Consider the following 107,903-nt stretch of genomic DNA (forward strand, 5'->3'; position numbering starts at 1 on the left):
GCCCCGACGCGGTGCTCTCGACCATGGCCGAGGACTGCCTGTCCGATGACACCGACGCAGTCCTGGTCCCCGCCCAGCGCCGGGACCGCAGCGAACCCCATACCCTCCTGACCGCCTTGGGCCGGCTCCACACCCACGGCCTCGACATCGACTGGACCGGCACCCTCACGGGCCGCCGCACCCGGCACATCGACCTGCCCACCTACCCCTTCCAACGGCAGCGCTACTGGCTGACGCCCATCCGCACCGCCGGCGATGTCGGCTCGGCCGGGCTGGAGCCCGTCGAGCACCCGCTGCTCGGCGCCGCCGTCACTACGGCAGACGCCGACCGCGTCATCCTGACCGGACGGCTCTCCCCGAGCCGCCAGGAATGGCTCGCCGACCACGACATCCTCGGCAGCCTGCTGCTGCCCGGCACCGGCTTCGTGGAACTGGCCGTCCGGGCGGGCGACCACGTCGGCTGCGGTCGCCTGGACGAGCTGACGCACCAGCAGCCCCTGGTCCTTCCGGCCACCGGCGCTGTCACCGTGCAGGTCGCGGTCGGTGCCCCGGACGAGGCGGGAGTCCGGCCGCTGACCATCCACTCGCGGCCCGACGACGACGCGCCGTGGACCCTGCACGCCACCGGCGCGCTGTCCCCGACGGTGGGCGAACCCTCTTTCGACCTCACCGAGTGGCCGCCCGCCGGCGCCGCCGAGCTGCCGGTCGAGGGCTTCTACGAGGGACTGCGCGAGCGCGGCTACGGCTACGGCCCCGTCTTCCGGGCGCTTCGCCGGGCATGGCGGAGCGGCGACCACGTGTACGCCGAGGTCGAGTTGCCCGAGGGCGGCGACGGTGCGGCTTATGGGCTGCACCCGGCGCTGCTGGACGCCGCCATGCACGCCGACCAGCTCGGTGAGCACGGTGCGGTGGACGGCGACACACTTCTGCCGTTCTCCTGGTCCGGTGTGACTCTGCACGCCACGGGGGCCACCGCCCTGCGGGTGCATCTGGAGCGGCTGCGCGGCGACGAGGTGTGCGCCATGCGCCTGGCCGACCCGGCGGGCAAGCCGGTGGCCACCGTGGAGCAGATGTCGGTGCGCCCGGTGTCGGCCGTCCAGCTCGGCCGGGGCGGCCGGCCCGACGACCTGCTCCGGCTCCGGTGGACTCCGGTCCCGGTGCCCGCGGGCGAGGTCCCGGCCGCCGTACTGATCGGTGATCTGCCCGGTACCGGACTCGCGGCACACCCCGACCCGGCGGCAGTGGACGTCGTACCGCCCGTGGTGTTCCGGTCCGTTTCGCCGGCCGGAGGCGACCCGCTCACGGGCGGTCGCGCGATCCTCCGGGAGGTGCTGGCCGCGGTGCAGTCGTGGCTGGCAGACGAGCGGTACGCGGACAGCAGACTGGTGTTCGTGACCCGTGGCGCCGTGGCCACGGCCGCGGGGGAGCCGGTGGAACCGGCACAAGCGTCGGTGTGGGGACTGGTGCGGGCCGCCCAGGCCGAGCACGCGGGCCGGTTCGGACTGGTCGACATCGACGACACGGCGGAATCCGCGGCCGTGCTCAGGGGGCTGGCTCAGTCGGCCGAACCGGAACTCGCCGTACGCGCGGGACGGGTGACCGTGCCGCGCCTGACGACGGAGCCCGCACCCGGGCAGCGCGACGCGTCCCCGCGTGAGGCACCGTGGGACCTGAGCACGGACGGCACCGTGCTGATCACCGGCGGGACCGGTGGGCTCGGCGCGCTGGTCGCCCGGCACCTGGTCGCCCGGCACGGGGTGTCCCGCCTGCTGCTCGTCAGCCGTCGCGGCCCCGACGCACCTGGTGCGGCCGCCCTGCGCGACGAGTTGGTGGGACTCGGCGCCACCGTGACTGTCGCGGCCTGCGACGTCGCCGACCGGGAGCAGCTCGCCGCCGTGCTGGCGGGCGTTCCCGCCGAGCACCCGCTGAGCGCGGTGGTGCACGCGGCCGGTGTCCCCGACAGCGGCCTGGTCACGGACCTGACGCCCGAGCGGCTGGACGCCGTGCTCGCGCCGAAGGCGGACGCGGCCTGGCACCTGCACGAACTCACCCGCGACGACGACCTCGACGCCTTCGTGATGTTCTCCTCTGCGGGCGGTCTCGTCCTGGCGGCCGGGCAGGGCAACTACGCCGCGGCCAACGTCTTCCTCGACGGCCTCGCCGACCACCGCGCGGCACTCGGCCTGCCCGCCACGTCGGTCGCCTTCGGCCTCTGGGACACCCGGGACCCCGAGGTGCCCGACCCCGCCCTCGACGCCGACGTGGCGCACGTAGGGCGGGCGGGTCTGCCCGCGCTGGACCCCGGCGACGCGCTGGCCCTGCTCGACGCGGCCGTCGCGTCCGGCGAACCGTTCGCGGCGGCGCTGAGGATCGACCGCCCGGCGATCCGGGCCAGGGGCGACGTACCGGCGCTGCTGAGCGGACCGGCACGCGGCGCCACCCGGCGCAGCGTCGCCCATGCCGCCACGGCGGACGCGGGTGCCTCGGCGCTGGCCCGGCAGCTGGCCGGGGTCACGGAGGCGGAGCGGCTGCGGATCGTGGTCGACCTGGTCCGCGCGCGTGCGGCCACCGTGCTCGGCCATGCGAGCGGTGACGACATCCGCGCCGACCGTCCGTTCTCGGACCTCGGATTCGACTCGCTGGCGGCGGTGGAACTGCGCAACGCCCTGAACTCCGCCACGGGCCTGCGGCTGCCCGCCACACTGGTCTTCGACCACCCCAACGCCACCTCGGCCGCCGAGTTCATCGTCTCCCGGCTGACCGGCGGCGCGCCCACCACCGCTCTGCCCGCTGCCCCGCCCGCGGCCCCGGCCGACGAGCCGATCGCGATCGTCGGCATCCACTGCCGGTTCCCGGGCGGCGTGAACTCGGCCGAGGACCTCTGGCGACTGCTCGACGAGGGCCGGGACGCGATCACCGACTTCCCCGTAGACCGCGGCTGGGACGTCGACGGCGTCTTCGATCCGACGCCGGGCGCTCCTGGCAAGACCTACGTACGCACCGGTGGTTTTCTGCACGACGCCGGCGAGTTCGATCCGGAGTTCTTCGGGATCATGCCCCGCGAGGCCCTGGCCATGGACCCGCAGCAGCGACTGCTGCTCCAGGGCGCCTGGGAGACGTTCGAGCGGGCCGGCATCGACCCCGCCTCGGTGCGCGGCAGCCGGACCGGCGTGTACGTCGGCGTGATGTACACCGAGTACGGCACACGGGTCCAGCAGCATGTGTCGGAGGAGATCGCCGCGTACCTGTCGGGCGGCAGCGGCGCCAGCATCGCGTCCGGCCGCGTCGCCTACACCCTCGGACTGGAGGGCCCCGCGGTCACGGTCGACACGGCGTGCTCCTCCTCGTTGGTGGCTCTGCACATCGCCTGCCAGGCGCTGCGGCAGGGCGAGGTGGGCATGGCCCTGGCGGGCGGTGTGACCGTACTTCCCTCGCCGGATGTGTTCGTGGACTTCAGCCGCCAGCGCGGCCTGGCCGCGGACGGCCGGTGCAAGGCGTTCGCCAAGGCGGCGGACGGCACCGGCTGGTCCGAGGGCATCGGCTTGCTGCTGGTGGAACGGCTCTCCGACGCACGCCGCAACGGGCACCCGGTGCTCGCCGTCATCCGCGGTTCGGCGATCAACCAGGACGGGGCCTCCAACGGCCTCACCGCCCCCAACGGCCCGTCCCAGCAACGGGTCATCGAGGCCGCGCTGGCCGCCGCGGGGCTGTCACCCGGTGACGTCGACATGGTCGAGGGCCACGGCACGGGCACCGCGCTCGGCGACCCGATCGAGGCGCAGGCGCTGCTGGCCACCTACGGTCAGGGGCGCCCGGCCGACCGGCCGTTGTGGCTCGGGTCGGTCAAGTCCAACATCGGGCACACGCAGGCCGCCGCCGGGGTAGCCGGGGTGATCAAGCTGGTGCAGGCGATGCGGCACGGTGTGATGCCCAGGACGTTGCACGTGGACGAGCCGTCGGACCAGGTCGACTGGTCGGCCGGGGCGGTGGAGCTGCTGACGCGGCCGCGGGAATGGTCGCGCGACGGCCGCCCGCGCCGGGCGGCGGTGTCGTCCTTCGGACTCAGCGGCACCAACGCCCACCTGTTCGTCGAGGAACCGCCCGCGGACGTGGCGGCCCGGCTCACGGACGTGGCCGAACCGCCCGCGGACGTGGCGGCACCGCACGGCGCCGGGCGTCCCGAGGACGCCGAGGCAGGCGCCGGCGACGTGGTGCCGTGGGTGCTGTCGGCGAGGACCGACGCCGCGCTGCGGGCCGCGGCCGAGCGGCTGTCGGCGCACGTCGCGGACAACGACCTGGCGGACTCGGACGTCGGCTGGTCGCTGGCGTCCGGGAGGGCCGCGCTGGAGCACCGGGCCGTGGTGCTCGGCGGCGACAGGGCGGCGCGGATTTCCGGTCTGGACGCCGTGGCCGCCGGGAAGCCGGCGGAAGGGGTGGTGACCGGCACGGCCGACACGCGCGGCCGCCTCGCGGTGCTGTTCACGGGGCAGGGCGCGCAGCGGCTCGGCATGGGCCGGGAACTGCACGCCGCCTACCCGGCGTTCGCCGAGGCGTTCGATGCCGCCGTGGACCACCTCGACGGACATCTGGACCGTCCGCTGCGGGACGTGCTGTGGGGCGAGGACGAGGACCTGGTCCACCGGACGGTGTACGCGCAGTCCGGGCTGTTCGCCGTCGAGGTGGCGCTGTTCCGGCTCGTCGAGTCGTGGGGTGTGCGGCCGGAGTTCGTGGCCGGGCATTCGATCGGCGAGCTGGCGGCCGCGCACGTGGCCGGGGTGCTGAGCCTGCCCGATGCCGCGAAGCTGGTCGCCGCGCGCGGGCGGCTGATGCAGGCGCTGCCCGCCGGCGGCGCGATGGCCGCGGTGCGGGCCGAGCCGGCAGAGGTCCGCGGCGCGCTGTCGGACGGGGTGAGCATCGCAGCTGTCAACGGACCGCGGTCGGTGGTGATCTCGGGCCCCGAGGACGCCGTGACCCGCATGGCCGGTCACTTCGCCGCGCAGGGCCGCAGGGCGACGCGGCTGCGGGTCAGTCACGCGTTCCACTCCTCGCTGATGGATGCCATGCTGGACGACTTCAGGGCCGTGGCGTCGGAACTGACCTACACCGCACCGCGGATGCCGGTCGTCTCCAACGTGACCGGTCGCCCGGCCGATGCCGAACTGCTGTGCTCGCCCGACTACTGGGTGGACCACGTGCGGCGGACGGTGGCCTTCGCCGACGGGATCGGCGCTCTCCTCGAACGCGGCGTGACGGCGTTCCTCGAACTGGGCCCCGACGCCGCGCTGACCCCCATGGCCGACGAGTTGATCGACGCGGCGGGCGGCGACGGCCGGCTCGTCGTACCCGCGCTGCGCCGCGACCACTCGGAGCGCGGCCAGTTGCTGACCGCCCTGGCCCGGCTCCACGTCAGGGGCATCCCGGTGAGCTGGCCCGAGTGCTTCGCCGGCATCGGCGCCCGTCGCGTCGACCTGCCCACGTACCCCTTCGAGAAGCGGCACTTCTGGCTGTCGCCGCCGCTCGGGGCGGCGACGCACGGGCTCGGTGACGCGACCGGACACGGTCAGCGCAACGCCGCGCACCCGCTGCTGTCCGCGGTGATGCCCTCGCCCGAGGGCGGTGGCGTCGTGCTCACCGGACGCATCTCGATGCAGACCGGCACGCAGGCGTGGCTGGCCGACCACCGGGTGATGGGCATGGGCCTGCTGCCCGGCACCGGATTCGTCGAACTGGCCCTGCGGGCCGCCGAGGAGGCCGGCTGCGACACCGTCGAGGAGCTGGTCATCGAGCAGCTGATGCCGCTGCCCGACGAGGGCGGCGCCGCCGTCCAGGTCGTCGTCGGCGAGGCGGACGGATCCGGGCGGCGCCCGTTCGCGATCTACTCCCGATTCGACGACGCGGCCGACACCGTGCCCTGGACCCGGCACGTCACCGGCCGGCTGGCCACGGCCGACGAGCCCGCCGTGCCGTGGGAGGACGCCGGCCAGTGGCCACCCGCCGACGCGCGGCCGGTGGACATCGACGGCGTCTACGACTACCTGACCGGCAAGGGCTACCACTTCGGCCCGATGTTCCGGGGCCTGCGCGCGGTGTGGCTGCGCGACAGGGACCTGTACGCCGAGGTCGCGCTGCCCGACCACGCCGAGGAGGACGCGCGGGCGTACCGGCTGCACCCCTCCCTGCTGGACGCGGCCATGTCGGCCACCGACTTCCTCGGCGGCCGCAGTCCGCAGGAGACCGGCGCCGGTCAACTGCCGTTCCTATGGACCGGAGTGCGGCTGCACTCCGCGGGCGGCCGGAGCAGACTGCTGGTGCGCATCAACTGGATCGGCTCCGACGAGAAAGCCGGCTCCGAAGCGGTCCGCATGGACATCGCCGACCCCGACGGCACCCCGGTCGCCTCGGTGGAGTCGCTGGTGGTGCGACCGGTCACCGCGGACAGGCTGGTCGCCGGCGCCGCCGCGCAGACCGGCGTGCGGCACGTGGACTCCGTCTTCCGGGTCGGCTGGAGCCCGTTGCCCCTGGGCGACGCGGTCGACGCGCAACCGGGCCGCTGGGCCGCGCTCGGCGGGGGCGGCTTCGACCTCGGCCGCCCCGACGTCCCCGTGTACGCCGATCTCGACGCGCTCGCCGCGGCGATCGACACCGGCGGGACCGTCCCGGACATGATCTTCCTGCCGGTCGAGCCGGGCGACGACGAGGTGCCGGACGCGGTCCGAGCCGCGCTGCGGACAGTGCTCGGCACGGTGCGCTCCTTCCTGGCCAACGACCGGTTCGCCGCCTGCCGACTGGCCGTGCTGACCTGGTTCGCCGCCGACGGCGACGGCACACACGTGGACCTCACCGTCGCGCCGGTCTGGGGCCTGGTCCGCGCCGCACAGACGGAGAACCCGGGCCGGATCGTGCTCGTCGACCTCGACGGCCAGGAGTCCTCGGTCCGCACGCTGGCCGCGGTCGCCGCCCTGACCGAACCGGAGGTGTCGGTGCTCGGCAGCCAGGTGCGGGTGCCGAGGCTGGCACCCGTCCCCGTTCCGGCGGAACCGGCCGAGCGGCCCTGGCGACCGGACGGCACGGTGCTGATCACGGGCGGCACCGGCGGGCTGGGCGCGCTAGTTGCCCGGCACCTGGTCGTGGAGCACGGCGTCCGCCACCTGCTGCTGGCGGGCAGGCGCGGCCCGGCCGCCCCGGGAGCCGCCGAACTCACATCCGAACTCACCGCTTTGGGCGCCCGGGTCACCGTGGCGGCCTGTGACGTCGCCGACCGGGACGCGCTGGCCCGGCTGTTGGCGGCCGTCCCCGCCGACCACCCGCTCACCGGCGTGATCCACGCGGCGGGCGTCCTGGACGACGCACTGGTCACCTCGCTGACGCCCGGACAGCTCGACCGCGTGCTCGGGCCGAAGGCCGACGCGGCGTGGGCACTGCACGAACTGACCGAGGACCTCCCGCTCGACGCGTTCGTCCTGTTCTCCTCGGTCGCCGGGCTGCTCGACCCGCTGGGCCAGGGCAATTACGCCGCCGCCAACGCCTTCCTCGACGCCCTGGCCAGGCACCGGCGTTCCCAGGGCCTGCCCGCCACCTCGCTGGTGTGGAACCTGTGGGCCGGTGGGAGCGGCATGGCCGAGGCCACCGACCCGGCGGTGACGCGCCGCCTGGCCGCCCGCGGCATGCCCGCGCTGACCACGGCCGAAGGACTCGCCCTCTTCGACCGGTCGTTGGGTCTGGACGAGCCGGTCCTGGTGCCGCTGCGGCCGGACCCCACGGGTACGGAGATCCCGGCCGTGCTGCGCGACGTCGTGGGCGTTCCCGCCCGCCGGACCGCCGCCGCGCCCGGCGCTGCCCCCACCGCCGCGCCGCCCACTCGGGCCGCGGACCCGGAGGGCGGGGCCGGGCTGCTGCGACGGCTGGCCGCCCTGCCCGCCGACGGCCGTGAACGGCTGCTGGCCGACCTGGTCCGCACCCATGTCGCCGGGGTGCGGCACGAGGACGCCGCCACGGTCGACATGGGCAAGGGCTTCACCGAGCTGGGGCTGGACTCGCTGGCCGCCATCGAATTGCGCAACCGGCTCGGCGCGGAGACAGGGCTGCGGCTGCCCGCCACGATGATGTTCGACTACCCCACGCCGTCGGACGTGGTCGGGCTGTTGCTCGACGAACTGGCCGCCGAACTTCCCGACGACACCCCTGAGTCCGCCCCCGCACAGCACGACGACGCCGAGGTCCGGCGCAGGCTGGCCGCGATCCCGGTCGCGGCCCTGCGCTCGGCCGGCCTGCTGGACGCGCTGATGCGACTGGAGGCGCCGGACCCCGAGGAGCCTGCCGGTGCCGACGGCGACCGCACCGAGGAGATCAGGAACATGGACGTCGACGACCTGGTCGCCGCCGCCCTCGCCCGTACCGAACCGAACGAGGAGGAGCACTGATGGCCGCGGCGGACACCGCCAGGATCGTCGACGCGCTGCGCGCCTCGGTGCTGGAGAACGACCGGCTCCGGCAGGAGAACTCCCGGCTGCTGCGCGAGGCCACGGAGCCGGTCGCCGTCATCGGCATGGCCTGCCGCTACCCCGGAGGCGCCGAATCGCCCGACGCCTTCTGGCAGTTGCTCGTCGAAGGACGTGACGCCGTCACCTCCTTCCCCACCGACCGGGGCTGGGACCTCGAAGGGCTGTACGACCCGGAACCCGGCAAGCCGGGCAGGACCGTCACGCTCGAGGGCGCGTTCCTGCACGAGGCGGCCGACTTCGACGCGGACCTGTTCGGCATGTCCCCGCGGGAGGCCCGGGACATCGACCCCCAGCAGCGGGTGGTGCTGGAAACGGCGTGGGAGGCGCTGGAGAACGCCCGCATCGATCCGCTGGCCCTCAAGGGCAGCCCGACCGGCGTGTACTGCGGCGTCATGTACCACGACTACGACGGCGCCGACGGCGGAGGCAGCCTGACCAGCGGCCGCATCTCCTACACGCTGGGCCTGCAGGGCCCGGCCGTGTCGATGGACACCGCGTGCTCGTCGTCGTTGGTCGCGCTGCACGCGGCCATGCACGCCCTGCGCTCCGGCGAGTGCACGCTCGCCCTGGCCGGCGGTGTGACCGTGATGTCCACGCCGGAGACGTTCACGTACTTCAGCTCCCAGCGCGGTCTGGCACCGGACGGGCGGTGCAAGTCCTTCGCCGCCGCCGCGGACGGCACCGGCTGGGGCGAGGGCTCGGGCATCCTGGTGCTGGAGCGGCTGTCGGACGCGCTGCGCAACGGCCGGCGGATCCTTGCCGTCGTGCGTGGCGCGGCCACCAACTCCGACGGCGCGTCCAGCGGCATCACCGTGCCGAACGGCCCGGCGCAGCGTCGCGTGATCCAGCAGGCACTGCGGCAGGCGGGGCTCGCGGCCGACGACGTCGACGCGGTGGACGCGCACGGCACCGGCACCCGGCTCGGCGACCCGATCGAGGCGCAGGCGCTCCTCGCGACGTACGGCCGCGGCAGGCCGGCAGACCGGCCCCTGTGGCTGGGGTCGGTGAAATCCAACATCGGTCACACCCAGGCCGCCGCGGGTGTCGCGTCGATCATCAAAATGGTGCTGGCCATGCGGCACGGGGTGTTGCCGAGGACCCTGCACGTGGACGCGCCCACCGGGCAGGTGGACTGGTCGGCCGGGGCCGTGGAGCTGCTGACCGAGAACAGGGCCTGGCCGGACACGGGACGGCCCCGGCGGGCGGCGGTCTCGTCCTTCGGCATCAGCGGCACCAACGCGCACGTGATCCTCGAAGAGGCACCCGCCGCATCCGGCGGCAGCCGTGCGGCGACCGACCGGCGGGCGGATCGGTGACGCAGACGCGCGCGGAGCAGACGATCGGTGACGAGCGGCTGGACCCCGCCCGTCTGCGGCGGGCCCTCGGCCATTTCTGCACCGGGGTCACCGTCATCACCGCGACGGAGCCCGGGCAGCCGCCGGTCGGGTTCGCCTGCCAGTCGTTCGTCTCGCTGTCGCTCCAGCCACCGCTGGTGTCGTTCTCCGTGTCCCGGCTCTCCCGCTCCTGGCCGGGCATCCAGCGCGCGGGCCGGTTCTGCGTCAACATCCTCGCGGCGGACCAGGAGGACCTGTGCCGCCGGTTCGCGGTCCCCGGCGCCGACAGGTTCGCCGATGTGACGTGGTGGCCCAGCCCGGTGACCGGATCACCCCGGCTGGCGGGCGCGCTCGCCTGGGTCGACTGCACGATCGAGACGGTGTACCCCGGCGGTGACCACAAGATCGCCGTCGGCCGCGTGCAGGACCTGGACATCGCGGACGAAGAGGCCGAGCCCCTGCTCTTCTTCCTGGCCGAGTTCCGCCGCCCGGCCCCCCGCACCCCTAAGGCGTCAGGGGCCACCCCCTGAAACCGTCCGGCCGCCCCCTGATAGCCCGGGCGGCCCCATCCGATTCCCGATACCGCGTCCTAGTGTCGGGTGCTGCAGCCGCCCCGGCGGTTCTCGTCCTGCGGAGGAATTCATGCGATTCGGCCTGATCTACCATCACCAGTTGCCGCGTCCTTGGGCTGAGGACAGTGAAGAGAGACTTTTCAACGAGGCGCTGGAACAAATCGAGCTGGCCGACCGGCTGGGTCTCGACTACGCGTGGGCGACCGAACACCATTTCTTCGAGGAGTACTCGCACTCGTCGGCGCCGGACGTCTTCCTTGCCGCCGCGGCGGCGCGTACGAAGAACATCCGGCTGGCACACGGAATTGTCCACCTGCCGCCCGCGGTCAACCACCCGGTGAGGGTCGCGGAGCGGCTCGGCGTGCTCGACCTCATCTCCGGCGGCCGGCTCGACTTCGGCTCCGGCCAAGGCAGTTCGCAGCTGGAGGTCGGCGCCTTCGGCATCGAGCTCCAGGACAAGTACGACCAGTGGCACGAGGCCCTGGAGGTCATCGTCCGGATGATGACCGAGACCCCGTTCACCGGTCACAAGGGCACCTGGGTGGACGTACCGCCGCGCAACATCGTGCCGAAGCCCAAGCAGAAGCCGCACCCGCCGCTGTGGCGGGCGTGCACGCGCCGCGAGAGCATCCAGGACGCCGCCCGTGAGGGCCTGGGAGCGCTGGCCTTCTCGTTCGTCAATCCCGAAGAGGCCCGTGAATGGGTGGACGCCTACTACACCACCCTGGCCTCGCAGGAGTGCAGGCCGGTGGGCCGCGCGGTGAACGCGAACGTGGCCATGGTGCTGCCGTTCATGTGCCACGAGGACGAGGAAGTCGCCCTGGACCGCGGTCTCGAGGCCGCGCACTTCTTCTCGTACTCTCTGATGCACTACTACGTCACCGGCGAGCACCGGCCCGGCGTCACGGACATCTGGGCGGGCTTCCAGGAGGCCAAGGAGTCCCTGGGCTTCACGCGTGAGGCGGCCGCCCCGCCCCAGGACGGCACCGCCTCGCAGGTCGAGCAGGCGATGATGGACCAGGTCGGCATGTTGCGCCGGGGCATCGGCACACCGGAGCAGATCCGCGACATCGTCCGGCGCTACGAGGAGGTCGGCGTCGACCAGATCATCTTCTCGGTGCAGATCGGCAAGAACAAGCACGAGCACATCTGTGAATCGCTGGAACTGTTCGCCCGCGAGGTCATGCCCGAATTCGTCGAAGGCCGTGAGAAGAAGGAGGCGGAGAAGGCGGAAAGGCTGCGCGCGCCCATCGAGGAATCCCTTGCGCGTGTCGAGCACGAGGCCGCCGACATCGCGGACTTCTTCATCGCGCCCGAGCTCTCCGCGGCGGGCTACGCCGACGAGGACGACGACTGACCGCTCGGGCTCCGGCCCTTCCACCGCGACGGCCGGAAACCGGCTGACGCGATGGCGCACATGAAATCTTCGGCGAAAGGACAGGCAGTGGCCGTCGACAACGGCGCGTGGATCCGGCGCTTCCACCCGGCGCCGGAAGCACCCGTCCAGCTGGTGTGTCTGGCCCACGCCGGTGGCTCGGCGTCGTACTTCTTCCCCGTGTCCAGGGCGCTCTCGCCGGCGGTCGACGTCCTCGCCGTGCAGTACCCGGGCCGGCAGGAACGGCGCTCCGAGCCCGCGTTCGAGGACGTGGGCCTGCTGGCCGACGCCATCGCCGAGCAGCTCGCGCCGTGGACGGACCGCCCGCTGGCCCTGTTCGGCCACAGCCTCGGTGCCACCGTCGCCTTCGAGGTCGCGCTGCGGCTCGAATCCGGCGGCGTGGCACCGCTGGTGCTGTTCGCCTCGGGCCGGCGGGCGCCGTCGAGGCAGCGGGCGGAACGGGTGCACCTGGGCGACGACGACCAGTTGCTCGCCGAGATCGTCAGGCTCGAGGGCACCGACCCGGCGATGCTGGAGGACCCCGAACTGGTCCGGATGATCCTGCCCGCCTTCCGCAGCGACTACAAGGCCGCCGAGACCTACCGTCCCGAGCCCGGTGCCACCCTGCGCTGTCCCGTGCACACGCTGACCGGGGACCGCGACCCGCAGGTCACCGTGGCCGAGGCCGAGGCATGGCAGGAGCACACCACCGGCCCCTTCGCACTGCGGGTCTTTCCCGGCGGGCACTTCTACCTCAACCAGTGCGCCGGGGACGTCGTCGCCCTGATCCGGCAGCGGATGACCGCATCGGCGCACGGCATGGCGCGCCACTAGGCAGGATGGGTCGGAAGGACCGTCCCACGGCAAGAGGATCAGTGACCACCATGCACGACGGCAGTCTGCTCGCCATCAGCGACCTGCATGTCGCCCACCCGGACAACCGGGAGATCGTCGAGAAGCTGTACCCCCGGTCGGACGCCGACTGGCTGATCGTGGCAGGCGACGTCGGTGAGCTGACCGAGGACATCATCTGGGCACTGGGGACCCTGCGGGACAGGTTCTCGACGGTCATCTGGGCGCCGGGCAACCACGAACTGTGGACCCCCCGCCACGACCCGGTCCAGCTCCGCGGGGAGGAGCGGTACCTGCACCTGGTGGACCGCTGCCGGGACCTCGGCGTCCTCACCCCCGAGGACCCCTACGCCCTGTGGGACGGGGAGGGCGGCCCGGTGCGCATCGCGCCGCTGTTCCTGCTGTACGACTACAGCTTCCGCACCCCCACGGCCGCCACCAAGGAGGAGTCGCTCCAGCAGGCGTACGACCAAGGTGTGGTCTGCACCGACGAGTTCTTCCTGCACCCGGATCCCTATCCCAGCCGGGAGGCGTGGTGTCACGCGCGGGTCGCGGCGACCGAACGGCGCCTCGCCGCCTGCGGCACCGACGTCCCGCTGGTGCTCGTCAACCACTTCCCCCTGATCCGGGAACCGACGAGGGTGCTGCACCATCAGGAATTCGCCCAGTGGTGCGGCACCGAGCGCACGGCCGACTGGCACCGGCGGTTCCCCACCCGCGCGGTCGTCTACGGTCACCTGCACATTCCCCGGACCACCTGGCACGACGGTGTGCCCTTCGAGGAGGTGTCGGTCGGCTACCCGAGGGAGTGGCGCCGGCCCGGCCACCCCAGAAACGTACCGCGGCCCGTCCTGACCGCGACGAGGCCCCTGTGATCGAGCGGATCCTGCCGCCCGGGGTCGCCGTCTCCGAGGCGTTCGACGACCCACCGGACACCGCGCTCTTTCCCGAGGAGGCCCTGCTCGTCCGCAACGCCGTGGACCAGCGCAGGCGCGAGTTCGCCACCGTCCGGATGTGTGCACGCCGGGCGCTCGCCGCGCTCGGCGTGCCCCCCGTTCCCGTGCTCCCCGGCCGCCACGGTGCCCCGCGATGGCCGGACGCGGTCGTCGGCAGCCTCACGCACTGCGCCGGCTACCGCGCCGCGGCGCTGGCCGAGGCTGCGCACATCGCGATGCTGGGCATCGACGCGGAGCCACACGGGCCGCTTCCCGACGGGGTGCTCGACGCCATCGCCCTGCCGCGGGAGCGGAGCCATCTGCGAGACCTCCGCGCGGCCGAGCCACGGGTGTGCTGGGACCGTCTCCTTTTCAGCATGAAGGAGTCCGTCTACAAGGCGTGGAATCCCTTCACCGGCCGGCGGCTGGGGTTCGAGGACGCCGAGATGAGGCTGGACCCGGCCGCCGGGACCTTCACGGCTCGCCTCCTCGTACGGCATCCGCTGCCGGACGGCGGGCACCTGGACCGGCTCGACGGGCGCTGGCTGGTTCGTGACGGGCTCGCGCTCACCGCGATCGCCGTCCACGCCTCGCGGTTGGCCACCACCCCGGAGCGTTTCCCCGTCCCTGCCGAGTAGGGGGATACGGGTCGGCGTTAGGGGTCAATGCCAGTGTTCGTCGCCATAGCGTCTCGTTTGACTTGAGATCACCTGCTTCCGTGAACGGCGTCGACCGGCGGCCGGAGCAGCGGCAACTCCACGAACAGGACGACGAGCCACTAGGAGACCCGATCTCATGACGCTCACCCTCGAAGCCAATCAGTGGGTCCGCCTGGAGCAGTTGGACGCGGCTGCCACCGGCTCGGTGCCGGTCGCCCTCGACGCCGAGGCCTGGCAGAGGGTCCGCATGTCGCGGGAGACGCTGGAGAAGTTCGTCGCGAACGGCCGGGTCATCTACGGCGTGAACACCAGTATGGGCGGATTCGTCGACTGGCTCGTGCCGATCTCCATGGCCCAGGAGCTGCAGGAGAACCTGATCAACGCGGTGGCCACGAATGTCGGGGAGTTCCTCGACGACCGGACGGTACGCGCCGTCATGCTGTCCCGAATCGTGTCGCTGGCCCGCGGCAACTCGGCCATCTCACCGGCGAATCTGGAGAAGCTGATCGAGGTCCACAACGCCGGGATCACGCCCTGCGTGCCGGAGAAGGGATCGCTCGGCACCAGTGGCGACCTCGGCCCGCTCGCCGCGATCGCCCTGGTCTGTGTCGGCCAGTGGAAGGCCCGGGTGAACGGGGAGATCCTCCCGGGGGCGGAGGCGCTCGCCAGGGCCGGCATCACCCCGATGACGCTGAGCTTCAAGGAGGGCCTGGCGCTGATCAACGGCACCTCCGGGATGGTGGGCCTCGGTAGTCTGGTGTTCGCCCGGGCCCGCAGGCTGCTCGACACCTACCTGCTGGTCTCGGCGCTGTCCGTTGAGGGACTGCGCGGCATGACCAAGCCGTTCGACCCCAGGGTGCACGAACTCAAGCCGCACCGCGGGCAGCGCGAGGTCGCCGAGCGGCTCTGGAAGACGCTGCAGGACTCGACTCTGGCGGTCAACGAACTCGACACCGAGACCACGCTCGCCGGCGAGATGGACGACTCGGCCAAGCACGCGTCGCAACCCATCGAGGACGCGTACTCGATCCGCTGCACTCCGCAGATCCTCGGCCCGGTGCTGGACAGCATGGACCGCATCGGCGAAACCCTGGAAGCCGAGCTGAACTCCTCGAACGACAACCCGCTGGTCGTTCCCGAGGAGAACGACGTCTTCCACAACGGCCACTTCCACGGCCAGTACGTGTCCATGGCCATGGACCACCTGGTCATCGCGCTGGCCACCATGACCAACCTGTCCAACCGCCGGATCGACCGCTTTCTGGACAAGAGCAACAGCAACGGTCTGCCCGCCTTCCTGTGCCGGGAGAACCCCGGTCTGCGACTGGGCCTGATGGGCGGCCAGTTCATGACCGCGTCGCTGACCGCGGAGACCAGGGCGATGGCGATGCCGATGTCGATTCAGTCGCTGACCAGCACCGGCGACTTCCAGGACATCGTGTCCTTCGGGTTCGTGGCGGCCCGCAAGGCCCGCGAGGCGCTGGTCAACGCGACATACGTCGTCGCCTTCGAGCTGCTGTGCGCCTGCCAGGCGGTCGACATCCGGGGCACGGAGGGCCTGTCGAGCAGCACCCGGCGGCTCTACGAGCGCACCCGCGAGCTCGTGCCGTACTTCGACCGCGACATCACCATCACCGACTACGTCGAGACGATCGCGCACGAGATCCTGACCGAACTGCCCGCCGGAGAAGGCGCGGTGCTGCGATGAGCGCGCCCTCCGGTGACTGGGGCACCGCCCTCGTCTTTCCCGGAATCAAACCGAGCCCGTTCGACGATCTCGGCAAGTTCCTGCTGGTGAATCCGATCGCGCGCAAACTGACCGCGATAGCCGACGACACGCTCGGATATTCACTGATCGACCACTACCGGCAGGCCGACAGCGAGTACTCGGAATACGAGCGGGTGTCCTTCCTGGTCGTCTGCCTCGCCCTCGCCTACTGGGCCGAGGAAACAATGGATCTCGAAGCGGACGCGTGTGCCGGCGCGAGTTTCGGCGGCACTCCCGCGGCCGTATACGCGGGCTCCCTCGACTTCGCCGAGGCGATCTGGCTCACCGCCCGGTGGAACGATTGCGTACGGGCCTATTTCGCCCGTGAAAACGGCGACGTGGTCACCCAGTCGTTCGCCCGCACTCCGGAATCCCGGCTGGCGGAGATCCTGCAGGAGCTGGACGACGCGGGCGAGTGGTACGAAATAGCCTGCCATGTCGACGACGACTTCTGGATGCTCTCGGTGCGCGAGAGGCGGCTCGGCTGGCTGCAGAGCAGCCTGCGTGCCCTGGGGGGCATGCCGATGTACACCATGCGCACCCCGATGCATTCACGGGCCTTCGCCCCGCTGCGAGACATGATCGAGGAAGAACTCGTCGACAAACTCCAGTTCAGCGACCCCGTGCTGCCGATCGTCTGCGACCACGACGGCACCGTGCTCGGCACGGCCGACGAGGTGCGGCGGCTGCTGCTCGACGGCGTCGTCCGCACGGTGCGCTGGCCGGCGGCGATGACCACGCTCGCGGGCCACAACGTGGACCGCGTGGTCGTCTCCGGCCCCGACGGGCTGTGGGGCCGCGTGGACTGTGTCCGTCGCACCTTCGACGTCGTGACGCTGACCCCGGCCATGGCTTTGCGGCCGCGGCCCCGTAAGGCCGCGGTGGCCTAGGTTCTGTCCTGATCCGCCGGACAGCCCGGTCTCCGTCGCCGCAAGGGCCGGCGGAATTTCCGTGGGCGCGTACGCGCGGTCCGCACATGCTCGACGGCTTCCTTACCGGAAGCGTCGGGCAGGCGCCTTGGCGGCTTCACGCATTCGAGCTCAGCGGTTATTCCGGCGAGCCCGCCACGGGTGTTTCCGGAGTGCGATCCTCACGCAGACGCGCTACAGCGGATGCTATACGCTAAAGCGGCCGCCGCAGCCGACCAATGAAGCGGGTCGGATCGACTTGAGCAGGAGGTGACGACGATGGAGGGGCGTACAGATCCCGGTCTGCCTGCCTACATTGCGGACGCGTGGGGGCTGCGCGCCCGGCCGATCAAGGGCCCGAAGCGCGGGCTGAGCCTGTCGCGCATCGTGGACGCCGCGGTCTCCGTGGCCGCCTCGGAGAACCTGGCCGCCGTCTCGATGAGCCGGGTGGCCTCCGAACTCGGCGCGTCCCCCATGTCGCTCTACCGCTACGTGTCCTCCAAGGAAGACCTGCTGCTGCTCATGGTGGACGCGATCTACCAGGCGCCCCCGTCCGTGCCGATGCCGGGCGAGGCATGGCGCGAGGGCCTGCGCCGCTGGGCGTGGGAGCAGCGCGCGATTCTGCGCCGGCACACCTGGGCCCTGTACGTCCCGATCAGCGGCCCACCGGTGACCCCCAATCAGATCACCTGGCTCGAACACGGTCTGGAGTGCCTGCGCACGACCGAGCTGGCCGAGGGCGAGAAGCTCTCCGTGATCATGCTGCTGAGCGGCTACACGCGCAACGAGGCGATGGTGACCGCCGAGGTGCAGCAGGCGTTCCTCGCCGCGGCGCCGGACGAGCGGGCGGCCATGGCGTCCTACGGCCAGTTGATGCGCAAGCTCACCGACCCGGAGCGGTTCCCGGCGCTCAACCAGGTGATCGAGGCCGGGGTGCTCGACGAACCCACCGGCGGTGACGACGAGTTCGTGTTCGGCCTCGACCGGATCCTGGACGGGGTCGGCGTCCTGATGCACACGCGGTGAGCGCCGGGCCCGGGGCCTCTCGAAGCTGAGGCTCAGTGGGGCGGGTTCAGTTCGCCGAGGAGTTGCTGGGTGTCTTCGCCGAGTCCGGGTGCGGGGCGGCGGAAGCTGGTGAGGCCGGCGCCGAAGGTGACGGGGAAGCGGGCCTGGGGCGTTGAGGTGGTCGCGTCGGGCTCCGCGAACAGGTTGGTACCGTGGCGTACGGGTCGGTGAGCAGTTGACGGTCATGGAACGGTGCCTCACGGACGTCAGTGGTGGAAGGCCAGCATCTTGGCGATGCCGTTGCGCTGGATCTCGGACGTGCCGGTGAGGATGCGGAACATGCGGATCTTGCGGAAGAGGTACTCGATCTCGGTCCCCTGGGTGAGCCCCTCCTTGCCGTGGATCTGGACGGCCTCGTCGAGGATGCGGAAAGCGGACTCGGCGACGAACAGCTTGCACATGAACGCCTCGGCCTGGACCTCGCGGCCCTCGTCGAGGGCGGCGAGCGCGGCGTACGTCATGGAGCGCGCGGCATAGAAGTCGGTGGCCATGTCGGCGACCTTGTGCTGGATGGCCTGCAGCATGAGCAGCGGCTGTCCTCCGGCGACCTTGCGGGTCCGTGTCCGGTTCAGCGTCAGATCGAGGGCGCGGCGGGTGGCGCCCAGGACCGTGGGGCAGTGCAGCAGGCGGTTCGTGGTCACCCGGCCCAGTGCGATGCGCATGCCCCTGCCCTCCTCGCCGAGGAGGTTGGCGGCGGGAACGTAGCAGTCGTCCAGGACGATGTCGCTCTCGATGTGCTCGCCGGACATCGGGGTCGCTCCGTCCTCGACGCGGCAGCCGGGGCTGTCGAGGTCCACGAGGAACGCGGAGAACAGCGGCTTGTCGCCTTCCTGTTCACCGGTGCCGGCCATGCGGGCGACGACGATCGCGAAGTCGGCGAACGGGCCGGCGGAGGAGAAGACCTTGTGCCCGGTCAGCCGGTAGCCGTCACCGTCGGGCACGGCGACGGTGCCCATGGAGCGGACATCGGAGCCGGCGTCGGTCTCGGTGAGGGAGAAGCAGCAGGCGCGCTCGCCGCGGATCAGCGGCAGCAGGAACGTGTGCAGTTGGTGCTCGGTGGCGTGCTGGAGGATGTCGCCCGCGCGCAGGGGGCCGCCCATGTCGCCCAGGACGCAGTGGGACAGGACGCGTCCGCTGGCGCCGACCTCCTCCTTGAGGGCGGCGAGTTGGGTGTAGGTGAGGTTCTGCCCGCCGTACTCCTCGGGCAGATGGATGCCGTAGAAGCCGAGCTCGCGGCTGCGGCGCCAGACCGGTTCGAGGTCGGCGCGGGTGAGTCGGCCGGCCGGGGTGATGCCGCGCTCGCGTTCGTAGTCGGCGAGTTCGCCGTCGAGGTAGTCGCGCAGCCGGTCGACGAGTTCGGCCGTGCGCGGATCGTCGTAGGTGGGACGCAGAGAGAAGGCGGTCATCGAAGGCTCCTGTAGCGGCAGAGTTGCGTAACGGTGGTGGCACGCGGGGTCAGTTGACGCGGCGCGAGGCGTCGGCCCAGTACGGTTCGCGCACGGCCCTGCGGTCGAGCTTGCCGTTGCGGTTGTGGGGAAGCTCGGTCACGAAGTCGACGGAGCGGGGCTTCTTGAGCCGGTCGAGGCGGGAGGCGCAGAAGGCGATCAGCTCGTCGGCGGTGACGGCGGCGCCGGTGTGCGGGACGACGACGGCCTTGACGGCCTCGCCCCACTGTTCGTCGGGAACGCCGACGACGCAGGCTTCCCGGACGGCCGGGTGCTCGTACAGGGCGGCCTCGACCTCGGTGCAGTAGATGTTGAAGCCGCCCGAGATGATCATGTCCTTCTTGCGGTCGACGAGGAAGAGGTAGCCGTCCTCCCTCATCCAGGCGAGGTCGCCGGTGTGCACCCAGCCGTCGCGGAAGGTCTCCGCGGACAGCTCGGGCTCCTGCCAGTACTCGCTGACGCAGTCGGGGCCGCGCACGATGATCTCGCCGACCTCGCGCGGACCCAGCTCCCGGCCCGCCTCGTCGACGACGCGCATCTCGGTGTCGTAGGTGGCCCGCCCGCACGACTGGAGCAGTTCGGGGTCCTCCTTCACCGCATGGGCGATCTCGTCGCTGCTCAGGCCCGCGACCACGCTGGTGGTCTCGCCGAGTCCGTATCCCTGGGCGACGACGGGGCCGAAGAACTCCACGGCGTCGCGCAGTCGCTGCGGTGAGATGGGTGCGCCGCCGATCCGCACACTCGTCAGGGAGGACAGGTCGTAGTCCGCGGCGCCGGGGTGGGCGAGCACCATGTTCACCATGGCCGGGACGAGGAAGGTGGCGGTGATGCGCTCCTTCTCGACCCTCTCCAGGAAGGTCTGCGCGCTCCAGGTGGGCAGGACGTAGGTCGTCGAGCCGCCGAACACACCGGCCAGCAGGCCCATGCCGGTGGCGTGGGTGATGGGGCCGCAGGCGAGGTAGCGGGTGCCCGGGCGGGGCCGGGACTCGTCGGCCATCAGCAGCTTGCGCATGTTCGCGAGGCGGTTGCCGACCGTCTGCACCGCGGCTTTCAGCGCTCCGGTGGAACCGGAGGTGAAGTTCAGAACGCATGGTTGTTTTTCGTCCACCTCGACGAGGAACGGCGCGTCGTCGCCCTCGGCCAGCAGCGTGTCGTAGGCGACCTCGGACGAGCCGGGGTCCTGCCGGCCGTCCAGCGGCACGGGCACGCAGGCGGTGCCGGCCGTGGCGATCGCGGCCAGGGCGTCCTCCGTGTGGGCCGCGTCGAAGACCAGGACCCGCACGGGGACGTAGCGCAGGATGTGCTCGATCTCCCCCCGTCCGAGGCGCGCGTTGATCGGCGCACGCGTCAACCCCGCCTTGTAGAGGGCGAATTCGACCTCGACGAGCTCGCCGCGGTTCCACGCGAGCGAGGCCACCGCGTCACCGGGACGCAGGCCCAGGGCGGACAGGGCGGAAGCCAGACGGTTGGTCGCGCGGTCGAGCCCGGCGAAGGTCCAGGAGCGGTCCCCGCACACGAGAGCCGGAGCCTGGGGCCAGTAGCGAGCGCTGCGCGACAGATAAGTGCCGAGATTCATGAAGACCTACTCCAGGAAACAAGGGCGAGGCAGATGGACAGGGCGGATGGTCGACCGCGCGGATAGCAGTCGACAAGAAGATCTACAAACAGATCAATTGCAGACAGCTTGTTCAGTAAGCGTTGAGGTGTCAAGGCTCTTCTAGACTGGGCGCGCACACAGCGCCACGATCGAGGAGGGGCTCATGGCAGAGGACAGACGCACGAGACGGTCACGCCGCGCCCTGGGAGCGGCCTTGGTGGAGCTGGTCCTGGAGCGCGGTTTCACCGCGCTGACCGTGGAGGACATCACGGAGCGGGCGGACGTGGCCCGCGCGACCTTCTACGCCCATTTCCGGGACAAGGAGGACCTGTTCGCCCGCGTGACGGCCGACCTTCTGGCCGGACTGGCCGAGCGGTTGGAGCCCGCGGTCGCCGACAGTGCGATCGGCTTCACGGGCAAGCCGGTGCTCGAGATGTTGCGCCACGCGCGCGAGGAACGCGACCTCTACCGGATCGTTCTTCGTGGCGAGGGTGACGGCAAGCCGCTGCAGATGTTCGTGGACGCCTGCGCGCGGGCGACGGCGGAGGAGTTCCGCGCCCGCGCGGAACGCAACGCCGTGAAGCCGCGCGTCGACCCCGAACTGCTCGCGCGGGTGTGGGTGGGGGAGCAGATCGCCGTGCTGCGCTGGTGGGCGGAACAGGACATCCCGTCACTGCCCGCGGAGGAGGTCGTGCGCATGCTGCTCGACCTGGCGCTGCACGGCAGGTACTGGGCCAGCGGCTTCGAGCCGCCGGCCTGAGCGGACGGCCGAGCGCCCGGCCCGGCCACTGGGCGGGGCTTCGAACAGCCTTGCCTGAGCGGCCGGCCGCGCGCCCCGGCCCGGCCACTGGGCGGGCGGCTACGAGCCGCCGGCCCGCGGACGGCCGAGCGCCAGGCTCCGGGGGCAGAAGGCCCGCGCTCAGCCCTGAAGGGAGTCGGCCTGCTTGTCCGGCCGAGCCGTCGCTCAGGTGCCGCGCGCCGTTCGTGGGCTCACGCCGAGGCGGCCGGCCGCGGTGCGGGGTCGGTCGCGCCGGTCAGGCCCAGCCGCCGCGCGTCCCGCTCCGGCCGGATGGCGACCAGGGCCACCAGCCCGCAGACCAGCATGACGGCGGCGGACAGCAGGTAGGCGTGGGTGTAGCCGGCGTTCTGCGAGGCGGCGGAGTCCAGCAGATGCCCGGTCAGATACGGGGAGACGAGGCCCGGCAGGGTGCCGGTCGCGGCCACGATGCCGAACACCGCCCCCCGCTGGAGCGGTGGGACCACGGCGGAGGCGGTCATGTAGTGCAGGGGAAAGACGATGGCATGCCCCCCGAAAGCCACGGCGAGCAGGGCGAGATGGGCCCCCCTGCCGTCGACGAACGGAAGCGCGGCCATGGCCAGGGCCGCGACCGCCACGGCGACACCCTGAGGGGCGCCGCTCGACCAGCGGCTCGAAACGCCGCGGCGGCGGAGCGTGTCGACGAGCGGGGGCACCGAGAGCAGCAGGACGAGGCTGAAGGCCGAGATCGCGCTGATGAGCGTGGCCGCCCCGCCCGGCGTCATGTCGAGCTGCGTACGCAGGTAGACGGGCAGCCAGGCATGGCTCAGCGCCAGCGCCCAGGAGGCGCCGAACGCCCCCGCGATGCTCCCGAGCACCGTGCCGTTCAGCAGTAGGCGCCGGTACGGCAGTCGCTCGCCTCGCGCGGACGCGCGCGCGGTGCCGGCCGGTGGGTGCGCGTCCGCGCCCGGCGGGCGCTCCTGGCCGTACGGGCCGTCGTGCCCCACCCGCCACCACACGAGGCTCCACACCATGCTCGTCACCGCGAGAACGACGAACGCGGATCGCCAGCCGAAGCCGGTGATGAGCCACGTCACGACCGGTGCCGCGACCAGCATGCCCAGCGCGGCGCCGCTGATCTGCAGCGACGAGGGCAGACCCCGCCGGTCCGCCGGGAACCACTTGTACAGCGCGTGCATCGACATCGACGCCGCGGGCCCCTCGGCCGCCCCGAGCAGCACCCGGCCCGCCACCAGCGCCGGCACCGACGCCACGACCAGTACCGGCAGCTGGGCCACCGCCCACAGTGCGGCCATCGTGAACAGCAGGACCCGGCTGGAGATCCGCGCGGAGGCGAAGCCGACGACCAGTCCCGAGAGGCTGAACAGCAGCGAGAAGGAACTGGAGATCACCCCGTACGTGCTGCCTGATGCCGAGCTCATCCATGATCGGCACGGCCGCGAGCCCCAGGACGGACTTGTCCGCGTAGTTGATGAGCATGAACGTCACGATCATCGCGGCGATCAGCCACGCGTGCCGCCGATCGAACTCCGGATGCGGCGGAGTTCCGACGGCATCAAGAGGCGGGGCGGACGAGGACGGTTCGACCATGGGGCACTCCTGCGGCTCGGGAGGGGAAGGGTGCGGAGGCGGCGCGGACGGGCTCGCGCTCGCAGCGCGCGTCGGCCCGGAAGGGGCTGCCAGGCCATACGATCTCGTACAGGCGGTCTGGTAACGATCGAATGATGTGGAAACGTAACGCCCGTCGTGTGGGCGGTCAACGGTCGCGCCGCATCCCGTTCGAAAAAGCGCACACCTCTGTTGCTCGAACTGAACAGTATGTATGTTATCGAGTGACCAGTTCGAAAGCATGCCTGAGAGCGGAGCAATGTATGACCGTGACGGCCCGTTGAGTGATCTCTTGTGGGCCCGCGGGTACACGGGCCTGGCTACGCGGGCCGGCCTTCGACAAACCCATCGAGGCCCAGCGGTACTACGCCGTCATCGCCCCCAGCTGCGCCCCTTCGGCTACAACGGCCCCACCGGCATCCGCGAACACCTCCTGACCGCCCGCGCCACCGGAGCGCCCGGCAGCGGGTTCCGCTACCAGAACGGCAACGATTGCTGCGCTGCGGCGGGGCGGTCGGGGGCCTGCAGGTCGTACCCGAGGAGGTGGCCACGACCGTCACCAGCGGCGTCCCCGCCGCCTACGCTTCCCCGCCGCACCCCCCGAATCGCCGGGCACCGGCCGCCCCGCTCGCCCAGGCGTTCCTGAGGATCGGCTCCCACCTGCGGAGCGCCTCCGATCGTGCGGTGCGCTGTCCCGGCAAGCTGATCGACGCGCCGGACCGCCGCTGAGCAGGACCAGGCAGTGCCGGTCAGGGGGGTGGCTGCCACGCCGACGGAGGAGACCCGATGGGAAAGATCGTGATCAGCGAGAACGTCTCGCTCGACGGAGTCGTCCAGGACCCGACGGGTGAGGAGGGCTTCGCGCGCGGCGGCTGGTTCGGCCGGCTGGGGGACAAGGACCGTGAAGCGTGGGCCGAGGTCGAGTCCGACGAGGCGCTGGGCGCCGAGGCCCTGCTGTTGGGCCGGCGGAGCTACGAGTGGTTCGCGGCGCGGTGGCCGTCACGCAGTGGCGCGTGGGCGGACAGGTTGAACAGCCTGCCCAAGTACGTCGTGTCCTCGACCCTCGAAGACCCCGACTGGAACAACTCGACGGTTCTCGCGGGCGAGGTGGTGAACGAGGTCTCGAAGCTGAAGCAGGAGCTGGACGGCGACATCGTCGTCTACGCCAGCGGTCGGCTCGTCCGCACGCTGTGGGAGCACGACCTGGCCGACGAGCTGCGGCTGATGGTCCACCCGGTCGTGCTCGGGGCCGGCGAGCGCCTCTTCGGCGAGACCGGCGGCACGAAGTCCATGCGCCTCCTGAGCATCCGGACCCTCGGCGACGGCCTCGCCTACCTCACCTACGAGCTCGTCCGGGACGCCTGACCCCGAGCGGCACGGCCCGCCCCGCCCGAAACTGCCGCACGGGCCTGGTGCCGCTTCGAGCCGGGGCGGGGCGGGGAGCCGGCCTGCCGGGGTTCAGCTCTGCGCCGGGGTGAGGACCACGAAGTCCGCGTTCCACGGGTCGAGGCAGACGGCCAGCCGACCTACACCCTCGGCGTCCTCCGGTCCCATCTGCACACTGCCGCCGTTCTCGGTGACCTTGGCGACCGCGGCGTCGCAGTCGGAGACGGCGAAGACCGGGTGCCAGTACGGCCGTCCGTTCGTCAGGCCGAGGTTGTCCTTGGGGAGCTCCATCAGGCCGCCGTGCATGCGCTCCTCGGGAAGCCCGGCGGGGGTGATGAGGGTGTACGTGCCCCCGCCGCCGGGCAACGCCATGTCGCTGAACTGCCAGTCGAAGACGCCGCCGTAGAACTCCTTCGCGGCCGCGACGTCGCTCGTGTACAGCTCGGTCCAGGACAGGGAGCCCGGCTGGTCCACCAGCTCGGCGCCCTTGTTCGTCCCCGGCTGCCAGACGGCGAACTGGCCCCCCAGCGGGTCGCTGTACTGCGCCATCCGGCCCCAGTCGTCGAGGTCCCGCGGAGCCACCCGCACCGTGCCGCCCCCGCGCTCCACCGCCTGGGTCGCGGTGTCCGCGTCGGTGACCTTGTAGTAGATCATCCAGGCCGGACGCGCGCCCTCCTCGGTGAGCTTGCCGAGCCCGGCGACGACCTTGCCGTCCTTCCGGAACATGCCGCCTTCCATGTCTTCCCCCTCGCCCATGGACTCGTAGTCCCACCCGAGAACGGCGCTGTAGAAGGCCGCCGCGCCGCGGACGTCGGGGACTCCGAGGTCGAGCCAACAGGGAGAACCATGGGCGAAGTCGGTGGTGATCATGGCGATGATTCCCTTCCGTGGATCCTTGGTGAACCCAGCGTGACACCGGGCACTGACAATCGCCCGTCAGCCGCTCACTCCCCGGATTCGTTTCCATGCCGGCCAAGGCCCCGCAGGGCGGAAGCGCCGGTTCCGGTCACGCCGTTGATCCTGAAGCACAGATAGCGGATAGCCTGGGAAAATGCTTACAGAGGTCATCGCGACCCGCTACGTCACGCCCTTGCGTGAGGGCGGCTCCCTCCCGGGCATCGTCGAGGCCGACGATCTCGGTACGTACGTCATGAAGTTCACGGGCGCGGGGCAGGGCCGCAAGACCCTGGTCGCCGAGGTCATCTGCGGGCAGCTCGGGCGGCGCCTGGGACTGCGGGTCCCCGACCTCGTCAGCATCCAGCTCGACCCCGTCATCGGGCTCTCCGAGCCCGACCAGGAGGTGCAGGAGCTGCTCAAGGCCAGTGGCGGACTGAACCTCGGCATGGACTTCCTGCCCGGCTCGCTCGGCTTCGACCCGCTCGCCTACGCGGTGGACGCGCGGGAGGCGGGCAGGGTCGTCTGGTTCGACGCGCTGATCAACAACGTGGACCGCTCCTGGCGCAACCCCAACATGCTCGTCTGGCACGGGGACCTGTGGCTCATCGACCACGGCGCCACCATGATCTGGCACCACAACTGGCCGGGCGCCGCGGCCTCCGCCGCCAAGCCGTACGACGCGTCCGACCACGCGCTCGCCCGCTTCGCACCCGACATCGCCGCGGCCGCAGCCGAGCTCGCGCCCCGCGTCACCGAGGAGCTGCTGACCGAGGTCGCGGCCGACGTGCCCGACGAATGGCTGGTCGACGAGGCCGGCTTCGACTCCACCGACGCCGTGCGCCGCGCCTATGTCGAGGCGCTGCTGCTCCGCGCGGCGACCATCCACGAGCGCATCACGCTGGACACGCCCACGAGGACCGGGGAGCCGCAGCCGCCCGGCTGGCTGACCGAGCACCTGAAGCCGTGGCCGCACCCGACCAGGAAGAGCAAGGAAGCCGACCGGTGAGCGACAGGGACGTATTCGAGTACGCGCTGCTCCGCGTCGTGCCGCGGGTGGAGCGCGGGGAGTGCTTCAACGCCGGCGTCGTCGTGTACTGCCGGGCGAAGAGCTTCGTGGCCGCCCGCACCCATCTGGACGTGGCCAAGCTGAAGGCGCTGGACCCGGACGCGGACGTCACCGGCGTACAGGCCGCTCTGCACGCCGTCGAGGGCGTCTGCCGGGGCGGGGAGGACGCCGGGCAGGCGGCGCGCGACGACGCGGGCCGCCGCTTCCGCTGGCTGATCGCCCCGCGGTCCACGGTCGTCCAGCCGGGCCCGGTGCACACAGGTCTGACGCTCGATCCCGAGGCGGAGGTGGAGCGCCTGCTCGACCTGCTGGTGCGCTGAGGACCCAGCCGAGCCGGTGTGATGTGCGACGCCGGGCCCGGACGCCGTTGACACCGGGTGCCAGGGCTTCTAGCGTCCTTTCTGCCGAGGTACTAAGCGGTCGCTCAGCGCGCAGGAGCCGGGAGCGACCGCCCCAGGGACCCGGCCCAGGCATTGACGGGCTTCAAGGGCGAGGAGAACCAGAATGTCCACCACCGAGCAGCGTGTGGCTGTCGTGACCGGAGCCGCGCGCGGCATTGGCGCCGCCACCGCCGTCAGGCTCGCGGCCGAGGGCCGCGCCGTGGCCGTACTCGACCTCGACGAGGCTGCGTGCAAGGACACGGTCGAGAAGATCACCGCGGCCGGCGGCAAGGCCGTCGCCATCGGCTGCGACGTCTCCGACGCCGCACAGGTGGAGGCCGCCGTCGCACGCGTCGCCGAGGAGCTCGGTGCGCCGACGATCCTGGTCAACAACGCCGGCGTGCTCCGCGACAACCTGCTCTTCAAGATGAGCGAGTCCGATTGGGACACCGTGATGAACGTGCACCTCAAGGGCGCGTTCCTGATGGCCAAGGCGTGCCAGAAGCACATGGTGGACGCCGGTTTCGGCCGTATCGTCTCGCTCTCGTCGTCCTCCGCCCTGGGCAACCGCGGCCAGGCCAACTACTCCGCGGTCAAGGCCGGCCTCCAGGGCTTCACCAAGACCCTCGCCAAGGAGCTCGGCAAGTTCGGCATCACCGCCAACGCCGTCGCGCCGGGCTTCATCGTCACCGAGATGACCGCCCAGACCGCGGCGCGGATCGGGATGGGCTTCGAGGAGTTCCAGGCCGCGGCGGCGAGCCAGATCCCCGTCCAGCGCGTCGGGCGCCCTGAGGACATCGCGAATGCGATCGCCTTCTTCACGGGCGACGACGCCGGATTCGTCTCCGGCCAGGTCATGTACGTGGCCGGCGGCCCGCTCAACTGACGAGGGGATGACGGACATGGCAGAGGGACAGCGAGCAGGGGAGCGGCAGGTGCCGGACAGCGGCAAGGTCGCACTGGTCACCGGTGCAAGCCGGGGCATCGGCTACGGCATCGCCGAGGCGCTCGTCGCCCGCGGCGACCGGGTGTGCATCACCGGGCGCGGCGAGGAGGCGCTCAAGGAGGCCGTGGAGCGGCTCGGCGCCGACCGGGTCATCGCGGTGGCGGGCAAGGCCCACGACGAGGCGCACCAGGCGGTCGCGGTCGAGCGCACCATGGAGGCGTTCGGCCGGGTGGACTTCCTGGTGAACAACGCGGGCACCAATCCGGTCTTCGGCCCCATCGCCGATCTCGACCTGAACGTGGCGCGAAAGGTCTTCGAGACCAATGTGATCTCCGCGCTCGGCTTCGCCCAGCAGACCTGGCGGGCCTGGCAGAAGGAGAACGGCGGTGCGATCGTGAACATCGCCTCCATCGCCGGCGTCTCGGCGTCCCCGTTCATCGGGGCCTACGGCATGAGCAAGGCGGCCATGGTCAACCTGACCCTCCAGCTGGCGCACGAGTTCGCGCCGGTCGTACGGGTCAACGCGATCGCCCCCGCGGTGATCAAGACCAGGTTCGCCGAGGCCCTGTACGAGGGCAGGGAGGCCGAGGCGGCCGCCGCGTACCCCATGGGCAGGCTCGGCGTGCCGGAGGACATCGGGGGCGCGGCGGCGTTCCTCACCTCCGATCAGGCGGGGTGGATCACGGGGCAGACACTCGTCGTGGACGGCGGTATGTTCCTCAACGCAGGTGTGCACTGACGCCCACCGGACCAGCCTGAGCGGATTTGCGCCTCAATGATCCAAGTGCCCCGCCGGACCTCCAGGTTCATCCGGCGGGGCGCTGCGGTATGGTCTGCCGACCCATGGCTGAACGAGGAGCGTGCACGTGTTCTACCGGACCTGTCTGCAGGCCACTGCAGCCCTAGCGTCCATATCTCTGCTGGCAGGGTGCGGCCTGTTCTCCGACGAGGACACCGGCAGTGAGCAGAAGATAGCGGTCGGTACGACGAGTGAGCCGAGCACACTCGACCCGGCCGCCGCCTGGGACGGCTCGTGGGAGCTGTACCGGAACGTCTTCCAGACGCTGGTCAGCTTCCCGACGGGGTCCACCACCCCGCAGCCGGACGCGGCCGAGGGATGCCGCTTCTCCGACGCCGCCAACAAGGTCTTCGAGTGCAAGCTCCGCGCCGGTCTGACCTTCACCAACGGCGACAAGCTGGACGCGGCGGCGGTCAAGCACTCCATCGACCGGATCAGGAAGATCGACGCGCAGGGCGGCCCCACCGGCCTCCTCGGCTCCCTCGACAGGATCGAGACGTCCGACGAGCGCACGGTGACGTTCCGGCTCAAGACCCCGGACGCCACGTTCCCGTTCATCCTCGCCACCCCGGCGATGTCGATCGTCCCGCCCTCGGAGTACCCCGCGGACAAGCTCCGTGAGGACGGCAAGCTGACCGGTTCCGGCCCGTACGCGCTGGACTCGTACGTCAAGGGCGAGCACGCCGAGCTGACCCGGTTCAGCAAGTACAAGGGCTTCGCCAAGATCCAGAACGAGGCCGTCACGATCCGGTACTACCAGGACTCGGACGTGATGACGCGGGCCCTGAAGGACCGGAAGATCGACGCGATCAACCGTGGTCTGACCGCGGAGGAGGTCGTCGAGCTCCAGGAGAAGAAGCCGGAGAACGATCACCTCCAGCTGGTCGAGACCGTCGGCGCCGACATCCGCTACCTGGTCTTCAACCCCCGGGACCCGTACGCGGGCAAGCTCGCCGTGCGGCGCGCGATCGCCCAGATCATCGACCGCGGCGCGCTGGTCGAGAAGGTCTACCACGGCACGGCCGAGCCGCTGTACTCGATGGTCCCCAAGGGCATCGCCGGACACACCACCGAGTTCTACGACCGCTTCGGCGAGCCCAATGTGACCAAGGCCAAGGAGATCCTCGAGAAGGCGGGGATCACCGAGCCCGTGCCGCTGACCTTCTGGTACACGACGGACCGCTACGGCTCCTCCACGGCGCCCGAGTTCGCCGAGCTGAAGCGGCAGCTCGACGAGACGGGCCTGTTCGAGATCACGGTCCAGGGCAAGCCCTGGAAGGAGTTCCAGGCCGGCTACCAGGCCGGCCAGTACCCGGTCTTCGGCCGTGGCTGGTTCCCCGACTTCCCGGACCCCGACAACTTCATCGCACCCTTCGTCGGCCCGAAGAACGTGCTCGGCACGCCGTACAACAGCCCGGAGATCACCGAGCAGCTGTTGCCCGCGTCCCGGCGCGAGAGCGACCGCGGGGCGGTCACCAGCCAGTTCGAGCGGGCCCAGGAGATCCTTGTCGAGGACGTGCGGCTGCTGCCGCTGTGGCAGGGCAAGCTGTATGTGGCGGCGAGCGAGGAGATCGGCGGCGGCGAGCGGGCCCTCGACCCGCAGACCGTCATGCAGATGTGGGAGCTGTACCGCAAGACGAGCTGGTAAGCGGGTTGTCAGTGGCGCCGGGTAGGTTCTGGGATCTCGGCTCCGAGATCTCGGAACCACCTGTTGCTTACCGGAGGTTGTTGACGTGACCGACACCGACATGCTGCCCGAGTCCTGGCGCGGCGTCCTCGGCGAAGAGCTCCAGAAGCCCTACTTCAAGGAGCTCACCGAGTTCGTCGAGAAGGAGCGGGCGAACGGTCCGGTGTACCCGCCCCGCGCCGAGGTGTTCGCCGCGCTCGAGGCCACGCCGTACGACCGGGTCAAGGTGCTCGTCCTCGGCCAGGACCCGTACCACGGGGAGGGCCAGGGGCACGGGCTGTGCTTCTCGGTCCGCCCGGGCGTGAAGACCCCGCCCTCCCTGCGGAACATCTACAAGGAGATGCACGCCGAGCTCGGCCACCCCATCCCGGACAACGGCTACCTGATGCCGTGGGCCGAGCAGGGCGTCCTGCTGCTCAACGCGGTGCTGACGGTCCGCGCCGGGGAGCCGAACTCCCACAAGGGCAAGGGCTGGGAGAAGGTGACCGACGCCGTGATCCGCGCGGTGGCCGAGCGGCCCGATCCGGCGGTCTTCGTCCTGTGGGGCGCCTACGCACAGAAGAAGCTGCCGCTGATCGACGAGACGCGCCACGCGGTCGTCAAGGGCGCGCACCCCTCGCCGCTGTCGGCGAAGAAGTTCTTCGGCTCCCGCCCCTTCACGCAGATCAACGAGGCGATCGCGGCCCAGGGCCACGACCCGATCGACTGGCGCATCCCGGACCTCGGCTGAGCGTTCACACTCCGGACTGACGGGCTCGGGCGCCTCGCCCGAGCCTGTGCGTGATTGTCCCGGGCGGCGGATAGCGTCGGTACGTCGTACAGCGGGCCAGCGAGCCGTTCGGACGTGGGAGATCAGCGTGATGGAGCAGCAGGACACGCCGGAGGACGCCGTCATGACCCGGATCGGGCAGGCCGTCATGCTGCTCCACGGTGGCGACCGCGAGGAGGCGCGGCACCGGTTCGCATCCCTCTGGGCCGAGATCTCGGAGGCCGGCGACGCCCTGCACCGGTGCACCCTCGCCCACTACATGGCCGACGCCCAGGACGACCCGGACGACGAACTGGCCTGGGACCTGCGTGCCCTGGGCGCCGCCGAGGGGCTCAGCGAGGAGCCGACGGACCGGCCCGAGCAGTCGCTCGCCGTGCGGGCCTTCTACCCCTCGCTGCACCTCGATCTCGCCGCCGACTACATCAAACTGCGCCGCCCGGAGGCCGCACGGGTCCACCTGGACCGGGCGCGCGCGGCGACGGATGCCCTGGCGGACGACGGGTACGGATACGGGGTGCGGGAAGCGATCGACCGCCTGGAGCGCACACTCGGCGCGGGCTGAGGCTCAATTCCCGTACACCTGACGGCACATGCGGGCCTCGGCGCTGTCGGAACGCCAGCCGCCGTAGCCCTGGCCCAGCTCGCAGACGTCCCCCCGGTCGACCGGGACATCGGGCAGCGGGGGCAGCTTCGGCTGCGGCACGGCAGGAGTCCGCGGCACGCGGCTGTGCGGACGGGCCGCAGGGGCTTGGCGGGGCGGTGCCGGGACGGCGGCCTCCTCGCGGAGTGGTGCCGGCGGTGTCGTCGCCGGTGCCGTCCGCTCCGGCAGGGCGGCCTCCAGCGCCTCGCGGGCAGGGCCCTGCACGATCTGCGGCTCCACCACCTGGTCCGGTCGTCCGGCGGAGGAGGCGGCGGGCACGGGAGCGGGCTGCGCCTCCACGGAGACGCAGCCGGTCACGGCCCACGCCGCCATCCCGACCAGGGCCTTTGCTGTGATTGTTGTTCGCTGCACCCGCGCAACTCTGCTGTGCGCAAGGGTGGTTGCCGGGGAGTACAGGCCGTAAATGGCCCGCACGGGTGAAGCGGCTTTCAGCCGGGGGCCGGGGAGTGGCTCATTCTCCGGTCATGCCGTCGATCCGCTCGCGCAGCAGATCGGCGTGGCCGTTGTGCCGGGCGTACTCCTCGATCATGTGCGTGATGATCCAGCGCAGGTTGTAGGTGGTGTTGCGGGAGGTCCTGCCCACGCTCAGGTCGTCGAGACCCCGCGCGGCGGCAGCCTCACGGGCGGCGGCCACCTCGGCGCGCCAGTCGGCGAGCGTCCGGTCCCAGGTGACCTCGTCGGTGGTCCGGAAGTCCCCGTCCGGGTCCTCTTCGGTGTAGTACAGGGCGCCGATCTCCTCGCCGGCCATGACCTGGCGGAACCACCAGCGTTCGACGTCGGCGAGATGACGGACGAGGCCCATCAGGGTGAGGCTCGACGGCTCCACGGACGCCGTCCGCAGCTGCTCGTCGCTCAGGCCGGCGCACTTGGAGATCAGGGTTTCGCGGTGGTAGTCCAACCAGCCCTCCAGCATGTCCCGTTCGGCTGCGGTGGTGGCGGGTTCGGTGCGCTCAACTGTGGTCATGGCGGTCATCCTCATGCAGGAGAACGCTTCCTGGCCACGGGTTATCCCTGGCGGGAGGCGCCCGGGCCGAGCATGCCGCGCAGCAGCTCGTCGAAACCGGTGCGCAGCTCCGCCTCGCCGGGCACCGCCCGGTGATAGGAGCCGGCCGCGCAGGAGAACATCAGGCCCTCGCACCAGGCGACCAAGGACAGCGCGTGCCGCTCCGGCTCGGCGGAGCCCGCGGCGGCCATCATCGCGTTCAGCGGCTCCCGGAAGCGGGCGCCGGCGTTGTCGTAGAACGCGCGCAGCTCCGGCCGGCGGACCGCCTCCAGGGCCAGCTCGTAGCGGGCGACCAGTAGCTCCCGATGCCGGGTCAGGTAGCGGTGGAGGGCGCGGGCGAGCCCGTCGAGCAGCGCGTCACGGCCGTCGCCCGGCGCGGGCAGCTCCTCCGGCGCGAGGACGGTCGCCTCGCGCTCGGCCAGCCGGCGCACCGCCGTCTCCAGCAGGGCCTGCCGGGTACGTGCGACGTTGGACGTGGAGCCCTGGGGCAGTCCCGCCGCCTCGTCGACCGCGCGATGGGTCAGACCGCGCATGCCGCGTTCGAAGAGCAGGGCCAGCGCGGTGTCGCCGATGAGCGCGGAGCGCGAGCCGGCGGCGGACGTGGCCGCTCCGGAGGCGCCGGTACGGGCGCCGGTGCCGGAGGGCGGGGACGGGGGCGGGGTGGTACGTGCGGCCATGGCGCCAACCTATCGCGTCGACTACAGCTGTAGTACGGTGTGGCTGTTACTACAGGTGTAGTCAACGTGTCGAGGAGCAGTCATGCCCGAAGCCCGTGCAACCGCCCGAGCCGTCGTCGTCGGCAGCGGCATCGGCGGACTCACCGCAGCCGTCGCGCTCAGCCGGCAGGGCTGGCAGGTCACCGTCCTGGAACGGGCCGCCTCCCTGGAACCGGTCGGCGCCGGCATCGGACTCGCCCCCAACTCCCAGCGTGCCCTCGACGTCATCGGCCTCGGCGACGAGATCCGTGACCTCGCCGCCTGGCAGGGCGCCGGCGGCATGCGCACCCCCGCGGGCCGCTGGCTCGCCCGTACCGACGCGGCCGCCGCGGCCGAGCGGTTCGGCGGCCCCCTCGTCCTCGTCCACCGCGCCACGCTCGTCGACCGTCTCGCCCGCCGCCTGCCCGAAGGCGCCGTACGCACCGGATGCCCCGGCGAACTGGCCGACCGCGGAGTCGCCGGCGGCCGCCGCGCGCGCGTCACCACACCCGACGGCGAGATCGAGGCCGACCTCGTGGTGGCGGCCGACGGCATCCATTCGGCGCTGCGCCGGAGCCTCTTCCCGCACCACCCCGGCCCCGCGTACTCCGGGTTCACCACCTGGCGCCTGGTCGTCCCCGCACCCCAGGCCCCCTTCGCACCCCACGAGACCTGGGGACCGGGATCCCTGTGGGGCACCCAGCCCCTCAAGGACGGCCGGATCTACGCGTACGCCGCCGCCACCGCACCCGCCGGGACAGCCGCGGGCGACCAGAAGGCCGAACTGCTGCGCCGCTTCGGCCACTGGCACGACCCGATCCCGGCCGTCATCGCCGCCGTCGACCCCGGCCAGGTGCTGCGCAACGACGTCCACCACATCGTCGAACCGCTGCCCGCCTTCCACCGCGGGCGCACCGTCCTCATCGGCGACGCCGCCCACGCCATGGCACCCACCCTCGGCCAGGGCGGGAACCAGGCCATCGAGGACGCGATCGTCCTCGCCCACCACGCCCCGCCCACGGGCGACCTCGGCACCGGCCTCGCCGCCTACAGCGCCGAACGGCTGCCCCGCACCATGGCCGTCGTCCGCAAGTCCGCCCGCGTCGCCCGGCTCATGGCGCTGTCCGGCACACCCGCCGTCGCCGTCCGAGACACCCTGATGTCCGCGGTCTCCCGGCTCGGCCCGGGCCTGGTGCTGCGCACCTTCGACGGCATCGCCGACTGGCGCCCGCCGCAGCGCACGTATGCTGCCGGGGCACAGGACGTGCACGAAGGACAGCCGGCGCGCCGCTGACGCCGGTACGGCATCGAGGGAGATTCCTGTGAAGGTCGGCTGCATCGGGCTCGGTGACATCGCGCAGAAGGCGTATCTGCCGGTCCTCACCACCCTGCCCGGCGTCGAACTGCACCTGCAGACCCGCACGCCCGCCACGCTGACCCGCGTCGCCGACACCCACCACATCCCCGCCGGGCGCCGCCACACCGACCTCGACGCGCTCCTCGCCCAGGGCCTCGACGCCGCCTTCGTCCACGCGCCGACGCCGGCACACGCCGAGATCGTCACTCGGCTGCTCGAAGCGGGCGTGGCCACCTACGTCGACAAGCCGCTCGCCTACGAACTCGCCGAGTCCGAGCGGCTCGTCGCCCTCGCCGAGGAGCGCGGCACCAGCCTCGCCGTCGGCTTCAACCGCCGCTTCGCGCCCGCGTACGCCCAGTGCCTGGAGCACCCGCGCGAGCTGATCCTGATGCAGAAGAACCGGATCGGGCTCCCCGAGGACCCGCGCACCCTCGTGCTCGACGACTTCATCCACGTCGTCGACACCCTGCGGTTCCTGGCGCCCGGGCCCGTCCGGCACACCGATGTGCGGGCCCGGATCGTCGACGGACTCATGCACCACGTCGTCCTCCAGCTGTCCGGTGACGGCTTCACCGCCATCGGCATCATGAACCGGATGAGCGGCTCGACCGAGGAGATCCTCGAGGTCTCCGGCCAGGACTCCAAGCGCGAGGTCCGCAACCTCGCCGAGATCGTGGACCACAAGGGGCAGCCGAGCGTCCGCCGCCGGGGCGACTGGGTGCCGGTCGCCCGCCAGCGCGGCATCGAACAGGCCGTGCACACCTTCCTCGACGCCGTACGCGCCGGGAAGCACCTCAGCGCACAGGACGCGCTGCGGACCCACGAGCTGTGCGAGCGGGTCGTGCTGCGGGCCCTGGAGCAGGCCGCCGGATAGCCCGCGAGCCCTCGGCCGCGGCCAGCGCGGCCAGCACCGCGAGCGCCCCGTACACCGCCCAGTCGCCGAACCGCACGTACAGCGTCGTGCCCGTCGCCCGAGGCATCTCGAACACCGCCGCGCCGCTGGTCTCCGTGGAGAGCGGGTCGCCGACCGGCTGCCCCGACGCCCCGAACACGGCGCTGACGCCCGTGAGCGTCGCGTGCACCATCGGTCGGCCGGTCTCGGCCGCCCGCAGCGCCGCCAGTGACGCGTGCTGCTCGGGCGCCCAGCTCTGCTGGAACGTCGACGTGGCGGACTGCGCCACCAGCAGCTGGGCCCCGTCCCGCACCAGACGCCGGCTCATGTCGGGGAACGCCGACTCGAAGCAGACCAGCGGGCCGACGCGCAGGCCCTCGCCCTGACCTGCGGGCAGCGTCATGACAACCGGCACCGTCCCGCGGATCCTGTCCTCGCCCGCTGCCTTTCCGACCGAGGTCACCCAGCCGAGTACGGAGCGGGCCGGGATGTACTCGCCGAACGGCACCAGCCGCATCTTGTCGTAGCGGTCGCCGGTCGGACCCGTGGGCCCCACGAGCACCGAGCTCTTGTAGATACCGGCGGGGCCCGACGCCGCCACGCTGCGCGCGTCCACGTTCACGAGCACGGGCGCGCCGACGTCACGGGACAGCGCGGCGAGACGGTCCGCGAGGTCGGTCCTCGCGCGCAGGTCGGCGCCCACGCTGCTCTCGCCCCACACCACCAGGTCCAGCGCCTTCTCCCGGCGCGCCAGGTCACGCGTCAGCTCCTCGCCCCGGTCGAACCGGCGCTCCACGCTGTCCGCGCCCGTCACGACACCCGGCTGGACGACCGCGATCCGCATCCGCGCCGACTCGCGGGGCTGTGGTGCCCACGCCCAGGCGGACCCGGCCGCCGTCGCACACACGACGACGCCCGCGACGGCGGGCGCACGGGCCCGCTCGACGGCGATGAGCAGGGCGACGGCGGTGTTCACCGCGAGCACCAGGAGGCTCACCAGCCATACCCCGCCGACCGAGGCGAGCCGCAGCGCGGCAGGCACCTGCCACTGGCTGGCCCCGAGCAGACCCCAGGGCCCGCCGAGCCCCTCCCAGGACCTGACCAGCTCGATCACGAGCCAGCCCGATGGGATCACGGCGAGTGAGGCGGCGGCGCGCGCCACGGAGGGGCGGCCGCCGGTCATGAACCGCACGAGCAGGCCCCAGGGCGCCCACAGCAGCCCCAGCAGCGCGGCGAGGACCAGCAGGAAGACATGCAGGCTGGGCAGCAGCCAGTGATGGACCGCGATCATGAACCCGATGCCGCCGAGCCACCCCTCCACGAGCGCGCGCCGGCCGGTCGGCGCGCTGCGCAGGAGCAGCAGCCACGGGACCAGGGCGACATAGGCGAACCACCACAGGCCGGGCTCGGGCAGGGCGAGCGCGGGCAGCGCCCCCGCGACGACGGCCCCGGCCCCGCGCGCCCCACGACCCTCACGCCGGCCGGCCCACCGCCCGGCCCGCCGACCACCCGGAATCCGCATACCGCGCCTCCTCACGACCAAGTGTGGGCCACAGGGGCACGGCGGGACAGACCACGCCGCCTACCGTGGCCGGGTACCGCGCTGCGTGCGGTGGCCTGGGAGTAGGAGCTCCGGGGCATGGGGGCCCTCCCACGGCCGCCGGGCCATGGGAGGCCGGATGGGGAAAGGTCACGCGTCAGGCCGCGGCCGGCCGGCCGCCCCGCGGCGCCACTTCTCCTCCGTCGTCACCCTCCGCAGCCGCCATCCCGCATCCCCGCGCGTCAGCGTGAAGCGGTAGCGGCCGCCCGAGACGAACTCCTGGCCCGACGCCGGCAGCATCGGGTTGATGTAGTCCGCCCGGACGTCCGCGCTGTCACCCGGGTAACCGCCCAGGTCCTGGAGGTGGACGCGGCGGTTGACGATCAGGTGCTGGCGGACCGGGAACAGTCGCATCGTCTCCGCCAGCCAGCCGGCGACCTCGTCCGCCGTCCCCTCGATGCCGCCGGATCCCCGGTAGTCGGCCCGCCCGTCGACGGTGAACAGGGCCCGGTAGGCGTTCCAGTCGCCGTCGTCCACCGCCACGGCGTAGCCGGTGATCAGTTCGTCGATGGCAAGGCGGTCCATCACGGTCGCGAGATCCACGCGCTGCGTCATCGGCTCAGTGTCGGGCAGCGCCGGGCACGGCGCCAGAGCCGTGCAGGGCACGTCACCGGGTGACAACGCGGGACGCGATACTGCACGCATGCGCATCGATCTCGACCCCGCCCAGTGCGATCGGGCCACCTTCTACCGGCTGCTGACGGCCACCGTGGTGCCCCGGCCCATCGCCTGGGTGTCCACGACGTCCGCCGGGGGGACCGACAACCTGGCGCCGCACTCGTTCTTCACCATTTCGTGTGTCGAGCCACCGATCGTGCAGTTCACGTCCGTGGGGCGCAAGGACTCGCTGCGCAACATCGAGGACACCGGCGCCTTCGTCGTCAACCTCTCCCCGGAGAGCCTGTTCGAGAAGATCAACGCCACGGCGACCGATTTCCCGCGCGGCGTCAGCGAGTTCGACGCCGTCGGCATCGCCAGGGAGCCGAGCCTGCGGGTCGGGCCACCCCGCGTGGCCGCCTCCCCGGTGGCGCTCGAGTGCCGATTGCACAGCACGCTGCGGCTCGGTGACTCGACCGTCGTCTTCGGCCGGGTCGTGCACGCCGCCGTCAGTGAGGACGTGATGAGCGACGGCCACCCCGAGGTGACGAAGCTGGCACCGCTGTCCCGGCTCGGCAGGGACGAGTGGGGCACGATCGGCGACGTACGCGCCGTCTCCCGTGTCCCGTACGAGCACTGGGTGCGGGGCAACCGCTGACGCGACGTCGCCGCTAGCGGCGCCTGACCGCGCGCAGGACGACGAACTTGGGGTCGCTCGCGACGACTTCGCAGGTGCCGAACAGCCGCCGCAGCCGTACGTGGTAGCCCAGGTGACGGTTGCCGACGACCCACAGCTCGCCGCCGGGCCGCAGCACGCGGCGGGCGTCCGCGAACATCCGGCGAGCGGTGGTGTCCGTCGTCGCCCGGTGCGAATGGAACGGCGGGTTGTTCAGCACGAGGTCCGCCGCGCCGTCGTCCAGCGCCGAGAGCCCGTCGCCCACGACGAACTCGGCTTTGCCTTCGGGCACGTTGTCGCGGAACGTCGCCTCCGCCGAGGCGACCGCCGAGAACGACTCGTCCGTGAACGTCACGCGCGCGTCCGGGGCCGCGAGCGCCGCCGCCATGCCGACCACGCCGTTGCCGCAGCCGAGGTCCACGATGTGCGCGGCGCCGTGCCCGGTCGGCAGGTGGCGCAGGAAGAACCTGGTGCCGATGTCGAGGCGTTCGGCGCAGAAGATGCCCGCGTGGTTGGTGACGGTGCGGCCCGCGAGGGCGCCCGTGTCGGACGGCAGGGCGTACCGCAGCGGCCACGGGCTCGGCACGCGCGGCAGGGCCGTGTCGGGGGTGCAGAAGATCAGCCGGGCCTTCTTGGCGGCGAGGGAGGTCCGCGTCGGGCCGATGATGCGCTCGAAGAGCTTCAGCGTGGAGGTGTGGATCTCGCTGACCATGCCGGTGCCGACGACGACGGTGTCCGCGTGGACCGCGGGCGCGAGGCGGTGCAGCTGGTCCTCCAGGAGCGCGAGGCTCTTGGGCACGCGGACCAGCAGGACGTCGACGCGCTCCGGCGGGGTGTCCCTGGCCGACAGGAGACGCACGGCGCCCGCGTCGACACCGGCCCGCGCGAGATTGGCCCGGGTGGCCTGCTGCCCGAGGTACGAGTCGGTGATCTGCACCACCGGGTGGTGGCCGGCGAGCGAGGTGACCAGAGCGCCCCAGCGGTCGCCGACGACGGCCACGGTGCCGGTCAGCGGTACGGGGGAGGCGTCGTCGATGCCGTGCAGATGGCGCAGCAGGTACTCGTCGGCGGCGTCCCACGCGCGGAGCGTGTCGCGGGGGTCCTCGGGGAAGCGGGCGAGCTCGAAGGCCCCCCATGACGTGGTCAAACGGTTCATCGTGCCCTCAGGCTAGCCGAGCACGGGACACCGGCGGTTCTCAGGCCGCGTAGCCGGCGTGGGCGGCGGCACCGCGCCACTCCACCAGATGGGGATCGTCGAGGATCATGTCCGCGTCGTCGAGCCCCGCCCTCCGCAGGAACTCCACGAGGTCCTTGTCACTGCGCGCGAGCCCCACGATCTCGCCGCGCACGGTGACACGCCGCCCGCCGCCGGGGGACGGCGGGTGCACGACGATGGGTGCCTGCCAGGCCATGACTCCAGGGTGCGCCGGGCGGGCCGCGTGTGCAGCCCGGGCGTCAGGCCGCCGGGCGCACGTCCTCGCGTGCCGCGGCGGCCCACTCCACGACGAGCGCCTCGTACTCCGGCCGCCGGTCGTCGGGAAGCTCCCCGTCGGCCCACAGCTCACGGATGCGGGCGTTCAGCTCGGTGGCGGACAGGGCGGCTTCGGACTCGGTGCGAATGGGGGACATGCCCTCAGATTACGGCGTCCGGGCCGTGACCGTCCCCCGTCGCAGAGTGACCGTCAGCCCGCCGACTCGCCCGCCTCCGGGCTGAGTACATCCGTTCCGACCAGGATGAACAGCAGGATTCCGAGCAGGATTCGGTAGATCACGAACGGCATGAAGCTCTTCGTAGTGATGAATTTCATGAACCAGGCGATCACCGCGTAGCCCACGCCGAACGCGATGATCGTCGCCAGGATCGTCGGCCCCCATGAGACATGTCCCTCACCGGCCTCCTTCAGCTCGAACAGGCCGGACGCCAGCACCGCGGGGATCGCCAGCAGGAACGAGTACCGGGCCGCGGCCTCGCGGGTGTAGCCCATCAGCAGACCGCCGCTGATGGTCGCTCCGGAGCGCGAGACGCCCGGGATCAGCGCCATCGCCTGGCACACGCCGTAGATCAGACCGTCCCGGACGCTCAGGTCCTGCAGCGTCTTGCGCTCCCTGATCGCCCGGTGGCGGCCGCCGATCTCGTCGCGGGCGGCCAGCCGGTCGGCGATGCCGAGCACGATGCCCATGACGATCAGCGTCGTAGCGATCAGCCGCAGATCACGGAAGGGGCCCTCGATCTGGTCCTTGAGGGTGACACCGAGCACACCGATCGGGATCGAGCCGACGATGACGAGCCAGCCCATCTGGGCGTCGTGGTCGCGGCGCATCGTCTTGTCGGTGAGCGAACGGAACCAGGCCGAGACGATCCGCGCGATGTCCTTGCGGAAGTAGATCAGCACCGCCGTCTCCGTGCCGATCTGGGTGATCGCGGTGAACGCGGCACCCGGGTCGTGCCAGCCGGCGAACGCGGCCGTGAGCCGCAGATGCGCGCTGGAGGAGATCGGCAGGAACTCCGTCAGCCCCTGGACGAGTCCGAGGATGATTGATTCGAACCAAGACATTGAAAGCTACGCCACCCAAGAGATGATCACGGTCCGACCGGCACACGCACGGGCCGGCGCTGAGGTATCGGTTGCCGGTCGGAACACCGGCCGGCTCATGGGCAGGCGTGTTCCATCGTCGTCATGCGGACCCTTTGCTGACTTGACTGACGGACTGTCAGGCGCCCATGGGACTGACGGCCCGTGAGACACGCGGGTGCGTGTGCGTCATCGGACCGGCGCCGATCGTGAGGCAGCGTAGCGCCCCGAAACGACGGCACTTCGCCCAGGCCCCGTACCCGTCCCGGTGACACCGGTCACCGGGCCCGCAGCCGGTGCCGCTTGGTCCAGGCGACGACCGCGGCCGCCACCCCCGTCACCACGATGAACCCCGTCGCGATCAGGAACACGGGCGAGGTCGGCGACCCCGCCCGGCTGCCCGCCACCACGTACGCCGCCGTGTTGGGGATCGACCCCAGGCCCGTGGCCAGCAGGAACGGCAGACAGCCCATCCGCGAGACCGCCGCACAGTAGTTGGCCGCGGCGAACGGCACACCGGGGAACAGCCGGATCGCCAGCATCGAACGGAAACCGTGCCGGCTGAGCTGCCCGTCCGCCGCCTTCAGCCAGCGCCCCCGCAGCAGCGGCCGCAGCGCGTCCTGGCCCAGCAGCCGGCCGAGCGTGAACGCGATACCCGCGCCCAACACCGTGCCGCCGATCGCCGCGAAGAGCCCGGCCTGCGAGCCGAACAGGGCTCCCGCCGCCAGGTTGAGGATCGGCCGTGGCACGAACGCCGCCGTGCACACGCCGTACCCGACGCCGAACAGCACCACCGCCGAGACACCGCTCAGCTGCGGCGGCCAGCCCGCCGAGAGCAGCCGCTGCGGCTCGTAGAGCAGCACCACCGCGGCGGCGGAGGCGAGCAGGACCACGAGCAGCGACAGCCGCGACCAGGGCGAGAAAAGGGCCCTGGTGCAGCGGAGGGCGAGACCGGATGCCGGCCGGGGGTCGGGGGCGAGCATCCGGGGAGACTAACCGACGAACGTGTCCGAACGCCGTATCGCTGCCCACATCGCTCCCACGGCCGCCGCCGATGACCGCGTGACCCGGCGAACCACGGCCCGAGGAAAAGCATTCGACGCGGCTGCCGCCCTGCACGATCATCGACGGCATGGTCCGGTACGCCTTCCCCGCAGCGCCGTCCGCAGTCGCGGACGCGCCGAAGGCTGCCGCATTCCCGGCCGCTGCCACTGACATCCCTGCCGCGGCAGCCGTCGCCGTCGCAGTCGCCGCGGCTCCCGGCGGCGCCCGAAGCTGACCCTTCCCGGATCGTCCGGCGGACCCCGCAGGGGGAGGGTCGGCGAGGTGCAGGGGTCCTGAATCACGCTTCGAGTTCCAGGAAGGAACGAACCCAGTCATGCCCAAGACGGCATACGTGCGCACCAAGCCGCACCTCAACATCGGGACCATGGGCCACGTCGACCACGGCAAGACCACCCTGACCGCAGCCATCACCAAGGTGCTCAGCGAGCGCTCCGGCGGCGGCACCTCGTACGTCTCCTTCGACCGCATCGACCGGGCGCCGGAGGAGGCGGCGCGCGGCATCACGATCAACATCGCGCACGTCGAGTACGAGACGGACACCCGCCACTACGCCCACGTCGACATGCCGGGCCACGCCGACTACGTCAAGAACATGGTCACCGGGGCGGCGCAGCTCGACGGCGCGATCCTCGTCGTCTCGGCCCTCGACGGCGTCATGCCGCAGACCGCCGAGCACGTCCTGCTCGCCCGCCAGGTCGGCGTCGACCACATCGTCGTGGCGCTCAACAAGGCGGACGCGGGCGACGACGAGCTCACCGACCTCGTGGAGCTGGAGGTCCGTGACCTGCTCACCGCCCACGGATACGGCGGCGACGCGGCACCCGTCGTCCGGGTGTCCGGACTCGGGGCGCTGCAGGGCGACCCGCGCTGGACCGCTGCCGTCGAGGCGCTCCTCGACGCCGTCGACACCTATGTGCCGATGCCGGTCAGGTACACGGACGCGCCGTTCCTGCTGCCGGTGGAGAACGTGCTCACCATCACCGGACGCGGCACGGTCGTCACCGGAGCCGTCGAGCGCGGCACCGTGCGCGTGGGGGACCGGGTGCAGATCCTCGGCCCGACTGCGTCATGGACAGCGGGCGAGACGGTCGTCACTGGCCTGGAGACCTTCGGCAAGCCGATGGAGTCCGCCGAGGCGGGCGACAACGTGGCGCTGCTGCTGCGCGGGGTGCCGCGCGACGCGGTCCGCCGCGGCCATGTGGTCGCGGCGCCGGGGAGCGTCGTGCCCAGCCGCCGCTTCACCGCGCAGGTCTACGTCCTGTCGGCACGCGAGGGCGGCCGCAGTACGCCGGTGACCACCGGCTACCGGCCGCAGTTCTACATCCGCACCGCGGACGTCGTCGGCGACATCGACCTCGGCGGGACCGGAGTGGCGCGTCCCGGGGACACGGTCACCATGACCGTCGAACTCGGCCGTGACGTGCCGCTGGAGCCCGGCCTCGGCTTCGCGGTCCGCGAGGGCGGTCGCACGGTCGGCGCCGGGACGGTGACCGCGGTCGGGTAGGGGCTGTCCGGCGGATCAGGGCCGGACAGGACGCGGCGGTCTGGTGCATGGGGTCTCTCCCCAGGCCCTGCGGGGCCGAGGGGACGCATCGCAAGGCGCCGGAGTGCCCTGGTAGCGGAGCTGTTCGGGCATTTCGGCAACGCGGCGAGGTGCCGTCGCCTGGGGGTACCCCCAGGCGAAGCGCCGGGGGAGCGTCGTGGCCCCGGCCAAGATCCGCCGGACAGCCCCTAGGGGCGGCTCTCCGCGGGGAGGGCCGCCCCGCTCCCGGGGCCCGGCACAATGGAGCGGTGAACGAGCAGATCCCCGTCCTGCGCGACGTCGACGGCGGCACCGCCAAGCTCATGCCCGACGTCGACCGGGACCGGGCCTGGCTGCTGACCGTCGACGACGCGCCCCAGTCGTACGTCGACCTCGACGACCCGGCGCACCTGGAGTTCGAGTACGCGCGCCGCCTCGCTCATGTCGTCGACCGTGCGACGGCCGATGCCGAGGCGCCGGCCGTCGTGCACCTCGGCGGCGGCGCGCTCACCCTGCCGCGCCGGATCGCGGCGGTCCGGCCGGACGCCCGCCAGGACGTGGTGGAGGCCGACCGGGGACTCGTCGCGCTCGTCACGGAACATCTGCCCCTCCCGGCCGACAGCGGCATCACGGTCCACGCCGCCGATGCGCGGACCTGGCTGGAGGAGGCACCGGCGCGGAGCGCGGACATGGTGATCGGCGACGTGTTCGGCGGCTCGCGCGTGCCCGCGCATCTGACGTCCCTGGAGTACGCCCGGGCGGTGGAGCGGGTGCTGCGCGCGAACGGCACGTACGCGGCGAACCTGGCGGACGGTGCGCCCTTCGCCTTCCTGCGCTCCCAACTCGCCACGTTCGCGGCCGTTTTCGAGGAGCTGGCGCTGATCGCCGAGCCGGCGGTGCTGCGCGGCCGCCGCTTCGCCAACGCGGTGCTCGTGGCCTCCCAGCAGCCGATCGACGTCGCCCGCCTCACCCGCCTGGTCGCGGCGGACGCCTTCCCGGCACGTGTCGAGCACGGCCCCGCCCTCGTCCGCTTCACCGGCGACGCGCGCCCGGTCCACGACACGGACGCGGTCGCCTCACCGCCACCGCCGAACGGCGCGTTCAGCGTCGGCTGACCCGGCCCGGAGGCGCGGCCGGTCGGCGGGAGAGATGTCCCCGGCCGTGACGGACGCCGCCGTCACGCCCGGGGAGGGGTTCAGGAGCCCGACTCCGTGGCCTCGACCAGACGCACGGTGCTGAGGATCTTCTGGATCGTCGCGTCGTCGACCTCGTCCTTGACACCGGTGTTGGCGTAGAGCACCCAGCTCTTGAAGTCACCCGCCGGGTCCTTGAAGGAGAAGGCGATCGACTTGCCGTCGGTCTCGCACTTGTTCTCCTTCTTCACACCGAGAGCCGTGGCCGTCGACACGCTGCCCTTCAGGCCGGACGCGGTCGTGTAGTCCTTCGCCTTGGTGATCTTGACCGTGCCCTTGGGCTCGGTCTGCGCGTAGCCGGCCCACACCCAGTTGCCGGCCTCGTTGTACGCCGCCTCGGCGGCGCTCTTGGCGCCCTTGCCGCCCTTGGTGCCGACGGTGCTGAGGCCCCAGTCCTCCGGCTTGCCGTCCTTGTCCGTGTCGAACTCGCACCACTTGCTCTTGTAGTACGCCGGTGCGGACATCATGACGACGGCGGATCCGTCGCCCTTCTTCTCGTCCTCGAAGCCGTGCGCCATGCCCGACCCGGCGACCTCCCACTCGGGCGGGACGTCGAACTGGGTGCCGTGCTTGGGGTTGGTGACGACCTTCCAGCCCGCGATCGTCGGCTTCGCGTCGCTGCCGTCGCGCGGGTTGTCCACCGACGGCGACGGCGCGGGCTCCGACGACTTGTCACCGCCGGGCGTCTTGGACGCGGTCGTGCCGCCGCCCTTGTCCGACGTGCCCTCGTCGTCGTCCTTCAGTACGACGAAGCCGGTGACCGCGGCGGCCACGACCACGGCGGTCGCCGCGACGATGGCCACGATCGTCGTCTTCTTCTTGTCGTCCTGCGGCGGCATGGGCGCGCCCGGCATCTGGCCGGGCACGGCGTACTGCGGCGCGGTCGGCTGCTGGTACGGGTTCGGCTGCTGGTACCCCGGCTGCTGATAGGGATTCGGCTGCTGGTACCCCGGCTGCTGGTACGGGTTCTGGTCCTGCGGGTTCTGCTCGCCCCCGGGCGGCTGCTGTCCTGGCCACATGGCGAGTAACCATAGAGGTGCCGCGACGGCACTTCCACGTCCGCCCCCGCCCGGCCCGCACGCGGGGATGGTCAAACGCTCCTACTCGTGGGTAACATCCGGGCCATGAGCGCAGACCAGATGTCCATCGGCGAGATGCTCGCCGCCACCGTTCCCATGGTCCGGACCCTCAACCTCGAGTTCGTCGAGACCACCGCGGAGCGGGCGGTCCTCCGCATGCCGGACCAGGCCGACTTCCACAACCACGTCGGCGGCCCGCACGCCGGTGCCATGTTCACGCTCGCCGAGTCCGCGAGCGGCGCGATCGTCCTCACCGCGTTCGGCGACCAGCTGAGCCGCGCGGTGCCGCTCGCGGTCAGGGCGGAGATCGGATACAAGAAGCTCGCCATGGGCGTCGTGACGGCCACCGCCACGCTCGCCCGCCCGGTCGAGGACGTCGTCAAGGAGCTCGACGCCGGGCAGCGCCCCGAGTTCCCGGTGGACATCAGCATCCAGCGCGAGGACGGCGCCGTCACCGGCGAGATGACCATCGTCTGGACCCTGCGGCCCAACAGCTGAGGCCGGCCGCACCGGGTAGGCTGCCCGGCGTGCGCCGACGGGGGCGCACGGCGGGCATGCGGCCCGGTGGGTACGGAAGGAACCGGCGTTGCACGTCCAGGAGTGGCTCGAGACCATCCCGGCGGTCAGCATCTACCTCCTGGTGGGTGTCGTGATCGGACTCGAGAGCCTCGGCATCCCCCTGCCGGGCGAGATCGTCCTCGTCAGCTCGGCCCTGCTCGCCTCCCAGCACGGCGAGATCGACCCGTACGTCCTCGGCGCCTGCGCGACCGCGGGCGCCATCATCGGGGACTCCATCGGCTACGCCATCGGCCGCAAGGGCGGCCGGCCGCTGCTGGCCCGGCTCGGCGGAAAGTTCCCCAAGCACTTCGGCGACGCGCAGATCGCGATGGCGGAGCGCTCGTTCGAGAAGTGGGGCATGTGGGCCGTCTTCTTCGGCCGTTTCGTCGCCCTGCTGCGCATCTTCGCCGGACCGCTGGCCGGTGTGCTGCGGATGCCGTACTGGAAGTTCCTGATCGCCAACGTCTTCGGCGGCATCCTCTGGGCGGGCGGCACGACGGCCGTCATCTACTCGGTCGGCGTCGTCGCCGAGGCGTGGCTCAAGCGGTTCTCCTGGCTGGGCCTGGTCCTCGCCGTGCTGATCGGGGCCACGTCGATGCTCCTGCTGAAGAACCGTGCCAAGAAGGCCGCGGCGGACGCCCCCGTGGCCCGCGAGCCGGAGCCCGTAGCCGTCGCCGACTGACGGCGACGAGACGGACGACGCGACGAGACCGGTCCGCGAGCTGAGGCCCCGCCCCTGCCCCGCCCCTCAGGGGAGCGGGGCCGCGTCGTGCCGGGCCGCGGGGCTCACACCCCGTGCGCCGCGCGGTGCTCCTTGGCCAGGTCCACGTACACCGCCGCGTTCAGCCTGATGCCCTCGCGCTCCTCGTCCGTCAGCTCCCGGCGGACCTTCGCCGGGACGCCGGCGACCAGGGAACCGGGCGGCACCCGCATGCCCTGCGGGACCAGAGCCTGGGCCGCGATCAGCGAACCCGCCCCGATGTGCGCGCCGTTCAGCACTGTCGCGCCCATGCCGACCAGGACGTCGTCCTCCACCGTGCAGCCGTGCAGCACCGCGTTGTGGCCGACCGACACCCGCTCTCCCACGGTCACCGGGAAACCGGGGTCGACGTGGACCGTGCAGTTGTCCTGGATGTTGCTCTGCGCGCCGATCACGATCGGACCGCCGTCGCCGCGCAGCACACTCTGGTACCAGACGCTCGCACCGGCGGCCAGCGTCACCTCGCCCATCACGACCGACGTGGGCGCGGTGAAGGCGTCCGGGTCGACGCTCGGCTCCTTGCCCCCCACACCCGCGATCAGTGCCCGCTCCGCCATGCGTCTCTCCTCGGTGATCGGTCCCGTGTCCGCTGCCGCGCCTGCCTGCACCGTAAGCGACTCCCGGCGGGCCGAAATCACCAGGGGCGCAACGACGCGGTTGGGGCGAACGTCACAGCGCCGCACGCGGATCGGGCCACAAGCGGCCGACTACCGTGTGCGGGTGCCGAAAAAGAGAAACACGTTCTCATCGCCGGCCGCCTGGCGGCGGCGTGTTCTCGCGCGTGCCGTCCACCGCGGCTGGCGCTGGCTGCAGGAGGCGGGGTCCGTCACCGCCGAACATCCGGGCCGGCTGCGCTTCGCGCGGCTGGGCGAGGGCACCCGGCTGGCCTTTCCGCAGGGAACTGTCTTCGGTGAGCGCTGGATCGAACTGGGCGACCACTGCATCATCGCCGAACAGGTCACGCTCACGGCCGGCATGATGCCCGACCTGGACCTCGGGCCCGACCCCGTCCTGACCCTGGGCGACGGCGTCGTGCTCGGGCGCGGCAGCCATGTCATCGCCGACACGCGCGTGACGATCGGCTCGGACACGTACTGCGGGCCGTACGTCTACATCACGTCGACCAACCACAGTTACGACGACCCCGGCCGGCCGGTCGGCAAGCAGTGGCCGCGTACGGAGCCCGTCGAGATAGGGCCGGGCTGCTGGCTCGGCACCGGCGCCGTGATCCTGCCCGGCGCCCGGCTCGGCCGCAACGTGGTGGTCGCCGCGGGAGCGGTCGTCCGGGGGGAGGTGCCCGACCACGCCGTGGTGGCCGGGGCGCCCGCACGCGTCGTACGCAGCTGGGACCCGGTGGACGGCTGGCAACCGCCCCTGCGGACACCCGCCCCCGTGCCGATCCCCGAAGGCGTCACCCCCGAGCAACTCCTCGCGCTCGCCGAGCTGGAGAACGGCTGAGAGGCCCGCGGTGGGCGCGGGCGACATCAGCCCGTGGCGAGAAGCACGGTGCCGACGAGCGCGAGCCCCGCGCCCGCCGCCTGCACGGCGCGCAGCCGTTCCTTGAGCACGGCGAGTGCGGCGAGCACCGTCACCACCGGGTAGAGGTTGGCGAGCACGGCCGCGACCGTGACCGGCCCCATCTGCGCCGCGACGGAGTACGTGCCGTTGGCCGCCACATCGGCCAGTCCCACGAACGCGAGGGCCGGGAGCGACGCCCGGACGACCCGCATGCCCCCGCCCTCCGGCAGTGCCCGCCCGCCGCGCCCGACCGAGACGTACAGTGCGGCCCCGCCCACCGCCACATTGGTCACGCGCTGCACGAAGAGCGCGAGGAAGAGCCCGGTGACCGTGGTGGACGCCTCGGCGATCAACGCCATCACGGCGCCGAAGCCGAACGCCGCCGTCAGGGTCAGCAGGATCGCCTGCCGCCGCACCGGTGCGCCGCGCAGCTCCGGTCCGCCCGCGAGGACGATGCCGGCGACGGCCACCGCGATGCCCGCGAACTGCAGGAGCCCCGGCCGCTCGCCCAGCACGAGGCCGACCCCGACGGGCACCGCCACGCCCACCGAGCCGAGCGGTGACACCACGCCCATCGGTCCGAGGGCCAGTGCCTTGTAGAACGAGAGCATCGCGACCGGCCCGACGACGCCCGCCGCGGCCGCGTACCAGAGCTTCGGTCCCGCCTCGGCGAAGCCTCCGGTGGCGACCACGATCGCGCCGAGGACCACGACCGCGATCGACTGCGAGGCGACCACCACGGTCAGCGCCGGCATACGCCGGGTCAGCAGTCCGCCGCCGAAGTCGGCCAGCCCCCACAGGAGGCTGGTGGCCAGGGCGAACAGTGCGGTCATGACGGGCCTCGCAGTACAGTGTGGTGAACGATGGGGTGCACCACACGGTAGTTCATTCCATTGAACTCTGTCATTCAGAATATTGGATGGAACGTGTCGGATCTCGACCAGCTCACCCAGTCACTCGCCCGCAACCTCAAGCACTGGCGAGGCGAGCGCGGATACACGCTGGACGCACTCGCCGCCCGCTCCGGCGTGAGCCGCGGCATGATCATCCAGATCGAGCAGGCGCGCACCAACCCGAGCATCGGCACCACGGTGAAGCTCGCCGACGCCCTCGGCGTCAGCATCACCACGCTGCTCGACTACGGGCAGGGCCCTCAGGTGCGGCTCGTCCCGCCGGAGCAGGCCGTGCGCATGTGGTCCACCCCGGCGGGCAGTTCCACCACGCTCCTCGTCGGAAACGAACGCGGCGGCCCGCTCGAACTGTGGGCCTGGCGGCTCGTGCCCGGTGACGAGAGCGCCTCCGACCCCCACCCCGAGGGGACCACCGAACTCCTGCACGTCACCGCCGGCGAACTCACCCTCGTCGTCGACGGACAGCCCCACACGGTCCCCGCGGGCACCTCCGCCACCTTCGAGGCGAACGTGCCGCACGCCTACCGCAACGACGGCGACGAGATCGTCGAACTGACCATGGCCGTCTCCGTGCCGCCCGTCCGCTGAGACACCCGGACACCGCCTCGCGCCGCGCTGTTAGCGTGCGTTGTATGCGCGCACCCATCGGAAACTTCGACAACGCCAGGCCCGCCCCCGACTGCCTCGACGAGCTCACCGCGCCGGTCGCCCAGGCCGTGCGCGCCTGGCACGGGGACGTCCCCGCCGACCAGTTGATCTATGTCGACACCGACCCCGAGATCGCCGACACCGCCGTGTTCGTCGAGCACTACGGCCAGGAATTGCTGGACGAGTCGGCCAACTGCGTCATCGTCGCGGGCAAGCGGTCGGGCGAGTCCACGCTCGCCGGCTGCGTCGTCCTCTCCGCCACCCGCGTCGACGTCAACGGGGCCGTCCGCAGGCAACTGGGCGCCCGCAAGGCCTCGTTCGCGTCCATGGACACGGCGACCGGCGAGAGCGGCATGGAGTACGGCGGGATCACGCCGATCGGACTGCCCGCCGACTGGCCGCTGCTCGTGGACTCCCGGGTCGTCGACACCGAGTGGGTGCTCATCGGCAGCGGCCGCAGGCGCGGCAAGCTCATCGTGCCGGGCAAGGCGCTCGCGGCACTGCCCGGCGCCGTGGTCATCGAGGGACTCGGGATCTAGGGCCTCTCGTTTGGATCAGGCCGGGCTCGCGGGCCCTGGCACGCACGCTCGCCGCGTTGTCGTCGGTCGCCATGGCTCCGCCATTGTCTCCCTCCTCCGCCTTGCGATCGCACGCACCAGACCCCGCTCACTGATCCGGCCTGATCCAAACGAAAGACCCTAGGGCTGTCCGGTGGGTCGTGGCCCCGGCCAAGATCCGCCGGACAGCCCCTAGAACGCGGGAAGCGCCGGCCGGGCCCTCGCGGCCGGCGCTCCCGGGCGTCAGTCCAGCAGCGGGATCTCGATCGCCGGGCAGCGGTCCATCACCATGTCGAGACCGGCCTCGCGGGTACGGGAGTACGCCTCCTCGTCGATCACGCCCAGCTGGAACCAGACCGCCTTCGCGCCGATCGCCACCGCGTCGTCCGCCACCTTGCCGGCGAGCCCGGAGTTCACGAACACGTCCACGACGTCGACCGGGAACGGGATCTCCGCCAGCGAGGCGTACCCCTGCTCACCGTGGACCGTCTCCGCCTTCGGATGCACCGGCACGATGCGTTTGCCGAAACGCTGCAGCACACGCGCCACCCCCCATGCCGCGCGCGACTCGTTGGTCGACAGGCCCACCACCGCCCAGGTGTCGCCCGTCGAGGTCAGGATTCTGCGGATCGTCTCAGCGTCTGCGTACATGCCGGGGACAACGGGCCGGCCCGGCCGGTCATTCCCCGGTGGAGTGACCGCCCCCGGGCGCCGCATAGGGTGGCGGGATGCAGGACCAGTACCGGACGGTCGCCCGCGAGGGCGTCCACGAGAGCGAGATCAACCGCTCCCGCTTCCTCTGCTCGCTCGCGCCCGCCGCGACCGAGGAGGAGGCGCAGGCGTTCGTCGCGCGTATCCGCAAGGAGCATCCGACCGCCACGCACAACTGCTACGCCTACGTCATCGGTGCCGACGCCGCCGTGCAGAAGGCGAGCGACGACGGCGAGCCGGGCGGCACCGCGGGGGTGCCCATGCTGCAGATGCTCCTGCGGCGCGAGATGCGGTACGTCGTCGCGGTCGTCACCCGGTACTACGGCGGCGTGAAGCTCGGCGCCGGCGGCCTCATCAGGGCGTACGGGGGAGTGGTGGGCGAGGCCCTCGACGCGCTCGGCACCCTCACCAGGCAGCGCTTCCGGCTGGCCACCGTCACGGTCGACCACCAGCGCGCGGGCAAGCTGGAGAACGACCTGCGCGCCACCGGCCGCGCGGTGCGCGAGGTGACGTACGCCGACGCCGTCACCATCGGGATCGGCCTGCCCGACGCCGACGTCGACGCCTTCCGGTCCTGGCTCGCCGACGCCACGGCGGGCACCGCCACGCTGGAACTGGGCGGGGAAGCGTACGGAGATGCCTGAACCCACCCGCATTGTCCGACCCCGCCGATACGCTCACGGATCATGAGACTCCTGCATACGTCGGACTGGCACCTGGGCCGGTCGCTGCACCGCGTGAGCATGCTCGACGCCCAGGCCGCCTTCCTCGACCACCTCGTGGCGACGGCCCGCGAGCGCGAGGCCGACGCGGTGCTCGTCGCCGGAGACGTGTACGACCGGGCCGTGCCGCCGCTCGCCGCCGTGGAGCTCTTCGACGACGCGCTGCACCGCCTAGCGGCGGCCGGGGTGCCGACGGTGATGATCTCCGGCAACCACGACTCGGCGCGCCGTCTGGGCGTCGGCGCAGGTCTCATCGAGCGGGCCGGTGTCCACCTGCGCACCGACCCCGCGGGCTGCGGCACCCCCGTCCTGCTCGCCGACGCCCACGGCCCGGTGGCCTGCTACGGACTGCCCTATCTCGAACCGGCCCTGGTCAAGGAGCAGTTCGGGGCCGCGAAGGCCGCGCACGAGCCGGTGCTGGCCGCGGCGATGCAGCGGGTGCGCGAGGACCTCGCCGCCCGCGAGCCCGGCACCCGCTCCGTCGTCCTCGCCCACGCCTTCGTCGCCGGCGGCGAGGAGAGCGACAGCGAGCGGGACATCACCGTCGGTGGCGTCGCGGCCGTCCCCTCGGCCGTCTTCCACGGCGTCGACTACGTCGCCCTCGGCCACCTGCACGGCTGCCAGACCGTCACCGAGCGCGTGCGCTACTCGGGCTCCCCGCTGGCGTACTCGTTCTCCGAGGCGGACCACCGCAAGAGCATGTGGCTCGTCGACCTCGACGCGCGGGGCGACGTGACCGCCGAGCGTATCCCGTGCCCCGTGCCCAGGCCCCTCGCCCGGCTGCGCGGCACGCTCGGCGGGCTGCTCGACGATCCCGCGCTCGCGCGCCACGAGGACTCCTTCGTCGAGGCGACCCTCACCGACGCGGTGCGGCCCGCCGATCCGATGGCCCGGCTCACCGAGCGGTTCCCGCACACCCTCAGCCTCGCCTTCGAACCGGACCGCGCCGAGCAGCACGGCACCGCCTCCTACGCCCAGCGGCTCAGAGGCCGCACCGACCAGCAGATCGCGGAGGACTTCGTGGCCCACGTGCGCGGCGGCAGCGCCCCCGACGAGGAGGAACGCGCCGTGCTGCACGGGGCGTTCGACGACGTCCGCGTGGACGCCGGTGTGCGCGAGGTGGCCGGGTGAGGCTGCACCGGCTGACCGTCACGGCCTTCGGGCCGTTCGGCTCCACCCAGGAAGTCGACTTCGACACGCTCTCCGGCGCGGGACTCTTCCTGCTCCACGGCCCCACCGGCGCGGGCAAGACGTCCGTCCTCGACGCCGTCTGCTTCGCGCTCTACGGAGCCGTGCCCGGTGCCCGGCAGAGCCCCGGCAGCTCGCTCCGCAGCGACCACGCCGAGGCGGGCACCCCCACAGAGGTCCGGCTCGAACTGACCGTCGCGGGACGGCGGCTGGAGGTCACCCGGCGCCCCGCACAACCCCGGCCCAAGGCACGCGGCACCGGCTTCGTCACCGAACGGGCGCAGAGCCTGCTGCGCGAGTACGACGCCGGGGCCGGGGAGTGGCGCCCGCTGAGCAAGTCGCACCAGGAGATCGGCGAGGAGATCACCCAGCTCCTCGGCATGAGCCGCGACCAGTTCTGCCAGGTCGTCCTGCTGCCGCAGGGCGACTTCGCCCGCTTCCTGCGCGCCGACGCCGAGGCGCGCGGCAAGCTCCTCGGCCGCCTCTTCGACACCCGCCGCTTCGCCGCCGTCGAGGAACGCCTCGCCGAGCTGCGCCGCGCCGCCGAGGCACAGGTGCGCGCCGGGGACGAGCGGCTGCTCGCCCTCGCCCACCGCATGGCCCAGGCCGCGGGCGACACGGTGGAGGACTGGCCGCCGCCCCAGCAGCAGCCCGGCGACCCGGGACTTACCGCGGCCGTCCTCCAGTGGGCGGCCGTGGCCCGGTCCTGTGCCCGCGAGCGGCTGGACATCGCCGCACACGCTGCCGCCGCGGCGGAGGACCGGCAGACCGCGGCCCGGTATCTGCTCGACTCCGAGCGGGACCTGGCCCGCCTCCAGCAGCGGTACGCCGACGCCCGGCGCCGGGCCGCGTCCCTGGAGGCCGCGCGCCCCGCACACGAGGCGCTCGTCGCGGACCTGGAGCGGGCCCGCAAGGCGGACCTGGTCGGGCCCGCGCTGCGGCTGCGCGACGAGGCCGAGCGCGAGCACCGCGCAGCGGGCGCGGAGCGCGAGCGGACGCGGGGCGGCCTGCCCGCCGACCTGGCCGAGGCGGGCGCCGAACAACTCCTCGGGCGCGAGCGCACGCTCCGCCAGGAGCTCGGCGGCCTGGAGTCGGCCCGCCGGGCGGAGCAGCGCAGCGCGGACATCGCCCGCGAACGCGCCGACCTCGACCGCCAGGCGCGCGCGGACGACGAGATCCTCCAGGAGGCGACCGCCTGGCTGGCCGAATGGGAAGTGCTGCGCCGGTCCCACCAGGACCGGATTGCGGCGGCCCAGGAAGCGGCGACGCGCGCGGAGCAGTTGGCGGGCCGGCTCGAACCGGCCCGTGAGCGGCTGGCCGCGGCGCGCGAACGAGACGAGCTGACGGCCCGCGCCGAGCGCGCGGAGAGCCGCCTGCGCACCCTCCACGAGGGTGCCAACCGCGCGAAGACGGTCTGGCTGGACCTCAAGGAGCGGCGACTGCTCGGGATCGCCGCGGAGCTGGCGTCCCGGCTGACGCCGGGCCGGCCGTGCGCGGTCTGCGGTTCGGCGTCCCATCCGGCCCCGGCCCGCGCGGCCGCGGGCCATGTGGACCGCGCTGTGGAGGACGAGGCGTACGAGGCGAGCGCGCGGGCGGAGACGGCGAGGTCCGAGGCCGAACGCGACCTCGCGGTGCTCCGCGAGGCCCGCGCAACCGCGGCGTCCCGCGCGCGGGGCACCACGCGCCCGACACCGCCCGCCGAGCCGGACCGGTCCGGTGTCCTCGGCGAGACCGTGCCGTCGGGTGTGCCGGCCCCCGCGGCGTTCGGCGCCGCCCCGGAGGCCGCTAGCGGCGGCGCGGGCGATTCTGCGCCGTCCGGCGCGCCGACGACGACCGGCGCCGCGCGGACGTCAGCGCGCGGCGGCACCGGGGCCGTCGATGCGGGAGCGGGCGACGCCGCCGACGCTGTCGCAGGGGCGTTCGATCCCGAGCGGTCCGGAGCTCTCCGTGGCGTCGGCGCGGCGGCACAGGCCGGCGGGCGGGGGCCGATCACGGAGGGCCGCGGGGGGAGCGGTGCCGACGACGTCCGCGATGACGCGGCAGCGCGGAGCAGGCGCGTGCCCGCTCCGCGGGACGAGATGGGCGAGCCGTCCGTCGGGGAACTGCGCGCCGCCCTGGAGGAGTTGGAGCGCGAGCACGCCGAGGCGCATCGCCTCGCCTCCGGCATCCACGCGGCCCAGGAGGCCCTGGAGCGGGCCGAGCGCGAGCACGGGGAGCGTGTCGACGCGCGGCAGCAGGCGGAGCGGCGCATCTCCGCGCGGACGTCGCGGCGTGAGGCGCTCGACCAGGAACAGGCCGCGCTGGAGGCCGAGTTGGCCCGGGCACGCGGCGACGCGGCGAGCGTGGCCGAGCGCGCCGCGCTCCTCGAGCGCCGCGTCGGGCTGCTCGCCGAGGCCGCCGAGGCCGTACGGGCCATCGACGGCGCCGAGCAGCGGCTGAAGGAGGCCGACGACCGGCTGGCCGACGCCGCGTTCCGCGCCGGCTTCGACACACCGGCCGACGCCGCCGCGGCCGTCGTCGCCGACGCCGCCCAGCGCGACATGCAGCGGCGGATCGACGCCTGGCGCACCGAGGAGGCCGCGGTCGCCGAGCGGCTCGCCGAGGAGGACGCGAGGAGCGCGGACGAGCGCCCCGCCGCCGACCCCTCGGCGGCCGAGGCCGACGCCCTGGCCGCCGACAGGGCTCTGCGCGACGCCGCGTCCGCGCTCGCCGCCGCCCGGGACCGCTGCGCCCAGCTGGACCGGCTCTCCCGCGAGTGCGGGCAGGAGGTCCTGCGGCTCGGCCCGCTGCGCGAACGGTACGACCGCGTGGCCCGCCTCGCCGGGCTGACCGCGGGCACGTCCGCCGACAACGAGCGCAAGATGCGCCTGGAGTCGTACGTCCTCGCCGCGCGGCTGGAGCAGGTCGCGGCGGCGGCCACCGTACGGCTCCGGCGCATGTCGTCCGGGCGGTACACGCTCGTGCACTCCGACGCCCGCACCGGCGGGAAGCGGGCCGGGCTCGGGCTGCACGTGGTGGACGCGTGGACCGGCAGGGAGCGGGACACCGCGACGCTCTCGGGCGGCGAGACGTTCTTCGCCTCGCTCGCCCTCGCCCTCGGCCTCGCCGATGTCGTCACCGACGAGGCCGGCGGCATGCGGCTCGACACGCTCTTCATCGACGAGGGCTTCGGCAGTCTCGACGACCAGACCCTCGACGAGGTGCTGGACGTCCTGGACTCGCTGCGCGAGCGGGACCGCAGCGTCGGCATCGTCAGCCACGTCGGCGACCTGCGCCGGCGTATCCCCGCGCAGCTGGAGGTCGTCAAGGAGCGCCACGGCTCGGCGGTGCGGCTGCGGACCGGCGGGTCCGGCGACTGAGCGGGACGCCGGGCCGGATGCTCAGCGGCTGATCGGCCGGCTCGGCAGCGGTGACGAGTACACGATGCTCGTCGTCACCGACCCCAGCGCGCCGACCTTCCCGGAGACCTCCTCGAGGTGGCGCATGGAGCGGGCGGCGACCTTCAGGACGAAGCAGTCGTCGCCCGTGACGTGGTGGGCCTCGAGGATCTCCGGGGTGGTGTCCAGCAGGTCGTGGAAGGGCTTGTAGTTCCCGTTGGGATACCGCAGGCGGACGAACGCGAGGATCGGCAGCCCGAGCCGGTCCTGGTCCACCACCGCCGCGTACCCCTTGATCACGCCGGCCTCCTCCAGCCTGCGCACCCGCTCGGTCACGGCGCTCGCCGACATGGACACGGACCTGGCCAGTTCGGCGAAACTGGCGCGGCCCTGGGTCTGGAGGGCCTGCAGAATGCGCCAGTCGGTTGCGTCCGGTGAATATCCGCTCATCCCCGAGAGATAACAGGGGAATTCCCGGCGGTTCAAGAGGGGTGCCGTGGATTTCCCCTTCAGGCAACGGATCGATGAGCCTAGATTCTTGATCATGACGACGACGCAGACCCACGCCCCGCAGACCTCCGCCGCCAACCCCGTCCTCCGGGTGCCGCCCGCGCCCCCGGCCGCCGCGGCCGCGTACTTCCGCGCGAGCCTCGCCTTCCACGCCGACGTCTCCGACGTGGCCACCGCCCTCGCGGCGGGCGGCGACCCCGGGTTCGTGGTGCTCGATTCCCGCTCGACCGAGGCCTGGGACCAGGGCCACGTCCCCGGCGCGATCCACCTGCCGACCGCGCTGATCCCCGAGCAGGCGGAGACCCTGCTGGACAAGTCCGTCCCCGTCGTCACGTACTGCTGGGGCCCGGGCTGCAACGGCGCCACCCGCGCGGCGCTCGCCCTCGCCGAACTCGGCTTCCAGGTCAAGGAGATGCTCGGCGGCTTCGAGTACTGGGCGAGGGAGGGCTTCGCGTACGAGACCTGGCAGGGCAGCACCACCCGCGACGCCGACCCGCTCACGGCGCCCGTCGGCGCGGAAGACTGCGGCTGCTGAGCACGGACCGGGCGGCGCCGGGTCAGGCCGCGTTGGCCTCGCCGACGGCCGGGGCGTGGTCGACCAAGCCGACGTCTCCGGCCCCGGCAGCCCGCTCCCGTCCCGGTAGACACGGGTGGCGGCGCCTCCAGCAGCCCGAGCCCGGTCCGCCCGCCACGGCGTCCGCGAACATCGGGCCCGCACAGGGGCATGCGCCCATGGACTCCTCGGGCACGGGCCAGTCGTGCAGCGGCCGGAAGCGGAATTCACGGAGGGCGACGGGCCGGATCGTCGGCTCCGCGGGCCGCTTCGGCCGGGGCCGATGTATTCGTTCTTGACCTGAAGATTGGTTGAGGTTCTACCGTCGTTCCCATGAGCATGGAAACCACCGCCTGGATGCAGCTGCACAGCGTGATGAACGCGCAGCAGGACCGCCGCCCGTTCGCCCGCGCCACACTCCGCCGCATCGCCGGGTTCGCCCGCCCGCACCGCCGCCGCATCGTGCAGTTCGTGCTGCTCAGCGTGGTCACAGCGCTGCTCGCCGTCGCCACGCCGGTGCTCGCGGGGCGGGTCGTCGACGCCATTGTCGAGGGGGCCGACCCCCGTACCGTCCTTGAGGTCGCCGCGCTCATCGCGGTCATCGCGCTAGCCGAGGCCGGACTCGGGCTGCTGAACCGCTGGCTGTCCGCAAGCCTGGGAGAGGACCTGATCCTGAGCCTGCGCACCGCCGTCTTCGACCACGTGCAGCGCATGCCGGTCGCCTTCTTCACCCGCACCCGCACCGGCGCGCTGGTCAGCCGTCTCAACAACGACGTCATCGGGGCCCAACGGGCCTTCTCCAACACCCTGTCCGGCGTCGTCTCGAACCTGGTCACGCTGCTGCTCACCCTGGCCGTGATGCTCAGCCTCTCCTGGCAGATCACCCTGCTCGCCCTGGCCCTGCTGCCGGTGTTCGTCGTCCCCGCCCGTCGTATGGGCACGCGGATGGCCCGGCTGCAGAGGGAGGCCGCCGGTCACAACGCCGCCATGAGCACCCGCATGACGGAACGCTTCTCCGCCCCGGGTGCCACCCTGGTCAAGCTCTTCGGCCGGCCCGACGACGAGTCCGCCGAATTCGCGGCACGGGCCCGCAGAGTGCGGGACATCGGCGTGCGCACCGCCATGGCGCAGTCCGCGTTCATCACCGCCCTCACTCTCGTCTCGGCCCTGGCCCTCGCCCTCGTGTACGGCCTCGGCGGCTACTACGCGCTGCGGGGCTCCCTGGAGCCGGGCGCCGTCGTGGCCCTCGCCCTGCTGCTCACCCGTCTCTACGCGCCACTGACCGCGCTCGCGGGCGCCCGCGTCGAGATCATGAGCGCCCTCGTCAGCTTCGAGCGCGTCTTCGAAGTCCTCGACCTGAAGCCGCTCATCGAGGAGAGGCCGGACGCGCGCGAGGTCCCGCACGGGCCGGTGGCTGTCGAGTTCGACAAGGTCCGCTTCGCCTACCCCTCCGCCGACAAGGTCTCCCTCGCCTCGCTCGAGGAGGTCGCCGCACTCGACACCCGCGGCGGCGCCGAGGTCCTGCACGAGGTGTCCTTCCGCGCCGAGCCGGGCCAGACCGTCGCGCTCGTGGGTTCCTCGGGGGCGGGCAAGTCGACCATCGCCCAGCTGGTGCCGCGCCTGTACGACGCCGACTCCGGGGTCGTACGCCTCGGGGGCGTCGACGTCCGCGATCTGAGGGCCGCATCGGTACGCGAGGCCCTCGGCATGGTGACCCAGGACGGGCACCTGTTCCACGACTCGGTCCGTGCCAATCTGCTGCTCGCCCGGCCCGGCGCGAGCGAGGACGAACTGTGGGACGCCCTGCGCCGCTCCCGGCTCGAGGATCTCGTGGCCTCCCTGCCCGACGGCCTGGACACCGTGGTGGGCGAGCGCGGCTACCGGCTCTCCGGCGGTGAACGGCAGCGGCTGACCATCGCCCGGCTGCTGCTCGCCAGGCAGCGCGTGGTCATCCTCGACGAGGCCACCGCCCATCTCGACAACACCTCGGAGGCCGCCGTGCAGGAGGCCCTCGCAGAGGCGCTGGAAGGCCGCACTGCGGTCGTCATCGCCCACCGGCTCTCCACCGTCCGCGCCGCCGACCTGATCCTCGTCGTCGAGGACGGCCGCATCGTGGAACGCGGCAGGCACGACGATCTGCTCGCGGCCGACGGCCGCTATGCGGAGCTGTACCGGACCCAGTTCGCGCAGGGACGGGAGAAGCCCGTGGACGTGGCCGAGGCGGTCTAGCAGGTGTCCGGCGGATACGCCACCGGACGGTCCGCAGGTCCGCCCCGGCAGTTGTCCGGTGGGGCCTGCGGACATGTGCCGGGCGCTGCCGCCGACGACGCCACGGGTACGGACCGGTCCCGGACCCGTACCCGTCGGCTCACCGGTGCGTCACAGCTTCGACAGCTCCTCCACCAGGTCGTCCAGCCCCAGCGGGCCCTGGGACAGGGCCGCCATGTGCCACGCCTTGGCGTCGAACGCGGCCCCGTGCGCGCGGCGCGCGTTCTCGCGGCCCAGCAGCCAGGCCCGCTCGCCCAGCTTGTAGCCGATCGCCTGGCCGGGCATGGACAGGTAGCGGGTCAGCTCGCTCTCCACGAAGTCCGCCGGGCGGCCGCTGTGGTTCCCGAAGAACTCCTGCGCCAGGTCCGGCGTCCACCGCTCTCCCGGGTGGAACGGGGAGTCGGCCGGGATCGGGAGTTCCAGATGCATGCCGATGTCCACGATCACCCGGCACGCCCGCATCATCTGCGCGTCCAGATACCCGAGCCGGCGCTCGGGATCGGGCAGGAAGCCCAGTTCGTCCATCAGCCGCTCCGCGTACAGCGCCCAGCCCTCGGCATTGGCGCTGACCATGCCGATCGTCGCCTGGTAGCGGGAGAGGCGGTCGGCGACGTGCACCCACTGCGCGAGCTGGAGATGGTGGCCGGGAACGCCCTCGTGGTACCACGTCGACACCAGGTCGTAGACGGGGAACCGGGTCTCGCCCCTCGTCGGCAGCCAGGTGCGGCCGGGGCGCGAGAAGTCCTCCGACGGCACGGTGTAGTACGGCGCCGCGGCTCCGCCGGGCGGAGCGATGCAGGACTCCACCTTCCGTACCCGCTCGGCGAGTTCGAAGTGGGTGCCGTCCAGTGCCTCGATCGCGTCGTCCATCAGCTTCTGCAGCCAGACACGGACCTCCTCCTCGCCCTCGATGTGCTCTCCGTGCACATCGAGGTGGGCCAGCGCCTCCCACGGGCCCGCGCCGGGCAGGATCTTGTCCGCCTCCGTCTTCATCTCGCCCAGCAGACGATGGTATTCGGACCAGCCGTAGGCGTACGCCTCGTCGAGGTCCAGGTCCGTCCCGTTGAAGTACCGCGACCAGCGGGCGTAGCGCTCGCGGCCGACGGTGTCGGGCGCGTCGGCGACGGCAGGGGCGTACACATCGCGCACCCAGTCGCGCAGCGCCACCAGGGACTCGGTCGCGGTACGGGCCGCCACGTCCAGTTCGACGCGCTGCGACGCGGGGCCGTCCGCGACGAAGTCCTCGAACCAGCTGCGACCGCCGCCGATCCAGTCCGTCATCTGTCCGACGAAGGTGCGCGTCGCCCGGGGCCCGCCGAACAGCTTCCGGTCGAGGCCGAGGGCGAGCGAGGCCCGGTAGCCCTCCAGGGCCCGCGGGACGGCGCGGAGCCGTTCGGCGACCGCCGCCCAGTCCTCCTCGGACTGCGTCGGTGTCACGGTGAAGACCTCGCGCAGCGCGTGCGCCGGTGAGCGCAGGTTGCTCACCGTCCGCAGGCCCTCGTCCGCCTCGTGCACGGCGAGCTCGGCGGTGAGCCGCTCGCGCAGCAACCGGGCGCAGCGCCGCTCGGCGGCACTGTCGGCGCCCGGCAGTTTCTCTGCGGTGTCGAGCTCGGCGAGGGTCGCGCGGGCGAGTCCGGCGATCTCCTCCTGACCGGCCGGCGAGAAGTCGGGCAGGAGCCCGGAACTCTCCTTGACGCCCAGGTACGTTCCGGCGATCGGATCGAGCTCGACGAGTGCGTCGACGTAGGCGTCGGCGACCTGGCGCGGCAGCGCGCTGCTGGAAGTGGGTGGCATGGGACCCATCCTCGTACGCGGAAGCCCTCCGCGTCACCATCATCAGGCGTCTGACCCCTGACGGCCCGGCGCCGGCGGCAGCAGCGGCCCGCACTCCCACTGCTGGAATATCAACCGCGTCTCCACACGGGCGACTTCGCGCTGTGAGGTGAACTCGTCCAGGACCAGTCGCTGCAGGTCGGCCATGTCGGTGACGGCGACATGCACCAGGTAGTCGTCGGGGCCGGTCAGATGGAACAGCGCCAGCGACTCGGGCAGCGCCCGGATCCGTTCGACGAACGGTCCGATCAGTTCCCGCCGGTGCGGACGCACCTGGACCATCAGCAGGGCCTGCAGTCCCCGCCCGAGCCGGGCGGGGTCGAGGGCGAGACGGTGCCCGAGGATCACCCCGGAGCGGCGCAGCCTGGTGACCCGGTCCAGGCACGTCGAGGGCGCCACACCGACCTCCGCCGCGAGCTCGCGGTAGGTGGTCCGGGCGTCGTTCTGCAGCAGCCGCAGGATGTGCAGGTCCACCGGGTCCAGTGCGACAGATTCGGCCATCTGTCGAACGTAACACGGAGAAGTATCGCTACGTCCCGGTAGCTGTTCACAGTGCCGCCATGGAGAACGCAGCCGCGGCCGCGCCCGCACCCCGGGCCCTGGCCACCGAAGCCGTGCACGCTGGACGCGAGGACCTCGCGGAGCTGGGCGTGCACGCCCCGCCGCTCGATCTTTCGACCACCTACCCCTCGTACGACGCCGCCGCCGAGGCCGCCCGGATCGACGCGTTCGCCGAGACCGGCGCCCGCCTCGACGGCCCGCCGGTCTACGCGCGGCTGGACAATCCCACCACCGCGCGCTTCGAGACGGCCCTCGCCAAGCTGGAGGGCACCGAGTCCGCGGTCGCGTTCGCCAGCGGCATGGCGGCACTCACCGCCGTGCTGCTGGTACGGGCGAGCATGGGCCTGCGGCACGTCGTCGCCGTCCGGCCGTTGTACGGCTGCAGCGACCATCTGCTGAACGCCGGACTGCTCGGCACCGAGGTCACCTGGACCGACCCGGCCGGGATCTCCGAGGCCCTGCGGCCCGACACCGGCCTCGTGATGGTGGAGACCCCGGCGAACCCCACGCTGGCCGAGGTCGACCTGCGTGCCGTGCGGCACGCCTGCGGTTCCGTCCCGCTGCTCGTCGACAACACCTTCGCCACCCCCGTGCTCCAGCGGCCCGCCGAGGAGGGCGCCCGGCTGGTGCTGCACAGCGCGACCAAGTACCTGGGCGGACACGGCGACGTGATGGGCGGCGTCGTGGCCTGCGACGAGGAGTTCGCGCGCAAGCTGCGCCAGGTGCGGTTCGCGACGGGCGGCGTCCTGCACCCGCTGGCCGGTTATCTGCTGCTGCGCGGTCTTTCCACCCTGCCCGTACGGGTCAGGGCCGCGTCGACCACCGCCGCCGACCTCGCCCGCCGCCTCGCCGCCGACCCGCGGGTCGCGCGCGTGCACTACCCGAGCATCGGCGGCGCGATGGTCTCCTTCGAGGTGTACGGCGACCCGCACCGGGTGATCGCCGGCGTCCGGCTGATCACCCCGGCGGTGAGCCTCGGCAGCGTCGACACCCTGATCCAGCACCCGGCCTCCATCAGCCACCGGATCGTGGCCGAGGGCGACCGGCGCGCCCACGGTGTCAGCGACCGGCTGCTGCGCATGTCGGTCGGCCTGGAGGACGTCGAGGACCTGTGGCGGGACCTGACCGAGGCGCTCAGCGCCGGGCCGGACGACGCCCTGGCGGCGCGCCGCCCCGGCCCTGCGAGCGAGGTCGTCAGCGCTCGGCCTGCTCGTAACGGATCGCGGGGCGCACCGGCACCGCGTCAAGCCGTGCGGTGACCACGAGCGTCCCCTCCTCGATCTGGTAGTCCAGCGGCAGGCCGAGGCCGCGCATCGCCGCGACCATCCCGGTGTTCGACGCCTGGGTGACGGCGTAGACACTGTCGCAGCCGGCCTCGGCGGCCAGGCCCACCAGGCGGACCAGCAGCTCCGAGCCGATGCCGCGGCGCTGCCACTCGTCCTCGACGATCAGGGCGACCTCGGTCTCGTCGCCGTCCCACAGCAGATGGCCGAGGGCGACCAGCCGGCCCGAGGCCGTCTGCACCGCGAGCGTACGGCCGAAACGCGGGCTGAGCAGGTGGTTGAGGTAGCGGTCGGCGTCCCCGACGGGACCGTGGTACCGCAGGCTCAGCGTCCGGTCCGAGCAGCGCTCGTGCATGGCGAGCGCCGCCTCCACGTCGCCCTGGTCGGCGCGGCGGACGGTGATCTCGTTGCCCTCGGGAAGGGTGAGCACGTCCTGGCTGCGCGGGATGCGCGGGCCGAGGCGGGCGTCGAGCTCGACGAGAGCGCGGGCGCGGGCGAACTCGGTGGGCGTGAAGGGCAGATAGGGCCGCTCGACGGTGATCGCCCCGCCGTTCGGATCGCGCAGATGCATCACCGTCTCCTCCAGCACGCCCTCCACCGGCGGCATGTCACCGGTGGGCCGGCCGTTCAACGAGAGGGCGGGGCGCGACCGGATCGTGCAGCGGCCGAGCAACTGACGTAGGGCGAGTGGCAGTTCCGCGGCGTCGAGCGCGGTGCGCGTCGCGAGACCGAGCACGCGCGTCGGGGTGTCGACCAGGTCGTGCGCGTCGGCACGCTCGGTCCAGGTGCTCGTGCCGCCGGCCGCGCCGATCTCACGGCTGAGCTGCTGGGCCTGGAGCCCGGCAGGAGCGCGCAGCAGGAACTCGTCCACCGTGCCGTCGCCCAGCGGGTGCGTCTGCAGGGTCAGGATGTCGACGTCGAGGTGGGCCAGGGCGGTGCAGAGCGCGGCCAGGCTGCCGGGGGCGTCCTTGACCGTGGTGCGCATCCGCCACAGCGTGGTCTCGCGCGGCTCGCCGCCGGACGGGTCCGCGCCCGGCCCCTCGGCGGCGGCCGGCGTCTCCGCCGCGCTGTCCGGCGCTGTCGTGGTGGGAGGGGCATGGCTGTGGCGCCGTGCCCACCATGTGTGGAACGCCGCCGTGGCGGTCAGCGCGACGGCGGAGGCGATGAGGAGGAAGGGGCCGTCAGGGGTGTGCCCGATCAGGTTGGCGATCGCGTCGGCGACGGCGACCGCGGTGAACAGGGCGGCCAGTTCGACGAGGTCCCGCCGCCAGTGGTGGGGACGACGGGCACTCTTCGCAGAAGTCACATCGGTCATGGATTCACTGTGACCGAACGGTGTTGCGTGATCACGAACGCTTTGTGACTGATGGGTTAAGTGACGATCTAGACCGCTATCGGCCGGTTTTGGCCGTTTCTGGCGTGGAGTGTTCGCTTCCCTGGCGCAGTGCGGCCAGCAGCCGTGACGCCTGGACCACGAGCACGGACGAACCGCGCCGCCCCGCATGCTCCGTGAGCGCCGGCACCAGGTCGGAGCCCGCGCCCTCGGGCGCCCCGTCCGGACCGCAGTGCTCGACGCAGTCGGCGGCCACGCCCAGTATCTCGCCCAGACCGCGCGGAACGGGCGCGGCGGCCAACAGCGGAGGCAGTACGGCCGAAAGCAGCGCCCACACCGTCCCGTACGCCCCGGTCGCCGCGGCCGTACGGACCGAGTCCGCCAGCCGGTTGAGCTTCACCGTGCCGTGCCCGACCAGCTCCGCGACCTCCCGGCCCACGAGCTCCGCGTCCAGCTGACCGCGCGCGGCGAGCACCAGCAGCGCATCCACCGCGGCCAGCCGGTCCTCGCCGTACCGCGCGCCGAGCCCGGCGGCCAGAGCCCGGTGCAGATGCGGTCCCGGGCGGCCCTCCGCCTCGGCGAGCGCGGGCAGACACGAGGCAGCGTCCCTGGCGTCGTCACGAGCCGTCGCCACCACACCCGGCAGCAGCCACATCGCCAGCGCCTCACGGTCCTGGGGCAGCACCGCCGGCCAGTACCGCTCCCCGCCCTCCCAGTGGTAGCAGGGCTGCGACGACACGTCCTGCGTGTGACCGAGCCACTGGAACGCGCCCGGGAACTCCCGCTTGAACGCCAGCCTTTCCCGCGTCTCGGCGATGCGCCGGCCCAGCCCGGACCCCTGCGGCACCTGGCGGCCGCCGTCGTCGTCCGCGGCGGCCGCGCGGAGCGCCGGGACGGCGGACTCCGGCTCCGCCAGCCACGCGGCCAGCCGGTCGCCCTCCCGCGTGCCCAGCCCGGCGGCGGCCTTCGCCGCGGCCTCGCCCCCGCTCCGCCGCACGCGCAGCAGCGCCTGAGTGAAGTCCACCGGTGCCGGCGTCGCCCCCAGCCGCCCGTACGCGCGGAGCCGGTCGACGAGGACCTCCGCGTCCAGCGCGCCGGTGTGCCAAGTGGGCGTCGCGAGCAGGAACGGCAGCGGCCGCGCGCTCAGGAAGTAGCAGACCTCCCACAGCCGGGAGTCGACCGCGTGCGACAGTCCGCCGTGGGCACAGCGCCCGGACCGGACCGTACGCGACCGGGCCCGGTCGAGCATCGGGGCCGAGACACGGCCCATCAGCGTCGCGGCGACGATCTCCACGCCGTACGTGTGCTGCGAGAAGCGCTGGTCGACCCGCTCCTGCGGGCAGTCGAGCCACCACCAGCCGGCCATCGCCGCGTGCAATGCCTCGGCCAGCGCCTCCCGTTCGCGGTGGGCCACCCGGACCACACCGTCCAGGACACGCTCGAAGGCGACCACGTCCTCCTCACCGCGCACCAGCACCAGCAGCTGCTCGACGACCTCCGCGACCGACTCGGGGGCCGGATCCAGCCGCCGCGGCACCGGCACGGGCGGCAGGACCTCCTCGTACGGGGCCCCGCCGGTGCCGTCCGCGAGCGCACCGAACACTGCCTCCGCCTCGGCACGGTGCACCGGACCGAGCAGCGCCGCCGCGGCGGCCAGCTCCTCCCGGAGCCCGGCGTCCACCGCCGGGAGCCATCGCGCCACGAGCTTCAGCGCACGGGCCCGGACATCGGTGTCCTCGTGGCCGAACGCCTCGGCGATCACCGGCAACAGCTCCGGCGCAGAGGCGGCGTCACGGCGCAACTCCTTGCCCAGCAGCGACAACTGGGCGCGTACCAGCTTCTTCTCCGTCCGGAACAGCACACCCGCCGACACCTCGGCCAGGGCCCGGGTGGGCAGTTCGCCGCGCTCGGCGACCCGCCCCAGCACCTGCTGGGCGTACGCGGCCACCGTCGACAGACCGTCGGCGGCCATGCCCGACCAGTCGGCGACCCGGGCGCTCTCCTCGGCCGGGCCGAGCCCGAGTCCGCGCAGGACGTGCAGGAGCGAGCGCATCTCGCCGGGACGCCCCCCGCGCAGCAGCCGCAGAACGCAGGCGTCGACCAGCACCGCCCGGTCCAGCACGCCCTCCTCGGCCAGCCGGGGCAGGGCCGACGGCCAGTGCAGGGGGTTGTCCGGGTCGTCGTACATCGTCAGGGCCGCCGGCAGCGGCGTCGCCTCGAACATGCGGGGCACGAGGACCGGCGCGTGGCGGTCCTCGCGCAGGGCTCCCGGGCCGACCCTGGCCGGGGTGACCGTCAGGGCCCAGCCGTCGACGTACTCGTCGGTCGTGGGCGTCTCGCAGCCCGACAACGCGACCAGCTCCTTGATGAGCGGAGCGTCCTCCCGGGCGGTGGAGGGCCGGGCGGCGAGCCGGTGGGCGACATCCGCCAGCCAGGCGGGGTCCCGGTCCTTGAGGACGCCCGTGAGGACCCGGTGCGAAACGGACCCGAGGCTGCGCAGGTCACGTGCGCCGATCCAGGCCGCCGCCGCGGCGGCCCCCGAGACGCAGCCCGCTCCGGCGACGAGCAGCGCGTCCTGGACGGCGCCGCGCTCGCGCCAGCGGTCCCAGTCCCAGCGCCGGACCCCGGCACGGATCTCCTTCAGCACGGGCAGCGCCGCCTTGCGCTCACCGCTCGTCATCGTCGCGAGCAGTCCGGGCACGTCCTCCGCCCTGCCCTCGCCCACCGCTTTCGCAAGGCCGGTCATCGGTTCCCTCCCGTCGTCGAAGAGGCCGCGCCCGCCGGGACCGTCGCACCGCGCCGGGCCATCCGCACCGCCAGCGCGTGCTTGCACGGCCCGCGCCTGCCCTGATGGCCGGTCCACCACTGGCAGGTGCAGCTCAGCGCCCCGCCCGTGTCCCGCACCTGATAGCGCCGCTCGTCCGACCGCACGGTCGCCGGCTCCCCGGACAGGTCGACCGCACCGGCACAGACGAGTCCACGGGCGGCGGTCAGGCGTGGGTTGTGCCGCTCGGCGCGGTCGGCGTCGTACGGCAGCTCGCGGTGGAAGTACGCCGCGTCGGCCAGGTCGTATCCCACCCGGCCCGCCGTGCCGAGCCGGGTCAGCGCCGCGCGCACCCGCTCGGGCGTCAGGCCGCTCTGCGCGGCGAGATCCGCGGGGTCGATCCGGGGCTCCCAGGCCAGCAGCACCGAGACGAGCTCCGCGTCCTGAGCGGCCTCCTCGGTGGCCAGGGCCTCCAGCACCCCGCCTTCTCCGGAGAAGCCGCGCGAGGCGTCGGGGGACAGGGTGAGGGTCAGGCGCATGCCGGGCAGCACGACCTCCCACGCGCTCGCCGTCGGCAGCCCGTCGCACACCGGGCCGTACACCCGCAGGGACCGCGCCTGACGCAGCACCCGCTGCAGCGCGGCGAGCCGCTCGGGAGCCGGCAGGCACACCGCGCCGGGGCCCGGCCGGGTGGTGGGCCGCAGCGTCTGCCCGGCGGGCACCACCCACTGCAGCCCGCGTGTGCTGCCGCCCGAGCCGCGCGGCAGCGACCGCAGGAAGCGCACCGCCTCGGCCGCGGGCAGCTCGGCCCGCAGGTCGAAGCCGACCGTCGCGACCTGGGCCTCGGCGAAGCCGCGCAGCCAGCGGTCCGGCAGCGGCACCTTCTTCTCCACCACCGCGCCCTCGAGGGTGGTGACCGCCAACTGGTCCGGGCCGACCCTCAGATGGAGCGGATCGTCGCCGGTCAGCCGGGACAGCGCCTCCCGCAAGGGGTTGTTGACGTCCACGTTCGTCGTGCCGTGGCCCGTGTCGGCGCCGTCCAGGCCCTCCGGCAGCACGTCCAGGCGGGCGTAGACCCCGTTGCAGCCGGAGAAGGACTCGAAGCGCAGCCGGTCGCCGTTGCCCGTGACGACCGGGTCCAGTATCGGCCGGACGGTGGGGTCGTGGTACCGCGCGGCCGCCACGTCGGCGACGGCCAGCAGGCCGCGGGCCGCCGCCTGCGGGGAGGCGAGGAAACCGGAGAAGAAGTGCGGATGGGCCTCGGCACCCCGTGGCGTGAGCCCGCTCGACGTCTCCAGGCCGAGAAGCCGGCTGTCCTGCGCGGAGACGAGAGCGGACGCACGGGAGTAGGCGAACGCCTGCAGTGATCGCGTCATGAAAGGACCGTAGAGCCCACCACTGACAACGGGCCCTTGGTCCCCCCGACGCCCGCCACCGGGCCCGCGGTTACTGCCCGACGCGCCCCGGCTGGAGCGTCCTGGTGAACAGCACCGTGTCGCCCTCGGCCCGCAGCCGCACCGTCAACTCACCGCTGTCGCCGTCGATATCGACCTCACCGAAGTACTGCGGCGACTCCATCGGCGACACGTTCGCCCGCTGCGGGGCGCGTACGAAGACCCGGTCGGGGCCGAACGTGGCGTCGAGCGCGTTCGCCGGGAAGCCTCCCGCGGCGAGCGGCCCCGAGACGAACTCCCAGAACGGCGCGAAGTCCTTGAACACGGCGCGCTCCGGCGCGTAGTGCTGGGCCGAGGTGTAGTGCACGTCGGCGGTCAGCCACACCGTGCCGGTGATGCGGCGGTGCTTGATGTACCGCAGCAGCTCGGCGATCTGCAGCTCGCGCCCGAGCGGCGCACCCGGGTCGCCCTGCGCCACGGCCTCGAAGTTCGCCGAGCCGTCCGGCACGATCAGGCCGAGCGGCATGTCGGAGGCGATCACCTTCCACACGGCCCGCGACCGGGACAGCTCGCGCTTGAGCCAGGTGAGCTGCTCCGCGCCGAGGATGCCCTGGGTGTCGTCGGCCTGCCGCCCCGGCGAGTTGGCGTTGCGGAAGCTGCGCATGTCGAGGACGAACACATCGAGCAGCGGCCCGTGGTGCACAACGCGGTGGATGCGGCCCTCACTCCCGCGCGGGGACAGCGTGCCGACGGGGAAGTACTCGGCGAACGCCTGCATCGAGCGCCGCGCGAGGACGTCGACGTTCTTCTCCGTGTACCGCGCGTCCTCGAGGATCTGTCCGGGGTACCAGTTGTTGCGCACCTCGTGGTCGTCCCACTGCACGATCACCGGGACCTGCCCGTTGAACCGCCGCACGTTCTCGTCGAGCAGGTTGTAGCGGAAGTTGCCCCGGTACTCGTCGAGCGTCTCGGCCACCTTGGACTTCTCCTCGGTCATGAGGTTGCGCCACACGCGCCCGTCGGGCAGCGTCACGCTCGGCACGAGCGGCCCGTCCGCGTACACGGTGTCGCCGCTGCACAGGAAGAAGTCGGGGTCGAGACGGCGCATCTCCTCGTAGGCGCGGTAGCCGCCGATGTCCGGGTTGATGCCCCAGCCCTGGCCGGCGATGTCGCCCGACCACAGGAACCGCACACCCTGACGCCGCCGCGCGGGCGCGGTGCGGAAGGTTCCCTGGACCGTCTCGCCGGTGCGCCGGGGATCGTCCGGGTCGGCGAGCGTCACGCGGTAGTGGACCTGCTCGCCGGGCGGCAGCCCGTTCAGCGCGGTCGTCCCGGTGAAGTCGGTGTCCGGGCCCAGCAGCGGTCCGTGCCGGCGGCGCGCGCCACGGAAGGACTCCGTCGCCGCCGTCTCGACGATCATGCGGGCGGGCCGGTCGGAACGCACCCAGACCAGCCCCGACGTCGTCGTCACGTCACCGGTCTGCACACCCCACGCCGCGCGCGGCCTGCCCGACAGAGCGAGGGCGGGCGCCGATCCCACGGCGGGCAGGGCCAGCGCCGCCGACGCGGCCGCCGTGCCGCGCAGAACGGAACGGCGGGCGGGTGTGAATCTCCGTGGGGTCAGGGACATCGCAGCGCCTCCATAAGGGGTCCTGACGGGTGTGCCGCCATGCCTAACGCCCGGCCGCGGCCGGGACAAGAACCCCAAGTGAACAGCGCGCCGCACCTTGCGCGCCCGGCCTGCCATGACCTCGGAAGAGGCCCGCGGAAGGCGTCAGCGGCTGCCGTCCAGCAGGACGCGGGCGACGAGCGCCGGGTCGTCGCTCATCGGGACATGGCCGCAGCCCGGCAGCCGTACGAGCCGGGCGCCGGGGATCACCCGCTTGGCCCGCAGCCCCTGGCGGCGCAGCAGGAGCCGGTCCCTGGTGCCCCAGCCGATGGTGACCGGGATGTCGCGGATGTCGTCGGCGAACAGCACGTCACGGCCCGCCGCGAGGGTCTGGTGGAAGCCGGTGGCCCGGCGCAGCGCGTACGTCTCGGCGACGGCGGCCTCGGGCGAACGGCGCGCGGGCCGGGCGTAGATGGTGCTCACGAGGGCCGTCCGGCCGGCGGCCGAACGGGACAGCCGCTCGATCACCGGCTCCGGCATCGTGGTGGCGCCCGCCCGCATCGCGCGCAGCATCCCGAATGCGTAGATCCGCTCGCGCTCCGACCAGAAGCCGCCGGGGGACAGGGCCGTCACCGACCGGACGAGCTTCTCGCGGCCGAGTTCCAGGGCGAGCAGCCCGCCCAGGGAGTTCCCCGCCGCGTGGGGCCGCTCGATGCCGAGCGCGCGGCAGAAGGCTCCGAGCGCCGCACCGACGGTGCCGAGGCTGTACGGCATCCCGTCGGGGAGCGGGGGCGAGGTGCCGAAGCCGGGCAGGTCGACGGCGACGACGTCCCGTTCGGAGGCGAGGATGTCCAGCACGGGCTCCCAGGCCTGCCAGTGATGGCCGATGCCGTGGAGCAGCAGGAGGGGCTCGCCCGCGCCCCTGCGCTCGTAGTGCAGGGAGAGCGTGCGGCTGCCGTCGGCGCTCTCGACATCGAACGAGATCTGTTCGGCCATGTGTGCCGGCTCCCTGAGTGCCCGAAGGTTGTAGACGACGTGTCAGCAACAATGACCGGTCGGCAGCCCGCAGTTCAAGAGATCCGACACGCGCGGGTCGATGTGCTGCGCGCCGCACCGATACCTCCTGGACACCGTTGATCCCTTCGGTTGGGATGGAATCGTGGCTACCGACACCGTGACCGACGTCTTCGAAGAACACCGGCCCGTCCTCACCGGCGTGGCCTACCGCATGCTGGGGCGCGTCGCCGACGCCGAGGACGTGGTGCAGGAGGCGTGGCTGCGCTGGTCCGCCGACGCGCGCGACGACGTACGCGAACCGCGCGGCTTCCTCGTGCGCATCACGACCCGCCTCGCCATCGACCGGCTGCGGCACGTCCAGTCGCGCCGCGAGTCCTATGTCGGGCCCTGGCTGCCCGAGCCGATCGTCACCGACTTCGGCCCCTCGGTCCCCGACACCGCCGAGCAGGCCGTCCTCGCCGACTCCGTCTCGCTCGCCGTGCTCGTCGTCCTCGAATCCCTCTCCCCGCTGGAACGCGCGGTGTTCGTGCTGCGCGAGGCCTTCGGCTTCCCGTATGCGGAGATCGCCGCCACGCTGGAGAAGTCCGAGGCGGCCGTGCGCCAGCTCGCCGGCCGTGCGCGCAAGCACGTCGACGAGCGCAAGCACCGCTACGACGTCGACCCCGGCGAATGCCGCGCCCTCACCGAACGGTTCCTCGCCGCTGCGGCCGGCGGCGACCTGTCCGGGCTGCTGTCCCTGCTCGCGCCCGACGTGACCCTGGTCGGCGACAGCGGTGGCAAGTCCAAGGCGCCGCTGCGGGTCATGCACACCGCCGACAAGGTGGGCCGCTTCCTCTTCGCGGTGACCCGGGAGCCGCTCGAGGAGATGGAGGTCCGGTTCGTCGAACTCAACGGCGCGCCCGCGCTGCTGGTCCTGTCGGACGGACGGCCGGACAGCGTCTTCCAGCTGGAGGTGCTCGACGGGCGCATCAGCTGTGTCTACATCGTCCGAAACCCCGACAAACTCGCCTCGCTCGCCGCTGCCGGCACGGCCTGAAACAGCCGACACCGCACGTCAGACCCCGTGTCCGCTTTTGGATACGGGGTCTTGTGCTGCGTCGCCGCGCCTCGGTACGAACACCCTGTGAACGCTCTGCGAAGCGATCACGCTCCGCTGCGTGACGGCCGCAGCATTGGTCTTGACCAAGTGTGAGGCCCGCCCTATGGTCGCAGGGATAGTGCAGGAACCTTTAATAAACAAGGGCGCGGAAAGCCGCCGGGACACGGCGATTGCGGAGGATCAGGGTGGGGACCACGCAGCTGGACACGGTGCCGGAACCTAAGTACTGGCACCTCAAGACCGTGCTCGGCGAAGCACTCGACTCGGACTTCACCGTCGGCGAGATCCTGCCCAACGAGCGTGAACTCGCCGCCCGTTTCGGCGTCGCCCGCGCCACGCTCCGGCAGGCGCTCGAACAGCTGGAGCTCGAAGGCCGCCTCCAGCGTCGCCGGGGCGTCGGCACCACCGTCGCGCCGCCGCGCATGGGCGTCGACGTCTCGCCCTCACCGCACGACTGGCCGGGCGCCGGCGCGACCGACGCCTGGCAGGCCACCGAGTGCGGCCTCGCGCTCCCGCCCGCGACCGTCGCACGCCTGCTCGACGTCGACGCGGACGAGGAGACGCACGTGGTGCGCCGGGTGCGCGCCGGTCACGGCCAGCCCCTCGCCACCGAGCTCCTCTACGTGCCGGCCGCCTCCGTGCCGGACCTGCCCGCCATCGACGCCCCCTCGGGCCCCGCACTCGCCCGCGGTGTGCTGCGCGAGCTGGCACGTCTCGATCTGGAGGGCCAGGACCGAGCGGTGGAGCTGGGCTCCGCAGGCGCCGTCGACGCCAAGGAGCTGGACCGCCTGCCCGGCGCCCCCGTCCTGGTCGTCACCACGCGGTACTTCTCCGAGGGCCGCACGGCCGCCGTGTCCGTCGCGACGTACCGGGCCGACACCTGCCGGCTCACCTTCGGCGCCTACGGCGACCTGGAGATCAGCCACGGGGCCGAGGAGCGCCGCGCGTCCTGACGCACGGGCCGACCGGCAGCCGTGCACCCTGGCAACCGGCCCGACCGACACGCGGGCCCCTGCCGCCGGACCCTTCTGGCACCGGAACGGTCACCGCCTTCGTCCGCGGCCCGTCGCACGAGCATCCCGCTCGGCGGCGGGTCGCACGCGTCGTACCCCCTCCGCCGGCCGGGACACGGCCCCGCCGGACACCGGACGCCCCATCGGGCGTCAACGGCGGGCCGTCACCGTGCCCTCCACGGCGAACAGCTGCTCCTCCACGTGGTCGAGCGCCAATCGCAGCGCACCCGTCGCCACCGCGGCCTCGCCCAGCAGCGACAGCGTCACCCGCGGCGGCCGAAGGCAGTAACGGGACAACTCGTCGCGCAGCGGGTCCAGTACGCCGTCGAGCCCGGCCGCCCAGCCGCCGATCACCACCAGCTCGGGATCGAGCGCGAGCACCAGCGCCGCGACGTCGTGCACCAGACGCTGGTTGAACCGGTCGACGGCGGCCCGCGCCCGCTCGTCGCCGCTCTTCGCGAGCGAGAAGACGTCCGCGACCGCCTGCTCGTCCAGCGGATGCAACGGCTCGTCCGTCGTCGACAGCAGCTTCTCCGGGGTCACCTCGCGGCCCAGCAGGTGCAGCGCCCCGATCTCGCCCGCCGCGCCGCCGTAACCCCGGTGCAGCCTGCCGCCGATCAGCGAACCGGCACCCGGGCTCAGCCCGGCCAGGACAAACACGATGTCGTCCGAATCCGTGGCCGCGCCCTTCCAGTGCTCGGCGACAGCGGCCGCGTTGGCGTCGTTCTCCACCAGCACCGGGCAGCGGAACGACCGGCGCAGCCGGTCCCCGAGCGGCAGCCCCGTCCAGCCGGGCAGCGCCGTCGACAGCCGCACCGTGCCGTCGGTCTCCACGATCCCCGGTGAGCCGACCCCCACCGCCCGCAGGCTGCTGCGCGCCACACCGGCCCTGCGGAGCACGTCCGCGACGACCGTGCGTACCCGCTCCAGCCTGTCGTCCGCGGACGCCGTCTCGGACACGTCCCGGGAACCGGCGCCGATGATGCGCCCGTCGAGACCCGACAGCAGTACCGCGACCCGGTGGGCCCCGATCTCGATGCCCAGCAGATGACCGGCCTCGGCGCGGAACCGGAAACGGCGGGCCGGCCGGCCCTGCCGGCGCGCCTCGCCCTCCTCGGGAACGCTCTCGACGACCAGACCGGCCGCGATCAGCCCCTCGACCACGCCCTCGACGGTCGGCCGGGACAGTCCGGTGATCCGGGTCAGGTCCGTGAGCGTGGCGGAATCGGCGCCCCGCAGGGAATGGAGCACCACTGCGGAGTTGATCCGCCGCAGCAGCGACGGGTCACCGCCGGTCAGCCGCCCCACTGTGTGTCCCTCCAGTTCGAGCGCGTGTCTGCCGGATCGTACTCGCTGCCGCCGCGTGCCGCGCACCTCCCCCGGAGGGCAGCGGACGCCCACCGCGCGGCCCGGCCGCGCACGTCCGCGGGCGTGGAGGCGGCTGCCGACTCCGGACGCCGCCTGACGGTGTGCCAATTGTCAGTAGGGGCAGCTTTACTGGCGTCATGACCACTGCACAGCACCTTGCCGCGATCGACCGGCTGCGGGGCCGGGCGTTCCCGGCTGTGCGCGGCCGGTCGGAGCTGGGCGACAGTGGCCCCGGTTACCACTTCGCCCGGCTCCCGCCGGCCGGGGAGGACGCGCAGGAGTGCGGCATACGGCAGGAGGAGGCGGCCGAGCAGTGCCGCGCGGAGTGCGAGGCGCTGGCGGACGCGCTCAGTACCCGCTGGGGACAGCCGCACCGGATCAGTCTGTGGTCGGTGTCGGTGCGGAGCATCGCGGGGGAGGAGGTGGCGGACCCGTGGGAGGAGCTCGGCCGTCTCACCGACGACCTCCACCTGTGGCGGGTGGACGGCCGTTGGATAGGCGTCGGCGTCGCGCGTGCGGACGAGCGCCGGTGGGAGCTGCTCGCGGTCGTCACCGAGACCGACCCTCCCTAGGGGGTGACCGGAGCGAGCCTCCTTACGAAGGATCCCGGGAGCCCTCGGCGGCTCCGCGCAGCTCCGCGTACGCCGCCGCCATGGTGTGCGCGGTCCAATGGGCGTTCAGCCCGCTCGGATTGGGCAGCACCCAGATCCGGGTGTCGCCGATCGTCCGCTCCTGCGGCCCGATCGCGGCCCGGCGCTCACCGAATGCCGTGCGGTACGCGGTCACGCCCACCACCGCGAGCCAGCGCGGCCGCAAGCGTTCCACCTTGGCCGTCAGGATCCGGCCACCCTCGCGGTACTCCTGCGTGCTCAGTTCGTCGGCGCGTGCCGTGGCCCGCGCCACCACGTTCGTGATGCCCAGCCCGAGCGCCGGCAGCTCGTGCTGCTCCGACGGCTTCAGCAGGCGCGGCGTGAAGCCCGACAGGTGCAGCACCGGCCAGAACCGGTTGCCGGGGCGGGCGAAGTGGTGCCCCGTGGCGGCCGTCATCAGCCCGGGATTGATCCCGCAGAACAGGACGCGGAGGCCGTCCGCGACGACATCCGGCACGAGCCGGTCGCGGGCGGCCTCCAGGTCCGCCGGTCCGAGCCGTGTCAGAGGATCGCTCCCGGGGCGTAACCCGCGGCCTCGGGGTGCTGCTTGGCGATCTCCTCGATGCGGGAGACAACGGTCGCCACCTGGGTCCCGGCGGCGCCGGTGAACGACAGCTTGTCCGCCATCAGGTCGTCCAGCTGCGCCCGGTCCAGCGGGATACGCTCGTCCGCGGCCAGCTTGTCGAGGAGCTCGTTGCGCTCCGCGCCCTGCTCGCGCATCGCGAGCGCGGATGCCACCGCGTTCTCCTTGATGGCCTCGTGCGCGACCTCACGGCCCACACCGGCGCGCACCGCGCCCATCAGCACCTTGGTCGTGGCGAGGAAGGGCAGGTAGCGGTCCAGCTCGCGGGCGACGACGGCGGGGAACGCGCCGAACTCGTCGAGCACCGTCAGGAACGTCTCCACCAGGCCGTCGAAGGCGAAGAACGCGTCGGGCAGCGCCACACGGCGGACCACGGAGCAGGACACGTCGCCCTCGTTCCACTGGTCGCCCGCGAGCTCGCCGGTCATCGAGGCGTAGCCGCGCAGGATGACCATGAGCCCGTTGACGCGCTCGCAGGAGCGGGTGTTCATCTTGTGCGGCATCGCGGACGAGCCGACCTGGCCCGGCTTGAAGCCCTCCGTCACCAGCTCGTGACTGGCCATCAGGCGGATCGTCTTGGCGACGGAGGACGGGGCCGCCGCGAGCTGCACGAGCGCCGAGACGACGTCGTAGTCCAGCGAGCGGGGGTAGACCTGGCCCACGGAGGTGAAGGCGTGCGCGAAGCCGAGGTGGGCCGCGATGCGCTGCTCCAGTTCGGCCAGCTTCGCGGCGTCGCCGCCCAGCAGGTCGAGCATGTCCTGCGCGGTGCCGACCGGGCCCTTGATCCCGCGCAGCGGGTAGCGGCCGAGGAGGTCCTCCAGGCGGTCGTGGGCGACCAGCAGTTCGTCGGCGGCCGTCGCGAACCGCTTGCCGAGCGTCGTGGCCTGCGCGGCCACGTTGTGCGAGCGGCCCGCCATGACCAGCTCCGCGTACTCGCCGGACAGCTTGCCCAGCCGGGCGAGCACCGCCACGGTGCGGTCGCGCATGAGCTGCAGGGACAGCCGGATCTGCAGCTGCTCCACGTTCTCGGTCAGGTCGCGCGAGGTCATGCCCTTGTGGACGTGCTCGTGGCCGGCGAGGGCGTTGAACTCCTCGATGCGGGCCTTCACATCGTGGCGCGTGACCTTCTCGCGCTCGGCGATGGACGCCAGGTCGACCTGGTCGAGCACGCGCTCGTAGTCGGCGATCGCCGCGTCCGGCACGTCGATCCCCAGGTCCTTCTGGGCACGCAGTACCGCGAGCCAGAGCTGACGCTCCAGCTTGACCTTCTGCTCGGGGGACCAGAGGACGGCCAGCTCCGTGGAGGCGTAGCGGCCGGCCAGGACATTGGGGATGCGAGGCTTCGCAGACACAGCAGTCACGTGTCCAGATTCTACTGGCGGTTTCTGCAGGCCAGCGCCACGGTCCCGGTTGTACCTTGCTACGAAGCGGCCGCGCGCCGCCGTATCACGAGGCGGGCGGCTCGTACGGCAGCAGTTCGGGCCGCTTCGCCGGCCGGCCGTCGCCCGAGGAGCGCCCCGTCAGCCGCCGCCCTATCCACGGCCCCAGGTGCTCGCGCGCGAACCGCAGATCGGCCGCTCTGCGCGAGGCCCAGCCCGGCCGTGCCGCCGGGGGCAGGAGCGCCTGCCAGTCGGTCTCGGGCTCCAGCCCCAGCCTCTGCCACACGGCCTCGGCGACGCGGGCGTGCCCCTCGGCCGTCAGATGCAGCCGGTCCACGTCCCACATCCGCTGGTCGCCCAGCACCGGGGAGCCGTACAGGTCGACGACCAGCGCGCCGTGCCGGGCCGCCAGCGCGTCGATATGGGCGAACAGCTCCTCCATGCGCGGGCGGAACCGTTCCATCACGGGGCCGCTGCGGCCCGGGCTGCGCATCAGGACCAGCGTCCGGCACGCGGGCGCGAGACGCTCCACCGCCTGTTCCAGCAGGTCGCGCACCCTGACCATGTCGCACTTGGGGCGCAGGGTGTCGTTGAGCCCGCCGACGAGGGTGACCACGTCGGCGCCCATCGCCGCCGCCACGTCGACCTGCTCGGAGACGATCTGCCCGATCAGCTTTCCGCGCACGGCGAGGTTCGCGTAGCTGAAGCCCGGTGTGCGGGCCGCGAGGCGGGCCGCCAGCAGGTCGGCCCACCCCCGGTAGGAGCCGTCGGGAAGCAGATCCGACATGCCCTCGGTGAACGAGTCACCCACCGCGACAAAACTCGTGTAATTGGCATTCATCTCCATGGCGCAGCGATCGTACCGCGCGGTAAGGTCCCTCGGTTCCGTACCGGGAGGGGAGCATTTCGTGAGCGACGCACTGCTCAACGCGCTGGCCGAAGCGCTGGCCGATGTGGTCATCTCGATCGACACCTGTGAGGACGACGTACTCGACCCGGACACCGCGGTGAAGTGGCTGGAGACCACGGGATTCCTGCTCGACCGGCTGCCGCCCGCCGACCGGCGCGAGCTCGCCCGGCTCTTCCGCCGCGCCGCCGGCCGCCGGCCCGAAGGGGCCTGGCACGACCAGCTGCTGCGCATACCCGACAGCTTCGGCCTCGACGACGACCAGCACGAGCTGTACTGCGACGCGATCGAGCACATCGAGCGGCGCTTCGTGGCGACCGTACGGGACACGGACCCGGCCACGCCGGTGACCACCTGCCCCGGCTGGACCTTCGCCGACCTCGTCCGCCACCACGGGACCACGCACCGCTGGATGGAACACCTGGTGCGGACCCGGGCCACCGAGCGTGTGTGGTCGCGTGACGTCCCCCTCGGCCTGCCAGACGACCCGGCCGCCCACCCGGACTGGCTCGCCCGCGGCGCGGAGAGCGTGCTCGTCGCGTTGCGCAAGGTCGACCCGGACACACCGATGTGGTCCAACGGGGCCGACCAGCGGGTGGCCTACTTCCCACGCCGGCTGCTGTTCGAAGCGGTCGTCCACCTCGCCGACGCGGAGCTCTCGCTGGGCGGCGAGCCGAGCATCGGGCCGGGCACGGCGGCCGACGGGATCGAGGAGTTCCTGGAGAACCTGCCGTACTTCTCGTGGCTCGCCGGACCGGTGTCGCGCCTCGCGGACGGCTCCCTCGTCCTGACGTCGACGGACACCGGGGCGTCGTGGACGGTCGGGTTCGGGGAGGCGGGCTTCGCCTGGACGAAGTCGGCGACGCCCGATCCCTCGGCACGCGTCGCGGGACCGGCCGGTGACCTGCTGCTCCTCCTGTACGGCCGCCGCACCGCGGCCGACCCGCACCTCACGGTCACGGGAGACGTGTCCGTGCTGACGGCCTGGCTCACCGCGACGGCGTTCTGACCCCGGCGGGTGCGCACCGGGCGGCGGTCCGCGCCGTGTCCTCACCCGGCCCCTGGCCGGCAGGGCTCACAGCACTGCCGGCCACGGGGGCGGACGCCGGGACCGGTGTCAGCGCGGGCGCCCCACCAGCTCGCGCAGGATGTCCTCCATGGTCACCAGGCCCTCCGGCCTGCCCTCGTCGTCGAGGACGGCCGCCAGGTGGGTGCGGCTGCGCCGCATCGCGGTGAGCACGTCGTCCAGCGGCGTCGTCGCCCGCACCCGGGCGATCGGACGCATCGCGCTCACCGGGAACGCCACGTCACGCGGAGCCGCGTCCAGAGCGTCCTTCACATGGAGGTAGCCGAGGATGCGACGGCCCGCGTCCACGACCGGGAAGCGGGAGTACCCGGAGTCCACCGACAGCTGCTCCAGCTGCTCCGGCGTCGTCCCGTCCTTCGCGTACACGACCTGCTCCACCGGCATCACCACATCGCGCACCGGCCGGCGGCCGAGCTCCAGCGCGTCGCGCAGCCGTTCCGCCGAGCGGTCGTCGAGCAGCCCCGCCTCGCCGGCGTCCCGCACGAGGCTCACCAGCTCGTCGTCCGAGAAAGTGGCGGACACCTCGTTCCTCGTCTCGACCCTGAGCAGCTTGAGCAGCCCGTTCGCGAGCGCGTTGACCGTGAAGATCACCGGGCGCAGCGCCCGCGCAAGCGCCACCAGCGGCGGACCGAACAGCAGCGCGCTGCGCACCGGTTCCGACAGGGCGACGTTCTTCGGCACCATCTCGCCGAGCAGCATGTGCAGATACGTCGCGAGCGCCAGTGCGATCACGAACGAGATCGGGTGGACGGCGCCGTGCGGCACGCCCACCGCGTCGAACACCGGCTCCAGCAGATGCGCGATGGCCGGCTCGGCGACGATGCCGAGCACCAGGGTGCACAGCGTGATGCCCAGCTGGGCCGCCGCCATGAGGGCCGACACGTGCTCCAGACCCCACAGCACGCTGCGCGCCCGCCGGTTCCCGGCCTGCGCCTCGGGCTCGATCTGGCTGCGCCGGACCGAGATCAGCGCAAACTCGGCACCGACGAAGAAGGCGTTGAGCACCAGGGTCAGCAGACCGACGAAGAGCTGGATCGCGATCATCGTCCGGCCTCCTCGGCCACGTCGCCGTCGGCGGCGTCGAGCGGTGCGTGCATCAGCACGCGCGCGGCCCGGCGCCCGGAGGCGTCGACCACGTCCATCTGCCAGCCCGCGAGGTCGATCCGGTCGCCCTCGACGGGGATGCGGCCCAGCTCGGTGGCGACGAGACCGGCGAGGGTCTCGTAGGGGCCGTCCGGCACCAGCAGCCCTATGCTCTCCAGCTGGTCGGTGCGGGCGGCGCCGTCCGCGGACCACAGCTTGCGGCCGTCCGCGTCCTCACCGGCCCGCGCCAGGTCGGGCGTCTCGTGCGGATCGTGCTCGTCGCGCACCTCGCCGACGACCTCCTCGACGATGTCCTCCATCGTCACCACGCCGGCCGTGCCGCCGTACTCGTCGATGACCACGGCCATCGTGGACTTGCCCGTCAGCCGGTCCAGCAGCCGGTCCACGGTCAGCGTCTCGGGCACCAGTACCGGCTCACGCAGCAGGTCCGCGACGGGGTGGCGGGCCCGGCGCCCGGCCGGGACCGTCAGGATGTCCTTGATGTGCGCGATACCGACGACGGTGTCCAGGCTGCCCCGGTAGACGGGGAAGCGGGACAGGCCCGTCGCGCGCGTGGCGTTCGCGACGTCCTCCGCGGTGGCGGACGCGTCGAGCGCCATGACCTGGACCCGCGGCGTCATCACGTTCTCCGCGATCAGCTCCGACAGGTTCAGCGAGCGGACGAACAGCTCGGCGGTGTCCGCCTCCAGCGCGCCCGCCTTGGCGGAGTGGCGGGCCAGCGCCACGAGCTCCTTGGGGCTGCGCGCCGACGCGAGCTCCTCCGTGGGCTCCATGCCGAGGCGCGTCACGATGCGGTTGGCCGTGTTGTTGAGGTGGGCGATCAGCGGACGGAACGCGGCGGTGAAGACCCGCTGCGGCGTGGCCACCACCTTGGCGACGGCCAGCGGGGAGGAGATCGCCCAGTTCTTGGGGACCAGCTCGCCGACGACCATCAGCACGACCGTGGACAGTGCGGTGCCGATGACCAGCGCCACGGACGACGCGACGGACGGCGACAGGCCGACCGCCTCCACCGGACCGCGGATGAGCGTGGCGACGGAGGGCTCGGCGAGCATGCCGACGACCAGGTTGGTGACGGTGATGCCGAGCTGTGCGCCGGAGAGCTGGAACGTCAGGCTGCGCACGGCCTTGAGGGCGCCGGCGGCGCCCCGTTCGCCGCGCTCGACGGCCCGTTCGAGCTCACTGCGCTCGACCGTCGTGAGGGAGAACTCGGCCGCGACGAAGGCACCGCAGGCGAGCGAGAGCAGTACTGCCACGGCGAGCAGAAGCACTTCGGTCATCGGGTCACCTCCGTCCCATGATCGGACAGGGGGAGGTGGAATGCGCGATGTCGGCTACTGGGAGGCTCGCCCATGGGCGGACGCTCACACCTTTCGTACGGGAGGGGATAGTCCATCCATGGTAAAGGAGCGGCAAAGCCGCGGGAGCGCCGGACGCCGGGTGGTGGTCGGCGTCCGGCAAGCGTCGCGGCGGGCACGGGCGAACGGCTCGACCCGGCGTCGCGGCGGGCACGGGCGAACGGCTCGACCCGGCGTCGCGGTGGGCTCAGGCGAACGGCTTGACCCAGCGGCGCCAGTGGTCCTCCCGGTGGTAGCCCGCCGCGGCCCAGGCGCGGTGGGCCCGCTCGTTCGCCTCCAGCACCATCGCGTCCCCGCGCCGCCCGCCCGCCGCGACGAACCGCTTCTCGGCCGCGTCCAGCAGGGCCGCCGAGATGCCGCGGCGCCGGTGCGAGGGGAGGACGGCCAGGCGGTAGAGCGAGCAGCGCCATCCGTCGTACCCGGCGATCACCGAGCCGACCAGCAGCCCGTCGGCCTCGGCCAGGATCAGTGCCTCGGGATCGCGGATGATGAGCCGGGTGACGCCGTCCACGTCGTCCGTGATGCTCGTGCCCTCCGCCGCCTCCTTCCAGAAAGCCAGCACGGACTCGGCGTCGTCGACAGAGGCGGTACGTATGCGCAGGTCGGTCATGCGCGGGAGCCAAGCACGCCCACCGCGCGCCACGCCACCGACTTCCGGCATGCAGGACGGGCCGCGCCCGCACCCCCGGGACGGCCTTGCCGTGCTAGCACCCGCGCGCTAGCTTGATGGTGTGGCGAAGACTCAGTTGAACGTACGCGTGGACGAGGCCACCGCGGAGGCCGCCCGCCAGCGGGCGCTCCAGCGCGGGATGAGCGTGAACCGCTACATCGAGGAGCTCGTCAAACAGGACGCCGGAGAGGTGGGCCGCGCCTTCGTGGACGCGGCGGCCGACTTCATGAAGCAGTACGAATCGGTGTTCGCCGAGGAGTTCGGCGAGAAGCGTTGAACCTGACGATCGATCTCGCCTGGCTGCTCATGGTCGCCGAGCACAAGACCCCCGGCGACCCCCAGGTCACCGACTGGGGCGCGCTCGTCGCCGCCGTCAGCCGTCATGACGCGGAGATCTTCGGCACGCCCGTCTACGCCGATCCGCACGCCCGCGCCGCCGCCCTGCTCCAACTGCTGCTGCACGTGCCCGCGCTGGAGCACTCCAACGCGATGTTCGCCTCGGCCGTCGCCTACGGCTACCTCGTCGCCAGCGGCCGGAAGGTGGTCACCTCGCCCGAGCAGGTACGCGACCTGGCCCGCCTGGTCAAGCAGGGCAAGGCGGACGTGCGTGCCGTCGCCGACGAACTGCGCCAGTGGAGCGAGTGACCCGCTGCCTGATCCCCCCGAGGGCCCTGGGTCCGATCCGGCCCGATCGGCGAGACACCCCCTAGGACGTGAACGGGCGGCGCGCCACCCCGAGAACGCACGGCGACGTCGGCAGCCGCAGTCTGCTGTCCGGCACGTTGAACCTGCGATGCGTCCCGAGCTCGAAGCCCGCCGCCTCGATCGCGGCGAGCGTGTCCCTCGCCGTGTGGCAGCCGCCGAACAGCCGTGGCCACACCGTGCGGTCGAGTACGCGCTGCGTCCGCGCGAGGCCCGGGCCGTCGGCCAGGCCGTGTTCGAAGAACCGCAGCTCCCCGCCGGGCCGCAGCACACGCCGGATCTCCGAGAGCGCCCGCGGCAGGTCCCGTACGGTGCACAGCACCAGGGAGGCCACCGCCCCGTCGAACGCCTCGCTCTTGACCGGCAGCGCCTCCGCGGCACCCGGGACGACGTCCACCGGCACGCCGGCACGCAGCGCCGCCTCGACGGCCAACTTCCGCAGGGTGCGCTCCGGTTCGAGAGCGACGACCTCGGAGACGGCCGCCGGGTAATGGGCGAAGTTCAGCCCGTTGCCCGCGCCGATCTCGATGACCCGGCCCGACAGGCCCGACAGCAGCTCGGCACGGTAGGCGGCGATTCCGCCCTTCACGTCCGCCGAGACGCTCATGCGCGCGTAGAAGCGGGCGAAGACCGGATGGTGGACGGCGTCCCGGGGCGCCTTCGTGCTGCGCGACGGCATGGCGGACCTCCTCGGACGGGGCGGACCGATCAGGGCCATTCTCCCCCGGTAAGACGCCGCTCAGCCGTCGTTGCCCGCCACGAAGCAGAATTCGTTGCCCTCCGGGTCCCGCAGGACCTGGAAGCGGCCGTGGTCGTCGGTGACGACGGCGCCGACGCGCTCCGCGCCCAGGCCCACCGCCTCGTCCGCCGCGGCGTCCACATCACCCGCGTCCACGTCCAGATGCAGCCGGTTCTTGGCCGGCTTGCCCTCGGGCACCTTCTGGAACGCCACGCGGACGCCCTCCGGCGGATCGACGTACGACCAGTCCTCGCTGCGGTCCACCGGCTCGCCGCCGAGGAGCGCCGCCCAGAACCGGACCAGGCGGGCGGGGTCGTGGCAGTCGAAGACGATCTCATCGATCCGTGCGCGCATGGGCGTCAGCCTACGGCCGCGCCGAACGCCTCCGCGTCCCATCGGCCGCCGAGTCCCGGAGCCAGCCACTGCCCGGCCCGGGCGCGGAACTCGGCGGGCGCGAGCGCCCCGGCGCCTTCCGGCACCGCGCCCAGCAGCGGCGCGCCCGCCGAGTCGGGCAGGTCCGCGAGGTTGCAGCGCGCGGCCAGATCCGGCCGGTCGGGCCAACTGCCGACCACCACGCCCAACTGGCCGAGCCCGCGGGCGCGCAGGGCCTCGGCGGTCAGCGTGGTCATGTTCAGGGTCCCGAGACCGGCGGGCGCGACGACCAGCACCGGGGCGTCGAGCAGACCCGCCACGTCGGCCAGCGTCGCGCCGGCGTCGTCGAACCGTACGAGGAGCCCGCCCGCCCCCTCGATGAGCACGAGGTCGTGCTCCGCGGCGAGCTTCCCGGCCGCTTCGGCCACCGCGTCGGGCGTGACGGGGGCGAGCCCGGCACGCCGGGCAGCGGTCGCGGGCGCCAAAGGCTCCGGAAACCGGCCCAGTTCGACGCCCGTGACCGGCCCGGCGAGCCGCCGTACCTCGTCGACGTCCCCCGCCTCCCCGGGGCCGACCCCGGTCTGCGCGGGCTTGACCACGGCGACGGACCGGCCCTCGGCGACCGCGAGCGCGGCGACGGCCGCGGTCACGACGGTCTTCCCGATCTCGGTCCCGGTCCCGGTCACGACGATCACTGGCATGGTGCGCTTCCTTGTCCTGTCTCGTTCTCTCGCTCCGCCGGTCCGCCGCCCTGCACGAACCGGCCAACGCCTCACACCCCGGACTGCTGAGGCGCCCGTCGGGACGCCCGCGCGGCGCACGGGCACCGGGCGGGCATCCCCGCGGCGGCGAGCGTGTCCCGTCGGCGGGCGGGCCCGAAGCCACGTGTCGCACGCGCGCCCGGCGCACACCTGCGTGCCCACGCACGCCCCGCCAGGTCTGCCGGAACCGGCATGTTCCGGGGACGACGGGCGTCAGCCCGCAGCCGCCGCCGCACGGACCGCGCCGCACACCCGTGCCAGGTCCGCGTCGCCCGTCACGTACGGCGGCATCGTGTACACCAGGTCGCGGAACGGGCGCAGCCACACGCCCTCCCGCACCGCGGCGGCCGTCGCCGCGGCCATGTCCACCTCGTGGTCCAGCTGCACGACGCCGATACCGCCGAGCACCCGGACGTCCTTCACCCCCGGCAGTGCGGCCGCCTCGGCCAGCCCCTCCCGCAGGCCCCTCTCCAGGCGCCCGACCTCCTGCTGCCAGTCCTGGCCGAGAAGCAGGTCGATCGACGCGCAGGCCACCGCCGAGGCCAGGGGGTTGCCCATGAACGTCGGGCCGTGGGCGAGGACGGGGACCTCGCCCCGCGAGATCCCGTCCGCCACCCGCGACGTGCACAGCGTCGCCGCCAACGACAGGTAGCCGCCGGTGAGCGCCTTGCCCAGGCACATCACGTCCGGCGATACACCGGCGTGGCCGGCCGCGAACAGTTCGCCCGTGCGGCCGAAGCCCGTCGCGATCTCGTCGAAGACCAGCAGGACACCGTGCTCGTCGCACGCCTCACGCAGCACCCGCAGGTACGCGGGGGAGTGGAAGCGCATGCCGCCCGCGCCCTGCACGACCGGCTCCACGATCACCGCGGCCAGCTCGTCCGCGTGCCGCCCGATCAGCTCGCGCAGCCCGGCCGCGTACGCCTCGTCGAAGTCGGCCGGCGGCGCGGGCGCGAAGATCTGCCGCGGCAGCACGCCCTGCCACAACCCGTGCATGCCGCCCTCGGGATCGCACACCGACATCGGCTGCCACGTGTCACCGTGGTAGCCGCCGCGCCAGGTCAGCAGCCGCTGTTTGGCCGGGCGGCCCACCGAGCGCCAGTACTGCAGGCACATCTTCACCGCGACCTCGACCGACACCGAGCCCGAGTCGCACAGGAACACGTGCTGGAGGGGCTCCGGTGTGATCTCCACCAGCCGGGTCGCCAGCCGTACGGCCGGCTCGTGGGTGAGCCCGCCGAACATCACATGGCTCATGCGGCCCAGCTGAGCGGTCGCGGCCTCGTTGAGGACGGGGTGGTTGTAGCCGTGCACGGCCGACCACCAGGAGGACATGCCGTCGATCAACTCGCGCTGCCCGTGCACCTCTTCGGCGAGCCTGAGCCGCACCCCGGACGCCGACTCGACGACCACCGGATCCGTACGGCCCGGCATCGGGCCGTACGGGTGCCAGACGTGGGCGCGGTCCAGGGCGCGCAGCTCGCCGGGTGAGAACTCAGGCATTGGGCGCGAGGTCCGTACCGGCGCCGCGGCGGCGCACGGCGACCAGGTCCGTACGCGCGGCGGGAAGCTCCGACGCCTCCGCCGCAGCGGGCTCGTCGTGGCAGCCGCCCTCACCGCCGTCACCGCAGACCGAACCGCAGCCCCCGCCCGCCGCGCGGTGCTCGGGCAGCGTCGTCGTGCCGGCGCCCTCCACCTCGAAGCCCGCGTCGGCGATCATCTCCAGGTCGGCCCGGCCCGCCTGGCCCTCGCTGGTCAGGTAGTCGCCGAGGAAGATCGAGTTGGCCAGGTGCAGGGCGAGCGGCTGGAGCGTGCGCAGATGGACCTCGCGACCGCCCGCGAGGCGCACCTCGACGTCGGGGCAGACGAAGCGCACCATCGCCAGGATGCGCAGTGCCCGCTGCGGGGTCAGGTTCCACTCCTTGGCCAGCGGGGTGCCCTCGAAGGGGATCAGGAAGTTCACCGGCACCGAGTCCGGGTCCAGCTCGCGCAGCGCGAAGACGACATCCACCAGGTCCTCGTCGCTCTCGCCCATGCCGGCGATCAGACCGGAGCATGCGGACAGGCCGGCCGCATGCGCCTTGGTGACCGTGTCCACGCGGTCCGCGTACGTGTGCGTGGTCGTGATGTCCCCGTACGTCCCCTCGGACGTGTTCAGGTTGTGGTTGTAGGCGTCGGCGCCCGCCTCGCGGAGCCGCTCGGCCTGGCCGTCGGAGAGCAGACCGAGACAGGCGCACACCTCGACGCCGTCGTTCTCCTCCTTGATGGCCTCGATCGTCTTCGACACGCGGTCGACGTCCCGGTCCGTCGGCCCGCGCCCGCTCGCCACCAGGCACACCCGCTTCGCGCCGCCCGCCACACCGGCGGCCGCGGCCCGGGACGCCTCGTCCGGCTTCAGCCAGGTGTACTTGAGGATCTCCGCCTTCGAGCCGAGCCGCTGCGAGCAGTACGAGCAGTCCTCGGGGCACAGGCCCGATTTCAGGTTGACCAGATAGTTGAGCTTCACCCGCCGTCCGAACCACTGGCGGCGCACCTTGCCGGCCGCGGCCACCACTTCGAGCAGATCGTCGTCGGAGGTCGCCAGTACGGCGAGCGCTTCTTCACGGGTCGGCAGCTCGCGCCGCAGCCCCTTCTCCACCAGCGTGTTCAGCAGGTCCATGGCGCTGATCCTTACCCACCGCGGCCGCCTCGGCCAAGGAGGAACCCCACAACAGCCGCGGATTGAGGTGTGTGCATGGCCACATCCGCTCCCCGCCCGCCCCCGGTTAGGGTCTGTGCGCTGCCTACAAAAGGACCGGACTCCTCATGCCGCAGGCCACGCAGGATCCCTTCGACTGGATCGACGACGAGGCGCGCCGCCGTGAGCGCGCGGGACTCGTCCGTACGCTCCGGCCTCGCACCGCCGACTCGGTCCTGCTCGACCTGGCGAGCAACGACTACCTGGGACTGACCCGCCGGCCCGAGGTCACCGCCGCGGCCGCCGAGGCCGCCCGCCGCTGGGGCGCGGGCGCCACCGGATCCCGCCTGGTCACCGGCACCACCGCGCTCCACGCCGAGCTGGAGGGCGAACTCGCCGCGTTCTGCGGGTTCGAGGCCGCCCTCGTCCTGTCCTCCGGCTACGCGGCGAACCTCGCCGCCGTCACCGCCCTCGGCGGCCGCGACGCCCTCGTCGTCTCGGACGCCGGCAACCACGCCTCCATCGTCGACGGCTGCCGGCTCGCCCGGGCCGAGACCGCGGTCGTCCCGCACGCCGATCCCGAGGCCGTGCGCAAGACCCTCGGCGCCCACCCGGACCGCCGCGCCCTCGTCGTCACCGACTCGGTGTTCTCCGTGGACGGCGACGCCGCGCCGCTGCCCGCCCTCGCCGAAGCCTGCCGCGAACATGGCGCGGCCCTCCTCGTCGACGACGCCCACGGCCTCGGCGTCCTCGGCGACGGCGGCCGGGGCGCGCTCGACGCCGCCGGACTGGCCGGCGCGACCGGAGTCGTCGCCACGCTCACCCTCTCCAAGTCGCTCGGCAGCCAGGGCGGCGCGGTCCTCGGCCCGGCCCGGGTGATCGAGCACCTGATCAACACGGCCAGGACCTTCATCTTCGACACCGGCCTCGCACCGGCGGCGGCCGGCGGCGCGCTCGCCGCCCTGCGGGTGCTGCGCCGCGAACCCGGCCTCGCCGCGCGGGCCCGCGAGGTCGCGGCCGTGCTCCACCGGCGGCTGACGGACGCGGGACTGACCGCCGCGCGCCCGGACGCGGCCGTCGTCTCCGTCCAGGCGCCCTCGCCGGACGCCGCGCTCGCCTGGGCGGCGGACTGCCGGGCGGCCGGCCTTGTCGTGGGCTGCTTCCGGCCCCCGTCCGTGCCGGACGGGATCTCGCGCATCCGGCTCACCGCCCGCGCCGATCTCACCGACGGGCAGGTCGACAGGGCCGTCGCGACGATCATCGCGGCTGCGCCGCGCCTCTGAGGGAGCCGGCCGGGACAGTACGGTCCGTCCCAAATACGGTCTCTCGTCGCAGAGTTCACCGCTTTGGGCGACAGATATATACATATCTTGGTGGATCGCCGCACCACCCGGACGACAAGTGGCAGTCTGACGCCGAAGCGCAATCCGTGGCCGTCCTCGCGTGTCATCCGCTACGAGTCGGAGCCCGGCCCGGTGGGAAAGGGACAGCGTCGCCATGGCAGACCGTCAAGAAGCATCCGTCACTCTGCCGAGCGATCCGGCCTCGGTCTCCGCCGCCCGGAGATATGTCACCGACGTCATCTGCGGATGGGGACTGTCCGACGGCACCGACGCGGTCGACACCGTGCGGCTGATCGTCTCCGAACTGGCCACGAACGCCGTCCAGCACACCTTCGGCCAGTCGCCCACCTTCACGGTCGACGTGCGCCTCGAACGGGACGAGCAACTGTGCATCGGCGTCACCGACAGCCACCCGCGCTGGCCGCGCCGGCTGCCCGCCGCCGTCCGGCAGGACAACGGCCGCGGCATGGTCATCATCCGCAGCCTCACCGCGCAGTACGGCGGCCGGCTCTCCGTCACACCCACCAAGGAGGGCGGCAAGACCGTGTGGATCGCGCTGCCGTGGACCGTGCCCGTGCAGGGCTGATCCCGCCTTGCGGATCACAGCACCCGGGCCGCCGTGCCCAGGTGGCCGGCCCGCCCGAACGAGCCCCGCAGCAGCGCCCGCAGCGACTGCGCCGCAGGACCCGACTCCTCACCCCGATGCGCCACCGAGATCGTCCGCCGGAACGCCGCAGGCTCCAACTGCCGTATCTGCAACGGTGTCGCGGACATCGCCGCCACCATCTCGGGCACCACCGCCACCCCGATCCCGGCGCTCACCAGCGCGCAGACCAGCGCATAACCCGGCGACTCGCACACCACCGCGGGCGTCGCCCCCGCCTCCGCCAGCGCACCCTCCACCCCCTTGCGCGGCGGATGCGCCGGAGCGCTGCTGATCAGCGGCTGACCTGCGAGACCGCTCACCGGCAGCCGGCCCGAACCGCCTGCCAGCGCGTGACCGGGAGCCGTGATGAGCACCAGCTCCTCCACCAGCAGCGTTTCCATGACCACGCCCGGCGGAAGCGGCGCCGGTTCGGCCGGCTCGTAGGCATGCGTCAGCGCGAGATCCATCGTGCCGCGCGCCACCGCCGTGACACCGTCCGGCGGTTCGTACTCCGCGACGGTCAGTTCCACGTCCGGATGGGCGCGGCGGAAGGCGCTGAGCACCGGGGGCAGCAGATGGATGCCGACCGTGGTGAAGGTGCCCACCCGCAGCCGTCCGCCCGAGAGCCCGGACAGCTGGGCCAGCTCGTGCCGCGCCCGGTCCATCTCGTCCAGCACCCGGCGCGCCCGCTCCGCGAGCAGCTCACCTGCGGCCGTGAGCCGCGCCCCGCGGTGGTGGCGTACGAGCAGGGGAGCTCCGGCCTCGCGCTCCAGCTTGGCCAGCTGCTGGGAGAGCGCCGGCGCGGTGTAGCCGAGGCGGGCCGCGGCGCGGGTGATCGAACCGGCCTCCGCGACAGCGACCAGCGCGGCCAGCCGGGTCGGGTCGTACATCGCTCCCCTTGAGCCTGCTTTAAGCGTTGCTTTTGGCAAACCCAGGATATTCCACATACCTGCTGAAGGCCTGGTGCCGTCAGGCTTGGGGGCATGGACGCACAGCTGATGGCATTCACCGGTGTCGCCGCGGGCATGGTCGCCATGCCCGGCGCCGACTTCACCGTGGTGGTCCGCAGTGCGCTCGCCTCGCGCCGCGCGGGCGTCGCCTGCGCGGTCGGAGTGGCGGGCGGACTGCTGGTGCACACCGCACTGGCCGTGGCGGGCCTCGCCGCGGTGCTGGTGGCGGTGCCCGCGCTGTACCGGACCCTGCAGATCGCGGGTGGGATCTACGTGCTGTGGCTGGGCCTGCGCGCGGTGCGCTCCGCGCTGCGCCCGCTCGACGGGCTCGCCGCTCCCGACGGCGGCACGGCGGCCCACGGCGTCGCGCGCGCCCTGCGGCAGGGCTTCCTCACCAACGTCCTCAACCCGAAGGCGCCGGTGCTCTTCCTGAGTCTGCTGCCGCAGTTCGTGCCCGACGGCGCGGCGGTGCTGCCGCGCACCCTGCTGCTCGCCGCGATCGTCGTCGTGCTGGCGCTGATCTGGTTCCCGGCGGTGGCGCTCCTGGTGGACCGGCTGGGCCGCTGGCTGCGCAGGCCGCGCACCACGCGCGCCGTGGAAGGCGTCACGGGTGGCGCGCTGACCGCGCTCGGCGCGACCCTGCTGGTCCAGCCGCTGGCCCGCTGACCGGAGCCGGCGGCCGCACCGCACCGTCCTGATGGTGACGGCCCCTCAGTCAAGGGCGCCGTCGCCGGGGAACCGGAACTGCCGGGGCGTCAGCGCACGCGGCCGTACGAGACCTTGCTGGTCCAGATCTTGGCCAGCCGCACGACGTCACCGGTCTTCGGCGAGTGCCAGATCCGTCCTTTGCCGGCGTAGATGCCCACGTGGTAGACGAAGCCGCCGGAATGGAAGAAGACCAGGTCACCGCGTTTCCGTTGGGAGGCGGAGACATGGCGCGTACGGTTGTACTGCTGCTGTGCGGTACGCGGCAGCTTCTTGCCGGCCTTCTTGTACGAGTACAGCGTCAGCCCGGAACAGTCGAAGCGATGGGGGCCGGCGGCGCCGTATCTGTACGGCGACCCCTTCTTCGATGCCGCGATCTCGAGTGCCTTGCTCGCGTGGCTGGTGATCGCGTGGGCCTCGGGTGCTGTGCCGGGCGCGAGGAGAGTGCCGCCGACGGCGGCGATGGTCAGCGCCGATACGGCGCCCGCGCGCGTGAGCAGGAACGGGACATGCATCTGCGCAGTCATGCGCAACCCTTCGTCAGCCGCCTGTGAAGGATGACCTGTCGGGTTCGGACTGGCGAAGACGCCCGGCCGCCGAAGCGGCTTCACCCCAAGGGGCCGACCGGGATCACCGGTCACCCCGTGCTGCTCGGGTCCTCCACTCCTGCCGATGCACTTCTGTCGACCAGGCATCCGGTGCGGCGGCAGGACTCAGCGTCCGCCCGGACCGCCCCGTCAAGGTGGCGGGGGCTTGTCGTCCCAGGGATCGTGACCCACCGATGTCCGATTTCCGAGTTGAAACGGCTTTTGTGAAGCCGATCACGACTGATCTGTTCGGGTGGACAGGGGCGTTGACCGCCGAGTCGCCTGACGCGGAATCATGGTCGTACCAGCAGCGAAACCGTCAATTCCGCCAAATCAGTGGTTGCTCCGCGCAAGTCCTGCAACACGCAACAACTTCGCCGAAGCTCCACCGAACGGGGTACGGAAGCCGCTACCCCGTTGGCGGTTGACAGCAGCGGATCGCGCGTCAACTCGTCGAAACCGGCGGCATGGTCACCCGGTTCGCCCTGCGCTCCCCGTCCAGGATCCGCAGCGCCTCGGCCAGCGTGTCCGCGTAGACCTCGCTCTCGCCGCGCAGATGCATCAGTGTCAGGGCGTCCTTGAGCGCGGCCGCCCGGCCCACCAGGGCCTGCGCGGCGCGCAGCGCGCCGTAGGTGTGCGTGGCGCGGGCCGGGTTGATCCGCCCCAGCAGATCCACCACTTCGAGATAGCGGTCGATCAACTCCGCCTCCGCGCGGGTCAGCGCGGGCAGCGGAGGCAGCTCGGGGGGCAGCATCCGGCGCTCACCTCGCCCCGGCCGCGACCGGCGAGCCCTTGCGGCTCTGGACGACGTGATCCACCAGGCCGTACGCCTTCGCCGCCTCGGCGTCGAAGATCTTGTCCCGCTCCAGGTCGGCCGCGATGCGCCGGGCGTCCTGGCCGGTGTGGCGCACGAGCATGGCCGCCAGTTGCGCCCGCAGGCGCAGCAACTCCGCGGCGTGGATCTCCAGATCGGACGGCTGGCCGCGCAACGGCTCCTCGACGGCGGGCTGCTGGACGACGACGCGTGCCCCGGGCAGCGCCATCCGCTTGCCGGGCGTCCCCGCGGCGAGCAGCACGGCGGCGGTCGAAGCGGCCTGGCCCAGGCAGGTCGTGGCGATGTCGCAGGTGATGACCTGCAGGGTGTCGTAGATCGCGGTCATGGCGCTGATCGGGCCGCCGGGGGAGTTGATGTACAGGCAGATGTCCTGGTCGGGGGCCGCGTACTCGAGGTGCAGCAGCTGGGCGATGACGTCGTTCGCGGACGTGTCGTCGACGGCGGTGCCGAGGAAGACGATCCGCTCGTCGAGCAGCTTTGAGTACGGGTCGAGGGTGCGGGTCCCCGAGCCGGTGCGCTCGGTGAATTCGGGCAGGACGTAGCGGCCGGCAGGGCGGTTCATGGCATGCCTCTCCTCGGAACGGGTGGGCCGTGCTCTCTGTAAAAAATGTACAGGACGTACAGGCCGTTATGATGGGGAGCATGGCCTACGAGATTCCGGTGACGCAAGCCCGCGCAGAGCTCGCCGAACTGATCAACCGCGTCGTCTACGGCGGGGAGCGCGTCGTGGTGACCCGTCACGGGAAGCCGCTCGTGGCGCTGGTCTCCGCGGCTGACCTGGAGCGACTGGAGAACGCGACGGAGGCGGCTGAGGAGCCGGTGATCCGCTCGGTGTCGTCGCTCGGCTCGTCGTCGTCCGCCCCGGGCGAACGCAGCCGCTTCGGCCTGACGGCCGAGCATCACGGTCCGCACGACGACCGCCGCACCTGAGCCAGGTGGCGCGGGCCGCGCCCGCGGAGGCCGCGTCACCCGGCGGCTACGCCCGCCGCGCTTGCGCGCCCGGAGCGGCGTGCCCATCGCGGTGGAGTGCCGCGGTTGCAACTGCGCCGGCACGGGCATCCCCGGGCTGTCGCCGTGGTGTGGCCTGGCGGCGACGCTGCGGTCGCAGGCTGCGCCGGGTGCGTCCTCAAGCGCCGGACGGGCTGGGTTTGCCTTTGCCTCGGGTGGTAGCGCCCGCCCGGGCACGGCTACCGCTTGAGCCCGCGGCACTCGCTGCGCGCCGCGGCCGCAGCGCATCGGGCCCGCCTGATCGCCCCTGGGCGGGGCGCCGGTATCCCAGGTAGTCGCCGAGGTGTGGGCCTGTGCCACGGCGCCGCGGCCGCAGGGCGCGCCGGGTGCGTCCTCAAGCGCCGAACGGGCTGGGTTTGATTCAGGTGGCGCTGGGTTGATTCAAGTGGCGGTGTCCTCCCGGGCGCGGCCGCCAGTCCGCAGCGCATCGCGCCTGCCTGAGCCCCCGCGTCGGGGCCTGGAATCCCGGGGCGTCACCATGTTGCGGCCTGCGGCGCGACGCCGCGGACCCGAGCGCCGGACGGGCCGGGGCGCCCCCGACGCCCCGACGCGTAAGCAGGCCGCGTGTCCCCGTCCGCTACAGCGGGGGCACGCGGCCGGTTCGGGGGTTAGGCCGTCGGGGCCGGCGTGCGGCGGAGGTGGGTGCCGGTGAGGAGCGCGAGGAGGCCCAGGCCCGCCCAGAGCGACAGCGTCAGCAGGGCCGACCCGATCGCGTGCCCGTCGAAGTACGCCACCGAGCGCAGCAGCCACGCCCCCGCGCCCGGTGGCAGCCACTGGCCGAGCGCGCCCGCCGGCTCCGGCAGCAGTTCGGGCGCGCTCGCAGCACCCGAGAACGGGTTGCCGAGCAGGATCATCAGCAGCGCCCCCAGGCCGACGCCCGGCATCCCCAGCAGCGCCGCGAGCCCGGCGACGGGCGCGCCGACGGCCAGCACCGTCAGGCCCAGCGTCCCCGCCTCCGCCCACCAGTTGCCGTCCATGACCCCCAGCCAGCTGTGGGCGATCGCGGCCGCGGTCATGCCGACCAGCAGCGCCGCGCCCGTCAGCGCGACGGCGCCCCGCAGTCCACGCAGTCCGAGCACGGTGACCAGCGCTCCGGCCGCGACCCCGGCCAGCGCCAAGGGCAGCACGCTCGCCGCGAGGGCGCTGCCGCGCGGATCGCCGGACGGCAGCGGGACCACGTCCTCCACCTGGACCGGCGCTCCGTCCGGCGCCGACGCGGTCACGGCCTCCTTGAGCATCTGCGCCACGACCGGGCTCGCCGCGGGCGCGGTCAGCAGCTTGGGCCCCTCGGCGGACGCGACGACCGCTCCGTATACGACCCGGTCCTCGACTGCGGCCCGGGCGGCCGCCTCGTCGTCGTAGCGGTGCACCGCGAACGCGCCCTCGCGCTGCTCGAAGCGCTGCTCGATGCCCTCCGCCACGGCCGGGGGACCGGCGACACCGACAGGAACGTCACGCGGCGCCGTGCGTGCTGCGGGCCAGGCGAAGGCCCACAGGGCCAGCGCGACCACGACCGGGACCAGGGTCATCACCGCGACCATGCGGCGGGTGGGCGTAGGGGTCATGACGACTCCAACTAAAGAGAAGGATCGTTCGTTTTTGTTCCTGCGCCCACTTTCCGCCCGGTGGTGCCTGCTTGTCAAGAAGGAACGTTCGTTTTAGTTTTGGCGCATGGCACGCGTATCCCAGGAACACCTCGATGCACGCCGGCGGCAGATCCTCGACGGCGCCGCCCGCTGCTTCGCCCGCAACGGCTTCCACGCCACGTCGATGCAGGACATTCTGCGCGAGTCGGGCCTCTCGGCAGGCGCGGTCTACCGCTACTTCCGCAGCAAGGAGGAGCTGATCGAGGCCATCGCCGACGAGGCGTTCACCGGCATCCGCGCCGCCTTCACCGAAGCCGCCCGTACGACTCCGCCGCCCACGCCCGACGTGCTGCTCGGGCGGGTGCTGCGCAAGCTGCTGGTCGACGAGGTGCCCGGCGGTGACGCCAGATCCTTCGCCCGGCTCGTCGTGCAGGTGTGGACGGAGACGCTGCGCAACGAGATGCTGGCCGCCACCCTCGCTCAGGGTTACGACGGTATGCGTCTGGCCTGGGCGGAGCTCGTGCACGCGTACCGTGCGGCGGGTCAGATGGAGTCGGACGTGGACGCCGACCACATCGCCCGCACGCTCATCGCGACCGCCCAGGGCTTCATCGCCCAGCAGGCGCTCTTCGGCGATGTGCGCCCCGACATCCTGGAGGACGGGCTGCGCGCCCTGATGTCCATGCAGGATCCCAAGATCAGTTAACGCGCAGGAAAAACTTGCGTCCTAACGTTCAACCCCTGGTCGTGAGATGCCCGTGTGCAGGTCAACGCAGTGTTGACCTGGGCTAGGGTCCACACGCCCCCGGGCCGGACGACAGTGAGGTGGACGCGTGCAACTCTCCCCGCACGAGCAGGAACGACTTCTCATCCACGTGGCCGCCGACGTGGCCGAGAAGCGCAGGGCGCGCGGGGTGAAGCTGAACCACCCCGAATCCGTCGCCCTCATCACCTCGCACATCCTCGAAGGCGCCCGCGACGGACGCACCGTCGGTGAGCTCATGGCATCGGGACGCAAGGTGCTCACCCGCGCCGACGTCATGGAAGGCGTCCCCGAGATGATCCACGACGTCCAGGTCGAGGCCACCTTCCCGGACGGCACCAAGCTCGTCACCGTCCACGACCCGATCGTCTGAGGGGGGAGGACGCCGATGATTCCCGGAGAGATCCTCTTCGCCGACGAGCCCGTCCCTCTCCACGAGGGCCGCGAGACCACCCGCCTCACCGTCGTCAACACCGCCGACCGGCCCGTCCAGGTCGGCTCCCACTACCACTTCGCCGAGGCCAACCCGGGCCTCGGGTTCGACCGGGCGGCCGCCCGCGGCAAGCGGCTCGCGATCGCGGCCGGCACCGCCGTACGGTTCGAGCCGGGCATCCCCGTCGACGTCGAACTCGTCCCGCTGGCCGGCCGTCGCATCGTCGCCGGACTGCGCGGAGAGACCGGAGGTCACCTCGATGGCTGAGCTCGACCGCGCGGCGTACGCGGACCTCTACGGGCCCACCACCGGCGACCGCATCCGGCTCGCCGACACCGATCTGCTGGTCGAGATCGAGGACGACCGCTCCGGCGGGCCCGGCCGAGCGGGTGACGAGGCCGTCTTCGGCGGCGGCAAGGTGATCCGGGAGTCGATGGGCCAGTCCCGTGCGACGCGGGCCGACGGGGCCCCCGACACCGTCGTCACCGGCGCTGTCGTCATCGACCACTGGGGCATCGTCAAGGCGGACATCGGCATCCGGGACGGGCGTATCACCGGCTTCGGCAAGGCCGGCAACCCCGACACCATGGACGGCGTCCACCCCGACCTCGTCATCGGGCCCGAGACCGAGATCATTTCGGGCAACGGGAAGATCGTGACCGCCGGGGCGGTCGACGCCCACGTCCACTTCATCTCGCCGACCCTCGTCGACCAGGCCCTCGCCACGGGCGTGACGACCCTCGTCGGCGGCGGCACCGGACCGGCCGAGGGCACCAAGGCCACCACCATCACCCCCGGGCCCTGGCACCTCGCCCGGATGTTCGAGGCGCTGGACACGTACCCCGTCAACATCGGCCTGCTCGGCAAGGGCAACACGATGTCGCGCGAGGCCATGCACTCCCAGCTGCGCGGCGGGGCGCTCGGGTTCAAGATCCACGAGGACTGGGGCGCCACTCCGGCCGTCATCGACGCCTGCCTGAGCGTATGCGACGAGACCGGCGCCCAACTCGCCATCCACACCGACACCTTGAACGAGGCCGGATTCGTCGGCGACACGCTCGCCGCCATCGCGGGCCGCACGATCCATGCGTACCACACGGAAGGAGCGGGCGGCGGCCACGCTCCCGACATCATCACCGTGGTGTCCGAGCCGCACGTGCTGCCGAGCTCCACGAACCCGACCAGGCCCCACACCGTCAACACCATCGAGGAACACCTCGACATGCTGATGGTCTGCCACCACCTCAACCCGACCGTGCCCGAGGATCTCGCCTTCGCCGAGTCCCGTATCCGGCCCTCCACCATCGCGGCCGAGGACGTCCTGCACGACCTGGGCGCCATCTCGATCATCTCCTCCGACTCGCAGGCCATGGGCCGCATCGGCGAGGTAGTGATGCGGACCTGGCAGACCGCGCATGTGATGAAGAAGCGGCGCGGCGCACTGCCGGGCGACGGACGCGCCGACAACCACCGAGTACGTCGCTATGTCGCCAAATACACGATCAACCCCGCGGTCGCGCAGGGACTCGCTCACGAGATCGGCTCGGTCGAGACGGGGAAACTGGCGGACCTGGTGCTGTGGGAACCGGCGTTCTTCGGTGTGAAGCCCCAAGTCGTCATCAAGGGCGGGCAGATCGCGTACGCGCAGATGGGCGACGCCAACGCCTCCATCCCGACGCCGCAGCCGGTCATGCCGCGGCCGATGTTCGGCGCGCTGGGGCGCGCGGCGGCGCACGGGTCGTTCAACTTCGTGGCCCGGGCGGCGATCGAGGACGACCTGCCCGGACGGCTGGGCGTGGCGAAGAAGTTCGTCCCGATCACGAGCACGCGGCGGGTCACGAAGGCGGACATGCGGGAGAACGATGCGCTGCCGCGGGTGGAGGTCGACGCGGACACGTTCACGGTGACGATCGACGGCGAGCCGGTCGAGCCGGCGCCCGCGGTGGAACTGCCCATGGCCCAGCGTTACTTCCTCTTCTGATGCGCCCCCGAAACCCACCACCGCCCCCCGCGGGCCTCCGCCCCGCCCCCACACCGGGGCGACGCCCACGCCTGCGCGGCGCCGCGCGGCCACTTGCGGCCGCGCGGACATGCGCTGCTGCTGACCGTGCGTCGCGCCTGCGTCCCGCACACGGGTTGCCGGGTCGGCCCGCGACAGCGTGGCCGGATGCCGGTGGCCCGCCGTGTGCGGCCGGCCTCCGCCGCGGGTGGCGGTCGGCCGCGACGGCGTGGCCCGATGACCGTGGCCCGGCGGCCGAGGGCTTCCGGGCCGACGGGTCGGCACGCCCCACCCCGGCCGGTGTCGAATGAGCCGCGCCGCGTTGCTCGTGCTCGCCGACGGGCGGTTTCCCGCCGGAGGGCACGCGCACTCCGGCGGGGCCGAGGCGGCCGTGCGGGCCGGGCGGATACGGGACGCCGACGGGCTCGCCGACTTCTGCCGCGGGCGGCTGCACACCACCGGCCTCACCTCGGCCGCACTCGCCGCCGCTGCCGCCCTCGGCCACGACCCCGTCGACCTCGACCGCGCCGCCGACGCCCGTACGCCCTCGCCGGCCCTGCGCGCCGCCGCCCGCAAGCTGGGACGGCAGATGATGCGTGCCGCGCGCGCCGCCTGGCCGGGCCCCGAACTCGGCGCGCTGGCCGCAGGGTTCCCCCGGGGAACGCACCAGCCCATCGTGCTCGGCACGGCCGCCCGCGCGGCAGGTCTCGGGCCGTACGACGCCGCGCACTGCGTCGTCTACGAGACCGTCAGCGGTCCGGCGACCGCCGCCGTACGGCTGCTCAGCCTCGACCCCTTCCAGGCCACGGCCGTGATCGCCCGGCTCGCCCCCGAGATGGACGAGGTCGCCGAACACGCCACCGGGGCCGCCCGCGAAGGAGTGGACGCCCTTCCCGCCGCGTCCGCCCCGCTGCTCGACATCACCGCCGAGCAGCACGCGGCCTGGCCCGTACGTCTCTTCGCGTCCTAGACGCCCGCACCAAGGAGCCGCATCCCATGCATCTCGACCACAGCCATGACGAGGCCGCCGCATCCGCCGTCGGCGCCGACGCCGTGCGCCCCGACGGCGCACGGCGGGCCCTGCGGATCGGGCTCGGCGGGCCGGTCGGCTCCGGCAAGACCGCCACCGTCGCCGCGCTCTGCACCGCCCTGCGCGACCAGATTTCCCTCGCGGTCGTCACCAACGACATCTACACCCGCGAGGACGCGGAGTTCCTGCTGCGCAACGCCGTGCTGCCGCCCGAGCGCATCCAGGCCGTCGAGACCGGCGCCTGCCCGCACACCGCGATCCGCGACGACATCTCCGCCAACCTCGAAGCGGTGGAGGACCTGGAGGACACCGTCGGCCCGCTGGACCTCGTGCTCGTCGAGTCCGGTGGCGACAACCTCACCGCCACCTTCTCCAAGGGACTCGTCGACGCCCAGATCTTCGTGATCGACGTCGCCGGCGGCGACGACATCCCGCGCAAGGGCGGCCCCGGGGTCACCACCGCCGACCTGCTCGTCGTCAACAAGACCGACCTCGCGCCGTACGTCGGCTCCGACCTCGAGCGCATGGCGCGCGACGCCAAGGAGCAGCGCGGCGAACTGCCCGTCGCCTTCACGTCGTTGCGCGCGGCCGACGGCGTCCGCCCGGTCGCCGACTGGGTGCGTGCGCAGCTCGCCGCCTGGACCGCCTGAGCGCGCCGGATGAGCATCGAGGCCACGGCCCGCATCGTCGCCGACCGGACCGGCCTGCCCGTCCTGGTCGGCGACGGGCCCCTCGCCCTGCGTCGCACCCGCGCCACGGGCGCGGGCAGCAAGGTCACCCTCGTCGGCGCGATGAGCGCGCCGCTCGGCGGTGACCGGCTCGCCGTGGAGGCCGAGGTGTGCGAGGGCGCACGGCTCACCGTGAACTCCGCCGCCGCGACCATCGCACTGCCCGGACCGACCGCCGAGCACGCTCGCTACGACGTGATCCTCAAGGCGGGGGAGGGCGCCGTACTGCACTGGCTGCCCGAGCAGCTCGTCGCGGCCCGGGGCAGCCTCCTGCACCTGCGTACCCGCGTCGAACTGGCCCCCACCGCACGGCTGGTGCTGCGCGAGGAGCAGATCCTCGGCCGCCACGGCGAGGATCCGGGCACGCTCGTGACCCGCCTCACCGTGCACCGCGCCGGACGCCCCCTCCTCGACACGGAACTCGCCTGCGGGCCCGGCGCGCCGGGCGGCTGGGACGGCCCGGCCGTACTCGCCGGGCACCGGGCTGTCGGCCAACTCCTCGTCGTCGACCCGGCATACGAGGAGAAACCACTCGAACCGCTGCTGCTCGGCCCCACCGCCGCCCTCGCCCCGCTGGCCGGACCCGCCGTTCTGGTCACCGCCGTTGCCACCGACGCGCGCGAACTGCGCCGCCTGCTCGACGACGCTCTGGCCGTGGCCGCTCCGGACCCGCACCGCTGAGCGGATCCCGCGCACCGGTCATTGGTTCGGTAAAGAACGCCTGCACGGGCTGTTCCCCGCTGGCCTGTTGACGAAAGGATCTCCCGGAGTCCTACGACAACAGAAGCAGGGGGAGGTCTCCACGTGAGACGCACAGCAGTGCTCGGCTCGGCCGGCACTCTGATCGCGGGCACGCTCATAGCCGGCGCCATCGCGGCACCGGCGGCGAACGCCGACCACCGTGACCACGGCTGGTCCGAGGCCCGCGGCACGCAGATCGCCGCGGAGCGGGCGGCGAAGCGGGGAATCGACTGGGCGGACTGCCCCGAGGACTGGGGGCTCGCCAAGCCCATCCGGTGCGGATGGGTGAGCGTTCCCCTCGACTACCGCCGGCCCCACGGCAAGCAGATCAAGCTGGCCGTCGACCGCATCGGCAACACCGGCACCAAGGACGAGCGCCAGGGCGCCCTCCTCTACAACCCGGGTGGTCCCGGCGCCTCCGGCATGCGCTTCCCGGCCCGCGTCACCGGTAAGAACCCGCTGTGGGCCAAGACCGCGAAGGCGTACGACTTCGTCGGCTTCGACCCGCGCGGCGTCGGTCACTCCACGCCCATCTCCTGCGTGGATCCCCAGGAGTTCGTCAAGGCGCCCAAGCTCGACCCGGTGCCCGACAGCGAGGCCGACAAGCTCGCCCAGCGCAAGCTCGCCGCCGAGTACGCGGACGGCTGCGCCGAGCGCAGCGGCTGGATCCTGCCGCACATGACCACGCCGAACACCGCACGGGACCTGGACGTCATCCGGGCCGCACTCGGTGAGGAGAAGCTCAACTTCCTGGGTGTCTCCTACGGCACCTACCTCGGCGCGGTGTACGCGACGCTGTTCCCGGGCCATGTGCGCCGGATGGTCGTCGACAGCGTCGTCAACCCGTCCCGGGAGAAGATCTGGTACCAGGCGAACCTGGACCAGGACGTCGCCTTCCAGATGCGCTGGGACGACTGGAAGACATGGGTCGCGAAGAATGACGCCACCTTCCACATCGGCGACACCCCCGAGAAGGTCGAGGCCCAGTGGGTGAAGCTGCGGGCCACCGCGAAGGAGAACCCGATCGGCGGGGTCGTCGGCCCGGCCGAACTCATCGGTTTCTTCCAGAGCGCGCCGTACTACGACTCCTCCTGGGTGCCCGTCGCCCGGACCTGGAGCGCGTACCTGGCCGGTGACACCCAGGCACTGGTCGACGCCGCCGCACCCGACCTGTCGGACACCGCGGGCAACATCCGCTCCGAGAACGGCAACGCGGTCTACACCGCCGTCGAGTGCGCGGACGCCAAGTGGCCCACCAGCTGGAAGAAGTGGGACCGCGACAACACCCGCCTGCACCAGGACCACCCCTTCATGACGTGGGCCAACGCCTGGATGAACCTGCCGTGCGCCACCTGGTCCACCCAGCAGCAGACCCCCGTGGAGGTACGCACCCGCAAGGGCCTGCCGCCCGTGCTCATCGTGCAGGCCACCCGCGACGCCGCAACCCCTTACGGAGGTGCCGTCGAACTGCACCAGCGGTTCAAGGGCTCGCGCCTGATCGTCGAGAAGGACGCGGGGTCCCACGGGGTGACCGGCCTGGCCAACCCGTGCGTCAACAACCGTGTCGACGCCTACCTGCTCAGCGGAGAGCTGGACAGCCGCGACGTGACGTGTGAGCCGCACGCCACGCCGAAACCGTAAGGACACGGACGAACGGGAGGGGGCGGCCGGAAACCGGCCGCCCCCTCCTGTCGTGCATCGCCCGGCCCTCGCCCAGCGCCTAGCGGTTGCGCCGCGGCGGGAACCGCTTCGGCCGCTGCTGCTGTTCCAGCTCCTGCTGCTCCGCCTTGACCTCGGCCGCGTACCGGTCCACGTACTCCTGGCCGGACAGTTCGAGGATGGCGTACATGATCTCGTCCGTGACCGCGCGGATCGCGGCCTTCTGGTTCTCCATGCCCGCGTAGCGCGAGAAGTCCAGCGGCTCACCGAACCTGACCGTGACCCGCTTGATCTTCGGCAGCACCTGGCCCGGCGGCTGGATCTCGAACGTGCCCACCATCGCGCACGGCACCACCGGCACACCGGCCTTGAGCGCCATCACGGCGACGCCGACCTTGCCCTTGTAGAGCCTGCCGTCGTGCGAGCGGGTGCCTTCCGGGTAGATGCCGAGCAACTCGCCCTTGTCCAGCACCCCGAGCCCCTCGCGGATGGCGGCCTGTCCGGCCTCCTTGCCGGAGCGGTCCACCGGGATCTGACCGGCGCTGCGGAAGAACGCGGCGGTCAGCCGCCCCTTGAGACCGGGCCCGGTGAAGTACTCGGCCTTGGCCAGGAAGGTGATGCGCCGCTTGAGGATCGCCGGCATCAGGAAGTGGTCGGAGAACGACAGATGGTTCCCTGCGACGATCGCCGCGCCCTCGGCGGGGATGTGCTCCAGTCCCTCGATCCTGGGGCGGAACAACAGCCGCAGCAGCGGCCCCAGAAGGACGTACTTGAGCACGTAGTAGAACACGGTGGCTCTCTCCCATCTCGGCGCGTCCGCGGCGATCGATCGTAGCCCGACCGGGTCGGGCAGCTCACCGGCCCTGCGTCAGGCACCGATGGTGAGCCTGACGCAGGGGCATGTCGCGTGCCGCCCCTTACCTGTCCGGTGCCCGACGGCACGTGGCATGAAGGGCGGGATCCCCCTTCAGAGGAATGCTCTTCCACTTCCGCCGGAAAGGCCAGGGACGTGGAGGAAGGGCCATCGCCGTCTCTGCGGGCGGGGGCCGAAACGCCAGGGCGCGGAGCGTGGAGCTCCAACGCCCTCGGCGGTTCACCCACGTCTAGCCGCCGGCCGCGACGCCGGGGCGCCCCCTGCCTCACCGGCCGGGGTACAGGTTCCGGTGGATGGACTTCGCCACCCCCTCGATCGTGTCCATGCCGTAGGCCCACCCCGCATCCGGATGCCCGTCCCCGGGAACCCGGTTGTTCTCTGTGAGAACCACCAGGCCGTAGTCGTAGGCCCGTCCGGTGAGCGCGCTCATGCTGTTGACCTTCCAGTCCCCGCGGTCCCAGGGGTCCTCGAGGTTCGCGTCGGAACGCTGAAGCCATCCGTTCTTGACCTGGACGGAGGCGTCCGCGGGGGCTCCGGCGGGCGCTCCCCAGCGCTGATCCGCCTGCACATCGTGCATGAGTCCGAGGATGTAGGCGCGCTCTTCCGCATCCAGGACCGCATCGTCCTCGCCCGTGAGCATTTCGAGCAGAGTGGCCTGGTCCCGGGCGGTGACCTGCGTCAGGCCCATGTAACCGTATTCGTCGATTCTGGTGTTCGTCATTCCGGCATCGTCCAGAAAACACCGGATATTTTCGGGGCCGACGATGTCCCACAACACGTAGGTCGATTCGTTGTCCGAATTCTCGATCATTCTCCTGGCAAGATCCTGCTCCTCTTCGGACAGGTCCCCGTCTCTGACGTGAAGCAGTGCGCCCAGGACGATCGGCTTGACGATGCTCGCCGAGTCGTAGTGTTCATCGGCGCGGTACGTGCAGGACGTGCGCGTGGTCCGGTCGTACAGCACGAGCGAGGCCCAGCTGGCGCGGCCGGCCAAAGAGCGGGCTATGTCCCGGGTCAGGGCCCGGGCGAGCCGGGGTTTCCTGGAGGCGCATTCGATGAGCTCCCCCTTGAGCCGTTGCACGGTGGTTCCCCCGCGGGAGGCTGCGGGAGCGTGGGCCGGCGCCGATGCCGGAACGGGAGGGGATGCCGACGCCGGACGCCCGGCGGAATTCGGAGAGGGTGCCCAAACGGATATGGAAAGGGCAAGGGCGGCCGCGACGGGAATCGTTCCCGCGATCACCTTCGACATCGTCTCACTGAGCATCAGCCCGTTGCCCTTCCGGTTGTCCGCCCGCCTCTGCGAAAGGTGGCAGGCATCGATGCGGCGCCGTCCGGCGCCCGCGAATGCGACGCTACAAGTGGGTGATCTGCCCGGCCCGTTCTGTCGGCCGATAGGCCTAGGCGGCCAGGTGCGGATCGGATGATGAGGGGAAAGACGTCGGCCGAATGGGCTCTCTTCGCCGGAACAGCGATACATCAGGTCCGGACCGTTCGGCGGTGCCGCATGGAAGTGCTCTTCCACCCCTCCGGGGCGGCCACGCCCACGACGCGGCCGGGAAGGACCGGGAGGGGCGCACAGGGGGAGGAGACTGAGGGCGTCCACGCCCCCGCGAGCCGAGGAGAGCCGTGCCCGTCCCCCTCATCATCGACTGCGACCCCGGGCACGACGACGCCGTCGCCCTCATGCTCGCCGCGGCCGACCCGGCGGTCGACCTGCTCGCGATCACCACCGTCGCAGGTAACCAGACCGTCGAGAAGACCACGCTCAACGCCCGCAGGGTGTGCACCGTCGCCGGCATCACGGGTGTCCCGCTCGCGGCCGGCTGCGCCCGGCCCCTGGTGCAGCCCCTGACGGTCGCGGACGACGTGCACGGCGAGTCCGGACTCGACGGACCCCGGTTCCCCGCCCCCTCCGTGGACGTCGTCCCTGAGCACGCCGTGGAGCTGATGCACCGCATCCTGACCGAGTATCCGGAGCCGGTCACGCTCGTTCCCACCGGTCCGCTGACCAATGTGGCGCTGCTGCTCACCCGGTACCCGGACGTCGCCGCCCACATCCGGGAGATCGTGTTCATGGGCGGCTCCACGGAGCGCGGCAACCGGACCCCCGCCGCCGAGTTCAACGTCCACGTGGACCCCGAGGCCGCGGACATCGTCCTCACCAGCGGCGTACCGGTCACCATGTGCGGGCTCAACGTGACCCACCAGGCCCTCGCCACCCCCGACGTGCTGGCCCGCCTGGGGGCACTCGACACCGAACTCGCACGAATCTGCGTCGAGTTGCTCACCTACTTCGCGTCCACGTACCGGCGGCTGTGGGGCTTCCCCGCGCCGCCGGTGCACGACCCCGTCGCCGTGGCCCGCGTCATCGACCCCGAGGCCGTGCGATGCGTGGACGCGCATGTGGCCGTCGAGCTGTGCGGGCGGTACACCCGTGGGGCGACGGTGGTGGACCTGCACCGGTACACCGGCCGGCCCGTGAACGCGCAGGTCGCGGTCGGTCTGGACGCCGACAGGTTCTGGGACCGGGTGGTCGCCGCGGTGGACGTGTTGGGGCGGCGCGCGAGGTGAGGGAAGCCCTGGTCGCGCGTGGCGGGGCGAGGGCGAGTGCCCCACATTTTCGCTGTGACGGCGGTCAAACCTGCCCTCGGCGTGGCGTGCAGTCCCTCGGGTGAATATCCGGCCGAGGGTCACTCATCGGGCCCATGGTGTCGCCCGGATGCCAGGCTCTCCAGTGGTGGGACTTCGCGAATTGGCTGACGGTGAATCACGTCGCCACTGCGATCAGATGAGCCGATGACGTGTCGGGCCTCGCAGTCGCGGCGAAAGGAAAGGCTCACCATGCGCTCTGCCCGCATCCTGCTCGCCTCGGCGGTCGCTACGGCGGCCCTCGCCGTCTCCGGCCCCACTTTCGCGGTGGCCATGGCCGACGACTGGAGCAAGGACGACTCCTACTCGTCGGACAGCGACAAGAAGGACGACTACTCGTCGGACCACGACAAGAAGGACGACGAGAAGAAGGACGACTACGACAAGAAGGACGACTACTCGTCGGACCACGACAAGAAGGACGACGAGAAGAAGGACGACTACGACAAGGACGACGACAAGAAGGACCACGACAAGCCGAACGGCGGCGTGCACACCGGTGGCGGTGCGCTGGCCCGTGTAATGGCTGACGACGAGGACAAGGACGACGAGAAGAAGGACGACTACTCGTCGGACCACGACA

Annotated in this window: 99 protein-coding genes, 2 pseudogenes and 1 riboswitch; of the genes and pseudogenes, 56 read left to right on the forward strand and 45 right to left on the reverse strand. The window is 72.4% G+C overall.

Going from position 1 to position 107,903, the window contains the following annotated elements; translation table 11 throughout:
• Positions 1-116 precede the first annotated feature (116 nt).
• The 10 genes and pseudogenes from ACF08N_RS21640 to ACF08N_RS21685 all read left to right on the forward strand — a co-directional run bounded on the left by ACF08N_RS21640 (position 117) and on the right by ACF08N_RS21685 (position 17,930).
• A complete protein-coding gene (locus tag ACF08N_RS21640) occupies positions 117-8,420 on the forward strand; it encodes a type I polyketide synthase (RefSeq protein ID WP_392326277.1) in 8,304 nt (2,767 codons plus the stop codon).
• A gap of 35 nt (positions 8,421-8,455) precedes the next feature.
• A pseudogene (locus tag ACF08N_RS21645) lies at positions 8,456-9,769 on the forward strand (type I polyketide synthase); the annotation flags it as partial.
• 44 nt (positions 9,770-9,813) lie between these two features.
• Positions 9,814-10,365, forward strand: coding sequence for a flavin reductase family protein (locus ACF08N_RS21650; RefSeq protein ID WP_392326278.1), 552 nt, complete (start codon positions 9,814-9,816; stop codon positions 10,363-10,365).
• 142 nt (positions 10,366-10,507) lie between these two features.
• Positions 10,508-11,764 (forward strand): LLM class flavin-dependent oxidoreductase, encoded by a 1,257-nt coding sequence (locus tag ACF08N_RS21655; protein ID WP_392326279.1) that lies wholly within the window; start codon positions 10,508-10,510, stop codon positions 11,762-11,764.
• Between the two features lie 87 nt (positions 11,765-11,851).
• Positions 11,852-12,616, forward strand: coding sequence for a thioesterase II family protein (locus ACF08N_RS21660; protein ID WP_392326280.1), 765 nt, complete (start codon positions 11,852-11,854; stop codon positions 12,614-12,616).
• Between the two features lie 50 nt (positions 12,617-12,666).
• Entirely contained in the window at positions 12,667-13,509 is an 843-nt protein-coding gene (locus ACF08N_RS21665) for a metallophosphoesterase family protein (protein WP_392326281.1), read from the forward strand.
• The gene (locus ACF08N_RS21670; protein ID WP_392326282.1) at positions 13,506-14,207 is read left to right on the forward strand and encodes a 4'-phosphopantetheinyl transferase; all 702 of its coding nucleotides are present in this window, start codon (positions 13,506-13,508) and stop codon (positions 14,205-14,207) included. Before ACF08N_RS21665 ends, ACF08N_RS21670 begins: the two co-directional genes overlap by 4 nt.
• Before the next feature lie 157 nt (positions 14,208-14,364).
• Positions 14,365-15,936, forward strand: coding sequence for a phenylalanine aminomutase (D-beta-phenylalanine forming) (locus ACF08N_RS21675; RefSeq protein WP_392326283.1), 1,572 nt, complete (start codon positions 14,365-14,367; stop codon positions 15,934-15,936).
• On the forward strand, positions 15,933-16,886 hold the full coding sequence (locus ACF08N_RS21680; protein WP_392326284.1) for an ACP S-malonyltransferase: 954 nt from the start codon (positions 15,933-15,935) through the stop codon (positions 16,884-16,886). Before ACF08N_RS21675 ends, ACF08N_RS21680 begins: the two co-directional genes overlap by 4 nt.
• Before the next feature lie 297 nt (positions 16,887-17,183).
• Entirely contained in the window at positions 17,184-17,930 is a 747-nt protein-coding gene (locus ACF08N_RS21685; protein ID WP_392326285.1) for a TetR/AcrR family transcriptional regulator, read from the forward strand.
• Positions 17,931-18,175: 245 nt separating this feature from the next.
• Here ACF08N_RS21685 and ACF08N_RS21690 read toward each other — a convergent pair whose 3' ends face one another.
• Both ACF08N_RS21690 and ACF08N_RS21695 read right to left on the reverse strand, forming a co-directional pair.
• Entirely contained in the window at positions 18,176-19,375 is a 1,200-nt protein-coding gene (locus ACF08N_RS21690; protein ID WP_392326286.1) for an acyl-CoA dehydrogenase family protein, read from the reverse strand.
• A gap of 49 nt (positions 19,376-19,424) precedes the next feature.
• A complete protein-coding gene (locus tag ACF08N_RS21695) occupies positions 19,425-20,990 on the reverse strand; it encodes a class I adenylate-forming enzyme family protein (protein ID WP_392326287.1) in 1,566 nt (521 codons plus the stop codon).
• 184 nt (positions 20,991-21,174) lie between these two features.
• Between ACF08N_RS21695 and ACF08N_RS21700 the strand changes: the two genes are divergently transcribed.
• On the forward strand, positions 21,175-21,771 hold the full coding sequence (locus ACF08N_RS21700) for a TetR/AcrR family transcriptional regulator (RefSeq protein WP_392326288.1): 597 nt from the start codon (positions 21,175-21,177) through the stop codon (positions 21,769-21,771).
• 230 nt (positions 21,772-22,001) lie between these two features.
• Here the strand turns inward: ACF08N_RS21700 and ACF08N_RS21705 are convergent, their stop codons facing one another.
• Positions 22,002-23,210 carry an MFS transporter gene (locus ACF08N_RS21705; RefSeq protein WP_392326289.1) on the reverse strand — a complete coding sequence of 403 codons (1,209 nt, stop codon included), beginning with the start codon at positions 23,208-23,210 and terminating at the stop codon, positions 22,002-22,004.
• 730 nt (positions 23,211-23,940) lie between these two features.
• On the opposite strand from ACF08N_RS21705, the gene ACF08N_RS21710 reads away from it, so the two are divergent.
• A complete protein-coding gene (locus tag ACF08N_RS21710; RefSeq protein WP_392326290.1) occupies positions 23,941-24,126 on the forward strand; it encodes a hypothetical protein in 186 nt (61 codons plus the stop codon).
• A 57-nt stretch (positions 24,127-24,183) separates the two neighbouring features.
• Positions 24,184-24,762, forward strand: coding sequence for a dihydrofolate reductase family protein (locus tag ACF08N_RS21715; protein WP_392326291.1), 579 nt, complete (start codon positions 24,184-24,186; stop codon positions 24,760-24,762).
• Between the two features lie 93 nt (positions 24,763-24,855).
• Here ACF08N_RS21715 and ACF08N_RS21720 read toward each other — a convergent pair whose 3' ends face one another.
• On the reverse strand, positions 24,856-25,653 hold the full coding sequence (locus ACF08N_RS21720) for a VOC family protein (RefSeq protein ID WP_392326292.1): 798 nt from the start codon (positions 25,651-25,653) through the stop codon (positions 24,856-24,858).
• 181 nt (positions 25,654-25,834) lie between these two features.
• Between ACF08N_RS21720 and ACF08N_RS21725 the strand changes: the two genes are divergently transcribed.
• The 7 genes from ACF08N_RS21725 to ACF08N_RS21755 all read left to right on the forward strand — a co-directional run bounded on the left by ACF08N_RS21725 (position 25,835) and on the right by ACF08N_RS21755 (position 31,889).
• Positions 25,835-26,686 (forward strand): HipA family kinase, encoded by an 852-nt coding sequence (locus tag ACF08N_RS21725; RefSeq protein ID WP_392326293.1) that lies wholly within the window; start codon positions 25,835-25,837, stop codon positions 26,684-26,686.
• Positions 26,683-27,066, forward strand: coding sequence for a DUF3037 domain-containing protein (locus ACF08N_RS21730; RefSeq protein ID WP_392326294.1), 384 nt, complete (start codon positions 26,683-26,685; stop codon positions 27,064-27,066). Before ACF08N_RS21725 ends, ACF08N_RS21730 begins: the two co-directional genes overlap by 4 nt.
• A 184-nt stretch (positions 27,067-27,250) precedes the next feature.
• Positions 27,251-28,012 (forward strand): 3-oxoacyl-ACP reductase FabG, encoded by a 762-nt coding sequence (fabG, locus tag ACF08N_RS21735; RefSeq protein ID WP_392326295.1) that lies wholly within the window; start codon positions 27,251-27,253, stop codon positions 28,010-28,012.
• Between the two features lie 16 nt (positions 28,013-28,028).
• Entirely contained in the window at positions 28,029-28,811 is a 783-nt protein-coding gene (locus ACF08N_RS21740) for an SDR family oxidoreductase (RefSeq protein WP_392326296.1), read from the forward strand.
• Between the two features lie 127 nt (positions 28,812-28,938).
• The gene (locus ACF08N_RS21745) at positions 28,939-30,519 is read left to right on the forward strand and encodes an ABC transporter substrate-binding protein (RefSeq protein ID WP_392326297.1); all 1,581 of its coding nucleotides are present in this window, start codon (positions 28,939-28,941) and stop codon (positions 30,517-30,519) included.
• Positions 30,520-30,604: 85 nt separating this feature from the next.
• The gene (locus ACF08N_RS21750; protein ID WP_392326298.1) at positions 30,605-31,288 is read left to right on the forward strand and encodes a uracil-DNA glycosylase; all 684 of its coding nucleotides are present in this window, start codon (positions 30,605-30,607) and stop codon (positions 31,286-31,288) included.
• A 130-nt stretch (positions 31,289-31,418) separates the two neighbouring features.
• Positions 31,419-31,889, forward strand: a complete 471-nt coding sequence (locus ACF08N_RS21755; RefSeq protein WP_392326600.1) for a hypothetical protein — start codon at positions 31,419-31,421, stop codon at positions 31,887-31,889.
• Positions 31,890-31,892: 3 nt separating this feature from the next.
• Here ACF08N_RS21755 and ACF08N_RS21760 read toward each other — a convergent pair whose 3' ends face one another.
• The 3 genes from ACF08N_RS21760 to ACF08N_RS21770 form a co-directional block, all read right to left on the reverse strand.
• The gene (locus tag ACF08N_RS21760; RefSeq protein WP_392326299.1) at positions 31,893-32,339 is read right to left on the reverse strand and encodes a hypothetical protein; all 447 of its coding nucleotides are present in this window, start codon (positions 32,337-32,339) and stop codon (positions 31,893-31,895) included.
• A gap of 100 nt (positions 32,340-32,439) precedes the next feature.
• Entirely contained in the window at positions 32,440-32,952 is a 513-nt protein-coding gene (locus tag ACF08N_RS21765; RefSeq protein ID WP_392326300.1) for a DinB family protein, read from the reverse strand.
• 41 nt (positions 32,953-32,993) lie between these two features.
• On the reverse strand, positions 32,994-33,668 hold the full coding sequence (locus ACF08N_RS21770; protein WP_392326301.1) for a TetR/AcrR family transcriptional regulator: 675 nt from the start codon (positions 33,666-33,668) through the stop codon (positions 32,994-32,996).
• Positions 33,669-33,750: 82 nt separating this feature from the next.
• On the opposite strand from ACF08N_RS21770, the gene ACF08N_RS21775 reads away from it, so the two are divergent.
• Together ACF08N_RS21775 and ACF08N_RS21780 are read left to right on the forward strand one after the other, a co-directional pair.
• The gene (locus ACF08N_RS21775; protein WP_392326302.1) at positions 33,751-34,980 is read left to right on the forward strand and encodes an FAD-dependent monooxygenase; all 1,230 of its coding nucleotides are present in this window, start codon (positions 33,751-33,753) and stop codon (positions 34,978-34,980) included.
• Between the two features lie 28 nt (positions 34,981-35,008).
• Entirely contained in the window at positions 35,009-35,917 is a 909-nt protein-coding gene (locus ACF08N_RS21780) for a Gfo/Idh/MocA family protein (RefSeq protein ID WP_392326303.1), read from the forward strand.
• Here ACF08N_RS21780 and lnt read toward each other — a convergent pair.
• Together lnt and ACF08N_RS21790 are read right to left on the reverse strand one after the other, a co-directional pair.
• Positions 35,838-37,457: an apolipoprotein N-acyltransferase gene (gene lnt / locus ACF08N_RS21785; RefSeq protein WP_392326304.1), complete on the reverse strand. Its 1,620-nt coding sequence runs from the start codon at positions 37,455-37,457 to the stop codon at positions 35,838-35,840. The two genes, ACF08N_RS21780 and lnt, sit on opposite strands and share 80 nt — an antisense overlap.
• 168 nt (positions 37,458-37,625) lie before the next feature.
• Positions 37,626-38,090: a nuclear transport factor 2 family protein gene (locus ACF08N_RS21790; RefSeq protein WP_392326305.1), complete on the reverse strand. Its 465-nt coding sequence runs from the start codon at positions 38,088-38,090 to the stop codon at positions 37,626-37,628.
• Between the two features lie 88 nt (positions 38,091-38,178).
• Here ACF08N_RS21790 and ACF08N_RS21795 point away from each other — a divergent pair, with 88 nt between their 5' ends.
• The gene (locus tag ACF08N_RS21795) at positions 38,179-38,790 is read left to right on the forward strand and encodes a flavin reductase family protein (RefSeq protein ID WP_392326306.1); all 612 of its coding nucleotides are present in this window, start codon (positions 38,179-38,181) and stop codon (positions 38,788-38,790) included.
• Positions 38,791-38,803: 13 nt separating this feature from the next.
• Here the strand turns inward: ACF08N_RS21795 and ACF08N_RS21800 are convergent, their stop codons facing one another.
• The 5 genes from ACF08N_RS21800 to ACF08N_RS21820 all read right to left on the reverse strand — a co-directional run bounded on the left by ACF08N_RS21800 (position 38,804) and on the right by ACF08N_RS21820 (position 42,364).
• Positions 38,804-39,964: a methyltransferase gene (locus ACF08N_RS21800; protein WP_392326307.1), complete on the reverse strand. Its 1,161-nt coding sequence runs from the start codon at positions 39,962-39,964 to the stop codon at positions 38,804-38,806.
• Positions 39,965-40,004: 40 nt separating this feature from the next.
• Positions 40,005-40,220 carry a hypothetical protein gene (locus tag ACF08N_RS21805; protein ID WP_392326308.1) on the reverse strand — a complete coding sequence of 72 codons (216 nt, stop codon included), beginning with the start codon at positions 40,218-40,220 and terminating at the stop codon, positions 40,005-40,007.
• A 43-nt stretch (positions 40,221-40,263) separates the two neighbouring features.
• Positions 40,264-40,437: a hypothetical protein gene (locus ACF08N_RS21810; RefSeq protein WP_392326309.1), complete on the reverse strand. Its 174-nt coding sequence runs from the start codon at positions 40,435-40,437 to the stop codon at positions 40,264-40,266.
• Between the two features lie 53 nt (positions 40,438-40,490).
• Positions 40,491-41,363 (reverse strand): undecaprenyl-diphosphate phosphatase, encoded by an 873-nt coding sequence (locus tag ACF08N_RS21815; RefSeq protein ID WP_392326310.1) that lies wholly within the window; start codon positions 41,361-41,363, stop codon positions 40,491-40,493.
• 296 nt (positions 41,364-41,659) lie between these two features.
• Positions 41,660-42,364 carry a TVP38/TMEM64 family protein gene (locus ACF08N_RS21820; protein WP_392326311.1) on the reverse strand — a complete coding sequence of 235 codons (705 nt, stop codon included), beginning with the start codon at positions 42,362-42,364 and terminating at the stop codon, positions 41,660-41,662.
• 395 nt (positions 42,365-42,759) lie between these two features.
• Between ACF08N_RS21820 and tuf the strand changes: the two genes are divergently transcribed.
• Positions 42,760-43,950 carry an elongation factor Tu gene (gene tuf, locus ACF08N_RS21825; RefSeq protein WP_392326312.1) on the forward strand — a complete coding sequence of 397 codons (1,191 nt, stop codon included), beginning with the start codon at positions 42,760-42,762 and terminating at the stop codon, positions 43,948-43,950.
• A gap of 287 nt (positions 43,951-44,237) precedes the next feature.
• Positions 44,238-45,083, forward strand: a complete 846-nt coding sequence (locus ACF08N_RS21830; RefSeq protein WP_392326313.1) for a spermidine synthase — start codon at positions 44,238-44,240, stop codon at positions 45,081-45,083.
• A gap of 80 nt (positions 45,084-45,163) precedes the next feature.
• Here ACF08N_RS21830 and ACF08N_RS21835 read toward each other — a convergent pair whose 3' ends face one another.
• Positions 45,164-46,180, reverse strand: a complete 1,017-nt coding sequence (locus ACF08N_RS21835) for a hypothetical protein (protein WP_392326314.1) — start codon at positions 46,178-46,180, stop codon at positions 45,164-45,166.
• 120 nt (positions 46,181-46,300) lie between these two features.
• Here ACF08N_RS21835 and ACF08N_RS21840 point away from each other — a divergent pair, with 120 nt between their 5' ends.
• Both ACF08N_RS21840 and ACF08N_RS21845 read left to right on the forward strand, forming a co-directional pair.
• On the forward strand, positions 46,301-46,738 hold the full coding sequence (locus ACF08N_RS21840; protein WP_392326601.1) for a DUF4442 domain-containing protein: 438 nt from the start codon (positions 46,301-46,303) through the stop codon (positions 46,736-46,738).
• An 88-nt stretch (positions 46,739-46,826) separates the two neighbouring features.
• Entirely contained in the window at positions 46,827-47,480 is a 654-nt protein-coding gene (locus ACF08N_RS21845) for a DedA family protein (protein WP_392326315.1), read from the forward strand.
• Between the two features lie 104 nt (positions 47,481-47,584).
• Here the strand turns inward: ACF08N_RS21845 and ACF08N_RS21850 are convergent, their stop codons facing one another.
• Positions 47,585-48,115 carry a gamma carbonic anhydrase family protein gene (locus ACF08N_RS21850; protein ID WP_392326316.1) on the reverse strand — a complete coding sequence of 177 codons (531 nt, stop codon included), beginning with the start codon at positions 48,113-48,115 and terminating at the stop codon, positions 47,585-47,587.
• Positions 48,116-48,278: 163 nt separating this feature from the next.
• Here ACF08N_RS21850 and ACF08N_RS21855 point away from each other — a divergent pair, with 163 nt between their 5' ends.
• Positions 48,279-49,016, forward strand: a complete 738-nt coding sequence (locus tag ACF08N_RS21855; protein ID WP_392326317.1) for an acyltransferase — start codon at positions 48,279-48,281, stop codon at positions 49,014-49,016.
• Between the two features lie 26 nt (positions 49,017-49,042).
• Here ACF08N_RS21855 and ACF08N_RS21860 read toward each other — a convergent pair whose 3' ends face one another.
• Positions 49,043-49,909 (reverse strand): DMT family transporter, encoded by an 867-nt coding sequence (locus ACF08N_RS21860; protein WP_392326318.1) that lies wholly within the window; start codon positions 49,907-49,909, stop codon positions 49,043-49,045.
• 93 nt (positions 49,910-50,002) lie between these two features.
• On the opposite strand from ACF08N_RS21860, the gene ACF08N_RS21865 reads away from it, so the two are divergent.
• Both ACF08N_RS21865 and ACF08N_RS21870 read left to right on the forward strand, forming a co-directional pair.
• Positions 50,003-50,575: a helix-turn-helix domain-containing protein gene (locus ACF08N_RS21865; protein WP_392326319.1), complete on the forward strand. Its 573-nt coding sequence runs from the start codon at positions 50,003-50,005 to the stop codon at positions 50,573-50,575.
• A 44-nt stretch (positions 50,576-50,619) separates the two neighbouring features.
• On the forward strand, positions 50,620-51,174 hold the full coding sequence (locus ACF08N_RS21870) for a YbaK/EbsC family protein (RefSeq protein WP_392326320.1): 555 nt from the start codon (positions 50,620-50,622) through the stop codon (positions 51,172-51,174).
• Positions 51,175-51,435: 261 nt separating this feature from the next.
• Here ACF08N_RS21870 and ACF08N_RS21875 read toward each other — a convergent pair whose 3' ends face one another.
• Positions 51,436-51,843: a CoA-binding protein gene (locus ACF08N_RS21875; RefSeq protein WP_392326321.1), complete on the reverse strand. Its 408-nt coding sequence runs from the start codon at positions 51,841-51,843 to the stop codon at positions 51,436-51,438.
• A gap of 77 nt (positions 51,844-51,920) precedes the next feature.
• Between ACF08N_RS21875 and ACF08N_RS21880 the strand changes: the two genes are divergently transcribed.
• Genes ACF08N_RS21880 through ACF08N_RS21890 form a run of 3 tightly spaced genes read left to right on the forward strand, consistent with a single transcriptional unit; the run spans position 51,921 to position 57,172 of the window.
• Positions 51,921-52,547, forward strand: a complete 627-nt coding sequence (locus ACF08N_RS21880; protein WP_392326322.1) for a YigZ family protein — start codon at positions 51,921-51,923, stop codon at positions 52,545-52,547.
• 42 nt (positions 52,548-52,589) lie between these two features.
• The gene (locus ACF08N_RS21885) at positions 52,590-53,756 is read left to right on the forward strand and encodes an exonuclease SbcCD subunit D (protein ID WP_392326323.1); all 1,167 of its coding nucleotides are present in this window, start codon (positions 52,590-52,592) and stop codon (positions 53,754-53,756) included.
• The gene (locus tag ACF08N_RS21890) at positions 53,753-57,172 is read left to right on the forward strand and encodes an AAA family ATPase (RefSeq protein WP_392326324.1); all 3,420 of its coding nucleotides are present in this window, start codon (positions 53,753-53,755) and stop codon (positions 57,170-57,172) included. Before ACF08N_RS21885 ends, ACF08N_RS21890 begins: the two co-directional genes overlap by 4 nt.
• Before the next feature lie 21 nt (positions 57,173-57,193).
• On the opposite strand, the gene ACF08N_RS21895 is transcribed toward ACF08N_RS21890, so the two are convergent.
• Positions 57,194-57,640 (reverse strand): Lrp/AsnC family transcriptional regulator, encoded by a 447-nt coding sequence (locus ACF08N_RS21895; RefSeq protein ID WP_392326325.1) that lies wholly within the window; start codon positions 57,638-57,640, stop codon positions 57,194-57,196.
• Between the two features lie 94 nt (positions 57,641-57,734).
• Here ACF08N_RS21895 and ACF08N_RS21900 point away from each other — a divergent pair, with 94 nt between their 5' ends.
• Together ACF08N_RS21900 and ACF08N_RS21905 are read left to right on the forward strand one after the other, a co-directional pair.
• Positions 57,735-58,235, forward strand: a complete 501-nt coding sequence (locus ACF08N_RS21900) for a rhodanese-like domain-containing protein (RefSeq protein WP_392326326.1) — start codon at positions 57,735-57,737, stop codon at positions 58,233-58,235.
• Positions 58,236-58,586: 351 nt separating this feature from the next.
• Positions 58,587-60,482, forward strand: a complete 1,896-nt coding sequence (locus ACF08N_RS21905) for an ABC transporter ATP-binding protein (RefSeq protein ID WP_392326327.1) — start codon at positions 58,587-58,589, stop codon at positions 60,480-60,482.
• A gap of 150 nt (positions 60,483-60,632) precedes the next feature.
• On the opposite strand, the gene ACF08N_RS21910 is transcribed toward ACF08N_RS21905, so the two are convergent.
• Complete coding sequence (locus ACF08N_RS21910) at positions 60,633-62,315, reverse strand: DUF885 domain-containing protein (protein ID WP_392326328.1); 1,683 nt, start codon at positions 62,313-62,315, stop codon at positions 60,633-60,635.
• 42 nt (positions 62,316-62,357) lie between these two features.
• On the reverse strand, positions 62,358-62,855 hold the full coding sequence (locus tag ACF08N_RS21915) for an Lrp/AsnC family transcriptional regulator (RefSeq protein ID WP_392326329.1): 498 nt from the start codon (positions 62,853-62,855) through the stop codon (positions 62,358-62,360).
• 59 nt (positions 62,856-62,914) lie between these two features.
• Here ACF08N_RS21915 and ACF08N_RS21920 point away from each other — a divergent pair, with 59 nt between their 5' ends.
• Positions 62,915-64,174, forward strand: coding sequence for a trans-sulfuration enzyme family protein (locus ACF08N_RS21920; RefSeq protein ID WP_392326330.1), 1,260 nt, complete (start codon positions 62,915-62,917; stop codon positions 64,172-64,174).
• Here the strand turns inward: ACF08N_RS21920 and ACF08N_RS21925 are convergent.
• From ACF08N_RS21925 to ACF08N_RS21945, 5 genes are all read right to left on the reverse strand, one after another.
• Positions 64,110-65,513, reverse strand: a complete 1,404-nt coding sequence (locus ACF08N_RS21925; RefSeq protein ID WP_392326331.1) for a GNAT family N-acetyltransferase — start codon at positions 65,511-65,513, stop codon at positions 64,110-64,112. The genes ACF08N_RS21920 and ACF08N_RS21925 overlap by 65 nt on opposite strands.
• Before the next feature lie 76 nt (positions 65,514-65,589).
• On the reverse strand, positions 65,590-68,277 hold the full coding sequence (locus ACF08N_RS21930) for a DUF6493 family protein (protein WP_392326332.1): 2,688 nt from the start codon (positions 68,275-68,277) through the stop codon (positions 65,590-65,592).
• Entirely contained in the window at positions 68,274-69,671 is a 1,398-nt protein-coding gene (locus ACF08N_RS21935; protein ID WP_392326333.1) for an SWIM zinc finger family protein, read from the reverse strand. Before ACF08N_RS21935 ends, ACF08N_RS21930 begins: the two co-directional genes overlap by 4 nt.
• A gap of 70 nt (positions 69,672-69,741) precedes the next feature.
• Positions 69,742-71,319: an alkaline phosphatase D family protein gene (locus ACF08N_RS21940; protein WP_392326334.1), complete on the reverse strand. Its 1,578-nt coding sequence runs from the start codon at positions 71,317-71,319 to the stop codon at positions 69,742-69,744.
• Between the two features lie 144 nt (positions 71,320-71,463).
• Positions 71,464-72,294: an alpha/beta fold hydrolase gene (locus ACF08N_RS21945; RefSeq protein ID WP_392326335.1), complete on the reverse strand. Its 831-nt coding sequence runs from the start codon at positions 72,292-72,294 to the stop codon at positions 71,464-71,466.
• Positions 72,295-72,457: 163 nt separating this feature from the next.
• Between ACF08N_RS21945 and ACF08N_RS21950 the strand changes: the two genes are divergently transcribed.
• Together ACF08N_RS21950 and ACF08N_RS21955 are read left to right on the forward strand one after the other, a co-directional pair.
• Entirely contained in the window at positions 72,458-73,351 is an 894-nt protein-coding gene (locus ACF08N_RS21950; protein ID WP_392326336.1) for an RNA polymerase sigma-70 factor, read from the forward strand.
• Between the two features lie 248 nt (positions 73,352-73,599).
• The gene (locus ACF08N_RS21955; protein WP_392326337.1) at positions 73,600-74,367 is read left to right on the forward strand and encodes a GntR family transcriptional regulator; all 768 of its coding nucleotides are present in this window, start codon (positions 73,600-73,602) and stop codon (positions 74,365-74,367) included.
• Between the two features lie 210 nt (positions 74,368-74,577).
• Here the strand turns inward: ACF08N_RS21955 and ACF08N_RS21960 are convergent, their stop codons facing one another.
• On the reverse strand, positions 74,578-75,735 hold the full coding sequence (locus ACF08N_RS21960) for an ROK family transcriptional regulator (RefSeq protein ID WP_392326338.1): 1,158 nt from the start codon (positions 75,733-75,735) through the stop codon (positions 74,578-74,580).
• Between the two features lie 197 nt (positions 75,736-75,932).
• On the opposite strand from ACF08N_RS21960, the gene ACF08N_RS21965 reads away from it, so the two are divergent.
• Entirely contained in the window at positions 75,933-76,367 is a 435-nt protein-coding gene (locus ACF08N_RS21965) for a hypothetical protein (protein ID WP_392326339.1), read from the forward strand.
• Between the two features lie 22 nt (positions 76,368-76,389).
• On the opposite strand, the gene mug is transcribed toward ACF08N_RS21965, so the two are convergent.
• From mug to ACF08N_RS21980, 3 genes are all read right to left on the reverse strand, one after another.
• Positions 76,390-76,902: a G/U mismatch-specific DNA glycosylase gene (mug, locus tag ACF08N_RS21970; protein WP_392326340.1), complete on the reverse strand. Its 513-nt coding sequence runs from the start codon at positions 76,900-76,902 to the stop codon at positions 76,390-76,392.
• 44 nt (positions 76,903-76,946) lie between these two features.
• Positions 76,947-78,389, reverse strand: coding sequence for an adenylosuccinate lyase (purB, locus tag ACF08N_RS21975; protein WP_392326341.1), 1,443 nt, complete (start codon positions 78,387-78,389; stop codon positions 76,947-76,949).
• Between the two features lie 85 nt (positions 78,390-78,474).
• The gene (locus ACF08N_RS21980) at positions 78,475-79,254 is read right to left on the reverse strand and encodes an SGNH/GDSL hydrolase family protein (RefSeq protein WP_392326342.1); all 780 of its coding nucleotides are present in this window, start codon (positions 79,252-79,254) and stop codon (positions 78,475-78,477) included.
• Positions 79,255-79,315: 61 nt separating this feature from the next.
• Here ACF08N_RS21980 and ACF08N_RS21985 point away from each other — a divergent pair, with 61 nt between their 5' ends.
• Positions 79,316-80,323 carry a maleylpyruvate isomerase family mycothiol-dependent enzyme gene (locus ACF08N_RS21985; protein WP_392326343.1) on the forward strand — a complete coding sequence of 336 codons (1,008 nt, stop codon included), beginning with the start codon at positions 79,316-79,318 and terminating at the stop codon, positions 80,321-80,323.
• 108 nt (positions 80,324-80,431) lie between these two features.
• Here the strand turns inward: ACF08N_RS21985 and ACF08N_RS21990 are convergent, their stop codons facing one another.
• The 3 genes from ACF08N_RS21990 to ACF08N_RS22000 form a co-directional block, all read right to left on the reverse strand.
• Complete coding sequence (locus ACF08N_RS21990; protein WP_392326344.1) at positions 80,432-81,445, reverse strand: hemolysin family protein; 1,014 nt, start codon at positions 81,443-81,445, stop codon at positions 80,432-80,434.
• Complete coding sequence (locus ACF08N_RS21995; RefSeq protein ID WP_392326345.1) at positions 81,442-82,785, reverse strand: hemolysin family protein; 1,344 nt, start codon at positions 82,783-82,785, stop codon at positions 81,442-81,444. Before ACF08N_RS21995 ends, ACF08N_RS21990 begins: the two co-directional genes overlap by 4 nt.
• A 265-nt stretch (positions 82,786-83,050) precedes the next feature.
• Positions 83,051-83,473 (reverse strand): GNAT family N-acetyltransferase, encoded by a 423-nt coding sequence (locus tag ACF08N_RS22000; protein ID WP_392326346.1) that lies wholly within the window; start codon positions 83,471-83,473, stop codon positions 83,051-83,053.
• Between the two features lie 121 nt (positions 83,474-83,594).
• Between ACF08N_RS22000 and ACF08N_RS22005 the strand changes: the two genes are divergently transcribed.
• Positions 83,595-83,810 (forward strand): antitoxin, encoded by a 216-nt coding sequence (locus ACF08N_RS22005; protein ID WP_177152992.1) that lies wholly within the window; start codon positions 83,595-83,597, stop codon positions 83,808-83,810.
• Complete coding sequence (locus ACF08N_RS22010; protein ID WP_392326347.1) at positions 83,807-84,178, forward strand: fic family toxin-antitoxin system, toxin component; 372 nt, start codon at positions 83,807-83,809, stop codon at positions 84,176-84,178. Before ACF08N_RS22005 ends, ACF08N_RS22010 begins: the two co-directional genes overlap by 4 nt.
• Positions 84,179-84,239: 61 nt before the next feature.
• On the opposite strand, the gene ACF08N_RS22015 is transcribed toward ACF08N_RS22010, so the two are convergent.
• The 5 genes from ACF08N_RS22015 to bioB form a co-directional block, all read right to left on the reverse strand.
• Positions 84,240-84,914, reverse strand: a complete 675-nt coding sequence (locus ACF08N_RS22015) for a class I SAM-dependent methyltransferase (protein ID WP_392326348.1) — start codon at positions 84,912-84,914, stop codon at positions 84,240-84,242.
• Between the two features lie 60 nt (positions 84,915-84,974).
• Positions 84,975-85,328: a VOC family protein gene (locus ACF08N_RS22020; protein WP_392326349.1), complete on the reverse strand. Its 354-nt coding sequence runs from the start codon at positions 85,326-85,328 to the stop codon at positions 84,975-84,977.
• Between the two features lie 5 nt (positions 85,329-85,333).
• A complete protein-coding gene (gene bioD / locus ACF08N_RS22025) occupies positions 85,334-86,047 on the reverse strand; it encodes a dethiobiotin synthase (RefSeq protein ID WP_392326350.1) in 714 nt (237 codons plus the stop codon).
• A 273-nt stretch (positions 86,048-86,320) separates the two neighbouring features.
• Entirely contained in the window at positions 86,321-87,610 is a 1,290-nt protein-coding gene (locus ACF08N_RS22030; protein ID WP_392326351.1) for an adenosylmethionine--8-amino-7-oxononanoate transaminase, read from the reverse strand.
• Positions 87,603-88,766 (reverse strand): biotin synthase BioB, encoded by a 1,164-nt coding sequence (gene bioB, locus ACF08N_RS22035; protein WP_392326352.1) that lies wholly within the window; start codon positions 88,764-88,766, stop codon positions 87,603-87,605. The genes ACF08N_RS22030 and bioB overlap by 8 nt, the downstream gene beginning before the upstream one ends.
• 146 nt (positions 88,767-88,912) lie before the next feature.
• Here bioB and ACF08N_RS22040 point away from each other — a divergent pair, with 146 nt between their 5' ends.
• Positions 88,913-90,067 carry an 8-amino-7-oxononanoate synthase gene (locus ACF08N_RS22040; protein ID WP_392326353.1) on the forward strand — a complete coding sequence of 385 codons (1,155 nt, stop codon included), beginning with the start codon at positions 88,913-88,915 and terminating at the stop codon, positions 90,065-90,067.
• A 214-nt stretch (positions 90,068-90,281) separates the two neighbouring features.
• Entirely contained in the window at positions 90,282-90,713 is a 432-nt protein-coding gene (locus ACF08N_RS22045) for an ATP-binding protein (RefSeq protein ID WP_392326354.1), read from the forward strand.
• Positions 90,714-90,727: 14 nt separating this feature from the next.
• Here the strand turns inward: ACF08N_RS22045 and ACF08N_RS22050 are convergent, their stop codons facing one another.
• Positions 90,728-91,663 carry a LysR family transcriptional regulator gene (locus ACF08N_RS22050; protein WP_392326355.1) on the reverse strand — a complete coding sequence of 312 codons (936 nt, stop codon included), beginning with the start codon at positions 91,661-91,663 and terminating at the stop codon, positions 90,728-90,730.
• 93 nt (positions 91,664-91,756) lie between these two features.
• On the opposite strand from ACF08N_RS22050, the gene ACF08N_RS22055 reads away from it, so the two are divergent.
• Positions 91,757-92,389, forward strand: coding sequence for a LysE family translocator (locus tag ACF08N_RS22055; protein ID WP_392326356.1), 633 nt, complete (start codon positions 91,757-91,759; stop codon positions 92,387-92,389).
• A gap of 89 nt (positions 92,390-92,478) precedes the next feature.
• On the opposite strand, the gene ACF08N_RS22060 is transcribed toward ACF08N_RS22055, so the two are convergent.
• The 3 genes from ACF08N_RS22060 to ACF08N_RS22070 form a co-directional block, all read right to left on the reverse strand.
• The gene (locus ACF08N_RS22060; protein WP_392326357.1) at positions 92,479-92,955 is read right to left on the reverse strand and encodes a C40 family peptidase; all 477 of its coding nucleotides are present in this window, start codon (positions 92,953-92,955) and stop codon (positions 92,479-92,481) included.
• Between the two features lie 3 nt (positions 92,956-92,958).
• Positions 92,959-93,132, reverse strand: a riboswitch (cyclic di-AMP (ydaO/yuaA leader).
• A 328-nt stretch (positions 93,133-93,460) separates the two neighbouring features.
• The gene (locus ACF08N_RS22065) at positions 93,461-93,769 is read right to left on the reverse strand and encodes a hypothetical protein (protein ID WP_392326358.1); all 309 of its coding nucleotides are present in this window, start codon (positions 93,767-93,769) and stop codon (positions 93,461-93,463) included.
• Between the two features lie 7 nt (positions 93,770-93,776).
• Complete coding sequence (locus ACF08N_RS22070) at positions 93,777-94,412, reverse strand: ATP-dependent Clp protease proteolytic subunit (RefSeq protein WP_392326359.1); 636 nt, start codon at positions 94,410-94,412, stop codon at positions 93,777-93,779.
• A gap of 80 nt (positions 94,413-94,492) precedes the next feature.
• Between ACF08N_RS22070 and ACF08N_RS22075 the strand changes: the two genes are divergently transcribed.
• Positions 94,493-94,780, forward strand: coding sequence for a type II toxin-antitoxin system Phd/YefM family antitoxin (locus tag ACF08N_RS22075; RefSeq protein WP_392326360.1), 288 nt, complete (start codon positions 94,493-94,495; stop codon positions 94,778-94,780).
• Positions 94,781-95,466: 686 nt separating this feature from the next.
• Here ACF08N_RS22075 and ACF08N_RS22080 read toward each other — a convergent pair.
• Positions 95,467-96,423, reverse strand: coding sequence for an ABC transporter permease (locus ACF08N_RS22080; protein ID WP_392326361.1), 957 nt, complete (start codon positions 96,421-96,423; stop codon positions 95,467-95,469).
• A gap of 106 nt (positions 96,424-96,529) precedes the next feature.
• Between ACF08N_RS22080 and ACF08N_RS22085 the strand changes: the two genes are divergently transcribed.
• The 8 genes from ACF08N_RS22085 to ACF08N_RS22120 all read left to right on the forward strand — a co-directional run bounded on the left by ACF08N_RS22085 (position 96,530) and on the right by ACF08N_RS22120 (position 103,779).
• Positions 96,530-97,150 carry a TetR/AcrR family transcriptional regulator gene (locus ACF08N_RS22085; RefSeq protein WP_392326362.1) on the forward strand — a complete coding sequence of 207 codons (621 nt, stop codon included), beginning with the start codon at positions 96,530-96,532 and terminating at the stop codon, positions 97,148-97,150.
• A 127-nt stretch (positions 97,151-97,277) separates the two neighbouring features.
• A complete protein-coding gene (locus ACF08N_RS22090; protein WP_177152975.1) occupies positions 97,278-97,580 on the forward strand; it encodes an urease subunit gamma in 303 nt (100 codons plus the stop codon).
• Positions 97,581-97,595: 15 nt separating this feature from the next.
• Entirely contained in the window at positions 97,596-97,907 is a 312-nt protein-coding gene (locus ACF08N_RS22095) for an urease subunit beta (protein ID WP_392326363.1), read from the forward strand.
• On the forward strand, positions 97,900-99,621 hold the full coding sequence (locus tag ACF08N_RS22100) for an urease subunit alpha (RefSeq protein ID WP_392326364.1): 1,722 nt from the start codon (positions 97,900-97,902) through the stop codon (positions 99,619-99,621). Before ACF08N_RS22095 ends, ACF08N_RS22100 begins: the two co-directional genes overlap by 8 nt.
• A gap of 325 nt (positions 99,622-99,946) precedes the next feature.
• Entirely contained in the window at positions 99,947-100,609 is a 663-nt protein-coding gene (locus ACF08N_RS22105) for an urease accessory protein UreF (RefSeq protein WP_392326365.1), read from the forward strand.
• A gap of 26 nt (positions 100,610-100,635) precedes the next feature.
• Positions 100,636-101,319 carry an urease accessory protein UreG gene (gene ureG, locus ACF08N_RS22110; RefSeq protein ID WP_392326366.1) on the forward strand — a complete coding sequence of 228 codons (684 nt, stop codon included), beginning with the start codon at positions 100,636-100,638 and terminating at the stop codon, positions 101,317-101,319.
• A gap of 9 nt (positions 101,320-101,328) precedes the next feature.
• Positions 101,329-102,078: an urease accessory protein UreD gene (locus tag ACF08N_RS22115; protein WP_392326367.1), complete on the forward strand. Its 750-nt coding sequence runs from the start codon at positions 101,329-101,331 to the stop codon at positions 102,076-102,078.
• Between the two features lie 123 nt (positions 102,079-102,201).
• A complete protein-coding gene (locus ACF08N_RS22120; protein WP_392326368.1) occupies positions 102,202-103,779 on the forward strand; it encodes an alpha/beta hydrolase in 1,578 nt (525 codons plus the stop codon).
• A gap of 79 nt (positions 103,780-103,858) precedes the next feature.
• Here ACF08N_RS22120 and ACF08N_RS22125 read toward each other — a convergent pair whose 3' ends face one another.
• Positions 103,859-104,587: a lysophospholipid acyltransferase family protein gene (locus ACF08N_RS22125; protein ID WP_392326369.1), complete on the reverse strand. Its 729-nt coding sequence runs from the start codon at positions 104,585-104,587 to the stop codon at positions 103,859-103,861.
• 349 nt (positions 104,588-104,936) lie between these two features.
• Positions 104,937-105,752: a serine hydrolase gene (locus tag ACF08N_RS22130; protein ID WP_392326370.1), complete on the reverse strand. Its 816-nt coding sequence runs from the start codon at positions 105,750-105,752 to the stop codon at positions 104,937-104,939.
• A gap of 545 nt (positions 105,753-106,297) precedes the next feature.
• On the opposite strand from ACF08N_RS22130, the gene ACF08N_RS22135 reads away from it, so the two are divergent.
• Both ACF08N_RS22135 and ACF08N_RS22140 read left to right on the forward strand, forming a co-directional pair.
• Positions 106,298-107,242 carry a nucleoside hydrolase gene (locus tag ACF08N_RS22135; RefSeq protein ID WP_392326371.1) on the forward strand — a complete coding sequence of 315 codons (945 nt, stop codon included), beginning with the start codon at positions 106,298-106,300 and terminating at the stop codon, positions 107,240-107,242.
• A 270-nt stretch (positions 107,243-107,512) separates the two neighbouring features.
• A pseudogene (locus tag ACF08N_RS22140) lies at positions 107,513-107,903 on the forward strand (hypothetical protein); the annotation flags it as partial.

The organism is Streptomyces sp. NPDC015127 (assembly GCF_043080095.1).
In the GTDB taxonomy this organism is placed as follows: Bacteria; Actinomycetota; Actinomycetes; order Streptomycetales; family Streptomycetaceae; genus Streptomyces.

What these genes read in the sequence shown, in the direction of transcription:
- ACF08N_RS21665 (WP_392326281.1), top strand. Translation starts at nt 12,667, where the DNA reads ATGCACGACGGCAGTCTGCTCGCCATCAGCGACCTGCATGTCGCCCAC.
- ACF08N_RS21675 (WP_392326283.1), top strand. Translation starts at nt 14,365, where the DNA reads ATGACGCTCACCCTCGAAGCCAATCAGTGGGTCCGCCTGGAGCAGTTG.
- ACF08N_RS21680 (WP_392326284.1), top strand. Translation starts at nt 15,933, where the DNA reads ATGAGCGCGCCCTCCGGTGACTGGGGCACCGCCCTCGTCTTTCCCGGA.
- ACF08N_RS21685 (WP_392326285.1), top strand. Translation starts at nt 17,184, where the DNA reads ATGGAGGGGCGTACAGATCCCGGTCTGCCTGCCTACATTGCGGACGCG.
- ACF08N_RS21690 (WP_392326286.1), bottom strand. Translation starts at nt 19,375, where the DNA reads ATGACCGCCTTCTCTCTGCGTCCCACCTACGACGATCCGCGCACGGCC.
- ACF08N_RS21695 (WP_392326287.1), bottom strand. Translation starts at nt 20,990, where the DNA reads ATGAATCTCGGCACTTATCTGTCGCGCAGCGCTCGCTACTGGCCCCAG.
- ACF08N_RS21700 (WP_392326288.1), top strand. Translation starts at nt 21,175, where the DNA reads ATGGCAGAGGACAGACGCACGAGACGGTCACGCCGCGCCCTGGGAGCG.
- ACF08N_RS21705 (WP_392326289.1), bottom strand. Translation starts at nt 23,210, where the DNA reads ATGAGCTCGGCATCAGGCAGCACGTACGGGGTGATCTCCAGTTCCTTC.
- ACF08N_RS21715 (WP_392326291.1), top strand. Translation starts at nt 24,184, where the DNA reads ATGGGAAAGATCGTGATCAGCGAGAACGTCTCGCTCGACGGAGTCGTC.
- ACF08N_RS21720 (WP_392326292.1), bottom strand. Translation starts at nt 25,653, where the DNA reads ATGATCACCACCGACTTCGCCCATGGTTCTCCCTGTTGGCTCGACCTC.
- ACF08N_RS21725 (WP_392326293.1), top strand. Translation starts at nt 25,835, where the DNA reads ATGCTTACAGAGGTCATCGCGACCCGCTACGTCACGCCCTTGCGTGAG.
- fabG (WP_392326295.1), top strand. Translation starts at nt 27,251, where the DNA reads ATGTCCACCACCGAGCAGCGTGTGGCTGTCGTGACCGGAGCCGCGCGC.
- ACF08N_RS21740 (WP_392326296.1), top strand. Translation starts at nt 28,029, where the DNA reads ATGGCAGAGGGACAGCGAGCAGGGGAGCGGCAGGTGCCGGACAGCGGC.
- ACF08N_RS21755 (WP_392326600.1), top strand. Translation starts at nt 31,419, where the DNA reads ATGGAGCAGCAGGACACGCCGGAGGACGCCGTCATGACCCGGATCGGG.
- ACF08N_RS21765 (WP_392326300.1), bottom strand. Translation starts at nt 32,952, where the DNA reads ATGACCACAGTTGAGCGCACCGAACCCGCCACCACCGCAGCCGAACGG.
- ACF08N_RS21770 (WP_392326301.1), bottom strand. Translation starts at nt 33,668, where the DNA reads ATGGCCGCACGTACCACCCCGCCCCCGTCCCCGCCCTCCGGCACCGGC.
- ACF08N_RS21775 (WP_392326302.1), top strand. Translation starts at nt 33,751, where the DNA reads ATGCCCGAAGCCCGTGCAACCGCCCGAGCCGTCGTCGTCGGCAGCGGC.
- lnt (WP_392326304.1), bottom strand. Translation starts at nt 37,457, where the DNA reads ATGCGGATTCCGGGTGGTCGGCGGGCCGGGCGGTGGGCCGGCCGGCGT.
- ACF08N_RS21790 (WP_392326305.1), bottom strand. Translation starts at nt 38,090, where the DNA reads ATGACGCAGCGCGTGGATCTCGCGACCGTGATGGACCGCCTTGCCATC.
- ACF08N_RS21795 (WP_392326306.1), top strand. Translation starts at nt 38,179, where the DNA reads ATGCGCATCGATCTCGACCCCGCCCAGTGCGATCGGGCCACCTTCTAC.
- ACF08N_RS21800 (WP_392326307.1), bottom strand. Translation starts at nt 39,964, where the DNA reads ATGAACCGTTTGACCACGTCATGGGGGGCCTTCGAGCTCGCCCGCTTC.
- ACF08N_RS21805 (WP_392326308.1), bottom strand. Translation starts at nt 40,220, where the DNA reads ATGGCCTGGCAGGCACCCATCGTCGTGCACCCGCCGTCCCCCGGCGGC.
- ACF08N_RS21810 (WP_392326309.1), bottom strand. Translation starts at nt 40,437, where the DNA reads ATGTCCCCCATTCGCACCGAGTCCGAAGCCGCCCTGTCCGCCACCGAG.
- ACF08N_RS21815 (WP_392326310.1), bottom strand. Translation starts at nt 41,363, where the DNA reads ATGTCTTGGTTCGAATCAATCATCCTCGGACTCGTCCAGGGGCTGACG.
- ACF08N_RS21820 (WP_392326311.1), bottom strand. Translation starts at nt 42,364, where the DNA reads ATGCTCGCCCCCGACCCCCGGCCGGCATCCGGTCTCGCCCTCCGCTGC.
- tuf (WP_392326312.1), top strand. Translation starts at nt 42,760, where the DNA reads ATGCCCAAGACGGCATACGTGCGCACCAAGCCGCACCTCAACATCGGG.
- ACF08N_RS21835 (WP_392326314.1), bottom strand. Translation starts at nt 46,180, where the DNA reads ATGTGGCCAGGACAGCAGCCGCCCGGGGGCGAGCAGAACCCGCAGGAC.
- ACF08N_RS21840 (WP_392326601.1), top strand. Translation starts at nt 46,301, where the DNA reads ATGTCCATCGGCGAGATGCTCGCCGCCACCGTTCCCATGGTCCGGACC.
- ACF08N_RS21850 (WP_392326316.1), bottom strand. Translation starts at nt 48,115, where the DNA reads ATGGCGGAGCGGGCACTGATCGCGGGTGTGGGGGGCAAGGAGCCGAGC.
- ACF08N_RS21860 (WP_392326318.1), bottom strand. Translation starts at nt 49,909, where the DNA reads ATGACCGCACTGTTCGCCCTGGCCACCAGCCTCCTGTGGGGGCTGGCC.
- ACF08N_RS21870 (WP_392326320.1), top strand. Translation starts at nt 50,620, where the DNA reads ATGCGCGCACCCATCGGAAACTTCGACAACGCCAGGCCCGCCCCCGAC.
- ACF08N_RS21875 (WP_392326321.1), bottom strand. Translation starts at nt 51,843, where the DNA reads ATGTACGCAGACGCTGAGACGATCCGCAGAATCCTGACCTCGACGGGC.
- ACF08N_RS21880 (WP_392326322.1), top strand. Translation starts at nt 51,921, where the DNA reads ATGCAGGACCAGTACCGGACGGTCGCCCGCGAGGGCGTCCACGAGAGC.
- ACF08N_RS21885 (WP_392326323.1), top strand. Translation starts at nt 52,590, where the DNA reads ATGAGACTCCTGCATACGTCGGACTGGCACCTGGGCCGGTCGCTGCAC.
- ACF08N_RS21895 (WP_392326325.1), bottom strand. Translation starts at nt 57,640, where the DNA reads ATGAGCGGATATTCACCGGACGCAACCGACTGGCGCATTCTGCAGGCC.
- ACF08N_RS21900 (WP_392326326.1), top strand. Translation starts at nt 57,735, where the DNA reads ATGACGACGACGCAGACCCACGCCCCGCAGACCTCCGCCGCCAACCCC.
- ACF08N_RS21905 (WP_392326327.1), top strand. Translation starts at nt 58,587, where the DNA reads ATGAGCATGGAAACCACCGCCTGGATGCAGCTGCACAGCGTGATGAAC.
- ACF08N_RS21910 (WP_392326328.1), bottom strand. Translation starts at nt 62,315, where the DNA reads ATGCCACCCACTTCCAGCAGCGCGCTGCCGCGCCAGGTCGCCGACGCC.
- ACF08N_RS21915 (WP_392326329.1), bottom strand. Translation starts at nt 62,855, where the DNA reads ATGGCCGAATCTGTCGCACTGGACCCGGTGGACCTGCACATCCTGCGG.
- ACF08N_RS21920 (WP_392326330.1), top strand. Translation starts at nt 62,915, where the DNA reads ATGGAGAACGCAGCCGCGGCCGCGCCCGCACCCCGGGCCCTGGCCACC.
- ACF08N_RS21925 (WP_392326331.1), bottom strand. Translation starts at nt 65,513, where the DNA reads ATGACCGATGTGACTTCTGCGAAGAGTGCCCGTCGTCCCCACCACTGG.
- ACF08N_RS21930 (WP_392326332.1), bottom strand. Translation starts at nt 68,277, where the DNA reads ATGACCGGCCTTGCGAAAGCGGTGGGCGAGGGCAGGGCGGAGGACGTG.
- ACF08N_RS21935 (WP_392326333.1), bottom strand. Translation starts at nt 69,671, where the DNA reads ATGACGCGATCACTGCAGGCGTTCGCCTACTCCCGTGCGTCCGCTCTC.
- ACF08N_RS21940 (WP_392326334.1), bottom strand. Translation starts at nt 71,319, where the DNA reads ATGTCCCTGACCCCACGGAGATTCACACCCGCCCGCCGTTCCGTTCTG.
- ACF08N_RS21945 (WP_392326335.1), bottom strand. Translation starts at nt 72,294, where the DNA reads ATGGCCGAACAGATCTCGTTCGATGTCGAGAGCGCCGACGGCAGCCGC.
- ACF08N_RS21965 (WP_392326339.1), top strand. Translation starts at nt 75,933, where the DNA reads ATGACCACTGCACAGCACCTTGCCGCGATCGACCGGCTGCGGGGCCGG.
- ACF08N_RS21980 (WP_392326342.1), bottom strand. Translation starts at nt 79,254, where the DNA reads ATGGAGATGAATGCCAATTACACGAGTTTTGTCGCGGTGGGTGACTCG.
- ACF08N_RS21990 (WP_392326344.1), bottom strand. Translation starts at nt 81,445, where the DNA reads ATGATCGCGATCCAGCTCTTCGTCGGTCTGCTGACCCTGGTGCTCAAC.
- ACF08N_RS21995 (WP_392326345.1), bottom strand. Translation starts at nt 82,785, where the DNA reads ATGACCGAAGTGCTTCTGCTCGCCGTGGCAGTACTGCTCTCGCTCGCC.
- ACF08N_RS22000 (WP_392326346.1), bottom strand. Translation starts at nt 83,473, where the DNA reads ATGACCGACCTGCGCATACGTACCGCCTCTGTCGACGACGCCGAGTCC.
- ACF08N_RS22015 (WP_392326348.1), bottom strand. Translation starts at nt 84,914, where the DNA reads ATGCCGTCGCGCAGCACGAAGGCGCCCCGGGACGCCGTCCACCATCCG.
- ACF08N_RS22020 (WP_392326349.1), bottom strand. Translation starts at nt 85,328, where the DNA reads ATGCGCGCACGGATCGATGAGATCGTCTTCGACTGCCACGACCCCGCC.
- bioD (WP_392326350.1), bottom strand. Translation starts at nt 86,047, where the DNA reads ATGCCAGTGATCGTCGTGACCGGGACCGGGACCGAGATCGGGAAGACC.
- ACF08N_RS22030 (WP_392326351.1), bottom strand. Translation starts at nt 87,610, where the DNA reads ATGCCTGAGTTCTCACCCGGCGAGCTGCGCGCCCTGGACCGCGCCCAC.
- bioB (WP_392326352.1), bottom strand. Translation starts at nt 88,766, where the DNA reads ATGGACCTGCTGAACACGCTGGTGGAGAAGGGGCTGCGGCGCGAGCTG.
- ACF08N_RS22040 (WP_392326353.1), top strand. Translation starts at nt 88,913, where the DNA reads ATGCCGCAGGCCACGCAGGATCCCTTCGACTGGATCGACGACGAGGCG.
- ACF08N_RS22045 (WP_392326354.1), top strand. Translation starts at nt 90,282, where the DNA reads ATGGCAGACCGTCAAGAAGCATCCGTCACTCTGCCGAGCGATCCGGCC.
- ACF08N_RS22050 (WP_392326355.1), bottom strand. Translation starts at nt 91,663, where the DNA reads ATGTACGACCCGACCCGGCTGGCCGCGCTGGTCGCTGTCGCGGAGGCC.
- ACF08N_RS22055 (WP_392326356.1), top strand. Translation starts at nt 91,757, where the DNA reads ATGGACGCACAGCTGATGGCATTCACCGGTGTCGCCGCGGGCATGGTC.
- ACF08N_RS22060 (WP_392326357.1), bottom strand. Translation starts at nt 92,955, where the DNA reads ATGACTGCGCAGATGCATGTCCCGTTCCTGCTCACGCGCGCGGGCGCC.
- ACF08N_RS22065 (WP_392326358.1), bottom strand. Translation starts at nt 93,769, where the DNA reads ATGCTGCCCCCCGAGCTGCCTCCGCTGCCCGCGCTGACCCGCGCGGAG.
- ACF08N_RS22070 (WP_392326359.1), bottom strand. Translation starts at nt 94,412, where the DNA reads ATGAACCGCCCTGCCGGCCGCTACGTCCTGCCCGAATTCACCGAGCGC.
- ACF08N_RS22075 (WP_392326360.1), top strand. Translation starts at nt 94,493, where the DNA reads ATGGCCTACGAGATTCCGGTGACGCAAGCCCGCGCAGAGCTCGCCGAA.
- ACF08N_RS22080 (WP_392326361.1), bottom strand. Translation starts at nt 96,423, where the DNA reads ATGACCCCTACGCCCACCCGCCGCATGGTCGCGGTGATGACCCTGGTC.
- ACF08N_RS22085 (WP_392326362.1), top strand. Translation starts at nt 96,530, where the DNA reads ATGGCACGCGTATCCCAGGAACACCTCGATGCACGCCGGCGGCAGATC.
- ACF08N_RS22095 (WP_392326363.1), top strand. Translation starts at nt 97,596, where the DNA reads ATGATTCCCGGAGAGATCCTCTTCGCCGACGAGCCCGTCCCTCTCCAC.
- ACF08N_RS22100 (WP_392326364.1), top strand. Translation starts at nt 97,900, where the DNA reads ATGGCTGAGCTCGACCGCGCGGCGTACGCGGACCTCTACGGGCCCACC.
- ACF08N_RS22105 (WP_392326365.1), top strand. Translation starts at nt 99,947, where the DNA reads ATGAGCCGCGCCGCGTTGCTCGTGCTCGCCGACGGGCGGTTTCCCGCC.
- ureG (WP_392326366.1), top strand. Translation starts at nt 100,636, where the DNA reads ATGCATCTCGACCACAGCCATGACGAGGCCGCCGCATCCGCCGTCGGC.
- ACF08N_RS22115 (WP_392326367.1), top strand. Translation starts at nt 101,329, where the DNA reads ATGAGCATCGAGGCCACGGCCCGCATCGTCGCCGACCGGACCGGCCTG.